Below are 115,343 nucleotides of genomic sequence, written 5' to 3'. Positions count from 1 at the left end.
TGCATTCTATCCATGACATAACTAGGATTATAAAATAATTGCGGGTATTTATTAACAACCTTAAATTGTAGCATTCGGGTAGTTCGGCAAAGGTCCTCTATAATTCTTGCTTTAGCATTCTTAACTATACAATCATCGGACCTCCCAAATATAAGATCCATGATCGTATCCGAATTTTTATATAAACTATCCAAAAGTAGATTTTCTCGATCTTTAATATAATTCTGTATCGGGTAACTTTCTGAAATAGGAATATCGATGTAATCAATAAGCTCTATAGAATTAATAGGTACAACCTTCTCAAAATAAATAGCTGCTTGTTTTAGATCACCTAGACAAACAGCTGTATTTATTTTTCTATATTCTGTAGACATTACATTCTCCTGCATAGATAAAAACAAAACAATGTGATTATACTAATACATAGCGGTGAATTACCATAAACCTGAGTGGTATCCGCTGGCCCGTTTGAGTACCGTTTCAGCCAAGATGGTGCGGCAGGCGTTCCAGCCCTTCACCTCGGCAATAGCTGCTACTGCATCAACAGCGTGCATGCTAAGAGGATTTGGCATTGGTTTTTCCGCCGGCTCTACCGGCGCTGGCTGCTATTTGATGTGCAACCGCGGCTCACCATCTTTCGGCTCCGGCCATTCGCGCTGTTTGTTCACCGCCAGCTTCTCAATCACCGCTAGGGTAATCTGCTCGTCAGTGATACCGGCACGGCGTTGTGCATCCCATAGCAGGAATTGCATATCAGCCCATTCGCTGAGGTCGCCGGTTTCGGCAGCGGCTTCCAGCGCTTCTTTGCTGAGGTGCTTCAGCGGGCCAATTGGGCCAACGTTGCCGAATGTGGCCTGCGACCACTCGGCGTGCTCGCGGCGTACCTGGTCGCGTTCATTGACGCCATCGGCCATAGCGAAAACCTCACGAACCTCGCAACCCTCACGAACGGCCTGGTTCTTACCATGTTCATCAATAAGCCCCAACCAGTCGCCATTTACTGATTTGAATTGCCAGCCTGCCGACTCAAGGCCTTTTTCTGGCTGCGCGTGGCGATAGAGCGCAACATCTGCTGGTTCTGAGTTCTGTTTTCCCCACAGATACGCCGTCTCTTTACCCCGGTTGATATAGCCCAGATTTCTCTCATCGGTATAAGCCACCGGCTCGCTCTCGGCCTTGCGCCGTTCCTGTAGCTCTGCGGCCATCGCCATCCATTCATCCCTGGTGGCTGAGTTGATATCTGTGCCAGGTAATGGTTTGAACGCCACTAATTCCGCCAGGCGCTCGTCTGTTATGGTTAATTTGCTAGTCATTTAATCAATACTCCAGAGCATCTGGCTTCAAGCCGAGAGCATTACAAATCGACCGAGCCCGATTGTGCGAACCGCATTCGTACCCTGTCGCATAGGCTGCGTTCATCTGGCGTAAAATTCCCTTTACGAGCTCGGCGGAGAAGATGGGATATCCTGGGGAAAAATTGTCACACCAGAACCAGATGAACCTGTCGAAGGGCTGACCCCTGAAGGCGATGCAGGCGATGCAGACGATGCAGACGATGCAGACGATGCAGACGATGCAGACGATGCAGACGATGCAGACGATGCAGGCGATGAGAATGCGGTATATCCACTCGCGACAATGCCTTTCCGCACTCAGTTACTGGCTCAATTCGTAGCCGATGACCGTCATACCTACCACATCAGCATTCCGGAGCGTAACCAGCTGTCAATTCTGGAAATGGATGTCGATAACGATGCGGTGCAGGATCTGATTCTGGCGGCGGAGAACGTGCCGGATATCAAATCATACGATATGCCGGGGCTTTGGAAGTTTACCAGCGCGATGAAATCTGTATTCCCTGCAGAAAAGCGCCATGAGCTGGGTAAGCAGGTCCAGTTTGCAAAATTATGGTTTCAGATGTCTCACCTTGACCGCGGTATCCTCACAAAAGAATGGACGCGCGGCAATTACATCACAACGGTTAATCGCACTCCGTCTGGAGCAAACGCCGGCGGCGGTAATAAAACTGATCGACTCACCGAGTTAACGGTTTTGGGGCTGGAATATGAAATAGCCCTCGGGCTCATTGCGCGCAACAAAGAATTCGATATTTACAATGTCCCGATGGAAATAGATATCCATGCTAATTCCATTATGAACAAGTTTGATAACAAGGAATTTCTGGCAACCCGCGAATTATTTATGTCCATGCCTGGTGGGCGCGATTACTCGCGTGCCTGCAATATCGCAACGGTAAAAACCACGCCAGAAGGGCTATGGGAAGATCGCGTTGCTCACAGGGAACACCTTAACCACGTAATGACAGAATCGGACCATGCGCATCCCGACGAGTTGATCGTGGATATTGCCTGCGGTCGCTCTTCCATGCCAATGCCGATGTTACTCCGCAAAGAAGACGTTACCCACGAGCTCACCAGCAAACTGCTAGCTGCAGAACGTGGTGAATATGTCGAAGGTATCAGCAATGCGACCGATCCTAACTGGGTTCATGAAGACCTGACGAAAACTCAACAAGCTGAAATATCCAACCCCGAAAAAGGTGAGCTCGCAGCCGATGTGGCTGCAGCTGAAAAACCGAAAAAGAAAACATACGAAGAACTGTATGAAGATCTTCAAGAATCGAGAAAAAATATTACTCCAAAAAATATCCCTGTCCCGGAGAACACCAGCCATGTGCAGATGGAAGAAACTGGCGGTGATGAAGCCGCGGATCATTATGAAATGTCAGAGGGCAAAGCGGCAGCTGAGCATGCTGCGTGCGACGCTGAGCCTGGTGGCGCGTCAGCTGCCGTAAATATTGAATCCGGTCATCACAATATTGGTGCAGAATTACCCACTGATTTTGTCCACATTATGGTGGATATTGAAACCATGGGTAAAAAATCAAATGCCGCTATCGTCTCCATTGGCGCCGTTTTATTTGACCCGGCTACAGGGATTCTCGGCGAAACTTTTTACAAAGTTGTCAGCCTGGAATCTGCGGTTTCATGGGGTGCTGAGATCGACTCCTCAACAGTTATATGGTGGTTAAAACAATCCTCTGAAGCACGTTCGGCCATAGCCAATGATGACGCCATAAAACTGGATGATGCCCTGCTCATGTTCACACACTTCGTCCTGGATAACGTCACCGGCGGCCGTAAAAAAGCGCAGGCGTGGGGGAATGGAGCCACATTCGATAACATCATTTTGCGTTCGTCATTTGATCTCGCCTGCCTCGATTGCCCGTGGGACTACTGGAACGACCGCGACGTCAGAACGATGGTTGAACTCGGCAGGGCCATTGGCTTCGATCCTAAAACCGCCATCCCGTTCGAAGGTGACTGGCATAACGCGCTGGCGGATGCACAGCACCAGGCACGGTACGTTTCTGCTATCTGGCAGCGCCTGATTAAAAACTGATTTTTCGTTTTCAGAGAACCCCCCACCAGCCGGTTAATTTTAACTGGCTGGCTATCTGAGGTGATAGCCATGCAAACACTAACACTGTCACCGGCGGAAATTGAAGAAATCACTGGCTACAGACGATACACGGAACAGCAGCGGCAACTTCGCTGCCATGGCATCCCATTCACGACGGATGGACGGAACAGGCCTATTGTACTGCGTAGATATCTGGAACCGAGCATTACTGAATTACCAAAGGTTGATGAGTATGTTGCAACGGAACCAAATTTCGACGCCATTTATGGGACGACCACGAAAAAATCCAGCGGACGCGCAGCTGCCGCCCAGGGTTACCAAAAATAAATATAGCTATGTGTGGAAACCCAAAGGGACAAAAATAAGCGTAACCCTTGGGAAAATTAGAGATACAACCATGTCCGCACTCTGGCGGAAATACGAGGAGGAAAAAGCCAAACGCCACGACGTTATGACATTCGCTAAATTATGGGGAATGTTTCTGGAAAGTCCGACCTTTACCGAATTGGCGCAACGAACACAGAAAGACTATCAGCAGCATGAAAGGAGGTTATTACCGGTTTTTGGAAAGGTAAAAGCAGACGATATAAAGATCGAGCAGGTTCGTATCTATATGGATCGCCGAGGGTTAAGCAGCAAAAACCAGGCTAATCAGGAGGTATCAAGTATGTCTCGGGTATATGGTTGGGGGTTCGAGCGGGGATATGTGAAAGGAAATCCATGTAAAGGCATCCGCAAATTTACGCTCGTAGACAGAGACGTATATATTACCGATGAGGATTATTTGGCAATTTATCAACATGCTCGCACAGAGATTCAGGTGGCAATGGAGATCTCATATCTGTGCGCAGCACGAGAAGGCGATGTATTTGATTTAAAGATATCTGACCTGATGGAACGCGGGATTTTCATTGAACAGAATAAAACAGGGAAAAAGCAGATTAAAGAATGGTCCCCTCGCCTGCGCGATGCGATCGAAATGGCACGGGTCCATTTAGTTGGTCGGTCAGCTGCAGGTTACGTTATCCCAAGCCCATCAGGTGGCAGGCTAAACCGAAAAACGTTCAATACCTGGTGGAATGACGCAAAGCGAGAAGCAGGGTTAAAGTTGGGCCGAAAGATCTCCGGTACCTTTCATGACATCAAGGCTAAGGCGATTTCAGACTTTGAAGGGAGTAGCAAAGATAAGCAGCTATTTAGTGGACACAAAACGGAGCTGCAGGTTGCGACATACGACAGAAAGGTGAAAATTTCTCCGACTCTCAACGTTCCACCGCTGCAGAAAGACGAGTGATCAGGAGTGCCAAAAGCGGAAAATATACCAAGCGAATATACCAACACTATACCAATAGCCCAAAGCAACAAGGGGCTACCTTTCGGTAACCCCTTGTTTTATTTGGCGGAAGCGTAGAGATTCGAACTCTAGAACCCTTTCGGGTCGCCGGTTTTCAAGACCGGTGCCTTCAACCGCTCGGCCACGCTTCCGGTATGGGGCGCACTATAAACACCTCTGTTCAGGCTGTAAAGCACGATTTTGTTCAACTGCCTTAAAAACAAACAAAACTGTGTTATTCGTCTGAAAATCAGGCGGTTTGCGCAGAATTTCAGCGCCAGCCGCCCTCCCGGCGCTAATGTTTTTTGATGTACATATCGCGAGTAAAGTAATACCCCAGCTTATCCGGCGTAAATCCACCTACCCACGGCTTCACCAGATGCGTACGGACATAGTGGTAAACCGGGACTGCCGGGACATCTTTGCCCAACAGATCCTCTGCCTGCTGATAAAACTTGCCGCGGGTGGTCACGTCCGGCGCTTTGGCCGCATCACGCAACGCTTCATCATACGCAGGGTTGCTGTACTGGCTGGTGTTTTCACTATCGCCGGTGCGGAAGTTATTGAGGAAGGTGGCAGCATCGTCGTAATCGGCAATCCACGCGTAGCGTACCGCATCAAAATTATGCGTATGCATGGTGTCGAGCATCGTTTTCCACTCCTGGTTTTGTAGCTTCGCCTCAACGCCGAGGTTTTTCTTCCACATCGAACTGGCGGCAATGGCCACACGCTGATGCGATTCAGAAGTGTTGTAGAGCAAATTAAACACCAGCGGATGGCTGTCATTATAACCGGCTTCGCTCAGCAGCTTTTTAGCCTCGGCAATACGCTTGTCGCGCGGCCAGCTGGCATAGTCCGGGTTATGCAGCTTTACGCCGCCAATATCAGGCTGGCTGATTAACCATGCCGGACGCTGCCCCTGCCCCAGGACCTTCTCCGCGATGATGTCTTTATCCAGAGCCATATTCAGCGCCAGCCGCACTCGCGGATCGTTAAACGGCGGCTTAGTGGTATTGAACTCGTAATAGTAAGTCGCCAGCTGCGGGGAGACGTCCAGCTGATCGCCCATGGTTTTTTTCAACTGCGCGAACTGGTTAATCGGCACCGTATAAACGATATCAATTTCTCCCGCCTTATAGCGGTTAACGTCTGCCGCCTCGGAGCTAATGGGTAAATAGGTCACTTTATTGATGACGGTGTCGGCATTATCCCAATAGCGCGGATTGCGCTCGGCCACAATGCGCTCGTTCACCACCCACTGGGACAGCTTATAGGCACCGCTGGTCACCATATGCTCCGGTTTGGTCCACTTCTCGCCGAAGCGATTGACCAGCACTTTATCAACCGGCACCAGAGACGGGTGCGCCAGCATCGGCAGGAACGCCGCGTTAGGCTGGCTTAAGGTGACTTCCAGCGTGGCATCATCGATAGCCTTCACGCCCAGCGTATCGGGCGTTTTTTTACCCTGTGCGATATCCTGAGCATTCACAATATGCATATTTCCCGGATAGCTGGCATAGGGTGATGCCGTCGCCGGGGAAACCAGCCGCTGCCAGCTCCAGACAATATCCGGCGCGGTAATCGCGGTCCCGTCTGACCACGTGACGCCCGGACGCAGGTGGAACGTCCAGACGGTGTTATCTTTGTTCTCCCATTTCTCCGCCAGACGAGGCTGAATCTCGCCTCCCGGAGAGACGCTGACCAGCCCTTCGAAGAGATCGCTGATGATGTTGAATTCAACGTCACTTTCGACTTTATGCGGATCCAGCGATGAGGGCTCGCTGCCGTTATTTCTGACCAGTTCCTGCTTCTCTGCCAGCGCGGTGCCGGCCGGGATCTGTGCAGCGAGAGTCGGCGCCGCTGCGGCGAGTAAACCCACCATCAGTAGCGCCTGCGTGATGTCGTTATATTTTTGTAATTTCATATCCCTTGCCTTTGTAGTGCTTCGTTTGTACCCTCTCCACACTTAGCCATAGAATCGCCATAACGCAATATTTTTCAGTGACCTATCAGATTCCGATCTGGTTCCTGACGCCAAACGCACAAACGCGCCGCCTTATCGTCAGTTATCAGAATAATATGCTGGTCATAAGCGCTGAGGTCTAAGTAAAGATGGGTAAAAGCACTATGGCTTCTGGCGTGGTTTTTTTATGCTTCGTTATTAATAACATCTGTCATAAGAGAGTGACTCATGGATCGTATAATTACGTCGTCGCGTGACCGTTCATCGCTGCTCAGCACGCACAAAGTTCTGCGGAACACCTATTTCCTGCTCAGCCTGACGCTGGCATTTTCTGCCATTACGGCAACGGCAAGCACGGTCCTGATGCTGCCGTCTCCCGGGCTAATTCTGACCCTGGTCGGCATGTACGGGCTGATGTTCCTGACCTATAAGCTGGCCGACAAGCCATCGGGCATCCTCGCGGCCTTCGCCTTTACCGGCTTCCTGGGCTATATCCTTGGGCCGATGCTTAACGCCTATCTGTCGGCGGGTATGGGAGACTTGATCGGCCTGGCGCTGGGCGGTACGGCGCTGGTGTTCTTCTGCTGCTCGGCCTATGTGCTCACGACCCGCAAAGATATGTCTTTCCTTGGCGGAATGCTGATGGCAGGCGTAGTGGTGGTGCTGATCGGTATGGTGGCGAATATCTTCCTGCAGCTGCCGGCTCTGCATCTGGCAATCAGCGCGGTGTTTATTCTGATTTCATCCGGCGCCATTCTGTTTGAAACCAGCAACATCATCCGCGGCGGTGAAACCAACTATATCCGCGCCACCGTGAGCCTGTACGTGTCGCTGTACAACATCTTTGTCAGCCTGCTCAGCATTCTGGGCTTCGCCAGCAAAGACTAATCTCTCTCGCGTTCTTCTCGGGCCCTGCTTATGCGGGGCCTTTTTTTTTGCTAAACTGCCGCCAGTTTTAGCGGTATGTGAAGAATTATGTTTATCTTTGAAGGCAATGAAATTGAGACCGATAGCGAAGGCTATCTGAAGGATACCACCCTCTGGAGCGAAGCCCTGGCAACCGCCATCGCCGAGCGGGAAGGTATTGTTCTGTCGACTGAACACTGGGAGGTCGTGCGTTTTGTCCGCGACTTTTATCTGGAGTTCAACACCTCGCCGGCCATTCGGATGCTGGTGAAGGCGATGGCAAATAAGTTCGGCGAGGAGAAAGGCAACAGCCGCTATCTCTACCGCCTGTTCCCCAAAGGCCCCGCCAAACAGGCAACGAAAATTGCCGGGCTGCCCAAACCGGTGAAATGCATCTAGTACAGAATAGAGAACTTTTGCCACTCTCTGGTGGGTTGATGGGGCTCGGTGTGCACCCGGTCGACCCGCGCGCTGCGGGGCCCGCCCTCCTTCAGCCAGCTCACCAGCGCCGCTACCTGCTCCGCCTCGCCGCAGGCCAGCACCTCTACGCTGCCGTCGTCAAGATTGCGCGCGTAACCCGTCAGTCCTAAGCGTAGCGCCTCCCGCTGCGTCGTGTAGCGAAAGCCTACCCCCTGAACTGAACCGTATACCCATGCCATCGTGCAGAGCGTCGCCATGATTGATCTCCTTTGTTGCCAATAACTCTATGCTGAGAATAGCAAATTCTGGCTAGCGTACGTGCTTCGGCAACAGGCCATAGTGCTGACGAAAGCGCGCCGTGAAGCGCGAACCGGACTGATAGCCGCTGTTCACGGCGATTTCGCCTATCGGTAATGAGGTCGATTGTAGCTGGCCGAGGGCATAGGCCATACGCACCTCCTCAACAATCTGGCGAAAACTTTGATCTTCCTGCTGCAGGCGACGGCGCAGCGTCGATTCCCCAAGAAACAGCATCTTCGCCACCCGCGGGACGCTCCAGGCCTGCGCGGGCGACAGCATGATAATTTGCCGTACCTGGCCGCTCAGATTCTGCTGTCGCTCATTGAGCAGCGGCCCGGCGTAGCCCGCCTGATGCAGCGCCAGCAGCAGCCCCATAGCCTGATGATGCTGCAGCTCCGCCGACAGCCCGCTGCGCACCGCCTGCAGGACGTTTTGCCACATAAACAGCAGGTCCGAGGTCGCCGGTGCGCACAGGGAGGTGAGTCGCCCGGGCTGCGGCTCGCTCATATAGCGGGCTTTAAAATCCGCCAGCAGGTCCGGCGTCAGAGAGAGCAGATCGGAGCGAAACAGCCCGTTATCCGGCTGATTAATTACCTCGAGCTCAAGATCGGCGGGCAGAATAATCAGCTGCTGCGGCGTAGCCAGCATCTGGCTAACGCCCTGAACGATAATCTTGCTGCCGCGATTGACCCGACACAGAGCGGGGGTAAATAGCGTCACGCGATGCAGTTTATACAGGCGCCTGGAGGTAATTTCCGCCGCGGTTAAGGCGTTATGGCGAAAGTTTATATTCTGCATCTGGCCATCCTTACGGGGTTAGCGCCCTGCCCTTGCCGTCAGCTGCGCGCTGGCGATAGCGTGGCTATGCAACATAAATCCGACCAGCGCACCGCTGGCCTGGGCATCAATGGGTAATGTCGGCGTATCAAGCGCCCACACGGTAAAGCGGTAGCGGTGAGGCTTATCGCCGGCGGGTGGACAGGCGCCGCCAAATCCGGCATAGCCAAAATCATTGCGTCCCTGAACCGCTCCGCCCGGCAGTTTAGCGCTGTTTTTATCTCCGGCACCAGCGGCTAAGCTCGTCACGCTGCTGCTGATATTCACCACCGTCCAGTGCCACCAGCCGCTGCCGGTTGGTGCATCCGGATCGTAGGCGGTGACGGCAAAGCTGCGGGTCCCCGACGGCGCGTTTTTCCAGGCCAGCTGCGGCGAGACGTTGCCGCCGGTGCAGCCAAAACCGCTGAACCAATGTACCTGAGCGAGGCTGCCTTCATCCCGCATATCGCCGCTGGTGACCTGAAACTGCGCCGCTGCCGCGCTGCCGCTTATCGCTAACATCAAAACCGCTGCTAAGCCGGATCCTGTTTTCATTGCATTTTCCTCCATTGGGTTGAGGAAAACACTGTAAGATCCGCGGGTGATTTTTATTGTGCCAAAGTGCCTGTGTTTTGTGCCGAAACGCTCACCTGCTGGCGCAGCGGGCATGGTGCTTGCGGCGGCGACATGTGCTAACCTACGCGCCATTTTTCGGTGCCGACATTCCCGTTGCTAAAGGTAGCCCCATGACAGATTCCATTTTCCCCCGCTTAGTGTTGACCAAAGGACGCGAGAAATCCCTGCTGCGTCGCCATCCCTGGATTTTCTCCGGCGCCGTCGCCCGTATGGAAGGTAAAGCCCGTTCCGGCGAAACTATCGATATCGTTGATTCGCAGGGGAAATGGCTTGCTCGCGGCGCGTTCTCTCCGTCGTCGCAGATCCGCGCGCGCGTCTGGAGTTTTGACCGCAGCGAGGAGATCGATATTGCCTTTTTCGAACGCCGTCTGCAGCAGGCGCAAACCTGGCGCGAATGGCTGGCGGAGCGCGATGGCCTCGACAGCTATCGTCTGATTGCCGGCGAGTCTGACGGGCTTCCGGGCGTGACTATCGACCGCTTCGGCAATTTTTTTGTTCTGCAGCTGCTTAGCGCTGGCGCAGAATATCAGCGCGCCTCCATCGTTAGCGCGCTACAAACGCTGTTCCCGACCTGCTCCATCTACGATCGCAGCGATGTCGCGGTACGTAAAAAAGAGGGTTTGGATCTGGCGCAGGGCCTGGTTACCGGCGAAATGCCGCCTGCGCTGCTGCCCATCACCGAGCACGGAATGCAGCTGCTGGTGGATATTCAGGGCGGCCACAAAACCGGCTACTATCTCGATCAGCGCGATAGCCGCCTGGCGACCCGCCGCTATGTTGCCGACAAACGCGTCCTCAACTGCTTCTCCTATACCGGCGGTTTCGCCGTTTCTGCCCTGATGGGCGGCTGCAGCCAGGTGATCAGCGTCGACACCTCTCAGGAAGCGCTGGACGTGGCGAAGCAGAATATCGAACTGAACCAGCTCGATCTCTCCAAAGCTGAATTTGTCCGCGATGACGTCTTTAAGCTGCTGCGTAAGTATCGTGACCAGAATGAAAAATTTGATGTGATCGTGATGGACCCGCCGAAGTTTGTTGAGAATAAAAGCCAACTGATGGGCGCCTGTCGCGGCTATAAAGATATCAACATGCTGGCTATCCAGCTGCTCAATCCCGGCGGGATCCTGCTGACCTTCTCCTGCTCGGGCCTGATGGCTACCGATTTATTTCAGAAAATCATCGCCGATGCCGCAATTGACGCCGGACGTGATGTACAATTTATAGAACAGTTCCGCCAGGCTGCCGACCATCCCGTGATCGCAACCTACCCGGAAGGTCTGTATCTGAAAGGGTTTGCCTGCCGCATCATGTAACTTGAAAAGCGCAACGTTGCCCGCATATAGCAGGTAATAACGTTTCCCAGGAGGTGCCTATGATTGCCAGCAAATTCGGTATCGGCCAGCAGGTTCGCCATACTCTGTTAGGCTTCCTCGGCGTGGTCGTTGATATCGATCCAGAATATTCGCTTGCAGAACCGGCGGAGGATGAAATTGCGGCCAACGACGAGCTGCGGGCGCTGCCCTGGTATCATGTGGTGATGGAAGATGAGGATGGTCAGCCCGTTCATACCTATCTTGCCGAAGCGCAGCTCAGCAGCGAGCCCAGCGATGAGCATCCTGAGCAGCCGTCAATGGATGAGCTGGCAAGGACCATTCGCCAGCAGCTTCAGGCGCCTCGACTGCGCAACTAGCAGAAAAAACCCCGCAACGGCGGGGTTTTTTATTTACTTCGCCAGACCTAATCTCGGGATTTCAATCGCCGGACAGCGATCCATCACCACGTTTAGCCCTGCCTCTCGTGCCAGAACAGCCGCCTGCTCGTTAATCACGCCTAGCTGCAGCCACAGCGTTTTCGCACCGATGGCAATGGCCTCCTGAGCAACGCCCAGCGCCGCATCGGAGTTGCGAAAGACGTCGACCATATCCACTTTTTCCGCAACATCTGCCAGCGTTGCGTAACCCTGTTGCCCCATGAGGGTTTCACCCGCCACCTTCGGTGAAACCGGGATCACGTGATACCCCTGCTCCAGCAGATACTTCATCACCCGGTAGCTTGGGCGGTCCGGTTTGTCACTGGCTCCCACCAGCGCAATCGTCCGGGTTGAGGTCAGAATACCTGCGATATCGTTCTCTTTCATTTTATCCTCCCGCTATTTAGCCCAAGTGTAAGCTAATCCGGGCTAACCGGCCATCTGCCCTGACTCGCGGCTACGTCAAAATTTTTCACCCTGATGCTTGCAGCAGCAGTCACTTCCAGTAATCTGTCTGCAGGCTAAAATGTGGAATGAAATTATGGAACTGACGACACGTACGCTACCCGCGCGCAAACATATCGCTCTGGTTGCTCACGATCACTGTAAAGATATGCTGATGAAGTGGGTTGCTCGCCACCAGGCGCTGCTGGCTCAACACGAACTCTACGCAACGGGTACCACCGGAAACCTTATCTCCAGGGCAACCGGGCTTGAAGTGAACGCGATGCTCAGCGGCCCGATGGGCGGCGACCAGCAGGTCGGCGCGCTGATTGCAGAGGGGAAAATTGATGTGCTGATTTTCTTCTGGGATCCGCTAAACGCCGTGCCTCACGACCCGGACGTTAAGGCGCTGCTGCGTCTGGCGACGGTATGGAATATTCCCGTTGCGACCAATGCCTCAACCGCCGACTTTATTATCCTGTCGCCGCACTTTGGCGAGCCTCTCGATATTCTGATCCCGGATTATCAGCGTTACCTGGCGGAACGCCTTAAGTAGCCCCTGCTGGCGGCCAGGCCGCCAGCCGTTAAGGTTTTCTTGCTACCGGTACATCCAGCGCTTCCAGCATCTCCACAAACGCGGACGGCCGCTCTTTGTTGAACAGCAGCCAAACGCGAAGACGCGCACGCGTGACGGCAACGTACAGCAAGCGCCGCTCTTCTGCATCGGGAAAATCCTCCGGCTGCGGCAGCAGCGCCTCTTCCATGATCGACTCTCGCGCCGGAGCCGGGAACGCATCATCGCCATCCTGAAGCCCAAGGACAATCACGTAATCTGCCTGCTGCCCTTTGCTGGCATGGATCGTCATAAAATCGAGCTGCAGATTCGGCCATCGCGTAGCGGCCTTCTCCAGCGCGGCGGGTTTCAGATGATGGTAGCGCGCCAATAGCAGGATCCGCTGATCCGCTTTCACATAGCCGCTCAGCTTATCGAGCAAATCATCAAGCTTATCGTCCGCCAGCAGCGTAACGGCTTTTTTATCCCCGGCGGTCAGGCTGTTGAGCGGCTTGCTCAGCTGGTGTGGGTTCTGTTGAATAAAACCGTTCGCCACTTCGCCAATGCGGCCATTAAATCGGTACGTGGTATCCAGCGCGCAGCAGTCCCCTTCGCCAAAATAGTGATTGAACGCGGTGGTCAGCGAAAGCTGGGCGCCGCTGAAGCGATAGATTGCCTGCCAGTCGTCGCCGACCGCAAATAGCGTGGCCTGGGTATTCTGCCGGCGCAGCGCGGCCAGCAGCGAAGCCCGCTGCGGTGAAATATCCTGAAATTCATCGACCAGAATATGCTTCCACGGGCTGACAAAGCGTCCTTTATCAAGAATATTGATGGCCTGATGGATCAGGCCGGAGAAATCGACCGCATTTTCCTCTTTCAGCGCCGTTTTCCACGCCTTCAGCAGCGGAGCCATTAATTTTACGCGCTTAGCAAAAAGCTCGCGTATATCCTCCGGCGCGCCGGCGATCATCTCCGCCTGTGAACCGCCGTGCATACGCATCAGGCTGACCCAGCGATCGAGACGGCTCGCCATTCGCCGCTCTATTTTTTTGTCCTGCCAGAAATCGGTTTCCGGAACCTGCCAGCCCATCTCTTCTTCCAGCCACTGTCGCCAACCTTTGGCGTGAGCTTTTTTCTCCCGGCACTGCTGCTGCCAGTTTTTCAGCAGCAGCGCCTGGCGCGCCGGACCGTCGCTCTCAAGCCGACTAATAGACGGTACTTTTTTACTGCCCTGCTGGATGATATGCAGAGCCAGGGAGTGAAACGTCCGCGCCGAAATATCTTCGGAGCCCAACCGCTCGCGAATGCGCTCATCCATCTCCTGCGCCGCCTGACGACCAAACGCCAGCAGCAGGATCTGCTCCGCCGCCGCTTCACCTCTGGTCAGCAGCCATCCGGCACGGGCAACCAGCACCGAGGTCTTGCCGCTGCCGGCCCCGGCAAGCACCAGCAGAGAGCGCTCGCCGTTCACTACCGCTCGCGCCTGCGCCGGGTTAAGCGGTGACGACTCCACGCCCGCAAAAAATGCGCCGTACTGCTCGAGCATCGAGGCCGTGAAAGCCTGATTGTGGGCCAGCCGGGCCACCTCGGTATCACCCAGCCAGCTCTGACATTGACGCCACAGCTCGCGGCAGTTGTCGAAAGCGTCAAGCCGGCTGGTCGGTATCGGCAGTCCGGTGAGCGCCCGCCGAATTTTTCCCTGCACCTCGCTGACCTGCTGACGGGTCAGCCACTTGCCCTCTGCGCTGGAGCGGGCGATCTCAGCCAGCTGCTGGCTCAGCACCTCGGCGGCAATGGCGCTCATGTCCGCGCTCCACTGCTGCCATAGCGTATTCAGATGATGAAAGAAACGCTGAGTTTCATTCCATTCGGTACCATGCAAACGCACGACCTTGCCATCCGGCAGTACGAACTCAAGCTCGCCCCAGACCAGCCCACGCCGACAATGAACTGACAATAACTGATTGAAAGGTATAAGATACTCGTGGCTATCGCCGGAAACTTTTACCCCGGCGTTAAGCAGCTGCACCCTATCATAGGGATGCTGCGCCATGCGTTTGCCCAATGTTGTCGCTTTAAGTTCCATATCATGCCGAATTTCAATCAGGTTGGATGTTTTTAAGTTTAACCGCCAGTGACCGGGTGCTCCAGCGTAAAAAACGTTACAATGGCCGGGTCTTATTATCCACAGGAGTGAACGGAGGGTTTATGCGTACCATTCTGAATATTTTGAACTTTATCCTCGGCGGTTTCGCCACTACGCTGGGATGGCTGCTGGCGACGCTGGTCAGCATCATTCTGATCTTCACGCTGCCGCTGACCCGCTCATGCTGGGAAATTACCCGACTCTCTCTTTTACCCTATGGGAATGAAGCCATTCACGTCGATGAGCTCGAGCCGCAGGGCAAAAATAGCCTGCTGAACGCAGGCGGTACCGTGCTGAATATTCTATGGTTTATTTTCTTCGGCTGGTGGCTGTGCCTGATGCATATCTTTAGCGGTATCGCCCAGTGCCTGACCATTATCGGTATCCCGGTGGGCATTGCTAACTTTAAAATTGCCGCTATTGCGCTGTGGCCCGTGGGACGCAGGGTTGTTTCCGTCGAAACCGCCCGCGCCGCGCGTGAAGCGAATGCGCGCCGTCGCTTCCAGTAATCGGACGGAATACTGACATGCTTAGCCCCCTGCTACGCCGTTATACATGGAACAGCGCCTGGCTCTATAACGCCAGGATTTTCATCGCGCTTTGCGGCACAACCGCCGTTCCATGGTGGCTTGGCGAAGTAAAACTAACGATTCCATTAACGCTCGGGGTCGTTGCCGCCGCGTTAACCGATCTCGACGACCGCCTGACCGGGCGGTTACGCAATCTGGCCATCACCCTGGTGTGCTTTTTTATCGCATCGGCTTCGGTGGAGCTGCTCTTTCCCTGGCCGTGGCTATTTGCTATCGGTTTAACCCTCTCGACCACCGGGTTTATTTTGCTCGGCGGTCTGGGGCAGCGTTACGCCACTATTGCCTTCGGCGCTCTGCTGATCGCTATCTACACCATGCTGGGGGTCACGCTCTACGATCGCTGGTATCTGCAGCCGTTATTTTTGCTGACCGGTGCCGTTTGGTACAACCTGCTGACGCTGGCCGGACATATAATTTTCCCGATTCGCCCGCTTCAGGACAACCTTGCGCGCAGCTATGAGCTGCTGGCGCGCTATCTGGATCTCAAATCACGCATGTTTGACCCGGATATTGAAGACGAAAGTCAGGCGCCACTCTACGATCTGGCAATCGCCAATGGCCAGCTGGTTACGACGCTTAACCAGACAAAAACCTCGCTGCTCACCCGCCTGCGCGGCGACCGCGGGCAGCGAGGTACCCGACGGACGCTGCAGTATTACTTCGTTGCCCAGGATATCCACGAACGCGCCAGCTCATCGCATATCCAGTACCAAACGCTCCGCGACCGTTTTCGCTACAGTGACATCATGTTCCGCTTTCAGCGCATGCTATCGATGCAGGCTCAGGCGTGTCAGAAGTTATCCCGTGCTATTTTGCTGCGCGAACCCTACCAGCACGATGCGCATTTCGAGCGCGCATTTATGCATCTTGACGCCGCGCTCGACCGCGTACGGGCCAGCGGAGAGCCGTTAGAGCAGGTCAAAGCGCTGGGCTTCCTGCTGAATAACCTGAGAGCCATTGACGCTCAGCTCGCAACCATCGAGTCCGCTCAGGTTGCCGCACCCGCGCACGGGACCACGGAAAATTTACTCGCAGAGGACCGTCTTAGCGGCTTCAGCGATATCTGGCTGCGCTTACGCCGCAACCTGTCACCGGAATCGGCCCTCTTTCGCCACGCGGTGAGGATGTCGCTGGTACTGTGCGCAGGCTACGCGTTTATCCAGCTAACCGGGCTAAATCACGGCTACTGGATACTGCTGACCAGCCTGTTTGTTTGTCAGCCAAACTATAACGCCACCCGTCACCGCCTGGCCCTGAGGATTATTGGCACCCTGGTGGGGGTGGCTATTGGTCTACCAATACTGCTGCTGGTACCCTCGGTCGAAGGCCAGCTGCTGCTGATCGTCCTTACCGGCGTCCTGTTCTTTGCCTTTCGCAACGTACAATATGCCCATGCCACAATGTTTATTACCCTACTGGTTCTGCTCTGCTTTAATCTGCTGGGGGAAGGCTTTGAAGTCGCTCTGCCGCGCATCTTCGATACCCTCATCGGCTGTGCGATCGCCTGGGCTGCGGTCAGCTTTATTTGGCCGGACTGGAAATTCCGTAACCTGCCGCGGGTTCTGGATCAGGCCATAAACGCCAACTGCCGATACCTCGACGCCATTCTTGAACAGTATCACCAGGGGCGCGATAACCGCCTGGCGTATCGGGTTGCGCGACGGGATGCCCATAGCCGGGACGGTGAGCTGGCTTCAGTAGTATCAAATTTATCAACGGAGCCCCGGGCTAATGTCGATATTCGTGAAACGGCCTTCCGCTTGCTCTGCCTGAATCATACCTTTACCAGCTACATTTCAGCGCTGGGGGCGCACCGGGAGAAGCTGACCACGCCGGAGACGTTGGCGCTGCTGGATGACGCCGTCTGCTACGTAGATGATGCACTCCATCATTCACCGGCCGACGAACAGCGGGTACAGCAGGCACTCATCCGCCTGCAAACCCGGATCCAACACCTCGAACCTCGCGCCGATAGCAAAGAGCCGCTGGTGCTCCAGCAAATCGGTCTGCTATTAGCGCTATTACCGGAAATCTGCCGCCTGCAGCAGCAGGTGGCAGTTCGGTCAGAGTAAATCGCGGCCAGCCTTACCGCTGGTTAAGAGCCCACTCCTGCAGCTCCTGACGCCGTGCCGTCGGGAGCGCAGCGGCGTGAACGCCGGTAATCGCCCCTTCCAGTGAATAGAGAATATTCAGCGTCACGGCCTTATTCGACTCTCGCAGCTTTAGCCACGCACGCTGTGCTCCAATATGACGCAGCGCCTGCTGATCTATTACTCCCGAGTTAATTAATAGTAGCTCCATATGAAAACTAATATTTGGCAGATCTTTCAACCTGCCGGAATAACGCTGCTGGTTTTTTTCCTTTTGCGCCGCCTGCAATGAAAGCGACGATAGTTTGAAAAGCATTTTACTGTCACACCAAAGCGTTTCATTTATCTGATAATATTTAAGCAAAATTGGCCGCCCGTTCTTTCGCATTTTTAAAAGCTGATTTTCATGAGCCACGCAATATGCGGCGCCCTGCTCACAAATCTTAAGATAGATCTCCCCCTCTGCAACCATCGCAAATACGGTGTTGTCTATTGCCAGGCTATAGCCACCAAACAAAGGACGGCAGATTATTTTTCCTAATGGCGACAAGCACTTCTGAAATTTATGAAACCGTAGGGATGATATTTTTTTCATGATTATTCCTTGGTTAATCATGCGAATACTAAGTCATTTAGTTAACGGATCCGTTAGTTCAGAAAATAAGTGAGTTCCTTTATTGCAGCAAGATGATTTTAACGTTCGGCTCAATCAACTCACCATTTTGCGAGGTGCTTTCAAGAAATTACGCCTGCGTGAAACCTGATGTATTAAAGATAAAATATAAACGGAGCATTAATTAATAGTGGCACAAATAGTTTGTACTCAAGGAGAGCGACTCTAAACCTGGAGCTTCAAAAAAATGTGCGACCAGGCTCGCACGGCTTGCTGCTTATTGCGCAAAAATTTATGCCACGGCTTGAGCCTGACGAGAGCAGGTCGTGGCGGGCATGGCCGACAACGTCGAACAAATTTCGAGCGAGGACACGATAAATGAGGTTGATCTTTTCACCGCCCGGATATACTGTATATGCATACAGTAACCACAGGCGGAAATAGACAATGCTTACTTCAGCTTACGCAAATCGTTCATCACTGACTTCTGCTTCAGTACGTCGCCAATCCCATGACGCCGTCGAACAACCAGCCAGCGGGCTGATTAGTGAGATTGTCTACCGTGAAGATCAGCCGATGATGACGCAGTTGCTGCTGCTTCCTTTATTACAGCAGCTGGGTCAGCAATCCCGCTGGCAGCTCTGGCTCACGCCAAAACAGAAGCTGAGCCGCGAGTGGGTGCAATCCTCCGGCCTGCCGCTGTCGAAAGTCATGCAGATAAACCAGCTCTCCCCTTACAACACGGTAGAGTCAATGATTCGCGCCCTGCGTACGGGTAACTATAGCGTGGTAATCGGCTGGCTGGCTGATGAGCTGACGGCCGAAGAACATGAACGGCTGGTTAGTGCCGCGGAAGAAGGTCATGCAATGGGGTTCATCATGAGGCCTGTAGGAAATACGAGCCAGCATGGGAGACAACTGAGCGGGCTAAAAATTCACTCTAATTTGTATCACTAAGGCAAATTAGGATTAATCCTAGAATTATTTTTGCGCAGTCCAAAGGCATACTTCTGTGAGGGTTGTTTTTGTGCGGATGCCTGTCTGATGCGGTCTCGCAGGTTTCTCCGGTGAACGAAAACCAACCATATTTGTTAAATATTGTGTATACAACCCTTTTTTTTCATATGCCTGACGGAGTTCACACTTGTAAGTTTCGAACTAAGTTGTAGACTTTACATCGCCAGGGGTGATCGGCTTACGCTGCATGTATCAGCATAGTTAACAACAAGTCACGCCCCGGGTGAAGGATCTAACCGTGAGGTCTTTTGTACCTTCATGGCGAATTTTGGATGATAATGAGGCGCAGAAAATGAAAAAGACAGCTATCGCGATTGCAGTGGCACTGGCTGGCTTCGCTACCGTAGCGCAGGCCGCACCGAAAGATAACACCTGGTATGCAGGTGGTAAACTGGGCTGGTCCCAGTATCACGATACCGGTTTCTACGGTAACGGTTTCCAGGGCAACAATGGCCCAACCCACAACAGCCAGCTCGGTGCTGGTGCGTTCGGTGGCTACCAGGTTAACCCGTACCTTGGTTTTGAAATGGGTTACGACTGGCTGGGCCGCGTAGCATATAAAGGCAGCGTTGATAACGGTGCTTTCAAAGCTCAGGGCGTTCAGCTGACTGCTAAACTGGGTTACCCGATCACTGACGATCTGGACATCTACACCCGTCTGGGTGGTATGGTCTGGCGTGCAGATGCTGACGGCAACTACGGTTCTACCGGTACTTCCCGCAGCGAACACGACACTGGCGTATCCCCGGTATTTGCTGGTGGTATCGAGTGGGCAATGACTCGCGACATCGCTACCCGTCTGGAATACCAGTGGGTTAACAACATCGGTGATGCAGGTACCGTTGGCGCACGTCCTGATAACGGCATGCTGAGCGTAGGTGTTTCCTACCGTTTCGGTCAGGAAGAAGCAGCTCCGGTTGTAGCTCCTGCTCCGGCTCCGGCTCCGGAAGTGACTACCAAGCACTTCACTCTGAAGTCTGACGTACTGTTCAACTTCAACAAATCTACTCTGAAACCGGAAGGCCAGCAGGCTCTGGATCAGCTGTACACCCAGCTGAGCAACATGGATCCGAAAGACGGTTCCGCAGTTGTTCTGGGCTACACTGACCGCATCGGTTCTGACGCTTACAACCAGCAGCTGTCTGAGAAACGTGCTCAGTCCGTTGTTGATTACCTGGTATCTAAAGGTATCCCGGCTGGTAAAATCTCCGCTCGCGGTATGGGCGAATCCAACCCAGTTACTGGCAACACCTGTGACAACGTGAAAGCTCGCGCTGCACTGATCGATTGCCTGGGTCCGGATCGTCGCGTAGAGATCGAAGTTAAAGGTTACAAAGAAGTAGTAGCTCAGCCGCAGGCTTAAGTTTTACTACCGATAAAAAACCCCGCTGATGCGGGGTTTTTTTTGTCTCAAATTTAGCGTCAATGCGAAAAACGCTCGCGCATCGCGCTATCAGCTTTGCGGACTACTCTTTACCCAGCAATACCTGCAGGTCGTGCTTCAGGCTGGACATCTTGCTGGCATACTTCTCTTTATGCTCAGCGTCCTCAATCAGCTGTACGATAGTTTCCGACAGCGTTTTTCCCCGTCGCTGCGCCAGACCCGCGAGACGCTGCCAAACCACAAACTCCAGGTCGATAGACTTTTTACGCGTATGCTGATGCTCAGCGTTAAAATGACGCTTGCGACGCGCGCGGATAGTCTGCTTCATCCGGTTCATTAGCTCCGGATTAATATGCTGATCAATCCAGGTGTTCACCAAAACCGGTTCATTTTCGAGCGTCAGCAAGACATCGACCGCGGCTTGCGCTGCGCTGGCTTCAATATAGCGGGTAATCAGCTCACCTTCCCGGTGCTTTTTAACCAGGTATTTCCATTTCCAGCCGCTTTCAAGATTTTCCAGTTGTTGATATTTCATTGCGATCTCAATGTGACCGTGTAACTCACTTCAGGATATCAGTTTTTTCTCGATGTGCTGAGAATAAATCATCATTCGTGATATGCGTTGCGTCGTTATCGTTAACGCAAACACGATCCTCCGTGTGCTCGGACGCGGCATAAGGTATAATCGCGCGTTTTACATCTCACTAAAAAACAGCGACTTTGACCATTACGAAACTTACCCGAAACGACCTTGCTCCTGATACGGAAAGTTATCAGGCGCTGTTTGCACAAGCTGATTTAGCCCAGCCAGAGACTTCCCTGTCAGGCGAACTGCAGCCCCGTTTATTCTATGCGTTGGAGCAGCTACTGGTGACTCCGACCATTTCACCGTTCATGCTGGTTAAGGCCCCGGAAGAGCCGGAATACCTGCAGTGGTTAGCGGCAGAGACCCGCAGCCTATACCAACCGGCCGCGCCGCTCTACGGCGTGCGCTACCAGGTTAACGGTGGAAACGTCACCCTTTCGCCAGCCAAAAGCGCCGATGATAATTTTGCCAGCACCGCGCCGGTTGAATCTGCCGACTGGATTGAAGCAGAGCAGCTTTTTGGCTGCGTGCGCCAGTTTAACGGCGAAATATCCCTGCAGCCGGGTCTGGTCCATCGCAGCAACGGCGGCGTGCTTATTATCGCCCTGCGCGCGTTATTAGCCCAACCGCTGCTGTGGATGCGCCTGAAGAACATCGTTACCCGCCAGCGCTTCGACTGGCTCTCCATTGATGAGTCTCGCCCGCTGCCGGTCAGCATTCCGTCGATGCCGCTCAATCTGAAGATTATTCTGGTCGGTGAACGCGATTCATTGGCTGATTTTCAGGATATGGAACCTGAGCTCTCGGCCCAGGCGATTTACAGCGAGTATGAAGACAACCTGCAAATCGCCGACGGCGACACCCTGAAACAGTGGTGTCAGTGGGTATGGCAAAACGCACAGCAGCTTGAGCTGCCTGGGCCGGCCGCCGATGCCTGGCCGCTGCTGATTCAGGAAGGCGCACGCTATACCGGCGATCAGGAAACGCTGCCGCTGTGTCCGCTGTGGATTGCCCGCCAGCTGCGCGAAGCCGCTGCTTTCAGCGAAGGTGAGTTTATCTCCGCGGAAGAGATGCAGACCATGCTGGCTCGTCGTGAATGGCGCGAAGGCTATCTTGCCGAGCGGATCCAGGACGAAATCCTGCAAGAGCAAATTTTGATTGAGACCGATGGCGAATGCATCGGGCAAATCAACGCGCTGTCGGTGATCGAATTCCCCGGTCATCCGCGGGCCTTTGGCGAGCCGTCGCGCATCAGCTGTGTCGTCCATATCGGCGACGGTGAATTCATCGACGTTGAGCGCAAGGCCGAGCTGGGCGGTAACATCCATGCCAAAGGCATGATGATTATGCAGGCGTTCCTGATGTCCGAACTGGAACTCGAGCAGCAGCTCCCCTTCTCCGCATCGCTGACCTTCGAGCAATCCTACAGCGAAGTGGACGGCGATAGCGCCTCCATGGCCGAACTGTGCGCTTTAATCAGCGCCCTGGCCGGCGTGCCTATTAACCAAAGTATCGCCGTCACCGGCTCAGTCGATCAGTTCGGCCGCGTACAGCCGGTAGGCGGGCTTAACGAAAAAATTGAAGGCTTCTTCACCATTTGCCAGCAGCGCGAGCTGACCGGCAAACAGGGGGTCATCATTCCTGCGGCGAATGTTCGCCATCTGAGCCTGGCGCCCGAACTACAGCAGGCTGTCGCTGAAGAGAAGTTTTTCATCTGGGCGGTGGAAGACGTTACGGAAGCGCTGCCTATGCTGACCCAGCTGTTGTGGGATGGTGAAGGGCAAACTTTACGCCAAACCATTCAGGAGCGGATTGCGCAGGCGACGCAGCAAGAGAGTCGTCATCGTTTTCCGTGGCCGCTACGCTGGTTAGGTGGTTCAGGTTCTAACTGATCGGACTTGTTCAGCTTACACGTGTTAGCTATCCTGCGTCCCGAACTCAAAATAAGGCTTACTGAAAACATGGTAGATAAACGCGAATCCTATACGAAAGAAGACCTTCTTGCCTCTGGCCGTGGTGAACTGTTTGGCGCAAAAGGCCCGCAGCTGCCCGCGCCAAGTATGCTGATGATGGACCGCGTCATCAAAATGAGCGAAACCGGCGGCAACTACGATAAAGGTTATGTCGAAGCAGAACTCGATATCAACCCGGACCTGTGGTTCTTCGGCTGCCACTTTATCGGCGATCCGGTGATGCCGGGCTGTCTGGGCCTGGACGCAATGTGGCAGCTCGTTGGCTTCTATCTGGGCTGGCTCGGTGGCGAAGGCAAAGGCCGCGCGCTGGGCGTGGGTGAAGTTAAATTCACCGGCCAGGTGCTGCCGACTGCGAAGAAAGTGACCTATCGTATTCACTTTAAACGCGTTGTTAACCGTCGTCTGATTATGGGCCTGGCGGATGGTGAAGTGCTGGTTGACGATCGTCTGATCTACACCGCAGCCGATCTGAAAGTGGGCCTGTTCCAGGACACTTCTGCGTTCTGATAAGCAGTAACGCTTAAAAAAGGCGAAGCCCCCGCTTGGCGGAGGCTTCTTTTTTAAAGAGACAGTCAGGCAGTTTGTACCCTGTCCTCCATGGCTTCTCGCCAGCCTCCTAGCCAGTAGGACCTTTGATTCAGGGTCTGGTAGGGACACATTTCTTTCGATCTTCCGGTTATCCCGGCCTGATATCCACGTTGATGTGCCCGTTCCAGGCGATCTCGTTTTTGTCTCTTCATGCCTCGTTTCCCTCATTCTTTGATCTGGTGGAAAAGAAAACAGTGGTCACTAAATATGCAACCACGGTTAACGAATACCGCGAATCTGAGGTCACGTCAATGCGCAAAATTCACGCCATTGTCATATTTGTGAGCTACATGAAAGTTCATTTGTACAAAAACTGTGAACCAGCACAAGTAACAAGCTGACGAAACAAATAAAAAAACCGCCGTGGTTTTTCAGACCACGGCGGCTATTTAGCTTCATTAATTATACTTATGGCAGGCGATTCAGCTCATTGGCAATAGCGGTCGCTTCCTGAGTCCAGGCCTGGGCCATCGTTTTTACCATCGCGTCGTAGCCGTCCTGCTGCTGCTTAAGCTCAATATTAAACGGACGCTTAATCAGCTGCCCCTGGTGCTTCAGCAGCCACTCTCCGCTGACGATAACTCGCCCGTCATAACGGCCATGGAAGCCGTTAACGGAAACGTTAAGCGTATCCTGCTCGTTGCCCAGCGGCTGCGATGCCACTACCCAGCCGGGCAGCTGATTGCTTAAATTCGCAACCAGGGTGGTGCGCAGCTGCTGATCGAGCGGGCTGGCCCACAGATTATTACTCGCAATAACGTACTGCACGTCGGTGGTCTGGTAGACCACCCCGTTGCCCGCCAGATAGTCCGGGATAGTGACCTGTTCAACCCACAGCAGGTTCTTCCCCTGATGGGCGGCGCTTTGCGCACCGCTTTGGACGACCGGCAGCTGATAGTAGGTTTTATCCTCCCCGCTGCTGCTGCAGGCCGCCAGCGCGCATACCGCTGCCGCTACTAACCACTTTTTCATTATTTCGCTCCCTTCGGCTGCGGATCTTTTTTACCCTTGGCCTCAAATACCAGCGCGTTGCTCTTATCATTGAGCGTTTTCAGTACCGGCTGCAGTTCACGAAGAACCTGATCCAGTCGCTGCATATCCGCAACCATCTTATTGTACGCCGCTGACCCCGGCTGGAAGCCCTGCATACTACGGTTCAGCTCGCGCAGCGTATTCTGCATATCGCCCGGCAGCTGCTGCATCGACTGGCTTGAGGTGATCTTATTCAGGCTATCCAGCGTTGCCTGAACGTGCTGCATCGTTTTTTCGCTCTGCGCCAGCGTACTGGTCGCCTGCTCCAGCAGCGGGTTAATCGGTAGATTGTTAATCTTATCCAGCGCATCCATCAGGCGCTGCTGAATTTGCGCAAGACCGCCGCTGACCGTCGGAATGATCGGATACGAGCCAAACTCATGCATACTGCCGCGCGGAGGCGCTTTCGGATAGAAGTCGAGATCGATAAACAGCGCGCCGGTAATCAGGTTGCCCGTTTTCAGCGATCCGCGCAGGCCGCGATTGATCAGATCGTCCATATGGGTGCGAATATTCGGATCGTCACCAAGCTGGTTGATCAGCCGTTCCGGCTCAATGCGCACCTCTACCGGAATGCGATAATCGTCATTCAGCCGCTGATGCAGCCCAGGAATAAAGAACGGTACCTTGCCGACCGTGCCCAGACGTATCCCGCGGAACTCCACCGGCGCGCCGGGCTGAAGCCCGCGGATCGAATCTTTGAAGAACATCACGTAGTCGATGTGCTGGGTAAAGACCGAATCCTGAATACTTTTCTGGTCATCAAAAAGATGGTAGCCGGTCTTGTTCGCGACCGGTTCGCCAAGATCCAGCCCTTCCGGAATATCAAAACTCACCCCGCCGCCAAACAGCGTCGACAGCGAGCCCATTTCCACCCGCATCCCGGCCGAGGTCAGATCCACGGCAATACCGCTATCTTTCCAGAAACGAACGTTGGTAGTCACCAGGCGATCGTTTGGCGCGTTGATGAACAGCTGATAGGTAATATTACGCTTTTGCGGATCGAAGGTGCTGGTCTCGACCGACCCCACCCGATAGCCGCGAAAGAGCACCGGATCGCCGGGAGAGAGCTGGCCGGCTTTATTGCTTTCCAGCAGAATGCGGATACCCTTCGCATCCGGCGAGGCCAGCGGCGGAGAGTCCAGCAGCGGGTACTGCGCAGCATCCGCCCCTTTCGTTCCAGGCTGAAGCTCAATATAGGCTCCGGACAACAGCGTCCCAAGGCCGCTGATCCCTTCACGCCCCACCTGCGGCTTTACTACCCAAAACACCGAGTCCTGATGCAAAAGCTTCTGCATACCGGAGTTCAGGCGAGCCTTAATCTCTACGTGCGTCAGATCGTCCGTAAGGGTGGCGGTTTCTACCACACCGACGTCAACGCTGCGGCTTTTAATCCGGGTTTTACCACCCTCAATGCCCTCGGCGTTGGTGGTGATCAGCGTCACCTCCGGCCCCTGATGGCTATAGTGATAAAAAAGAATCCACGCGCCGATTAGCACAGTGACGATGGGGAAGATCCATACTGGTGACCAGTTCTTCACCTTTTGCACTTTTGCTTCTCCGCTATTATTTTCCATGCTGCTGTATTTCCTCATGGCTTGAATCTGGTTCACGGTCCCACAACAAACGAGGGTCGAACGTCATCGCTGAAAACATTGTCATCACAACAACCAGCGCGAACATCACCGCCCCTATCGCAGGATAGATATTCATCAACCCTCCCATGCGCACCAGCGCCGAGAGTACAGCGATGACAAAGACATCAATCATTGACCAGCGGCCAACAAACTCCACTACTTCATAAATCAGATGCATGCGCTCTGAATCACGCGAACCATTGCCGTTGGCGTTCCAGCACAGCCAGCCAATCGCGAGCATTTTCAACGTCGGCACCATAATACTGGCGATGAATATCACCAGCGCCACCGGATACGATCCTTCGCTCCACAGCAGGATCACCCCGGCCATGATCGTCGACGGCATTTTATCGCCCAGCAGGTCGGTTATCATAATGGGCATGATATTGGCGGGGAGATAGAGCAGGCACGAGGTGATCAGCAGGGCCAGCGTCCACTGCAGGCTATGCTTGCGCCGCGCCGTCCCTTTCGTCTGACAGCGCGGGCATACCGCGGCGTCAGCGGGTAAAACGGCCGTACAGCAGGAGCAGGAGCGCAGGCCCTGGCGAATCCCCGTCACGCCAACCTTCAGCGGCTGTTTAACCGCAGGCATTGGCGCGATGTCGTCCCACAGCCAGCGCCGGTCCACGCACTGTAGCGCGCGCAGCTGCAGCAGGCAGAACATACACCAGGGAAAAAAGCTTAGGCCAACGCCAATATCGCCGTAGGCCATGAGCTTCACGAAGCTCACCAGCACCCCGGCGAGAAAGATTTCCGCCATTCCCCAGGTTTTGAGGTGGAACAGAATTCGCGCCAGAAACGCCTTTAGCGCTGCGGGCATCCGCACGCGGTTGACCAACAGCAGAATGGTTATCAGGCAAAAGGCCGGCACCAGCTGCACAAAAAGGAGAAAGAAGGTGCCGAGGCTGGCGTAATTCTCGCTAAACAGCACGTTGGGGATCTCCAGCAGCTCAATTTCACTGTTGAGTCCCCCAACGTTCATGTAGACGAAGGGAAACAGGTTTGCCAGCAGCAGCATAAACAACGCGACCAGCGCATAGGCTGTGGGACGCTGCCGAGGCGCGTCCCATGAAGTCGTTAACGTTGTTCCGCAGCGCGGACATACGGCTTTCTGGCGATGCTCCAGCTGGGGCAAAGCCACCAGCAGATCACATTGTGGACACAGGATATGCCGCGCAGCATGATGATGATCGCACATGAAAACTCCTCAGCTTATGCGCCGTTTTTTAATCCTTCGAGATATTCCCAGCGCTCAAAGGCCTTTTCCAGGGCCTGTTCAGCTTCAGACAGCTGCGCCAGCACCTGCTGCGTATGGTCATGCGACTGACCAAAGAAGGAGGCGTCGGCAACCTGATCCTGCAAGCTCTGCAGCTCGGCCTCCAGCTCTTCCAGACGCTGCGGCAGCTGCTCCAGCTCACGCTGCAGGTTATAGCTTAGTTTGCTCGCTGCGCGTTTGACACTTTCCGTTTTCGGCGGCGTTGCTTCAACGTTTTTTTTAGCCACGAACTGTTTTTGCGCCAAAGACTGAGACTGCTGTCCGCGCGCGTCGTGGTAGCCGCCAACGTACTGACCGATGCGCCCTTCACCTTCGAAGATCCAGCATTCAGTGACGGTGTTATCGACGAACTGACGATCGTGGCTGACCAGCATCACGCTGCCCTGATAGCCGTCGATAAGCTCTTCCAGCAGCTCCAGAGTTTCGACATCCAGGTCGTTGGTCGGTTCATCGAGAATCAACAGGTTGCTGGGCTTCAGGAACAGACGCGCCAGCAGCAGGCGGTTACGCTCCCCGCCGGAGAGCGCGCGAACCGGCGTCATCGCCCGCTTCGGATGGAACAGGAAGTCCTGCAGATAGCCCAGCACGTGGCGCGGCTTACCGTTAACCAAGACTTCCTGCTTGCCTTCAGCGAGGTTATCCATCACCGTGCGGTCCGGATCCAGCTCGGCGCGGTGCTGATCGAAGTAGGCCACTTCCAGCTTGGTGCCGACGTGAACCCGTCCGCTGTCCGCCTGCAGCTGACCGAGCATCAGCTTCAGCAGGGTCGTTTTACCGCAGCCGTTAGGGCCAATCAGGGCAATTTTGTCGCCGCGCTGGATCTGCGCCGTGAAGTCTTTGACCAGCACCTTGCCGCCAACCTGGTAGTCAACGTTCTCCATCTCGAAGACGATTTTGCCCGAGCGTGACGCCTCTTCTACCTGCATCTTCGCGCTGCCCATCACTTCGCGGCGCTCGCCGCGCTCGCGACGCATCGCCTTCAGGGCGCGCACGCGGCCTTCGTTACGGGTACGACGCGCTTTGATCCCCTGACGGATCCAGACCTCTTCCTGCGCCAGCTTGCGATCGAACTCCGCGTTCTGCAGCTCTTCAACGCGCAGCGCTTCTTCTTTTTCCAGCAGATACTGATCGTAGTTGCCCGGATAGGTCACCAGCTTGCCGCGATCGAGATCGACGATCCGCGTGGCCATATTGCGAATAAATGAACGGTCGTGCGAAATGAAAATAATGGTGCCTTTGAAGGTCTTCAGGAAGCCTTCCAGCCAGTCGATAGTTTCGATATCGAGGTGGTTAGTCGGTTCATCCAGCAGCAGCACGCGCGGGCCGCTAACCAGCGCGCGGCCGAGGGCCGCTTTACGCAGCCAGCCGCCGGACAGCGAAGCCAGCTCGGCGTTGGCATCGAGGCCCAGCTGCTCCAGCACTTCGTTAATGCGGCTCTCCAGCTGCCACAGACCGAGGTTATCCAGCAGATCCTGCAGACGCGCCAGCTCGTTTAAATTTTTGTTGCTCGGGTCGGTCATCACCAGACGCGAAACGTCGTGATAGCCTTTAAGATACGCCGCCTGCTCTTCGATGCCTTCGGCAACGAAGTCGTACACGGTACCCGCAATATTGCGCGGCGGATCCTGCTGCAGACGCGCAACGACCAGATCCTGTTCATAAATAATGCGCCCGTCATCCAGACCCTGCTCGCGGTTGAGGATCTTCATCAGGGTGGATTTGCCCGCGCCGTTACGCCCAACCAGGCACACGCGCTCGTTATCTTCGATATGCAACTCGGCGTTATCCAGCAGCGGAGAGTCGCTGAAGGAGAGCCAGGCACCATGCATACTAATCAATGACATTCTTTATTCCTTTCAGGCTGCGGTAATCAGCCAGCAGTTGTGAATCTGACGGTTACGGGCAAAATCCTGAGATTGCGTTTTTTGCGTAATTTCCTGCGCTTTCAGGCCAAGCTGTGCCAGCCCGTCATGATCGATACGGAAACCGCGTTTATTGTTCGAGAACATAATCGTGCCGCCTTTGCGCAGCAGACGTTTAAGATCGGTCAGCAGGCGCAGGTGATCGCTCTGTACGTCGAAGGTTTCTTCCATACGCTTTGAGTTAGAAAACGTCGGCGGATCGATAAAGATCAGGTCGAACTGTTCATCGCTCTCGCGCAGCCAGCCCAGCACGTCGGCCTGCATCAGGCGGTGCGAACGGCCGGTTAAGCCGTTGAGGCGCAGATTTCGCTCGGCCCACTCGAGGTAGGTGCGCGACATATCGACGGTGGTCGTCGAGCGCGCGCCGCCGAGACCGGCATGAACGCTGGCGCTGCCGGTATAGGCAAAGAGGTTGAGGAAATCTTTGCCTTTGCTCATCTCGCCAAGCATGCGCCGCGCGATGCGGTGGTCGAGGAACAGGCCGGTATCGAGGTAATCGGTCAGGTTGACCCACAGCCGGGCGTTATACTCCTGCACCTCGATAAAATCGCCTTTTTCGGCCATTTTCTGGTACTGGTTTTTGCCTTTCTGCCGTTCGCGGGTTTTCAACACCAGCTTATTCGGCGCGATACCTAAGACCGAAATCGTCGCGGCGATAATATCAAACAGGCGCTGGCGGGCTTTATGCGCATCGACCGTTTTCGGCGGCGCGTACTCCTGCACCACCACCCACTCGCCGTAGCGGTCGATAGCGACGTTATATTCCGGGAGATCGGCATCATACAGGCGGTAGCATTCGATACCTTCCTGGCGCGCCCATTTCTCAAATTTCTTCAGGTTTTTACGCAGACGGTTGGCGAAATCTTCGGCAAGCGAAACCGCTTTACCGCCTTCGTTTTCGGCAATGTGATAGTTTTTCTGCACGCAGTCCAGCGGGCCGTTTTTAGCCTTAAACTGCTTGTCGGCCCGCAGCTGCAGGCAGCTCAGCAGATCCGGAGAAGCGCTGAACAGCGATAGGTTCCAGCCGCCAAACTGGCTTTTCATCGTCCGGCCAAGCAGGCTGTGCAGGGCAATCAGCGCCGGCTCGCTCTCCAGACGCTCGCCGTACGGCGGGTTACCGATCACCGTTCCGTACGGGCCTTTCGGCAGCGGGTTGCTCAGCTGAGCAACGTCTTTAGCGGCAAACGTAATCAGCTCGCCGACGCCCGCGCGACGGGCGTTGCTGCGCGCGCGTTCAATCACCCGCGCGTCGACATCGGAACCGTAGAAACGGGATTCATACGCCGCGATGCCTGCGCGAGCGCGGGTCTGGGCTTCGGTTTTAACCTCTTGCCATACCGCATCATCGTGCTGGAGCCAGCCGTTGAAGCCCCAGTGGCCGCGATGCAGGCCTGGAGCGCGATCGGTCGCCAGCATTGCGGCTTCGATCAGCAGCGTACCGGAACCGCACAGCGGATCGAGCAGCGGCGTACCCGGCACCCAGCCGGAACGCATGACGATCGCCGAGGCGAGCGTCTCTTTGATTGGCGCCATCCCGGTACCGTCGCGGTAGCCGCGCAGATGCAGGCCTTCGCCGCTCAGATCTAACGAGATGTGCGCCGTCTCTTTGTTCAGCCAGACGTTGATCCGCAGATCGGGATTTTCGCGATCGACGTTCGGCCGCGGCAGATTTTTGCGCGTAAAGCTGTCGACGATGGCATCTTTTACCTTCAGCGCGCCGTACTGGCTGTTGCGAATCTCATCGTTCAGCCCGCTAAAATGGACGGCGAAGGTGGCGTCAGGGGTGAAAATCTCCGTCCATGGAATGGCCTGTACGCCGAGGTACAGGTCCAAATCGCTATACACGCTACACTGGCCTAACGGCAGCATGATGCGTGAGGCCAGCCGGCTCCACATCAGGCTTTGATACAGCAGGCGCGTATCTCCCTGAAAATGGACCCCGCCCTGGACTACCTGGCAGTCCGCTGCGCCAAGTGATTCCAGTTCAGTTTTTAACAGCTCTTCAAGCCCACGAGCCGTACTGGCAAACAGAGAATTCATATCGTCACTTTTACTAAAAGAAAATTGGTGCGCATTATAGCCAATATGCGCCCTATGTCATAAAGTTAAAGGCTTATTTTTAAGCCCAGAGACTCCGCATGAAAACGCTATCGCGACTTTTTATTCATCCCGTCAAATCCATGCGTGGAATTGGCCTGACGCATGCGTTTGCCGATATCAGCGGCCTGGCCTTCGATCGCCTGTTTATGGTGACGGAAACGGATGGCACCTTTATTACCGCCCGCCAGTTTCCACAGATGGTGAAATTCACCCCCTCCCCGCTGCAGGATGGCGTTCACCTGACCGCACCTGACGGCAGCAGCGCGATCGTTCGCTTCGCAGATTTTGCGCCTCAGGGCGAGCCTACCGAGGTGTGGGGAAACCATTTCACCGCCCTGGTTGCGCCATCAACGGTTAACCAATGGCTTAGCGGCTTCTTTAATCGCCAGGTTCAGCTTCGCTGGCTGGGCCCGCAGCTGACCCGCCGCGTTAAGCGCCATGACGCCGTCCCGCTCACCTTTGCCGACGGTTACCCCTATTTACTCACCAACGAAGCCTCGCTGCGCGACCTGCAGCAGCGCTGTCCGGCCAGCGTCCGTATGGAGCAGTTTCGCCCTAACCTGGTGGTCACCGGCGCCGAACCGTGGGAGGAAGATACCTGGAAGGTGATCCGCATTGGCGAAGTGACTTTCGATGTCGCTAAGCCCTGCAGCCGCTGTATTTTTACCACCGTCAGCCCGGAGCGCGGGCAAAAGCACCCGTCCGGCGAGCCGCTGGCCACGCTGCAACGCTTCCGCACCGCCGTGGATAATGGCGATGTCGATTTCGGTCAAAACCTGATTGCCCGCAGCAGCGGCGTTATTCGCGTGGGCGATGAAGTCGAGGTGCTGAAGCGTGGCCCGGCGAAGGCCTACGGGGCGGGCGAAAGCGATGATAGTGAACCTTCTGCAGCTCAGCAGAATGCGACGGTTGATATTGAGTGGCAGGGACAGAGTTTTACCGGGAATAACCAGCAGGTTCTGCTGGAACAGCTCGAGCAGCAGGGGATCCGCGTGCCCTACTCCTGCCGGGCGGGCATCTGCGGCAGCTGCCGCATTCGGCTTGAGGAAGGTGAGGTTAGCCCGCTGAAGAAAAACGCCGTGGCGGCGGATGGCACTATTCTGTGCTGCAGCTGCGTACCGAAGACCGACCTGCGCCTGGCGCCCTGAGGTCTTCAGAGGTTCTTCCGCTGGCAGCCAGGCTCGCCGCCTTAAACCGCCTCGCCAAGGCTGTAGCTGGAGATACGCGGGGCGGGCTGCAGCCTGTCGTTCATAATTTTAATCACGTCGCCAAGCTGCATCACCCGTCCGGCCAGGGTTAACCCCGGCTGGGCCAGCAGGCACAGCGCGGCATTTTCGCCAGGCTCCACCACCAGCAGATTCACCTGCTGCCCGGTATCGCTGAGCCAGGCGCTGGCGGTATCGCCGCCGCCGGGCTGCCAGCTCTCTTCATGGCTGGTGAAATGCCAGCTTTTCGGCATTTGGGGCTTAAGAAAACGAATGGCAACCAGCGCGTTAAGCACTAATTCAGCGCGCTGCTCTTTAGATAATTCTATATCCCGGCATTTTTCTTCGAAGGAAAAATAAAGAGCGGCGTCGTCAACGCAAAATCCGGATGGCGCGAATGCATCGGGCGTGAGCATCCGGCGCGCAAAGCGCGAGCGGAACAACATGCCATTGGCCAAATCGAGCATCATGCGATCGTGCTCTTCATCGTAATACCAACGCCAGTTATCGTCAGGTTTAATCCGCATTTTTCCCCCGTCCTCTTTCACTTCCATCTGTAATGCACGGCATACGGCAACAGAATTATTTCCAAAATTAAGAAAAGACTAAAATGTCTAAATAAGCAACAATGAGGGAATATAAAACAACCAGGGCCGGAAATAAAGCCCTGGGGGTGTTTCAGTGGGGGAAAAGATTAGATATTGGTAACAATTTCTTTAATCAGCGGCGGACCTTTAAAAATAAAGCCAGAATAAATCTGGACCAGCGTCGCGCCGGCGGCGATTTTTTCCCGGGCTGCTATCGCAGAGTCAATCCCGCCGACTCCGATAATTGGCAAGCGGCCGTTTAATTCTGTCGCCAGCATGCGGATAATCTCAGTGCTTTTTAATTGCAGAGGACGACCGCTGAGGCCACCGGTTTCATCGCAATATTGCATTCCCTGTACCAGCGATCGATCGAGGGTGGTATTGGTGGCAATCACGCCGTCAATATTATGGCGAACCAGGCTATCGGCCACCTGGATCAATTCCTCAAGGGAAAGATCCGGGGCGATCTTCACGGCCACCGGGACATATTTTTGATGCTTTTGCTGCAGCTCAAGCTGCTTATTTTTAATACCGGAAAGTAAATCATCGAGCGCGTCGCCATATTGCAACGTGCGCAGGCCCGGGGTATTCGGTGAGGAGATATTAATGGCGATATAGCCGGCGTAGGGATAGACTTTTTCCATACAAATCAGGTAATCATCTTTGCCCTGCTCAACCGGGGTGTCTTTATTTTTACCGATATTAATCCCCAGAATGCCGTCAAAATGCGCCTTTTTAACGTTCTCGACGAGGTTATCAACGCCGAGATTATTAAAGCCCATGCGGTTGATCAAACCTTCTGCCGCCACCAGGCGGAAGATCCTCGGCTTATCGTTACCCGGCTGCGCGCGCGGCGTCACGGTACCAATTTCGATTGAACCAAAACCCATTGCCCCGAGCGCATCGATACACTCGCCGTTTTTATCCAGCCCGGCGGCAAGGCCCAGCGGATTCTTAAACGTGAGACCCATGCAGGTCACCGGTTTAGACGGCACCTTCTGGCGGATCAGCATTTCAAGCGGCGTTCCCGATACACGGCGTAATTGTTGGAAGGTTACTTCATGAGCGCGCTCAGGATCGAGCTGAAAAAGAGCTTTACGAACGAAGGGGTAGTACATGAACTCTCCTGGATTCCCGGTGTGCAAACCGGGGGCGTATTATGTTCGATCCTCAGCGGAAAGGGAATTGACCTACGACAAAAAATCGTCCATCCAACGCAAACGTTTACTTTTCCGCCCTGCTTTATGCAAATTCTGACAAAACAAGGGTGGAAAAATCATTTAGGTAAATAAATCGCCTCTGTCACACTGCCGGTAAATGTTATCAATAATAGATAAATGCAAACATTTGGTTATAAGGAGAGAGAGAACATGCGCGTTATCACACTTGCGGGCAGCCCGCGCTACCCTTCCCGTTCCAGCGCCCTTCTGGAATATGCCAGAGAGACGCTCTCCGCCGCTGATGTTGAAGTCTGCCACTGGCACCTGCAGAATTTTGCCCCGGAAGATCTTCTTTATGCGCGTTTCGATAATCCGGCGCTGCATACTCTGAACGAACAGCTGGCCGGCGCGGATGGCCTGATTATCGCCACCCCGGTCTACAAGGCCTCTTTCTCCGGCGCGCTGAAGACGCTGCTCGACCTGCTGCCGGAACGCGCGCTGGAAGGCAAAATCGTCCTGCCCCTCGCGACCGGCGGCACTATCGCCCATATGCTGGCGGTGGATTATGCCCTGAAGCCGGTTCTCAACGCCCTGAAGGCCCAGGAGATCCTCCACGGCGTGTTTGCCGACGATAGCCAGGTGACTGACTACCAGCACAAGCCGCAGTTTACGCCAAACCTGCAGGGTCGCCTCGACCACGCGCTGGAAACCTTCTGGCAGGCGCTTCATCGCCCAACCAGCCGCGCGCCGGCCCTGAAAGCAACCCACGGGGTCGAACATGCGTAATCTCCTGGCTCCCCTGGCGCTCGGCGGGCTGCTGATGCTCTCCGCCCTGAGCCACGCGGCGCAGTCCGCACCGGACGCGCTGCGTATCGGCTATCAAAAAGGCAGCGTCAGCATGGTGCTGGCAAAAAGCCACCAGCTGCTGGAGCAGCGCTACCCGGGCACCAAAATCTCCTGGGTGGAGTTTCCCGCCGGCCCGCAGATGCTCGAAGCGTTAAACGTCGGCAGCATTGATATTGGCAGCACCGGCGATATTCCGCCTATCTTTGCCCAGGCCGCCGGGGCCGATCTGGTGTACGTCGGCGCCGAACCGCCTAAACCCAAAGCCGAAGTGATTCTGGTGGCGGAAAACAGCCCGATTAAAAACGTCGCGCAGCTAAAGGGCCATAAGGTCGCCTTTCAGCGCGGCTCCAGCTCCCACAACCTGCTGCTCCGCGCGCTACAGCAGGCGGGTCTGACGTTCAACGATATTCAGGCGGTCTATCTTGCTCCCGCCGACGCGCGTGCGGCTTTCCAGCAGGGTAACGTCGACGCCTGGGCCATCTGGGACCCTTACTACTCCGCGGCTCTCCAGCAGGGAGGCGCCCGGGTTCTGAAAGATGGCACCGACCTGAAGCAAACCGGCTCTTTCTATCTCGCTTCGCGCCCTTATGCGCAAAAAAACGGCGCCTTTATTGAAGGCGTTCTGCAAACCTTTAGCCAGGCCGATGCGCTAACGCTCAGCCAGCGTGCGCAAAGCATTACCCTGTTAGCCAAAATCATGGGTCTTCCTGAGGCGGTGATAGCCAGCTATCTCGACCATCGCCCGCCGACCACCATTACGCCGGTTAGCGCCGAAACCGCCGCTCGCCAGCAGCAAACCGCCGACCTGTTCTATGAGAACAAGCTGGTGCCGAAAAAAGTCGATATCCGCGCGCGCATCTGGCAGCCCGCAGCCCTTCAGGGAGCGAAATCATGAGTCTGAATATGTTCTGGTTTTTACCTACTCACGGTGACGGCCGCTATCTTGGTACCGAGCAAGGCGCGCGTCCGGTTGATTACGGCTATCTGCAGCAGATTGCGCAGACCGCCGATCGCCTCGGATATACCGGCGTCCTGATCCCCACCGGACGCTCATGTGAAGACGCCTGGCTGGTGGCCGCCTCGATGATCCCGGTGACTCAGCGCCTGAAGTTTCTCGTCGCCCTGCGTCCGAGCGTGGTGTCGCCAACGGTCGCCGCGCGCCAGGCGGCGACGCTGGATCGGCTCTCCAACGGCCGGGCGCTGTTTAACCTGGTGACCGGAAGCGATCCGCAGGAGCTCGCCGGCGACGGCGTATTTCTCGATCACGCCGAGCGCTACGAAGCCTCGGCGGAATTTACCCATATCTGGCGCCGGCTGATGGAGGGCGAAACCGTGACCTTCAACGGCAAGCACCAGCGCGTGCGCGGTGCGAAGCTGATGTTCCCGCCGCTGCAGCAGCCGCGTCCTCCACTCTACTTCGGCGGATCCTCTGAAGTGGCGCAAGATCTTGCCGCCGAGCAGGTCGATCTCTATCTGACCTGGGGAGAGCCCCCGGCGCAGGTGGCGGAAAAAATCGCCCAGGTGCGCGAAAAGGCCGCGCGCCACGGTCGTAAGGTTCGCTTCGGCATCCGCCTGCATGTGATTGTGCGTGAAACTAACGCAGAGGCCTGGCAGGCGGCAGAGAGCTTAATTTCCCATCTGGATGATGACACCATCGCCCGGGCGCAGGCCGCCTTTGCGCAAACCGATTCCGTCGGCCAGCACCGCATGGCCGCGCTGCACAACGGCCAGCGCGACAGGCTCGAAATCAGCCCTAACCTGTGGGCCGGCGTCGGGCTGGCGCGCGGCGGCGCCGGAACCGCGCTGGTCGGCGATGCCGCCACGGTCGCCGAGCGTATCAATGAATATGCCGATCTCGGCATCGATAGCTTCGTGCTTTCCGGCTATCCGCACCTTGAGGAAGCCCTGCGCGTCGGCGAACTGCTGTTCCCGCTGCTGGACGTCAATATTCCGTCAATCCCGCAGCCGCAGAGCCTGCGTCCGCAGGGTGAAACGGTAGCGAATGAATTTATCCCGCGTAAAGCGGCGCAGAGCTGAGGAGCGACATATGGCTATCGCTGGGCAAAAACTGCTGATCCGCCTTGCCCCCTGGTTTTTACCGGTCGGCACCGTCATCGTCTGGCAGCTCGCCTCTTCGGTGGGCTGGCTCTCCACCCGGATCCTGCCTTCGCCGGAAGGGGTGCTGAAAGCCTTCTGGACGCTCTCCGCCAGCGGCGAGCTTTGGCAACATCTGGCCATCAGCTCGTGGCGCGCGCTGCTTGGCTTCGCTATCGGCGGCTCCATTGGCCTGGCGCTGGGGATGATCAGCGGCCTCTCCCGCTGGGGAGAGCGTCTGCTGGATACCTCGATTCAGATGCTGCGCAACGTGCCGCACCTGGCCCTGATCCCGCTGGTTATTTTATGGTTCGGCATCGACGAGAGCGCCAAAATTTTTCTCGTCGCGCTGGGCACCATGTTCCCGATTTATATCAACACCTGGCACGGTATCCGCAACATTGACCGCGGGCTGGTCGAGATGGCGCGCAGCTACGGCCTATCCGGCTTTGCGCTATTTCGTCACGTGATTCTTCCCGGAGCCCTGCCGTCAATCATGGTCGGTATTCGCTTCGCGCTCGGCCTGATGTGGCTAACGCTGATCGTCGCCGAGACCATCTCGGCAAACGCCGGCATCGGCTACCTGGCGATGAACGCACGCGAGTTTCTGCAAACCGACGTGGTGGTCGTGGCCATCATTCTCTACGCCATTCTGGGCAAACTGGCCGACTTCAGCGCGCAGCTGCTGGAACGCGTCTGGCTGCGCTGGAATCCGGCCTATCATCTTCAGGAGGCTAACGCATGACGACCGCCCGTCTGAACCCAGGGATCCCGCTGTTGCTTAACGGCGTGACCAAACGCTACGGCGAAAACACCATTCTTAACGCGCTGGATTTACATATTCCCACCGGGCAGTTCGTCGCGGTGGTCGGGCGCAGCGGCGGCGGTAAAAGTACCCTGCTGCGCCTGCTGGCCGGGCTGGAGAAACCCAACGCCGGCGAGCTGCTGGCGGGATCCACGCCGCTGGCGCAAATCCAGGACGATACGCGCATGATGTTTCAGGATTCGCGCCTGCTGCCGTGGAAAACGGTGATCGATAACGTCGGCCTGGGGCTTAAAGGCTCGTGGCGGGAGGCGGCCCTGCAGGCGTTGGCCAGCGTCGGCCTCGAAAATCGCGCCAACGAGTGGCCGGCGGCGCTTTCCGGCGGACAAAAGCAGCGCGTGGCGCTGGCCCGGGCGCTGATTCATCGTCCCGGCCTGCTGCTGCTCGACGAGCCGCTCGGCGCGCTGGACGCCCTCACCCGCCTCGAGATGCAGGATTTAATCGTCTCGCTCTGGCAGGAACATGGCTTCACCGTCCTGCTGGTGACTCACGACGTCAGCGAAGCGGTGGCGATGGCCGATCGGGTGCTGTTGATTGAAGAGGGCAAGATTGGGCTGGACGTCACGGTGGATATTCCGCGCCCGCGGCATACCGGTTCGGCGCGGCTGGCGGAGCTGGAGGCAGAGGTTCTCAACCGGGTAATGAAGCGCGGCAGGCACGAAGCCTCCCCGCGCCTTTTTAGTCACGGCTAAACGGCTCCCGGAGCGCGGCACCGACGCCGCACTTCGGGAGCGGACGCTATTACGCCAGCGCCTTACTGATTTTCTCGAACAGATCGCCGGAGAGATTCTCCAGACCTTTCAGCTGCTCCAGGGCCGCGCGCATCAGCGCCTGGCGTTTGGCATCATAACGCTTCAGACGAATCAACGGCTCAATCAGACGCGACGCCACCTGCGGGTTGCGGCTGTTGAGCTCGGTCAGCATCTCCACCAGGAACTGATATCCGCTGCCATCTTCGGCGTGGAAGGCCGCCGGGTTGCTGCCGGCAAAGGCGCCAATCAGCGAGCGAACGCGGTTCGGGTTGTTCATGCTGAACGAACGGTGGTTCAGCAGCGCGCGCACCGTCTCCACGGCGTTATCCGCCGGGCTGGTGGCCTGCAGGATCAGCCATTTGTCCATCACCAGGCCGTCCTGATGCCATTTATCGTCATACTCCTGCATCAGCGCATCGCGGCACGGCAGCTGCGCCGCCACCGCTGCCGACAGAGCCGCCAGCGCGTCGGTCATGTTGTCGGCCTGATGATACTGGGCGACAACCAGCTTATCCGCCAGCTCAGCGTCGCCAAACGCCAGGTAGCGCAGGCAGGTATTGCGCAGCGAGCGCTTGCCAATATCGGCATGCTCTACGCGATAGCCGTCGAGCTTATTAACGTTGTAGATAGCGAGGAACTCGTCCGCCAGCTCTTTCGCCAGCGTGCGGGTGAGCGCTTCGCGCACCGCCACGATGGCCAGCGGATCGATAATCGCAAACAGCTCGGCGATTTCACTGGCGGACGGCAGCGTCAGGATCTCTGCCGCCAGCGCCGGATCGATCTTCTCATCCAGCAGGATCGCGCGGAACGCATCGGCGACGTGAACCGGCAGCGACAGGGGCTGGCCCTGCTGATGGCGGTTGACGTTAAGCTTGATGTAGGTCGCCAGCAGGCTCTGCGCGGCATCCCAGCGGGAGAAGTCGTTGCGCGCGTGGCGCATCAGGAACGTCAGCTGCTGATCGCTCCACTTATATTCCAGCTTCACCGGCGCGGAGAACTCGCACAGCAGCGCCGGGACCGGCTGGAAGTAGACGTTATCAAAGACAAACGTCTGTTCGGCCTGGGTGACGTTCAGGACGTGATGCACCGGGTGCCCGCCCTTCTGCAGCGGAATCACCTTGCCTTCGTTATCGTAGAGCTCGATATCGAACGGAATATGCAGCGGCTGCTTTTCCGCCTGCTCGGCGGTCGGCGGCGTGCGCTGGCTGATGGTCAGCCGGTACTGCTCGGTTTCCGGGTTATAGTCGTCATGCACGCTCACTACCGGCGTACCGGACTGGCTGTACCAGCGGCGGAAGTGCGACAGGTCAACGTTCGACGCGTCTTCCATCGCCTGAACGAAATCGTCGCAGGTGGCGGCGCTGCCGTCGTGGCGCTCGAAGTACAGCTGCATGCCTTTCTGGAAGTTGTCCTCACCCAGCAGGGTATGCAGCATGCGGATCACTTCCGCACCCTTTTCATATACCGTCAGGGTGTAGAAGTTGTTCATCTCGATAACCTTATCCGGACGAATCGGATGGGCCATCGGGCTGGCGTCTTCGGCAAACTGCAGCCCGCGCATGGTGCGAACGTTGTTAATACGGTTCACCGCACGCGAGCCCAGATCGGAGCTGAACTCCTGATCGCGGAACACGGTCAGCCCCTCTTTGAGGCTCAGCTGGAACCAGTCGCGGCAGGTCACGCGGTTGCCGGTCCAGTTGTGGAAATATTCGTGGCCAATCACGCGCTCGATATCGAGGTAGTCTTTATCGGTGGCGGTGTCGGTGCGGGCCAGCACGTATTTGGAGTTAAAGACGTTCAGCCCTTTGTTCTCCATCGCGCCCATATTAAAGAAGTCAACGGCGACAATCATGTAGATGTCGAGATCGTACTCGAGGCCGAAACGGGTTTCGTCCCATTTCATCGAGTTTTTCAGCGACGTCATCGCCCACGGCGCGCGGTCAAGGTTGCCGCGATCGACGAACAGCTCCAGCGCCACTTCGCGTCCGGAACGGGTGGTGAAGGTATCGCGTAGAACGTCGAAATCACCGGCCACCAGCGCGAACAGATAGCAGGGTTTCGGGAACGGATCCTGCCACTGGGTCCAGTGGCGGCCGTTTTCCAGCTCGCCCTGCGCCACGCGGTTGCCGTTAGACAGCAGGTACGGGTATTTCGCCTTATCGGCGATAATTTTGGTGGTGAAGCGCGCCAGGACGTCCGGACGGTCCAGATACCAGGTGATATGGCGGAAGCCCTCTGCTTCACACTGCGTGCACAGCGCTTCGCCTGACTGATACAGCCCTTCGAGCGCGGTATTGGCCGCCGGGCTGATTTCATTGACGATAGTCAGGGTGAAATGTTCCGGCAATCCGCCAATAACCAGCTGGTTATTTTCTTCTTTATAGTCGCTCCACGGCTGACCGTTAACCTGCAAAGAGACCAACGTCAGGTCTTCGCCATCCAGACGCAATGGCACATCAGACGCAGCCGCGTGACGGGAGACTTTACTCTCAGCCGTAACAACGGTTTTCGCGGCATCCAGGTCAAAGGTCAAATCGATATCGCTAATCAGATAGTCCGGCGCACGATAGTCGTGGCGGTATTTGGCTTGGGGCTGTTGTGTCATAAAAAACCTTTAGCATGTTCCATAAAGTGTCAAACCCAGTCTATTCCTGTTGTGATGTTCTCGCTATGCAGAATCTTCATCTTTTCAACGCCAAACACGAAAATCGCTACATTTTGATAACACAGGAGGCACGAAATGCGCTCGACCCGGTGCAAAGCTTGTGGTGTGATCCGTGTTCAATATATTAAACTAGGCCTCGCAAATGACCGTCAGCGTCGCCATCGGCCTTCACTGCGGGACAGAGTCGGGGAATAAAGCTATACTCCGCCTCCTTTTTTCTGCTCAGGTTTTGATGGATACGCTCCAGTGAGAGGATGCTACTGCGCACCATGACACAATTCACTGCTCCTGTACTGCACTCGCTGCTTGATACGGATGCCTATAAGCTGCACATGCAGCAGGCCGTGTTCCACCGCTATAACGAGGTACACGTTGCGGCGGAGTTCCGCTGCCGCGGGGATGATTTGCTCGGCATCTATGCCGACGCGATTCGCGAACAGGTTGAGGCTATGCGCGACCTGAAGCTGCAGGACGATGAGTATCACTGGCTGTCGACCCTGCCGTTCTTTTCCGGGGATTACCTCGACTGGCTGCGCGACTTCCGCTACGACCCGCGGCAGGTCACCGTCAGCAACGACAACGGCAAGCTGAACATTCGTCTATCCGGCCCCTGGCGCGAAGTCATTATGTGGGAAGTCCCGCTGCTGGCGGTGATCAGCGAGCTGGTTCATCACTACCGTTCGCCGGAAATCGGCGTTGAGCTGGCGCTGGAGACCCTCGAGCACAAGCTGAGCGACTTCAGGGAAATCACCGCCGATATCGATATGAGCCGCTTCCGCCTGATGGACTTCGGCACCCGTCGTCGCTTCTCGCGCGAGGTCCAGCAGGCTATCGTCGAACGTCTGCAGCAGGAGCCGTGGTTTACCGGCACCAGCAACTACGACCTGGCGCGTCGCCTGCATCTTACGCCGATGGGTACCCAGGCGCATGAGTGGTTCCAGGCCCATCAGCAGATCAGCCCAAGCCTTGCCAGCAGCCAGCGCGCGGCCCTTGCCGCCTGGCTGGAAGAGTATCCAGACCAGCTGGGCATTGCCCTGACCGACTGTATTACGATGGATGCCTTCCTGCGTGATTTCGGCCCGGAATTCGCCGAACGCTATCAGGGGCTGCGCCACGACTCCGGAGACCCGGTTGAATGGGGCGAGAAAGCCATTGCCCATTATCAGAAGCTGGGTATCGACCCGCTGAGTAAGGTGCTGGTCTTCTCCGATAACCTCGACCTGACGAAAGCCGTCGATCTCTATCGTCACTTCTCGTCGCGGGTGAATCTCAGCTTTGGCATCGGAACGCGCTTAACCTGCGATATTCCACAGGTTAAGCCGCTCAATATCGTGATTAAGCTGGTGGAGTGCAACGGCAAACCGGTGGCCAAGCTCTCAGATAGCCCTGGCAAGACCATCTGTCACGATAAGGCATTCGTGCGCGCCCTGCGCGAAGCCTTCGACCTGCCGCCGATCAAAAAGGCCAGTTAATCACCACAAGGAGCCGTTCTGGCTCCTTGTTCTTTATTTATTTCCGAAAACTCCCTCTCGCGGTGCGAAATCTGCTTGTCTGACGGAAGATGACAGGTAACATAGATATCCCCCCATAGCAGGGGGAAACAGATATTTTTATTGGACTACGAATAGAGAGACTATTATGAGCGTTGTGCCTGTAGCCGACGTACTCCAGGGCCGTGTTGCGGTTGACAGCGAAGTCACCGTCCGCGGATGGGTACGTACCCGCCGAGATTCAAAAGCTGGCTTTTCCTTCCTGGCCGTCTATGACGGTTCCTGCTTTGATCCTGTACAGGCCGTCATTAGTAATTCTCTTCCCAATTACAATCAGGAAGTGCTGCGTCTGACGACCGGCTGCTCGGTCATCGTCACTGGTAAAGTCGTGGCATCCCAGGGCCAGGGCCAGAGCTTCGAAATTCAGGCCAGCAGCGTAGAAGTTACCGGCTGGGTCGAAGATCCGGATACCTACCCGATGGCGGCTAAACGCCACAGCATCGAGTATCTGCGCGAAGTTGCCCACCTGCGTCCGCGTACCAACCTGATTGGCGCGGTTGCCCGCGTGCGTCATACTCTGGCGCAGGCGCTGCATCGCTTCTTTGACGAGCAGGGCTTCTTCTGGGTTTCTACCCCGCTGATTACCGCCTCTGATACCGAAGGCGCAGGTGAAATGTTCCGCGTCTCCACGCTGGATCTGGAAAACCTGCCGCGTAACGACCAGGGCAAAGTGGATTTCGATAAGGACTTCTTCGGCAAAGAGTCGTTCCTTACCGTATCCGGCCAGCTGAACGGCGAAACCTACGCCTGCGCGCTGTCAAAAATCTACACCTTCGGTCCGACCTTCCGTGCGGAAAACTCCAACACCAGCCGCCATCTGGCGGAATTCTGGATGCTGGAACCGGAAGTGGCCTTCGCCAACCTGAACGATGTTGCGGGCCTGGCGGAAGCGATGCTGAAGTACGTCTTCAAGGCCGTACTGGAAGAGCGCGCGGATGACATGAAATTCTTCGCCGAACGCGTGGATAAAGATGCGATCGATCGCCTCGAGCGTTTCGTGTCTGCCGATTTCGCCCAGGTCGATTATACCGACGCGGTAACGATCCTCGAAAACTGCGGTAAGCAGTTCGAAAACCCGGTTTACTGGGGCGTGGACCTCTCTTCCGAGCACGAGCGCTATCTGGCAGAAGAGCACTTCAAAGCACCGGTGGTGGTAAAAAACTATCCGAAAGACATCAAGGCGTTTTACATGCGCCTTAACGAAGACGGGAAAACCGTCGCCGCAATGGACGTTCTGGCGCCGGGCATCGGTGAAATTATCGGTGGTTCGCAGCGTGAAGAGCGTCTGGACGTGCTTGACGCGCGCATGGCGGAAATGGGTCTTAATAAAGAAGACTACTGGTGGTACCGCGACCTGCGCCGTTACGGCACCGTTCCGCACTCCGGTTTCGGACTGGGCTTTGAGCGTCTGATTGCCTACGTAACCGGCGTCCAGAACGTTCGCGACGTCATTCCGTTCCCGCGCACCCCGCGCAGCGCGACATTCTGATTTTTATTACCGCTTTGTAAAAAGGGTCAGCGTAAGCTGGCCCTTTTTTATGTCAGCTATTGTTAACGAATATCAAGAAATTTAAACATCAAGCCTTCCGCTTCACATTTATGTTACTCACTATTTCGCTACCCGCCGAAACGAGAAAGCGCACCTTATGTTCATTCATGGGCGAAATGCCTGATTATTTTGCTCATTTTTTAACCACCCACCGCACAACATGCAAAGACAAATGCTGTGTGAAAAAAAAGCGAAATCCAGCCACAAAATGCACAAATCGCCACTTATCCAAATTAATCATAATTAATTCATATAGATATATAAGCCATGACGATTTTATACGCAAAGTGGAATGGAATTTTGATTGAGTTCACAAAGTTCCCAAAAATTCACATTTTGTTACATACGCTTTCTAATTGTTACTCATATGCGACATTGGTAGCATTTTCCGGCTAGCGAAACGATGTCGCGGATGGAAAGATGCCTTCAGACACCAAACTATCATCAATGGTTCTGTAAATTTTCATTGACAGAATGTATTGGCGGCAGTGGCAAGTGTTCATATAAAAATACTAATGAGGGTAATAAATAATGATGAAGCGCAATATTCTGGCAGTGGTAATCCCTGCTCTGCTGGTAGCCGGCGCAGCAAATGCTGCAGAAATCTATAACAAAAACGGCAACAAACTGGACTTTTACGGGAAAATGGTTGGCGAGCACGTTTGGACCACAAACGGCGACACCAACAGCTCCGACACCACCTATGCACGTATCGGCCTGAAGGGCGAAACCCAGATCAACGATCAGCTGACCGGTTACGGCCAGTGGGAATACAACATGGACGCGTCCAACGTTGAAGGTTCCCAGGGGACTAAAACCCGTCTGGCATTCGCAGGCCTGAAGGCTGGCGAATACGGTTCATTCGACTACGGCCGTAACTACGGTGCCATCTATGACGTTGAAGCTGCAACCGATATGCTGGTTGAGTGGGGCGGCGACGGCTGGAACTACACCGACAACTTCATGACCGGCCGTACCAACGGCGTTGCTACCTACCGTAACTCTGACTTCTTCGGTCTGGTTGACGGCCTGAGCTTCGCGCTGCAGTACCAGGGTAAAAACGACGCGAGCCGTGCTATCCAGAAACAAAACGGCGACGGCGTCAGCACCTCTGCAACCTACGCATTCGAAAACGGTATCGCGCTGTCTGCAGGCTACGCGAGCTCTAACCGCAGCATCGCTCAGAAAGCTGATGGCAACGGTGACAAAGCTGAAGCATGGGCAACCTCCGCTAAGTACGATGCAAACAACGTCTATGCGGCAGTGATGTACTCCCAGACTTACAACATGACTCCGGAAAACCAGGCTAACTACTTCGCTGGCAAAACTCAGAACTTTGAAGCCGTTGCTCAGTACCAGTTCGACTTCGGTCTGCGTCCGTCCGTTGGCTACGTTCAGACCAAAGGCAAAGATCTGCAGGGCCGCGCTGGCTTCTCCGGCGGCGATGCTGACCTGGTTAAATACGTAGAAGTGGGTACCTGGTACTACTTCAACAAGAACATGAACGTCTACGCAGCATACAAATTCAACCTGCTGGACGACAACGATTACACCAAAACTGCTGGCGTAGCCACCGACGACCAGGCTGCAGTAGGTATCGTTTACCAGTTCTAAGTTTTAATCAGTACACCCCTTCGTGATATGCCTAAAAAGCAGGACTTCGGTCCTGCTTTTCTACGTTCCTAAGGCAAAGATCGTAACTTTGGAAAACCTTCGCGCTTTTTGTCGCAAACGGTTGGCAATTGGTCATTCTCCCGTTACCCTGATAGCGGAACTCCCTTCAGTAATCACAATGGAACCTCGTCATGTTTGAGAACATTACTGCCGCCCCTGCCGACCCTATTCTGGGCCTGGCCGATCTGTTTCGTGCCGATGACCGTCCTACAAAAATTAACCTCGGGATTGGCGTTTATAAAGATGAAACGGGTAAAACCCCGGTCCTGACCAGCGTGAAGAAGGCAGAGCAATATCTGCTGGAGAATGAGACCACAAAAAATTATCTGGGTATCGACGGTATTCCGGAATTTGGTCAATGCACGCAGGAGCTGCTGTTCGGTAAAGGAAGCGCCATCATCAGCGACAGGCGCGCGCGTACCGCACAGACTCCTGGCGGTACCGGTGGCCTGCGCGTTGCCGCCGACTTCCTTGCCAAAAATACCGACGTTAAGCGCGTTTGGGTGAGCAACCCGAGCTGGCCGAACCACAAGAGCGTATTCAATTCCGCCGGCCTCGAGGTTCGCGAGTACACCTACTACGATGCGGCTAGCCGCACGCTCGACTTTGCCGGCCTGCTGGCAAGCCTCAATGAAGCTCAGGCGGGTGACGTTGTTCTGTTCCACGGCTGCTGCCACAACCCAACCGGTATCGATCCGACGCTGGAGCAGTGGCAACAGCTGGCACAGCTCTCCGTTGATAAGGGCTGGCTGCCGCTGTTCGACTTCGCCTACCAGGGCTTTGCCCGCGGTCTGGAAGAAGATGCTGAAGGCCTGCGCGCCTTTGCCGCACTGCACAAAGAGCTGCTGGTTGCCAGCTCCTACTCGAAGAACTTCGGCCTGTACAATGAGCGCGTTGGCGCCTGTACGCTGGTCGCGAGCGATAGCGACACCGTTGACCGCGCGTTCAGCCAGATGAAGTCAGCGATCCGCGCTAACTACTCCAACCCGCCGGCGCACGGCGCTGCCGTTGTGGCGACAATTCTCAGCAACGATGCGCTGCGCGCTATCTGGGAGCAGGAGCTGACCGACATGCGTCAGCGCATTCAGCGTATGCGCCTGCTGTTCGTCAATACCCTGCAGGAAAAAGGCGCTGACCGCGACTTCTCCTTCATCACTAAGCAAAACGGTATGTTCTCGTTCAGCGGCCTGACCAAAGAGCAGGTTCTGCGCCTGCGCGAAGAGTTCGCTATTTACGCCGTGGCTTCCGGGCGTATCAACGTTGCCGGCATGACGCCGGACAACATGGCGCCGCTGTGTGAAGCGATCGTCGCCGTACTGTAACGCCGCAGGACCCTAAAAAAAGAAGGCCGCATTTGCGGCCTTTTTTGTATTTAGCGTCCGGTATGGTTACCAGACCGGCATTTCATCCTGCAGGAAGGGATTGTGCAAACGCTCATGACCCAGCGTTGACATCGGCCCGTGGCCGGGGATAAACGTCACGTCATCGCCCAAAGGCAACAGCTTGCGTTTAATCGCGTCGATCAGCTGGCCGTGGTCGCCGCGCGGGAAGTCGCTGCGCCCGACGCCACCTTTGAAGATAACGTCGCCGGAAACCAGCAGCCGCGACGCGTCGTCGAAGAAAACAACGTGTCCCGGCGTATGGCCCGGGCAGTGCAGAACCTGCAGAGAAACGTTCCCCACGCTGACGACATCGCCTTCATTGAGCCAGCGGTCAGGATGCAGCGGCTGGCAATCCTCCAGGCCGAACATCCGGCTTTGCGCAGGGAGTCCTTCCAGCCAGAACTCATCTTCTTTTTCCGGACCGATAATCGGCACGCCGTAGTGTTGCGCCAGCTCGGCTGCCGCACCAACGTGGTCGAGATGACCGTGAGTGAGCAAAATCTGCATCAGGCTAACGCCCGCTGCCGTCACTTCCTGTTTGATTCGCTCTGCATCACCGCCGGGATCGACCAGCGCAGCAAGTCGGGTTTGCTCACACCAGATTAAAGAGCAGTTCTGGGCGAACGCGGTAACCGGAATAATACGATAGTTCATGACGCTCCTTTCGTTACCAGTGCCTTACGGGACCGGTATCAATATGCACAAAGTTGCTACGTGGGTAGTATCCTACACCACCCGCGCCCATAGATAACGCCGCTTTGCGAACATTGCTCAACGAAATGCCTTCAATATGAAAATCCATGGCCTGGCCTTTGGTGTGGTAGCTATGTTTGGCCACACCCCGGCTTCGTGCACGTAGCTCATCGTTGGTATCGAGTGAACGATAGCCGGAGATAAGCTGGACAGGCTTACTGGTGCCAAGTAATCCCTGCAGGCGATAAAGATGATCGAATAAGCTCGGATCGATGGACTTTATTTTATTCGCGCGGAAATCACGGAAAAAATGGTTAAGTCTTGCTAATTCATCCTGAATATAGCCTCTGCCATCGAAGAACTCCGCTTTGAGTGATTCACCGGTATGCAGGTTATTCAGCGTCAAAATACGCGGTCGGGGGGTCGAGAGGGTGGCAAATGCCGGCGCAGGCAAAATGGCTGCTGCACCTAGCGCAGCGCCACCTAGCGCCAGCAGTTTGCGGCGATTAGCGTCAAATTTGTCCATGATAATCAGGTCTACAAGTAAATGAATCGAAATATACACGCCATCCTTCAAGCTGCCTCTTTACTGGCGACGTCTTCTCCCCCGCACACTTACCGGAGCAAGCGTCAGGAGGTTCCCAGACCTATCACCTCAATGCAGTTTTAATGGTGTTGTGTAATATGCACTTCTGGCGCACGAAAGGCACCTTACCGGGCATTATTGCCAACGTCAAGGCGGCCTAACCCCAGTGAAAACAGGCCCTGTAGACGAACAGCGCCTGTTTTCACCCAGAGTTAGGACAACGATATCCGTTGAACTACTTCATTTACCTGATTAATTGTTCGGCTTTTGCCAGAATTTGTGCGCCAGATCGCGCGGTGAGATCGTAATTGTAAATATCTGTTCTATATTGTGTGCGTCCATCAGCGCCAACAAAGGCGGTGAGATAATAAAGATTCACCGGGATATTGTTGCGGATATTCACATAGCGGGTATCGCCCTGCTTAAGCGCGGCGGAAATTCGCGTATCGTTCCAGCCCGCATCCTGCAGCAGCATATTTGCCAGCTCGGAGGCCTTATTCACGCGCACGCAGCCGGAGCTCAGCGCCCGTACGTCTTTCTGGAACAGGTTGTGGTTCGGCGTATCGTGCAGATAGATAGCGTCAGAACTCGGCATGTTGAATTTGTAGCGCCCCAGCGAGTTGCGCGCGCCCGGAGCCTGCTGGAAGCGGAACGGGAGATTGTTCTCGGTGATGGTCGACCAGTCTACGCGATAAGGGTCGATCGCCTCTTTGCTGTTCCAGCCGCGCATCAGGGTATAGCCATGCTGCTCAAGATAGCCCGGATCGTTGCGCACCTTCGGCAGAATATCTTTGCGCGCCAGCGTCGGCGGCACGTTCCACGGCGGATTGACCACCACGTTATTCAGCGCGCTGCTCATCATCGGCGTTTTACGGTCCGGACGACCGACGATCACCCGCGATGCCAGCACCTGGCTACCGTCCTGGTAATAGACCAGCGAAAAGGCCGGAATATTCACCATAATGCCGGTCGACAGCTTGCCTGGCAGCAGGCGCAGGCGCTGAATGTTGAGCGCCACCACCCCGGCACGCTGCGCCGCGGAGACGTTCAGCCCATCGCGCGTGGATTGGCCGATCACGCCGTCCGCCCCCAGCCCCTGCCAGGCCTGAAAGCGCTTTACGCCCTCAACCAGCTGGCGATCGTAAATGCCGCGGGCGGCCGGCTTGCTTTTCTTGCCCGCCGACGGGCTGACAACGTCGCCCGGGAGGGTAATTTTCGCCGAATCATCCAGCATGCCGGTACGCTGTAATATCTCGCGCAGCGCGCCGATATCATTACTCCACTCACCAGGACGCAGCGATGCGCTGCCGGTCATCTGCGGCCACGGACGCGAATCGGCCACCAGCTGCAGCAGAGCCTGATGCATCGCTTCATACTGCGGATGACGCGGCGTGAGTCCGGCAATAAACTGCGGCAAAGCGCCGTTGTCCAGCGCCAGCTGCCACTGATTGATGACCGATAGCGGCGGCGTGGCCATGACGTAGGGTTTGGTTCCGTATAGCCAGCGGTTGCCCTGAATCGGAATACCGCTAATAAAATGCAGGTAGCCCATCATGGCGTCGGACAGCACGACATCACGCGCCATGCCGCTCACCGCGGGATCGGTCAGCAGGCTCACCCAGGTGGTGAACTGCGGCTGGAAGCCGGCGATAGCGACTTCGGCCAGCTGCTGCTGAAACGCCTGCACCGCCTCACGGCTATCCCACATCGGTTTCATATCCCTGGCCGCATACAGCGACACCAGCGGATTCATAAAGACGGGCTTATAGCCTGCGGGAAGCAGCGCTTCAATCTCAGCCCGGCTTTTCGCGGCGACCTCGGTCGCCAGGGGCTGCTCGCCGGCCATTTTCGCCACCGTGGCAGACTGGCCGTTGTTTTGCAGCAGCGCAGACGAAAGCTCTCCCAGCGTGGCGGAACTGTCCGTGGGTACGACTTCAGGCTCTTCGGCCTGGACATTGAACAGTGGAGCAAATGCAAAAGCCAGGCTCAAGCTCAGCGCCGACAATTGACGACCATACCGTTTCTTTAGCAACATCCCTTGCCCCCCTGTTGACACATTGCCGCCCTTAAAAATAGGGCTCACTCTCAGTATATAAAGGCGAAAACGCTTTTGCCTTCCCAAATGTAAAGAAGTTTAAAGATTATACAACGTTAACACATCATACCGGCTAACAAAAAGGGCGACATCATGTCGCCCTTTTAGACTACTCACTGTATATCACTGCAGATCGGTCAGGAAGCGTCCGCCGTGCCCGGCAGCGTTTGGGGCAGCTGGGCCGCGAAACCGCGCAGGCCAACCACGTGCACGTGCTCATGGTTATTGAACACCTTACGCACCAGCTTATAGGTGGTGCCTTTTTCCGGGCTGATATTTTCCGGGGCGGCAATAATCAGCTGCATTTCCAGACGTTCGCACAGCTCAAACAGGGTGGCGATAGAGCGGGCATCAAGACGCGCCGCTTCGTCGAGGAACAGCAGACGGCACGGCGACAGGTCTTTACCGCGCAGGCGGCGGGACTCGTCTTCCCAGCTCTGAACGACCATCACCAGAATCGACATCCCGGTACCGATCGCTTCCCCGGTCGACAGCGCGCCGGACTCCGCGCGCAGCCAGCCGTCGGAGCCGCGGTTAACTTCCACTTCCATCTCCAGATAGTTGCGGTAGTCCAGCAGCTCTTCACCGATGGTTTGCGGAGTACGCTGGCCCATATCAATCTGCGGATTGAGGCGCTGATAGAGCTTCGCCAGCGCTTCCGAGAAGGTCAGGCGGTTGCTGTTGAACAGATCCTGATGCTGCTCATGCTGCTCAGACAGCACGTCGAGCAGCGTCGAGTGGGTTTCCCGCACGTTGACGTTGAGACGCACGCTGTTGACCTGACCAAAGGAGACGCTCTGCAGGCCCTGGTTGAGCATCCGAATACGGTTCTGCTCGCGCTGAATGGTCTTGCGGATGATATTGGCCACGCTGCGGGAGCTGATCGCCAGCTTCTGCTCGCGGTTGGTCAGCTCTTCGGTCAGACGGCTGAGCTCGATCTCCATCTGCTCGATCGCCTCGACCGGGTCGTCGGTGCGGATAATATCCTGACGGATACGCTCGCGCAGGTGCTGGTAGACGGCAACGAAGAACTGAATTTTGCGCTCAGGACGCTTCGGATCTTCAGAGACTCGCAGCACGTCACGCAGGTGTTCGTTATCCGCCACCGCCAGACGCAGCGCGCCGAGCGCTTTATCCGACATCGAACGCAGCTCGTCTGCCGAGAGGTAGGCCAGCTCGCGACGGTGCAGCCGGCGCTCAACGCCGTTGTCTTTCACCAGCCGCATCACCGCACACCAGCCGGCTTTGGCGCTGACCACCTGCTCACGCATTTCGCAGTAATCGCGCTCAAGCTTGCGCAGCCTGCGGGTCAGGTTGTCCATCTCCGCTTCGCAGAAGGTCAGGGCTTTTTCCAGCTGATTGCGCCGCGAGCGGTTATTGCTCAGACGCGTATGCAGCTCATCACGACGCACGCGGGCGCGCTCTTCCGCCCCGCTATCGGCGCGCACGCCGATATCCTGCAGCTCTTTATACAGATCGCCCAGCAGCTCTTTTTTGGTGTCATACGAGCTTTTCAGCGAGGCCAGAACCTGGTTGTACTGGTTGAGCTGCGCGGTATGCGTACGCGTGGCGTCACGAGCCCGACTGCGTTCGCCCTCCGCCTGCTCCAGACGCTGGCGCAGCTTTTCGTTGAGATCGCTGTTGCCGCTGAGCATCTCCGCGGAATCAGAGTAGCTAAAGTGGGCGCGACGCTGCACCACTTCGCTGAGCGCAAACGCCTGCTGGCGCGCTTCACGCTGGGTTTGCTGCGAGTAAGCGTAGTCTTCTTTCAGCTGCTCGAACTGCTCCGGATCGCTCTGCAGTACCGAGAGCATCGGTTCCAGCTTCGCCAGCTGATTGCCGTGCTGCTGGATAAAGCGGGCCGCTTCCTCGGCTTCGTCCAGGCGCTCCTGAATTTCGTCGACGCGATCGGCCAGCGTCTCGTCCGCCAGCAGGCTAAGGCGCGGCAGCAGGCGGTTAAGCGCGGAAACGCCCTCTTTTGCCTGCTCGTACTGCAGCCGGTTCTGCTGGTTATCGCTCTCGTGGGCGTTAAGCGCCCGCTCCAGCTCGCCGCGGCGGCCGTTGAGCTTACGGATCTCTTCTTCCGGATCGTCTTCGAAGGCCACCGCCAGGTGGCTGCCGATAAAGCGGCTGAAGGCCTGGTGCTGACGCTGGGTCTTCTGCACGTCGAACGACAGGGTCGCAAAACGCTCGGACAGATCTTCCCGCTCGGCGTGCAGGCTTTCAATACGGCTTTCACGGGCGGCGCGGCCAAACAGCGGCAGCGTCGGGAAGCGCGAGTAGCGCCACTGCCGATCGGCAACCTTGACGACCACCGCTTTTTCCAGCTCATCAACGCTAAAGACGCTATCATCGAACGACTGCGGATCGCCTTCGATCAGGTAGAGATCTTCCGGGCAATCTTCCAGGCCTTCAAGCTGCCCGGTGAGCTGCGACAGGTCGGGAACCACGATGGCATGGCGCGACGGGCCGTACAGGGCCGAGAAGTACGGCGCATCTTCGAGGCTAACGTCGTCATAAATTTCCGACAACAGCACGCCGCCAAAACGTTCTGCCAGGGCATTCAGCCGCGGATCTTCCGAGCCGCCCGGCTGGCTAAGACGCTCAATCTCTTCATCAATAGCCCGCTTACGCGCGCCGACTTCGTCGCGCTCAACGATAGCCTCGCGCTCGCGCTCCAGCAGCTGCTGGAGGTATTCGGTGACGTCCTGGCTTGATTCAAACTGCTCCCCGCTCTGCTCGCAGAGCTGGCTGAGGGCGTTCTGCGCCGCCAGCCAGATCGGCGCCCGACGCAGCAGCGTCTGGGTACGGGACTGCAGCTGCTCCAGCTCCTGACGCAGCGTCATTCGCTGCTCGCTGGCGGAGGAGACGCCGTCGGACAAGGAGGCAATTCGCGCTTCCAGCTCTTCGTGCAGCGTTTCCAGGCGGTCAATATCGTAACGCTTGCCCTGGCGTTTGCAGAATTCGTTGAGCTGGCGTTCAGCTTCCTGCTGCTCGCGCAGGCGCTGCTCCAGCTCGGTCAGGCGGCTACGCAGCCCCGGCGCCTGTTCGGCGTGATGGCGCTGGTTGACGCCGTCGCGCAGCAGCTCGCGCGCCACGTTCCAGGCTTCGTTACGCGCCAGCGGGCCGTTGATGGCCGCCACCAGCTGGAAAGCCTGCTCAAACTGACCGTGCGCGGTTTGCGCAACGCTCATTTTTTGTTCCAGCGACAGCATTTTCTCCGTCGCTTCCTGCTCCTTCGCCTGGAAGGTTTCCAGCCACTCGCCGGCGCTTTCCGCGGTTAAATCCGGCAGATGGCACAGCGCCTTCGCACGGTCTAAGGCCTGCAGCGCCTGGTTGTACTGGATCGCGCGGGTCTGCTGGACGTCCAGCGCCTGCTGGTAGTCGGCAAGCTGGCTTTTCAGCTCATCCACTTCCAGCTCTGCGGCTTCCGCACGAGCCTCGTTCTCTTCCTGCAGATCGGTCGCTTCCGCCACCACTTCGTTCTGCTCTTCAAGACGGATCTGCAGCTCGTCGAGATCCGCTTCGTAGCGCTCGATTTTTTCCTGCTGGCGAAGCGCGGTTTGCACCAGGTTCAGATGATCGCTGGCGGCCTGATAGTCGGCCTCAAGATCGCCTTCTGCCCCGTTATGCTCCTGCAGCTCGCGGGCCATATCGACGTGCTTATACTGCTCTGCCGCCAGCTGTGCGCGGGAGGTGAACAGATCGCGACGGTACTCCAGCGCTTTATCCAGGTGGACGCGACGCTCGTTGGCGTGACGCATGTAGTCCGCCGCCACGTAGTTGGTGGCCTCGCTGATCAGGTGCTTGAACAGATCGCGGTCGGACTGCGTGACGCGAATCGCCTCCAGGGTCATGCGGTTTTCACGCAGCGCGGCTTCCATATCCTGGAACGCCTTGCGTACGCCGCTGTTTTCCGGCAGCAGGTAGTCGCGCAGCGAGCGGGTAATGGTGTTGGAGATCCCGCCGTACAGCGAGGCTTCGATCAGGCGATAGTATTTGCTACGGTCAGAGGCCGAGCGCAGACGGCGGGCGACCACGCCCAGGTCGAACATCAGCGAGTGATAGTCGGTGATCGAATTGAACTGCTTGAACTGCACCCCTTCTATCTCTTCCAGCTTATCTTTTAGCTCGTTGAGGCTCAGGACGCGCGCCTGGCGTTCGTTAAGGGTTTCCGTCAGCAGCTGAGTCGGCTGAATAGAGTCCGGCAGGCCCTGAATGGCAAACGGCTTGATATCGACTTTGCGGTCGCGACCGGCAATCTGCTGCAGGCGTACGCCTACCACCACGCGCTGGTGGTGAGAGTTGATAACGTCCAGCACCGAGTAGCACACCCCGGCGCGCAGCTTGCCGTGCAGGCCCTTATCGCGCGAGCCGCTGGTGGCGCCCGCTTCGGTGGTGTTACGGAAGTGCAGCAGGGTCAGGTCCGGGATCAGGGCCGTGACGAAGGCCGCCATGGTGGTTGATTTCCCGGCGCCGTTGCCCCCTGAAAGCGTGGTAACCAGTTCATCCAGGTCAAAAGTACGGGCAAAAAAGCCGTTCCAGTTAACCAGCGTTAGCGAGCGAAATTTACCGCGTTCAATCATTACTCTTCCTCCCCGCTATCCGGCTGATTCTCTTCATTCTCATCATTGAGCTGCAGGTGATTCTCCAGCGCCATCGCTTCGCCGTCGCGGATCAGGCGCTTCTGCGCCTCGCGCGGATCGTCGCCGGCGCGAACGTCAGCGCCGAAGCGGAACACCGATTCGGTAATGCGGAATTTGCTGCTGTCATGGCCCATAAACCACACCATGCCGAGACGGCGCAGGCGGTTAAGCGACGCGCGCATTTTTTCCTGCAGCTTCTGCCTGTCGAGGTCCGAACCGGTGGAGCGGTTGTTCACCAGCTTCAGCAGCCTGGCTTCGTCCGCCAGGCTCAGCAGCTCGTCGTAGAGCTCCTGCTGGGTGAAGATCCCCTCATTCGCCAGGCGCTCCGGGCTCAGGTAGAGGTAGCAAAGAATTTTGCCGACCATCATATCCAGCTCTGACAGCACCGAGCGCGGGATCAGCGTGGTGGAGCGCGGACGCAGGTAGAAGAACCCCTCCGGCGCGCGGATCAGCTCAACGTTATAGCGAGCGTAAAACTCTTCCAGGTAGTCCTGAAAATCCATCAAAAATGCGTGATTATCCAGTTCGTCCAGGCCGATATGGCGGCCCGCACGCAGGGCGCTATCCAGCGCCGGAAATAACGGATTGCCCAACGCCAGCGCCAGCTTAACCGGCATCACTTGTTCAATATTTGTCGATGACATGCGCCTGTACCTTGGCTCCGTAATCATTAATCGGCTGCCATTGTGCCGGCAGTCCGGTGAAATCTGCTTGCGCTACGCCCAGGCGTACCGCCTGATCGACGACGATTCTCGCCACGTCGAAGTGCCGCGCGCGCGGATACTGCGCCAGATACTCGCGAACGACCAGGCCGAGGTCCAGCGGCAGACCTTTGTCTTTATAAATAACCAGCTGCGCTTCAATCAGGGCCGCCAGCTGTTCACGGATTTCATTAAACTCTTCGTACTCCAGATCCTCAGGGAGCTCCCCGGTGACCTCTTCGTCGAGCAGCGCCATCTCTTCGTCACGCATATCAAGCAGGCGGTCGGCGCTGGCGTGGGTCAGGGCCCACGGCGCATCGAAGTAGGTCTGCACCGACTGGCGCAGGCGCTGAGCAAAGACGCGGTTTTTATCCATATCAATAGCGGTACGGATAAACTTGTGCACGTGGCGATCGTAGCCGATCCACAGGTCAATGGCCTGCTGGCCCCAGCTTACGATACGATCCAGCTTGCTCTGCAGATCGAACACCAGGCGATCGACAAAATGCAGGTCGTCGCGCGCGATAGTCGCGTCCTGGATCCGCAGCAGGTTAGCCTGCAGCTTATCGCCCGCCGCGTCCAGCGTATCCTGCAGTTCGCGCAGCGTCCCGGAGGTTTCCGAAAGCAGCAGCTCGCAGCTGGAGATCGCCGCTCGCCAGTCTTTGTTCAGCAGCTGGGCGATGTCGTCCTTCACCAGCTGCTGCTGTTCGTCCATGATCCTCTGGGTCAGATCGATGCTGTCAAAAATTTCCGCGACCGAATATTTCAGCGGCGCGAAGACGTTACGATGCCAGTGAAACTCGTCGCCGCCCTCTTCCGCAGAATCGGCGGCGCGCTTGAGCTCGCCGGCGACGATCGAGAGCTGCATCGACAGGCGCAGCGTGGAAAACTCGCGCTGGCGAATATAGTAGTCGGTAATCCCAATACCTAACGGCGTCAGGCGATAAATAGCGTTGCCTTCCGTGAGTTCGCTGGTAAAGCGGTTCAGCAGACGCTGGCGCACCATATCGTTAATCGCGTTATTGGCGCGCTGGCTGATGGTTTCGCTGGTCTGCTCAAACGCATCACTGACGTGGCGGAACGCGTCCACCAGTTCTCCCTCGGTCATTTCCCCTTCAAGCCGCTCGCCGTTCAGCGTGGCAACCGCCAGCAGAAAAGAGAGTCTGTCGACCGGCAGCGAAATAGAAAAATCATTTTTTCTGGCCCAGGCAACCAGTTCGGGGACTGTCTGGGAAAATTCACTCATACTTTATCCTTGCATCTGCAGCTCTGAGCCTGGTTCTTCATCGCGGTGACGTGAATATAGCGACCCAGGCTAATATACGGCTCCTGGCGACAGTAGCGCGTCTCCAGCTCCAGCAGCGCCGCAAAATTGTCGCGCTGTCTGCGTTTTTCACGCAGATAGTCATGAAACACCCGCACGCCGGTTTTGCCGGTAATTTGCCAGCCCTGCTCTTCCAGCCAGCCGTACACCTGCTCCGGCGAACGCGGATAGTCCGGCGATAGCGTGCGTTTTTTCTTTTTTGGCATCCCGATCTGCACGTAATCGAAGTTTCCGACGACCATGTTGTGCATCAGCAGACCGTTAGCATTGTAGAACATTAGCGACAGCGCGCCGCCGGGACGCAGTACCGACCACAGCGCCCGCAGCATCTCCTGAGGCTCGGCCACCCATTCCAGCACCGCATGAAACAGTATCAGATCGACCGGGCTTTCCAAATGCTGCGCAATATCCTGAGCCGCGCATTGTACAAAATGCATGTTGTCGATCACACCTTTATCGACTGCCGCCTGCCGGGCGCGAGCAACCATCTCGGCAGAAAGATCGCAGAGCGTGACGTGATGACCCATCTGAGCCACCTTTACCGCCGTTTGCCCCTCGCCGCCGCCGGCGTCGAGAACGCGCAGCGGCCCGGGACCCAGCCGATCCAGCAGCGGCTGCAGATCCTGCCAGAGGATAGCCTGGCGCAGTTCGCCCTTGGTGGTGCCGTATATATTGCGCGAAAACTTTTCGGCAATGTCATCGAAATTGCGATCCTGCACGGGCGACTCCACAAGCCAACACAAAGCCGCTATTTTGTCATACCCGCGCTGAGAGTGAAGCGATCTGTTATAAGATCGGGGCATAAGTTTGGTTATGTGGTTAAAAAGGACCCATCTGGCATGCTTTTTACGCTGAAAAAATATTTGGGCGGCATGATGCTGCCCCTTCCCCTGCTGCTGATGCTGATCGCTTTCGGCATCGCGCTGCTGTGGTTTAGCCGTTGGCAAAAAACCGGCAAGGCCTGCGTCAGCATCGGCTGGCTGCTGCTGGCCCTGCTCAGCCTGCAGCCGGTGGCCGACAGCTTGCTCAAGCCGATTGAAGATACCTATCCGACATGGCGCGGCAGCGAAAAGGTTCAGTATGTGGTGGTGCTCGGCGGCGGGTACACGTGGAATTCGGCGTGGGCGCCCAGCTCGAACCTGATTAACAACAGCCTGCCGCGACTGACCGAAGGGATCCGCCTGTGGCATGAGAATCCGGGATCGAAGATGATCTTTACCGGCGCCGCGGCGAAAACCAACCCGGTCAGCACCGCGCTGGCCGGCGCTCGCGTCGCGGAGAGCCTCGGCGTGCCGGCCGGCGACATTATCGTCCTCGATCGGCCAAAGGATACGGAAGAAGAGGCTCAGGCGGTAAAACAGGCGATTGGCGATGCGCCTTTCCTGCTGGTCACCTCCGCGTCGCATCTGCCGCGCGCGATGATCTTCTTCCGCCATGCCGGGCTCAATCCGCTGCCGGCACCGGCCAACCAGCTGGCGGTCGAATCGCCGTTAAATCCCTGGGAGCGCGCAATCCCGTCTCCCTTCTGGCTGATGCACAGCGATCGCGTCGGCTATGAAACGCTGGGGCGCGTCTGGCAGTGGCTCAAAGGCGCGTCAGGCGAGCCAGGGCAGGAGTGATTTCGCCGCCAAATCAAAGCGGGCGCGATCGAAGCGCCCGGTGTTGACCAGGCTGTCGACCTCGTCCCACAGCAGATAGAGCCAGCGCCGCCAGAGAAAGGATTCCGCTACCGGCGCGCGGTGCAGATAGTGCCACAGCAGCTGTTCTGCCTGCCCGCCGTCGCAGAGGCGGAAAAGCTCATATTCACGCGGCGCCCACAGCATCATCCCCGGCCCCACCATGGCCAGCAGCTGGTCACTACGCGCGTCCTTTAGCATGCTGCGCAGCGTGAAGCTGCCGTGCACCAGCACGCAGTTGTCGTTGAAGTCTTTAAATAATTCGCCAAGGCACTCGCGCGAGCGGAAGAGGATCCGCTTGTCCTTCATCGTCAGGCCGGTATCCTGATACAGGTTAAGCGTCCCCCACAGAACCTCCACCCGCTGGCGGTACCAGTTTGGCCACAGGTTTTCCTGCGTACAATCCACCACCCCGACGCAGCCGCCGCTATCCTGACGGTGCCACGACAGCAGCGCTTCAACGATCTGCTCCTGCAGCTGCTCCCAGCGCTGCGGAGTGCGGGCCGGGGCTTCGACGGAGACGCCGCGCAGCCGCTCAATCAGCAGAACGTCCGGCCCGGGGTGCTCCTCATGCGTCATCACGCCGTAGACCACCGGCATACGCACGGAGCCGCTGCGGGCCAGGGTTGATATCTTCCACGCCAGCTGGCGCGCGACGCCGGGCGTGGTGAAGCTTCTCGCCAGCAGCGGCAGCGGATTTCCCTGTGCATCATAGAGCGCCCACAGCGCCGTTAAGGGCTTCTCGCTCACGCACTCTACCCGGCTGAGCTTTTCGCCCAGCAGGTGACTCAGCTCGGTTCGCAACTGTTCCATTGAATTACCCTCATGAACACTACTGGTTTTATCATGAGCGCCGGTCGCGAGGTTGTCATCGGGTGAGATCAAAAATTGCGGCGAAAAGTATGGAAAAATAGCCTGAGGATATCCCCTCCTAACGGAGGGGATCGGGGAATTAACGCAGCTCGGCGCGAACGCGCTCCAGATCTTCCGGCGTATCGACGCCGGTGCCCGGGACAACTTCCGCTACCGCGACATGGATTTTTTCGCCGTACCACAGCACGCGCAGCTGCTCGAGCATTTCGATCTGCTCCAGCGGGCTCGGCGCCCAGCTGACATAGCGGCGGATAAAGCCTGCGCGATAGCCGTAGATGCCGATATGACGCAGCAGCGAATCGCCGATGGCGTCGCGGGACTGCGCAAAGCGATCGCGATCCCAGGGAATCGTGGCGCGGGAGAAGTAGAGGGCGTAGCCTTCGGCATCCATCACCACCTTCACCGCATTCGGATTGAACGCCTCTTCGGCATCGTGGATCGGCACCGCCAGCGTCGCCATCCCGCTGGTGCTGGAGGCCAGATTCTCGGCCACCTGGCGCACAATCGCCGGCGGGATCATCGGCTCGTCGCCCTGAATATTGACGATAATCGTCTCATCGCTGAAGGCGCACTTCTCGACAACTTCCGCCAGGCGTTCAGTGCCGGACTGATGATCGGCGCGCGTCATGCACACTTCGCCGCCGGCGGCTTCCACCGCGCGCGCCACCTCTTCATGGTCGGTAGCGACGATAATACGCTCGGCCCCGGACTCGCGCGCGCGCTCCAGCACATGGACAATCATCGGTTTGCCGTTGATATCCTGCAGTGGCTTACCGGGCAAACGCGTGGAGGCAAAGCGCGCAGGAATGATGACCACAAAACTCATGAGTGGCTCTCTCCAACGGCTAGCGAGCGGGCTTCGGTTTCCAGCAATACGGGAATACCGTCGCGCAGAGGAAAGGCCAGGCTGTCAATTTTGCAGATAAGCTCTTGCTTATCCTGGCTGTAATACAGTTTACCGTTGCAAACAGGACAGGCGATAATTTCAAGTAAACGGTGATCCATGTTTCCTCCTGATGGACCGAATAGATTCCGCAGCAGCATAGCACAGGATACCTGACACCGGGATCCGTTTGCGCGAGCGGCTAAGGGGCGAAAGCCCGCCGACGCGCCGCTGCCGAGCGGCGTTTGGCGATGCGGCCGGACGGATGCCGAGTCCTCAACTAGCTTCGAGCTGCCAGCCCTGCCGGCGGTCGGCAAAGAGTTCCGCCGGCAGTTGGCCTAGGCTCACGCGTTCGGCCTGCTGCCAGCGGGCAAAATCGTCAATCGCCCGCTGCAGCCCACTCTCCAGGCCAGAGGTCACCTTGACGCCCTCTTCCAGCCATAGCGAGAAAATTTCCAGAACTCCGGTTTTGCGATGCATTTTGCTGTCCATGCGGCCCACCAGCCTGCCCTGATGCAGCAGCGGCAGCACGAAGTAGCCATACTGGCGCTTTGGCGCCGGCGTGTAGCACTCGAGGCGGTAGCTAAAATTAAACAGCTGCTCGGCGCGCTTACGGTCCCAGACGACCGGGTCGAACGGCGACAGCACCGCGCTATGGCTCGCCGAAAGCCTGCCGCCCGGCGCCGCCTCCAGCTGCTGCAGAGCCTCCCGGTGCAGCCACATATCGCCGAGCCCTTCGACGTTCACCGCCGTCACCAGCCCCTCTTCCTGCCAGTTTGCCAGCAGGCCCGCGAGCGCCGGCTGCCGCAGGCGATAATAGTCCGCCAGCCACTGCGGGCGGAAAATACCCAGGCTGCGGGCGCTATTGCGCAGCATAATCTCTTCAGCCTGCGCCTGCGACAGCGCATCGCGCGCATCGTCCCAGTGCGGCATCACCCGCTGCGTCAGGTCGTAAACCCGCTGAAAGTTGCGCCGTTCCACGACCATCACTTCGCCGGCGGTAAACAGCCCCTCCAGATGACGCTTGTGCGGCTTCCACTCCCACCAGCCGCTGGCACCTTTACGCGGATGGCTAAAGTCGGCCGAGCGTACCGGGCCATTTTGCGCGATGTGCTCCAGCAGCAGCTGGATATCATCCGCATGCTCCGTCATCCACCCCTTATGATACTTCCAGCCCATGTTATCCGGCGTCAGCATACGGTGGCGCACCAGCGAAAAATCGCTGCGTGGTAAAAAACAGGCCTCATGAGCCCAGTATTCCATGAGTTCGCCCGCGCGCAGCGCCTCGTCCAGCCAGCTTTGCGGATAGCCGCCGAGGCGGCTGAAGAGCACCAGATAGGGGCTGCGGGCGACAACGTTGATGGTATCAATTTGCAGCAGCGACATCTGGCGGATAGCCTGCAGAATATCGGCCGATTGGGCGCGACGGCGGGGCTTTTTCAGCAGGCCCTGCGCCGCAAGGTGAAGATGGCGGGCTTCTTTAAGTGAAAGCGTTAGTACCGACATGCAGGTTCTCCGTTGTGGATCCCGATACAGCGGCACCGAAAGCAGGCGTGGCGAAAACTAACGTTGCGCCAGCGTCGCCAGATCCGTAAGCAGCCGCTGCGCGCGTTCGTCCGTCATTATGGCGTCGACGGGCAGATACCACCAGTTGGCTTCGGCAAAGGCCCGGCATTTCACCGCGTCTTTTTCGGTCATCAGCAGCGTTTGCCGCTCGGTCACCAGCGCGGCAACGTCGGCACGGGTAAGGGCCTGATGATCGGCCAGCGCCACGGTTTTTATCGGCCGCACGCCGCAGCCTTCGAGGGTGGCAAAAAAGCGCGGCGGATGGCCAATCCCGGCCATCGCGACGACGTTATCAAAGCTCGCCACATCGCGTCGTTCGCCGTTAAGCACATTCACCGCCTGCCCGGGGCGCAGCTGCATGGCTATCTCTCCCGGCCGCGCGACGCCGCCGTTAGCGATAATGGCGTCGACGCTGCGCAGGCGTGAGGCGCGTTCGCGCATCGGCCCGGCCGGCAGCCACCAGCCGTTGCCAAAGCGGCGTACGCCGTCAATAACCACGATTTCTTTATCGCGCGCCAGCCCGTAGTGCTGCAGGCCATCGTCGGTGACGATAAGCTGCAGGTCGTGTACGGCAAGCAGCGCCCGCACCGCATCGCTGCGCTGGGGGGAGACCGCCACCGGCGCGCCGGTGCGTTGATAAATCAGCACCGGCTCGTCGCCGGCTTCCGATGTGCCGGTGGCGCTGTTGAGCACCAGCGGATAGCTCGCCGCCTTACCGCCGTAGCCGCGGGAAACAACGCCAACGCGGATCCCGCGCTGCTGCAGCTGCTCCACCAGCCAGATGACAACCGGCGTCTTGCCGTTACCGCCGGCGGTGAGGTTACCGACAACAACAACCGGAACCGGCGCGCGCCAGGCCTTCTTCAGCCCCAGCCGATAGCTGAGACGAATCAGGCCGCTCACCAGGCCGTAAAGCCAGGAGAGCGGAAGCAGCAGCCGCCATAAAGGCGACTCACCGGACCAGATGCGCGCAATCATTGGCCAAATTGCATTTTATGCAGCTGAGCGTAAACGCCGCGATGTTCCAGCAGGTCAGCGTGGCTGCCGCGTTCAACGATGCGTCCATCTTCGACCACCACGATTTCATCGGCCTTCTCGATGGTTGACAGGCGGTGGGCGATCACCAGCGAGGTGCGGTTTTTCTGCAGCTCGTCCAGCGCCGCCTGAATGGCGCGTTCAGATTCGGTATCCAGCGCCGACGTTGCCTCATCGAGGATCAGGATTGGGCTGTTGCGCAGCAGCGCGCGCGCGATGGCGATACGCTGGCGCTGGCCGCCGGAAAGCAGCACGCCGTTCTCGCCGATGACGGTATCGAGGCCGTTATCCATTTTACTAATAAAGTCCATGGCATAGGCCATCCGCGCCGCCTCTTCGATCTGCTCGCGGCTGTACTCTTCGTTGCGCGCGTAGGCAATGTTGTTGGCTACGGTATCGTTGAACAGGTGCACGTTTTGCGAAACCAGGGCGACCTGATCGCGCAGGGAGGCCAGGGTGTATTCACGCAGATCGTGACCGTCGAGCAGAATCTGGCCTTCATCGATATCATAAAAGCGCGTGATCAGGCTCGCAATTGTCGATTTACCCGATCCCGAACGTCCCACCAGGGCCACGGTTTTACCTTCCGGAATATTCAGGCTGATGTTGCGCAGCGCCGGCGTTTCACGGCCAGGGTAGGTAAAGGTGACGTTACTGAACTCAAGGCTCCCCTTCGCGCGCTCGATAACCCGCGTGCCTTCGTCTTTTTCCTGCTCGGAATCAAGAATAGCAAACAGCGTCTGGCAGGCGGCCATCCCGCGCTGGAACTGCGCGTTGACGTTGGTGAGAGACTTCAGCGGACGCATCAGGGCGATCATTGAGGAGAAGACCACGGTAATCGTACCGGCAGTCAGCGTTTCCATGACGCTTGGGAAGCTGGCGGCGTAGAGCACAAACGCCAGCGCCAGAGAGGCGATCAGCTGAATGATGGGGTCAGAGATGGACGATGCGGAGACCATTTTCATCCCCTGCAGGCGCATTTTGTTGCTGACTTTATCGAAACGCTTGGTTTCCACGGCCTGGCCGCCAAACATCAGCACTTCTTTATGCCCTTTGAGCATCTGTTCCGCGCTGGTGGTCACCTGGCCCATGGTGTTCTGCATATTCTTGCTGATATTACGAAAACGCTTCGAGACCACGCGGATCGCGATGGAGACGATTGGCGCCAGCACGATCAGGATCAGCGACAGCTGCCAGCTGTAGTAGAACATCATGATAAACAGACCGATGATCGACGCACCTTCGCGCACAACGGTGATCAGCGCGCTGGAAGAGGACGAGGCAACCTGCTCGGAATCATAGGTGATGCGCGACAGCAGCGTACCGGTGGACTGTTTATCGAAAAAGGAGACCGGCATCCCCATCATGTGGCTGAATAAACGGCGTCGCATGGTCATCACGACCTTGCCGGAAACCCACGAAATACAGTAGCTCGAAATATAGCTGGTGACGCCACGCAGCAGCATCAGCCCAATCACCACCAGCGGCATCCATAGCAGCACTGAGCGATCCGTTTTACCAAAACCATCATCCAATAACGGTTTAAGAAGCGATAGCATGAAGGTATCACTAGCCGCGTTAAAGACTAACGCAATTGCCGCGACGATCAGTCCGGTTTTAAATGGCGCAATAAGCGGCCAGAGGCGGCGGAAGGTCTGCCACGTGGAGAGATCTTTATCATTCTGCATTCAGTAAACCAGCTTATGTTGAAATAGCCGCATATTCTACCCGTTATCCTCGGTCTCGCCAAACCACTGATGATACCAACGAGGTAAAAGTTGATCTCGTAAGCTAAGGATTTGCCAACCATCTGGGGAAAAAATAGCCGTAATTTGCCCCTGACGGGCCGTATCGAACCAGCGGTAGCCCTGCTGTCGATAGCGCTGGACAACCTTATCCGAAGGCATACGCCACGCATTATAGCGGGATACCGAGGCCAGCGCCGCCTCGCCGCCGGTGCGCTGCAGCAGCGCAATGGTCGAAGAGGTATTGCTGCCATGATGTGGAACCTGGATAAGTGTAGACGCCAGATGCTGCCAGTAGCGGCTCAGCATTGCCCGTTCTGCTACCGCTTCGATATCACCGGTGAGCAAAATACTGCGCCGGCCGTCGTCAACGCGCACCACGCAGGAGCGATTATTGCCGGCTGCGGTCGCTCCCAGCAGCGGCCAAAGCGCGCTAAAGGTTAAACCGCGCCATCGCCAGCGCTCTCCCCTTCTGCACGCGCGATGCCCCACCCACCCCAGAGGGCTGCGTATCCAGGCCGCTGGCCAGACCCGGCGTATCGAATTCAGGCCGCCGCGGTGGTCAAGATGCTCATGGCTCAAAATAATCCCTTCCACCCGCAGATGGTGCCAGCGTAGCCAGGGGATGATAATCAGCTGACCGCTGTCGCCCTCGGGCCAGGCCAGGCCGGTGTCATAGAGGATTGCAGCTCCCTGCCGTTCGATGACCATCGCCAGCCCCTGCCCAACGTCCAGCATCGTCACGCGCCACTCCTCCTTCGCCATCGGCCGCCAGAAGGGCCAACTCAGCAGCACGATGCTGCTCAGGCACAGCGCCGGAAGCGAGCGCCAGGCGTGAAAGCGCCAGACAATCAGCAGCAGCCAGGGCAGCGCGCTGACGCCCGTCCAGCGAGAATCCAGCGGCAGCCAGCCCTGCGGCAGCCCGCGCAGAAACCAGAACAGCGCCGCCAGCAGGCGGTCTGCCGATAGCCATAGCGCCATCTCAACCGCCGCAGGGCCGCAAAGGTGCAGCAGCATCGCTGCCAGAATAAGGGGCACGATGGCAAAAGTGACCAGCGGCACGGCAACAAGGTTCGCCAGCCACGAGGTCAGGCTGATACCGTGAAAGATAACAATCTGCATCGGCAACAGCAGCAGCATTAGCCCGAACTGCAGGTGGCTTAGCCCCAGCAGCTGGCGCAGCAGCCAGCCTCGCGATGTCGGGGGCAGCGGCGTCAGCTGGTACCAAAAAATGAGCGTCGCCACGGCAAATACCGAGAGCCACAGGCTGTCGGATAGCACGGCCAGCGGATCGGCAAACAGAATAGCGCCCACGCAGCATATCCCTATCTGCCATGACGTCCAGCGCCTGCCGGATAGCCGCAGCCCGCAGCCGGCGGCGAGTGCGACGCAGGTTCGCAGCGCAGGTGGCTGCATGCCGGTAAGCCAGGCATAGAACAGCGCGCAGGCCAGGCCAATCAGCAGCGGCAGCTGCCAGACAATCCAGCGGCAGGGGAAAAAGAACTGCGCGCCGCGAGTCAGTAGCCCACCCAGTATGGCACCCAACGCAATATGTAAACCGGAGATGGCCATCAGATGGGAGGTCCCCGTTTGCTGCATCAGGAGCTTGATCTCCTTCGGCACCACCAGCCGCTCCCCCATCCCTAATCCTAATATCACCGACCGCCACGGCAGCGCATCGAGGGTACGGGTTAACGAGCGCAGATAGGCCGCGCGTCGGCTGCAGCGCAGGTCGAGAGCCTCTGCGGACGTGAAGCGCCCGGTCACGGGGCGAGACTGCGCCAGGGCATAGCGCTGGCTGTCAAAACCGCCGTCGTTAAGCTGGCCGTGTACCGGGCGAATATGAACCGTCATCATCCAGCGCTGCCCTGCGCACGGCGGTTCGGGAAACGCCTGGCCGTAGAGCGCGATCCCCGGCGCCGGGAGCAGCCGCCGCCCCTCCACCCGGATGATATTTGCCTGATGGCGGGTCCCCTCGTCCGTCGCCGTCAGCTCAACCTCTACTCGCCGCGGACTACCGGATAAGGCGTGCGTCGGCCAGATGACCTGATGAGCGCTCAGCACGCCCCAGAGGAAAAAAAGCAGCGTCAGCGCCGCGAAGCGCAGGGGCCGCCAGCGGAACAGCGACGCGGCAAACGCCGGGCCCGCCAGCCACCACAGGGTAGCCAGCTCGGGCAGCCGCGCGAGCAGCAGCAGCGGCAAGATTCCGACGATCGCACAACCCGCAAGCTGGGGTAAACGCATGCCAACCTCCCTGTTTAAGGGAAGTATCGCGTCGGGTTAGTCTATAGTCATCCAGCAGCGTCGCGGCGCGGGTGCCGGCTTCCGGGAATATCGGCGCGTTGCGCTAAAGCAGGCAGAGGTTTGCGAGGAAGGTCGGATTGCGGGCATAAAAAAAGCACCTGAGGGTGCTTTTTTTATCTTCGGAGTACGTTAACGCCGTTCAGCGAAACTTACTCTTCGTAAATATTGGCGCGGTCGCGTAATTCTTTCCCAGGCTTAAAGTGCGGAACGTACTTGCCTTCCAGCTCGACTTTATCGCCAGTTTTCGGGTTACGCCCGGTGCGAGGTGCTCGGTAATGCAAAGAGAAGCTGCCGAAACCGCGGATTTCAATGCGCTCACCTTGAGCAAGCGTTGAGGCCATATGTTCCAGCATTTCTTTAACAGCATCTTCAACCGCTTTCGCAGGAATGTGGGATTGCTGGCTGGCAAGTCTTTCTATCAATTCTGACTTGGTCATTTTTCCTCCGGTTTCCTTCAGGGCCAGATTAGCTAACAGCTTTAAACAAGGGCGGCCGTAGCCGCCCTTTGTGCTTGATTACAGGACGAATCCTGCAATCTGTCAAGTAAACTCGTCGTAATTCAGGTTGTTGTAACCCGAAAGACTAAGATTACTCGCCTTTAGCTGCTTTGAAAGCTTCAGCCATTGCGTTGTTAGAGAAGTTTGCATCTTCCTGTTTGTTAACAGTTGCGATTGCATCTTTCTCATCAGCTTCGTCTTTCGCACGAACGGACAGGCTGATTGCGCGGTTTTTACGATCAACGCCGGTGAATTTAGCTTCAACGTCATCGCCAACGCTCAGAACCAGAGTCGCATCTTCAACGCGGTCACGGGATGCTTCAGAAGCACGCAGGTAACCTTCAACGCCGTCAGCCAGTTCTACGGTTGCGCCTTTAGCGTCAACAGCAGTGACTTTACCGTTTACGATTGCGCCTTTCTTGTTCAGTGCAACCCAGTTGTTGAACGGATCTTCTGCGAGCTGCTTAACGCCCAGAGAGATACGCTCACGTTCTGCGTCAACCTGCAGAACAACTGCTGCGATTTCGTCGCCTTTTTTGTATTCACGTACTGCTTCTTCGCCTGCAACGTTCCAGGAGATGTCAGACAGGTGAACCAGGCCATCGATGCCGCCGTCCAGGCCGATGAAGATACCGAAGTCAGTGATAGACTTGATTTTACCTTCAACACGGTCGCCCTTGTTGTGGGTTTCCGCGAACTGCTGCCATGGGTTGTTTTTGCACTGCTTCAGGCCCAGGGAGATACGACGACGTTCTTCGTCGATATCCAGAACCATAACTTCCACTACGTCGCCAACGTTAACAACTTTGGACGGGTGGATGTTTTTGTTGGTCCAATCCATTTCGGAAACGTGAACCAGGCCTTCAACGCCTTCTTCGATTTCAACGAAGCAGCCGTAGTCGGTCAGGTTGGTCACGCGACCGGTCAGTTTGGTACCTTCCGGATAACGCTTAGCGATAGCTACCCACGGATCTTCGCCCAGCTGTTTCAGGCCCAGAGATACACGGGTACGCTCGCGGTCGAACTTCAGCACTTTAACAGTGATTTCGTCGCCAACGTTTACGATTTCGCTCGGGTGCTTAACGCGTTTCCACGCCATGTCGGTGATGTGCAGCAGGCCATCGACGCCGCCCAGATCAACGAATGCGCCGTAGTCAGTGAGGTTCTTAACGATACCTTTGACTTCCATGCCTTCCTGCAGGTTTTCCAGCAGCTGATCGCGTTCTGCGCTGTTCTCGGATTCGATAACGGCACGACGGGAAACAACAACGTTGTTACGCTTCTGGTCCAGCTTGATTACTTTGAACTCAAGCTCTTTGCCTTCGAGGTGCAGCGTGTCGCGAACCGGACGAACGTCAACCAGGGAACCTGGCAGGAACGCGCGAATACCATTCAGCTCAACAGTGAAGCCACCTTTAACTTTGCCGTTGATAACACCGACTACAGTTTCAGCTTCTTCGTAAGCTTTTTCCAGCGTGATCCAAGCTTCGTGACGTTTAGCTTTTTCACGGGACAGCAGGGTTTCACCGAAGCCGTCTTCTACTGCATCCAGAGCAACGTCAACTTCGTCACCGACCTGGATTTCCAGCTCGCCCTGGGCGTTTTTGAACTGCTCTGCCGGAATGGCGGACTCAGATTTCAGACCGGCGTCAACCAGTACGATATCTTTGTCGATAGCAACAACAACACCACGAACGATGGAACCCGGACGGGTTTCGATTGTTTTTAAGGATTCTTCAAATAGTTGAGCAAAAGATTCAGTCATGTTTAATCTTCAGGTTTCATATTTAACGTCCACCTGGCTCCGTGCCGGATGGGGTTGTTTAACATACCCGCTAACACTCCGTTGCTGCGGGGGTACTGCTATAATTCGGAGGCCGCTGCGCTTTGCCGGTAACGGCTAAGCGGCTGCCAATTTCTCGCGCGCATATTGTAGCGCTTTTTCAATTACTTGCTCAATGTTTAGTTCAGTAGAATCGAGAACTAAAGCATCGGCAGCCGGGACAAGTGGCGCCACGCTGCGATTGCGATCGCGGTCGTCACGCTCTTTTATCTCGGATAAAAGGCGGTCAAAGTTAACACTAAAGCCCTTTTCCTGCAACTGCAGCATGCGCCGATGCGCACGTTCTTGCGCGGACGCATCAAGGAAAATCTTCACCGGCGCATCGGGGAACACCACGGTGCCCATATCGCGTCCGTCGGCAATCAGGCCCGGCAGTTCGCGAAACGCGCGCTGACGGCGCAGCAGAGCTTCACGCACCCGGGGAAAAGCCGCGGCTTTCGAAGCGGTATTCGCCACTTCCTGCGTGCGAATTGCCGCGCTAACGTCCTCACCTTCAAGGATAACTTCGAGGCTGCCATCGGTGGAAATAAAGCGCACGTCCAGGTGCGCGGCCAGCGGCACCAGGGCTTCTTCAGACTCGACGTCCACGTGATGATGCAGCGCCGCCAGCGCCAGAACGCGATAGATAGCGCCGGAATCGAGCAAATGCCAGCCTAACGCTTCCGCCATCGCCTTGCACAACGTTCCCTTACCCGCACCGCCAGGCCCATCAATGGTGATTACCGGAATAGCTGCCGTCATCTTTTTCTCCTTCAGCAAGGCGCATAGAATATAAACGCCGCGCATTATACGCATCTATACGACGGAAAGTGAGCATTGGATGCAAAATACGGACGACCGGAAATGAAATGCAGAATAATTGCGCAATTATAGCGGGCTGACGGCATATCAGCCCGCAGATGACAAAGCTTTACGTTGGCGCAACCGCAGGCGCTTACGCCTGGGTGCTAATCCGCGCCAGCTGCTCGAAGTAGTCAGGGAAGGTTTTTGCCGTACACTTCGGATCGAGGATCGTCACCGGCGTGTCGGAAAGCGCCACCAGCGAGAAGCACATCGCCATGCGGTGATCGTTATAGGTGCCAACCTCAGCAAACTGCAGCGCCAGCGGAGGCGTAATGCGGATGTAATCCTCGCCCTCTTCCACTTCAGCGCCGACTTTGCGCAGTTCGGTGGCCATCGCGAACAGACGATCGGTCTCTTTCACGCGCCAGTTATAAATATTGCGCAGCGTGGTGGTGCCTTTGGCAAACAGCGCCGCGGTGGCGATAGTCATTGCCGCATCCGGAATATGGTTCATGTCCATATCGATGGCGTTCAGCTCGCCGCGGGTACAGGCAATATAGTCATCGCCCCAGCTGACGATAGCGCCCATTTTTTCCAGCACGTCGGCAAAGCGGATATCGCCCTGCACGCTGTTACGGCCGATACCGGTGACTTTCACCGTACCGCCCTTAATGGCGCCCGCCGCGAGGAAGTAGGACGCCGAAGAGGCATCGCCCTCAACCAGGTAGTCGCCCGGAGAGCGGTAATGCTGATTGCCGCGAATGACAAAACGCTGATAGGACTGGTTTTCAACGTCCACGCCGAAGGTCTTCATCAGGTGCAGCGTAATATCAATATAGGGTTTGGAAACCAGATCGCCTTTAATGGTGATAACGGTGTCCTGCGGCGCCAGCGGCGCAGCCATCAGCAGAGCGGTAAGGAACTGGCTGGAAACGCTGCCGTCAACCTCAACGCTGCCGCCGGCAAAGCCGCCGCGCAGGCGCAGAGGCGGATAGTTTTCCTGCTCCAGATACTCAATTTGGGCGCCTCCCTGACGTAACGCATCAACCAGATGACCAATCGGACGCTCTTTCATCCGCGGTTCACCGGTCAGCACGATATCGTTGCTGCCCAGGCACAGGGCTGCCGCCAGCGGACGCATGGCGGTCCCGGCGTTGCCCAGAAACAGCTCGAGCGCGCTATTCGCCCGCAGCGGACCACCGTTGCCGGTCACTTCGCAGCGGGTACGATCGGAGGACAGGGTGTAATGAACTCCCAGGGCGCTCAGGGCATTCAGCATGTGGCGAACATCGTCGCTGTCCAGCAGGTTGGTCAGCACCGTGGTGCCACGGGCTAATGCCGCCAGCAGCAAAGCGCGGTTAGAGACACTTTTAGACCCAGGCAGGTTCACGGTGCCATCCACGCGCGCGATGGGTTGTAACGTCAGGGATTCCATCAAACTCAACTCTCAAAAAAACGGAATAAAAACCCCGCAGACCGGCTGCGGGGATGAAAAGCACAACAATGATTAGCCGTGACGACGTTCAAAGTCCTGCATAAAGTCGGTCAGCGCCTGCACGCCCGCCAGCGGCATTGCGTTATAGATAGATGCGCGCATACCGCCCACGACACGGTGCCCTTTCAGTGAATGCAGGCCAGCGGCGAAGGACTCTTCGAGGAACAGCTTGTCCAGCGCGCTGTCGGCCAGCTGGAACGGAACGTTCATGCGCGAGCGGTTGGCCGCCGCCACGTCGTTACGATAGAAGCTGCTGCCGTCGATCGTACCGTAGAGCAGATCGGCTTTTTGCTGGTTGATTTTATCCATTGCCGCCACGCCGCCGTGCTCTTTCAGCCATTTGAATACCAGGCCAGAGAGGTACCAGGCAAAGGTCGGCGGCGTGTTGAACATGGAATCATTGGCATCAAGCACGGAGTAATCGAGTATTGACGGACAGGCGACGTTCGCTTTACCCAGCAGGTCTTCGCGAACGATCACCAGCGTCAGCCCTGCCGGGCCAATGTTTTTCTGCGCGCCGGCGTAGATGACGCCAAAGCGGCTGACGTCGATCGGCGCGGACAAAATAGTCGAAGAGAAATCGGCGGCGACAACGACGTCATCGCCGAAGTTCGGCGTTTCATCAATGGCGATGCCGTCGATGGTTTCATTCGGGCAGTAGTGCAGGTAGGCCGCGCCCGGCGTCAGCTGCCATTCGCTCATCGGACGGACGGCCCGCAGGCCATCAACGGTGACTTTGGCGTCGATGGTATTTGGCGAACAGTATTTTTTCGCTTCTTTAATGGCGCTTGCTGCCCAGTAGCCAGCGTCAACGTAGTCAGCGGTGGTTTTATCGCCGAGCAGGTTCAGCGGGACGCCGGCGAACTGGCCGCGACCGCCGCCATGGCAGAATAAAACTTTGTAGTTGGAGGGGATGTTGAGCAGATCGCGAAAATCCTGCTCCGCCGCCTCGGCCACCTGGATAAACTCTTTACCACGGTGACTGATCTCCATTACCGACGTTCCCAGCCCCTGCCAGTCGCAAAGCTCCTGCTGAGCCAGTTTGAGAACTTCCGCCGGCAGCATTGCCGGGCCCGAACTAAAGTTATAGACCTGAGCCATTTCCCCTCACCACGTTGCTATGTTATTTGCCCGCGAACCGTCGCGTGCATAAGTTATTTCGGTATCTGACCATGATAATTCGAGCTGCGGACGGGCGACCAGTGGATTCTTCCGCGGGCGCCTGCTGAAGTCAGCGGCCGGCTTGCACGAGTGCGGCCAGCGCACATGCAGCCTGAAGTATGACGGGTACATCGGTTTTATCATTCAGCGACACGCATCGCAATGCCTAAAACTTATGACCGGAAAAATATGATCGGCTTCACACAAAACAATTCACTAGCCCTCCGTAACAAAACCGACAAAAAGGCTGTCAGGTGATGCGTTTAGCTCTGCTAACCCTCGCCCATTCTGGATTTTGACAGCGCCGGCATAATTGCTTTTTACCGGCCTGAATGACGATCACCTGGCTACAGCGCACGCAGGCGTATTCGCCGGTCTCAGGAATGGTCACAAAACGTTCATAGCAGCCGTCCGGCAGAATACATAGCCCCGGCTTAACCTCTTCATCAGCGTAATAGTACATACTGATTTGGCCGTTAGTTTCCATTATCGCCAGCCGAACCTGGCCGAGCTGCTCCACGCTGTAGAGGCGAAGCTCCATAAAAAACTCGAACTCGGTCATGTTGGCGCGGTGGACTTTTTCCCACGCCAGCTCCCCTTCTTCGACGATGATCACCGGCTTCCCTTCCAGCAGGTTTTCCAGCTTCTCGCTTTTTGACATCAGCCACATTACCAGGCGGTAGAGCAGCGCCAGGGTGACAAACACGACGAACACCGGGATCAGCGGCACGTCGTCATAAAAGGCGACGTCCCCGGCCGCAGAGCCTAGCGTCAAAATGATCAGCACTTCAAAGAGCGACATCTGGCGGACGCCGCGCCGTCCGGTAATTTTAAGGAACAGGAAAACCAGCAGGAAGGTAAAGAGGCTGCGCAGCGCGACCTCCCCTAAAAACTCCGGCGGCACTTTATCAAACGCCATGCGATGAAGATCGAACGCTTTCATTTTTTAATGCCTTAACAGTAGGTTACTGCCTGTAAGCATAGCCCAGGCTTTTATTTTCGCCGGGGCCTTCACGAAGATAGCGCCTGACACACAAACCCCGTATCATTGCGCGCTTTACGTACGAAAAAAGTGACCGCTATGACTCAAACGTTTATCCCCGGCAAAGACGCCGCCCTGGAAGATTCCATCGCTCGCTTCCAGCAGAAATTGCTCGACCTCGGATTTGATATTGAAGAGGCCTCGTGGCTGAATCCGGTACCGCACGTGTGGTCAGTTCATATCCGCGATAAAGCCTGCTCGCTATGCTTCACCAACGGCAAAGGCGCGACCAAAAAAGCGGCGCTGGCCTCCGCGCTGGGCGAGTACTTCGAACGTCTGTCGACCAACTATTTCTTCGCCGACTTCTGGTTAGGCGAAACCATCGCTAACGGGCCGTTTGTTCACTATCCAAATGAAAAATGGTTCCCGCTGACCGAAGATGACGAAGTTCCTCAGGGGCTGCTCGATCCTCGCCTGCGCGCCTTCTACGATCCTGACGATCAGCTGACCGCCGGCATGCTGGTTGACCTGCAGTCGGGTAATGACGATCGCGGCGTGTGCGGCCTGCCGTTCACCCGCCAGTCCGACGGCGAAACCGTTTATATTCCGATGAATATCGTTGGCAACCTGTACGTTTCTAACGGGATGTCCGCGGGCAACACCGCGAACGAAGCGCGCGTTCAGGCCCTGTCGGAAGTCTTTGAGCGCCATATCAAGAACCGCATCATTGCTGAAAGCATTAGCCTGCCGGAAATCCCTGCCGAAGTGATGGCCCGCTATCCGGGCGTGGTGGAGTCGATTAATAAGCTGGAAGCGGAAGGTTTCCCGATTTTTGCTTACGACGGCTCGCTGGGCGGCAAGTATCCGGTGATCTGCGTAGTGCTGTTTAACCCGGAAAACGGGACCTGCTTCGCCTCCTTCGGCGCGCATCCTGACTTCGGCGTCGCTCTGGAGCGCACCGTCACCGAGCTGCTGCAGGGCCGCAGCCTGAAGGATCTCGACGTCTTCACGCCGCCAACCTTCGATGACGAAGAAGTGGCTGAACACGCCAACCTTGAAACCCACTTTATCGACTCCAGCGGCCTGATCTCCTGGGATATGTTCAAACAGGATGCCGACTATCCGTTCGTCGACTGGAGCTTCTCCGGTACCACGGAAGAAGAGTTCGCCACCCTGATGGCCATCTTTAAAGAAGAAGATAAAGAGGTCTACATCGCCGATTACGAGCACCTGAGCGTCTACGCCTGCCGGATTATCGTTCCAGGGATGTCGGATATCTATCCGGCAGAAGACCTGTGGCTGGCGAACAACAGCATGGGCAGCCACCTGCGCGAAACGCTCCTCTCTCTGCCGGGCAGCGAGTGGGAGAAAGAGGACTATCTGGCGCTGATTGAGCAGCTGGACGATGAAGGTAATGACGACTTCACCCGCGTTCGCGAACTGCTGGGCCTGGCAACGGGCAAAGACAACGGCTGGTATACGCTGCGTATTGGCGAACTGAAAGCGATGCTGGCGCTGGCCGGCGGCGATCTGGAGCAGGCGCTGATCTGGACGGAGTGGACGATCGAGTTCAATGCGTCAATCTTCAGCGCAGAGCGCGCCAACTACTACCGCTGCCTGCAAACGCTGCTGCTGCTGAGCCAGGAAGAAGAGCGTCAGCCGCTGCAGTACCTGAACGCCTTTGTGCGCATGTACGGCGCAGATGCGGTGGAAGCCGCCAGCGCTGCGCTAAGCGGTGAAGCGCCGTTCTACGGCCTGCAGGCGGTAGATAGCGATCTGCACGCTTTCCCGGCCCATCAGTCCTTACTGAAAGCCTACGAGAAGCTGCAGCGTGCTAAAGCGGCGTACTGGGCTAAATAGCCTTTAGCGCCGCCTGAAGTGCCCCATCACGGAGTCGTTTACGGCTCCGTTTTTTTATATTTTATTCACGGGACCAATAATTTGTAGTTGTGAAGTTAATTTACGGTGAAAATTGATCGCGCAACAGTTTTGAGATGTTAATTTTAATAAAAATACCCCATTTTAATTAACCGTTGCCTTTGCCCAAAAATGAAAAAAATCAACATAATTTGTAAATATTAAACTTTATTTTCCCATTAATAAACAGTAAGTTACCTCTAATTACCGCAAAAACCATACGCTAAACGGGCTTATAGTTCCGGTGGGATATGATCTACATCAATTTCCCTTCTATAATGCTTTGTTAGTATCTCACCGCCAACTTATATAAAGAGAGAGTTAGTGTGAAAGCTGACAACCCTTTCGATCTATTACTCCCCGCTGCGATGGCGAAAGTCGCCGAAGAAGCGGGTGTCTATAAAGCGACAAAGCACCCGATGAAGACCTTTTATCTGGCGATTACCGCTGGTGTCTTTATCTCCATTGCTTTTGTCTTCTACATCACCGCGACGACCGGGACAGCCGCAATGCCTTTCGGTATTGCCAAGCTTATTGGGGGGATCTGCTTTTCACTCGGCCTGATTCTGTGCGTCATCTGCGGTGCTGACCTGTTTACCTCCACCGTACTTATCGTTGTGGCGAAAGCCAGCGGCAGGATCACCTGGGGTCAACTGGCAATAAACTGGCTCAACGTCTATGTTGGTAACCTGATAGGCGCGCTGCTGTTCGTGCTGCTGATGTGGCTATCGGGTGAATATATGGCCGCTAACGGCGGTTGGGGGCTCAACGTCCTGCAAACCGCTGACCACAAAATGCATCATACATTTATTGAAGCCGTCTGCCTGGGCATCCTGGCGAACCTGATGGTCTGCCTCGCGGTGTGGATGAGCTACTCCGGCCGCAGCCTGATGGATAAAGCAATGATTATGGTTCTGCCCGTCGCCATGTTCGTTGCCAGCGGCTTTGAGCACAGTATCGCTAACATGTTTATGATCCCGATGGGTATCGTAATCCGCGACTTTGCAAGCCCGGAATTCTGGACCGCCGTTGGTTCAACTCCGGAAAGTTTCTCTCACCTGACCGTCATGAACTTCATCACTGATAACCTGATTCCGGTAACTATCGGGAACATTATTGGCGGTGGTCTGCTGGTTGGGTTGACATACTGGGTCATTTACCTGCGTGGCGACGACCATCACTAAGGGTTGTTTCAGGCAGTAAATAAAAAATCCACTTAAGAAGGTAGGTGTTACATGTCCGAGCTTAATGAAAAGTTAGCCACAGCCTGGGAAGGTTTTGCGAAAGGTGACTGGCAGAACGAAGTCAACGTCCGTGACTTTATCCAGAAAAACTATACCCCGTACGAAGGTGACGAGTCCTTCCTGGCTGGCGCAACTGACGCGACCACCAAGCTGTGGGACAACGTAATGGAAGGCGTTAAACAGGAAAACCGCACTCACGCGCCTGTTGATTTTGACACTTCCCTTGCATCCACCATCACTTCTCACGACGCAGGCTACATCGAGAAAGCGCTCGAGAAAATCGTTGGTCTGCAGACTGAAGCTCCGCTGAAACGTGCGATTATCCCGTTCGGCGGTATTAAAATGGTTGAAGGTTCTTGCAAAGCGTACGATCGCGAGCTGGACCCGATGCTGAAAAAAATCTTCACCGAGTACCGTAAAACTCACAACCAGGGCGTTTTTGACGTTTACACCAAAGACATCCTGAACTGCCGTAAATCCGGCGTGCTGACCGGTCTGCCGGATGCCTACGGCCGCGGCCGTATCATCGGTGACTACCGCCGCGTTGCGCTGTACGGCATCGACTTCCTGATGAAAGACAAATACGCTCAGTTCCTGTCTCTGCAAGAAAGACTGGAAAACGGCGAAGATCTGGAAGCAACCATCCGTCTGCGCGAAGAGATCTCCGAGCAGTACCGTGCGCTGGGCCAGATCAAAGAAATGGCGGCCAAATACGGCTGCGATATCTCTGCTCCGGCAAAAACCGCGCAGGAAGCTATCCAGTGGACCTACTTCGGTTACCTGGCTGCCGTTAAGTCTCAGAACGGCGCGGCAATGTCCTTCGGCCGTACCTCCAGCTTCCTGGATATCTTCATCGAACGCGACCTGAAAGCCGGTAAAATCACCGAGCAGGACGCTCAGGAAATGATTGACCACCTGGTCATGAAGCTGCGTATGGTTCGCTTCCTGCGTACTCCTGAGTATGATGAACTGTTCTCCGGTGACCCGATTTGGGCAACTGAATCAATCGGTGGTATGGGCGTTGATGGCCGTACTCTGGTAACCAAAAACAGCTTCCGCTTCCTGAACACCCTGTACACCATGGGGCCGTCTCCGGAGCCGAACATCACTATTCTGTGGTCTGAAAAACTGCCGCTGAGCTTCAAAAAATACGCGGCGAAAGTCTCCATCGATACCTCTTCTCTGCAGTATGAGAACGACGATCTGATGCGTCCTGACTTCAACAACGATGACTACGCTATCGCTTGCTGCGTAAGCCCGATGGTTGTTGGTAAGCAAATGCAGTTCTTCGGCGCTCGCGCTAACCTCGCGAAAACCATGCTGTACGCTATCAACGGCGGCGTTGATGAAAAACTGAAAATGCAGGTTGGTCCTAAGTCTGAACCGATCAAAGGCGACGTTCTGAACTTTGATGAAGTTATGGATCGCATGGATCACTTCATGGACTGGCTGGCTAAACAGTACGTCACCGCGCTGAACATCATCCACTACATGCACGACAAGTACAGCTACGAAGCTTCTCTGATGGCGCTGCACGATCGTGACGTTGTTCGCACCATGGCATGTGGTATCGCCGGTCTGTCCGTTGCCGCTGACTCCCTGTCCGCTATCAAATATGCGAAAGTTAAACCGATTCGTGACGAAGACGGTCTGGCAGTCGACTTCGAAATCGAAGGCGAATACCCGCAGTTTGGTAACAACGACTCTCGCGTAGATGACATGGCGGTCGATCTGGTTGAACGTTTCATGAAGAAAATTCAGAAACTGACTACCTACCGCAACGCTATCCCGACTCAGTCCGTTCTGACCATTACTTCTAACGTTGTGTATGGTAAGAAAACCGGTAACACCCCTGACGGTCGTCGCGCTGGCGCTCCGTTCGGACCAGGTGCTAACCCGATGCACGGTCGTGACCAGAAAGGTGCCGTTGCCTCTCTGACCTCCGTTGCAAAACTGCCGTTTGCGTACGCTAAAGATGGTATCTCTTACACCTTCTCTATCGTTCCTAACGCTCTGGGTAAAGACGACGAAGTTCGTAAGACTAACCTGGCCGGCCTGATGGACGGTTACTTCCACCACGAAGCTTCTATCGAAGGCGGTCAGCACCTGAACGTCAACGTCATGAACCGTGAAATGCTGCTCGACGCGATGGAAAACCCGGAAAAATATCCGCAGCTGACCATCCGCGTATCCGGCTACGCAGTACGCTTTAACTCCCTGACTAAAGAGCAGCAGCAGGACGTTATCACTCGTACCTTCACTCAGACCATGTAATGGGTTTTGACTGAAATCGCGATATAAAAAGCGTACAATAAAGGCTCCACGCAAGTGGGGCCTTTTTAACAATACCTCCCAATCCCCCCAGTCTCTTTTGTCCGCTATCTATACTCAATGGATAACTGCCAAAACAGACTTAACACAGCCGGTTTGAGCTGTGCATCACAGGTCCCGGACGGGCCGAATCTGGAGATACCACCGCAATGTCAACTATTGGTCGCATTCACTCCTTTGAATCCTGTGGCACCGTCGATGGCCCAGGGATCCGCTTCATCACCTTCTTCCAGGGCTGCCTGATGCGCTGCCTGTACTGCCATAACCGCGATACCTGGGATACCCACGGCGGTACCGAAGTCACCGTCGAAAGCCTGATGAAAGAGGTTGTCACCTACCGTCACTTTATGAACGCATCCGGCGGCGGCGTGACCGCGTCCGGCGGTGAGGCTATCCTGCAGGCTGAATTCGTACGCGACTGGTTCCGCGCCTGCCACAAGGAGGGCATCCATACCTGCCTCGATACCAACGGCTTCGTTCGTCGCTACGATCCGGTGATTGACGAGCTGCTTGAAGTGACCGATCTGGTGATGCTTGACCTTAAGCAGATGAATGATGAAATCCACCAAAATCTGGTCGGCGTCTCTAACCACCGCACGCTGGAGTTTTGCCGCTATCTGGCGAACAAAAATATTAACGTCTGGATCCGCTACGTGGTGGTACCCGGCTGGTCAGATGATGATGATTCCGCGCACCGCCTCGGCGAGTTTACTCGCGATATGGGCAACGTCGAAAAGATCGAGCTGCTGCCGTATCACGAGCTGGGCAAGCATAAATGGGTGGCGATGGGTGAAGAGTACAAGCTTGACGGCGTGCATCCGCCGAAGAAAGAGACCATGGAGCGCGTAAAAGGCATTCTCGAGCAGTATGGTCATAAGGTGATGTACTAGCTGAAGCTTGCCTCTTCGCAAGAGCCCCGGATAACGACGCTGGAGGTCCTATCCGGGCCAGGCCTTTCTTCAGCGGCATCAGGACATAAAGTATTGCGACAGCTTGCTGGTCACGCTCTCAATTGAGAAAATACGTTTTTGATGCGCTTTACGGTACTCAGCGTAGCGCTCGTCCTGCTCCTCCAGCGCGCTAAGGATCCGATCGGCCACCATCATTGCCCCCGCAATCTCGGCAAACCCAGATTCCCCCTCCCCCTGTAAAGCCACGGCTGCCTGTAGATTCCAGTCAGAGAGGCGCGCCAGGGGCGCAAACGTACCGCGAGTCAGCGACAGTATTTTAATCCCCTGCTGCTTCGCCAGCGATAGCGCCTGCATCATATCCGCCGATGCCTGCTCGGTATGAATTACGATAATCCCGGTTTTTTGACTATCAGACGACATCGGCAGCGCCGCCGGGTAAGAGCGGTCGACAAAACTAGCGGCTTTCCCCATGTTGATTAAGTTCATCTGCAGAAATAGCGCCACCGGCACCGCCGTACCCACCGCATAAATTGCAATATTATTCAGTGAATTAAGCCAAATTGCCGCAGCCTGAAGTTCCTGAGCGTCAATGATGGCGTTGCTATCACGAATGCTTGCCAGCACGGGAGCTATCTCTTCATTACCGCCGTCCTCCGATCTCGTCGCCCCTTGCTCAATCGCCAACGCCGTTCTGAAATCAGAAAAGCCTTTAAAGCCAAACGCCCGGCAAAAACGCGTAATGCTGCCCTCGCTGGTATCGACGGAGTCGGCCAGTTCCGAAATGGTATGCCGCATCACAAAATCAGGATTTTCGGTGATAAAGCGGCCGACCTTTTCCAGTATCGGGCTAAGGCCTGCAGACTCATTTCTTATGTTTATCAATAAATTACTGTCTATATGGCTCATTTTTCGCCTTTATTGCTCAAAATGCAAACACAGTCACATCTTTCATCTCACATCGAGGATAATAATTATTATCTCACAAGACAAAATAAAAATAATTATTTTTACAAACAGGAGAACATCTAATGAAAGGTCTCATCGTCTGTCGTACCGGTATGGGCAGCTCTCTGATGCTCAAAATAAAAGCACAAAAAATCATCGATAAGCACCGCTGGGATGTCGAACTGGAACATGACGTACTTTCCGGCCTGAGGACCTGGCGAGATATCGATTTCGTTATCACTATGCGCGATCTCACCGATGAAGTCGAAGCCGCTGGGTTCAGGGCCATCGGGATAACCGATCTGATGAACAGCGAAGAGATGGAATCTGCGCTCATCAGCGTCATCCAGGGCAACTAAATTCTCCCGGAGGCAATATGGATTTCCTCAGATTTATTGTATTCGACATTCTGGGCGTTACCCCACTTTTAGTTGGTTTTATCGCATTAATTGGCTTGTTAATTCAACGCAAACCGATTGAAAAGGTGCTCTCCGGCACCTTCAAAACTATCGTCGGGTTTCTGGTTTTTGCCGGCGGCGCCGGGCTGGCGGTAACCTCGCTTGGCAACTTTCAGACGCTGTTCAGCGACGGGTTTGGTCTGAAAGGCGTGATGCCGCTGGCGGAAGCGCTCACCGGGCTGGCGCAGACTAAATTCGCGATGTGCGTGTCGCTGATTATGGTCATCGGCTTTGGCTGGAATCTGTTCTTTGCGCGCGTCACCCCGTTTAAGTACATCTTTCTCACCGGGCAGCATAATCTCTATCTCTCGGCCCTGCTCACCGTCACGCTGAAAGCGCTTGGCTATAGCGATATGACCACGATTATTGTCGGCTCAGTTCTGCTTGGCCTCGCCGCGTGCCTTTATCCGGCCATCGCCCAACCCTGGATGAGGAAAATCACCGGCAATGATGAAATCGCCATGGGGCACTACGTTACGCTGGCCTACGCGGCATCCGGATGGATCGGATCAAAAGTCGGCGATCCGAAACAGTCGACGGAGAAGTTGAATCTGCCCGGCTGGCTGGGGATCTTTAAAGATTATATTGTCTCCGTGTCGATCTCGGTCAGTATCTTCTACTACATCGCCGCTCTCGCGGCCGGAAAAGAGGCCGTAACGGCGGCGGCCGGCGGGATGCACTGGCTGGTTTACCCGCTGTTCCAGTCGCTGACGTTCACCGCTTCGCTGTACATCATTATTACCGGCGTACGCCTGCTGCTCTCCGAAATCGTCCCCGCGTTCCTCGGTATTTCGGAGAAATTCATTCCTAACGCCAAACCCGCGCTCGACTGTCCCGTGGTCTTCCCCTACGCGCCAACCGCTACGGTGCTGGGATTTATCTCTTCATTTATCGGCGGGCTGGTGGTGATGGGGTTCCTCGCGATCCTCGGTCAAACCGTCATTATCCCGGTTGCCATCCCCTATTTCTTTATCGGCGCCACCGCCGCGGTGTTTGGTAACGCGTCCGGCGGCTGGAAGGGCGCGATTGCCGGGAGCTTTATCACCGGGATCCTCATCGGCATCGGGCCGGCCCTGATCTACCCGATTATGGAGTCCGTTGGTCTGTCGGGAACCAGCTTCCCGGAAACGGATTTCGTCGCGCTTGGCCTGGTCGTGTACTACATCGGCAAAATGCTGCCATAGGAGGAAAAAACGTGAATATTGCAGAACTAAAGTCCCACGCGCTCGCTGCACGACGCGATATCGTTAGCATGATTTATGAATCAGGGATCGGCCATCCGGGCGGCGCCCTGTCAATCATCGATATTCTGACCTGGCTCTACTACGAGGAAGTGGACCTCAGTCGCTCCCCCCGTTCGCGCATCGTCATGAGTAAAGGCCATGCCGTCGCCGCCCAGTACGCCATGCTTTATCAGATGGGCAAGATTGAACGTCGGGAGTTCAGCACCTTCCGCCAGATCGATTCCCGCCTGCAGGGCCACCCCAGCATCAAGGCGCTACCCGACGTCGATGCCACCACCGGCCTGCTCGGCCAGGGTCTGTCGGTTGCCCTGGGGATGGCGGCAGCGAAAAAGCGCCGTAACGATCCCCATCGGGTATTTGCGATCCTCGGCGACGGCGAGATGCACGAAGGGCAAATCTGGGAAACCCTGCAGCAGGCCGCTCATATGAAAATGGACAACCTGGTCGCCATCGTCGATTACAACCGCTTCTCGTCACACGATCCGGTCAATGAGGTGGTCAACCTCGAGCCGCTGGCTGACAAAATCCGCTGTTTTGGCTGGCATGTGCTGGAGCTTCTTAACGGCAATGACATGCACCAGGTTGCCGATACCCTGATGCTATCCCGCCATCTAAAAGGCAAGCCGGTGGCCATTATTGCGCATACCACCAAAGGCTCCGGCGTTAGCTATATGGAAAATAACGGTGACTGGCACTCAAAAACTCCCACCCGGGAACAGTATCAGCAGGCAATGGAGGAGTTACAGTGATGAAAGCCCCACGCGATGAAATCGGTAACGCGCTGATCGCCCTGAAACAAAAGGGCTATCCCGTGGTTGCCATCGACAGCGACTTAGCCAGCTCAACCCGCACGGACCAGTTTCAGGCCCTCTATCCCGAGGCGTTTTTCGAAATGGGTATTGCGGAGGGCTCGGCAATGAGCTTCGCTACCGGCCAGGCGCTTGAGGGGTTCATGCCCTTCTACGTCAATTTTGCGATGTTTGTAACGGGCACCGCCTGGACCCAGCTGCGGCAGGCCTGCTATGCCAAAGCTAACGTCAAGCTGGTGGGTAGCCATCCCGGTATGGATGACGGACCGGACGGCGCCTCGCACCATGCGCTGGAAGATCTCGCTCTGACCCGCGTGCTGCCGGGATTGACGGTCCTGACGCCTGCGGATGCCGAAGAAATTGCGGAAGCCTTCGAACAGGCGGCCAATATTACGGGTCCGGTCTATATCCGCGTCGCCCGCGAGCCAATGCCGGTTCGCGATAAGAGCACGATTCCGCGGGTTACGGATATCGCGGCCATCGCCAGCAGCGGGAACGATTTTGCCATTCTCTTCGAGGGTACGGTGCTGGAGCAGGCCACCGATGGCTACGAGAAGCTGCTCGCCAGCGGTAAAAGAGGCAGGCTGATTCACGTGGCGCAGCTCAAACCCTTCAACCACAAGGCGTTCGCTGCGCTGGTTGCCGACTGTCCGCTCATCGCCACCCTTGAGAATCATAGCGTAAACGGGGGACTCGGCGGCCAGATTGCCGAAGCGATGGCGCAGGCGGCCCACCCGGCGCGTCTGATACGCCTGGGAACTCAGGATACCTTCACCGAATCCGGCAATAGCCGTCAGCTAAAAGAGAAATATGGCATCTCCGGCGAGGCGCTGTATCACGCACTGAGCTAAGACGTAGCACGGGCCGGCCGCGGCCGGCTCGTTATCTGAGGAATTGATATGGACGACACGCTTTTTGCCGCCTGCCAGTATGCGCAGCACGCTCTCGACTGGCGCAGCGCCGTTCGGCTCGCCTGTCAGCCTTTAGAGCGGCAGGGAAAGGTCACCGCGGAATACGCCCAGGCGATTATCAGCGCCACGGAACAGCACGGTCCCTGGTACATACTGAGCCCTGAATTTGCGCTACCGCACGCGCGACCGGAAGACGGGGTGTTAAGCCACAACAGCGCGCTTTCGCTGCTCTGTTGCGGGGAAGGAGTTGAGTTTCCCGGCTATTCCGCTATCCGGCTGATAGTCGTGCTGGCGGCAGCGGATAGCGAACAGCATATTCAAACGATCCAGCGACTGGTGTGCTGGTTAGATGAGGAGGACCGGCTGCAGCGGCTGGCTGCGATTGAGGAGCGCAGCCAGCTTACGGCGCTTGTCGCTTCTCAGCCATAGCCAGCAGAGGTATCCCGCCGGCTATGGCTTGAGAAAATCAGGCGTGAGCCACCGGCGTCGGGTGGTGCCCCGCTTTGCGCAGCAGCGTCAGCAGGTAAATAAACGAGACGCTCGCGATCATAATAAACAGCAAGTTATCGGAGAAATTCTGCATCAGCATCGCGGTAAGCGTTGGCCCAAGCAGGCTGCCGATGGTGTAGCTCATCAATAGCGCCTGGTTCATCGCCACCAGCTGATGGCGCTCAACTTTTTCGCATGCCCAGGCCATCGCTACCGGATACAGCGTAAAGCCGGAGGCACCAAGGATAAACAGCGCGGGCGCCATCGCGGCCTGGCTAAGCATGGCCAGACAGCCGAGAATAACGATAAACACCTGAACGCGCAGCACCAGCAGGCGGCCATAGCGATCCGCCAGGCGACCCACCGGCCACTGCCCGAGGATCCCGGCGCTCACCATCACCGCCATCCAGAAACCAATCCCGGCGTCGCTCACCCCCTGATGGTTCAGCCACAGCGGCATAAGCCCGTACAGCGAGCCGAGGACGATCCCGGAAATAATGCAGCCGTTAACGCCGTGGCGAGCCTGGCGAAGCCTGAGCATCGGCCAGATGCGGGCCGGCTCGTGCGGCTCGTCCGTCTGATTGACCACGCGCGTAAACAGCAGAGGAAGGATGGCGGCCAGCGCCAGACCGGTCACCCAGGGCAGGACGCTCATCAGATCCGTCGGCAGCTTGCTCACCATCAGCTGGCCCAGCACGGTACCGACATAGTAAACCATCATATACGCCGCCAGCAGGCGACCGCGGCTGCGGGTGGTCCCGCTGCACACCAGCGCGCTTTCCACCACCACCCAAATCATTGCGCAGCCTACGCCGGCGATAAAACGCCAGCTAAACCAGGTCCAGAAGCCAATGGTGACGCCAAGCCCAACGCAGCCGACGGCAAAAATCAGCGAGGCAAGATAGTAGCTACGGTTAAATCCCAGATGTTTAATGACCCATCCTGCCAGCAGGGTTCCGACCAGGTTACCGGTGAAATAGGATGAGCCAACCATCCCGACCTGCCAGGTAGGCATGTTTTCATGGGCGAGCCAAAGCGGGACGAGGGTATTTAAAACCGCTATCGCCAGCGTCAACAAAAGCAGGCCGCAGAGCAACATTTGCACCGGCCGGGTGTAGATGGACATGGATATAAACCGTGAGGAAGTTCGGATTTCGTGCGCATCATGCCACCGCTATAAACATTGTCAATCCACCTGAAATCAGGCAGGACGCGGTTTCTCGGGCAACGATTGAAGTTTTTTATCCATCGGCGAGGCGGCAGAATTATTCTTTATATTATTCCATTGTTTTTATTAATTTATTGGAATTAACGGGCGGGAATATCAGTTGAAATATTTCATGAAGAGAGCGCATTTTTTATCGCGCCGGAACCGCGAAGTTCCGGCGCGAATAGCGGCTTAGCTGGCGATCGCCATGCCCACCGTCATATGCAGACCGTAGAAGACCCCGCGGCCCACCATCTCCCCCACCAGCACCAGCACGAATGCCAGGCCCAGCAGCGGCAGCGCCGGCTGATATCCTTTAAGCATCGGCGCAACCCAGCACGCCAGAGCCAGCGCCAGGGCCGCAACGCGCCACGCCATCAGCGAACCGTAGTCCGGCACCAGCGCAGACGCCTGCTGGATTGAGCTGTGGATAGTCGACAGCTCGCTGCCCTGCATCAGCGCCACGGCCACGCTCGCCACCAGGGCCACCAGCGTTACGACGGGCAGCAGGCGCATCGCCCAGCCGTTCACGCCGGCCGCGCGCAGCAGCAGATAGCCCAGCAGCGGTCCGCCGATAAATAGCGTCAGGAAGAAGCTCAGCGGCGTCCAGACGCTATACCAGGTCGGGACCGTATCAATGGTGTTGTACACCCGAACCATCATCCAGACGAAGATGACGCCCAATACCATCGTGACGATCAGCCACGGGCTGCGCAGCCCGGCCGGCAGCTTCTTAACCGCCGCCAGCAGCCAGCCAATGCCGCCAACGGCGAAGAAGAGCGCTCCGCTGGCGATTTCATTACTCAGCGACGATGCTCCGATGCGGTTGAGCGAATTGAAGGCCCGCATCGGCGACCCCAGGTGCAGCGTCGAGGCGATAAACCCAATCCCCATCAGCACCCACAGGCCAAACATGCTCAGCACCACGCGCTGCTGCTGCTCATGCGACAGGCTGCCTTTCATAAGCGCCAGCGCCAGGACGATGAAGCCCCCCACTACGCACTGACCAAAGACCGTGAAGATCATCAGCGGCCATTCATGCCATCCACTTCCCATCTCACACCTCCTTCGGGTTGGCCAGATAGCCGGTTGTATCACCACACGGGCGACTGTTGGCGTTCGGTTTAATGACAATGCTGGGTTGCGTAAAATGCGCCGACGGCAGCGGCGCAACGGCGGCCAGCTTGCCGTGCTTCTGCCGCAGCTCTTCGATTGGGCCAAAGTCCAGCGCCCGCAGCGGGCAGGACTCAACGCAGATCGGTTTTTTACCAACGGCGACGCGTTCGTGGCAGCCGTCGCACTTGGTCATATGCCCTTTCGCCGCGTTGTACTGCGGCGCGCCGTACGGGCAGGCCATATGGCAATAGCGGCAGCCTATGCAGACGTCTTCATCCACCACCACAAAGCCATCGTCGCGCTTGTGCATGGCGCCGCTCGGACAGACCTTGGTACATGCCGGATCCTCGCAGTGGTTACAGGCGATAGAGAGGTAGTAGGCAAACACGTTCTGCTGCCAGACGCCGTTATCCTCCTGCCAGTCGCCGCCCGCGTACTCATAAATGCGGCGGAAGCTGACGTCCGGCGTCAGGTTCTTATAGTCTTTACAAGCCAGTTCGCAGGTTTTACAACCGGTGCAACGGGCGGAATCGATAAAAAATCCATATTGAGTTGTCATCGGTTATTCCTTACAGCTTTTCAACCTGGACGAGGTTGGTATGCGACGGATTTCCTTTCGCCAGCGGCGACGGGCGTTGGGTGGTGAGCACGTTAATACTCCCCGCCTGATCCACGCGGCCTGCGTCCGGGTTATACCAGGCGCCCTCACCCAGCGCGACGACGCCAGGCATCATACGCGGCGTCACTTTGGCTTCGATATGCACCTCACCGCGGGCGTTGAAAATACGAATTCGCTCGCCGTTGGCGATACCTCGCGCCTTAGCATCGAGCGGGTTAATCCACATCTCCTGGCGACAGGCCGCCTGCAGCACGTCTACGTTGCCGTAGGTCGAGTGCACGCGAGATTTATAGTGGAAGCCGGTCAGCTGCAGCGGGAACTTCTCGGTCAGCGGATCGTTATAGTTCTCAAAGCCGGGGGTATAAATCGGCAGCGGATCGATAACGTCCCCTTCGGGTAACTCCCAGGTGGCGGCAATTTTTGCCAGCTCCTGCGAATAGATTTCGATTTTTCCCGACGGCGTGGTCAGCGGGTTAGCCTGCGGATTTTCACGGAACGCCTTATAGGCAACGTGGTGGCCTTCCGGGTCACGCTGCTTATAGATCCCCTGCTTGCGGAAGGTCTCAAAGTCCGGGAGGTCGGGGATCGCTTTGCGGGAAAGCTCGTGCAGATAGCGCATCCAGCCTTCCTGGCTACGGCCTTCGGTAAACCGTTGCTCCACGCCCATGCGTTTTGCCAGCGCCGTCGTCATGTCATAAATCGTTTTGCATTCAAAGCGCGGCTTAATCGCCTCATCGGTGAAGATAACGTACGACATGTTGCCGCAGGAGGCATCCAGCGCGAAGTCCATCTGTTCGGAGGCGGTGCAGTCCGGCAGCAGGATATCGGCATATTTTGCCGACGAGGTCATATGGCAATCGATCACCACGATCATCTCGCACTTCCTGTCGTCCTGCAGAATTTCATGGGTGCGGTTGATATCAGAGTGCTGGTTAATCAGGCAGTTGCCCGCATAGTTCCAGATCATCTTGATCGGCACATCGAGCTTGTCTTTGCCGCGAACCCCGTCGCGGAGCGCCGTCATCTCCGGGCCACGCTCGATGGCGTCGGTCCACATAAACATGGAGATGCTGGTCTCAACCGGGTTTTCCAGCGTCGGCATACGCTCAAACGGCAGATCGTATGAGCCCTCGCGCGCGCCGCTGTTGCCGCCGTTAATGCCGACGTTGCCGGTGAGAATAGAGAGCATCGAGATCGCCCGGGTCGCAATTTCACCGTTAGCGTGGCGCTGCGGCCCCCAGCCCTGGCTGATATAGGCGGGCTTCGCGCTGGCAATCTCACGTGCCAGCTTCACGATGCGATCGACCGGAATGCCGGTAATGGTTGACGCCCACGCAGGCGTTTTGGCGATACCGTCGCTGCCCTGGCCCAGGATCCAGGCCTTATAGTGACCGTTTGCCGGCGCATCGGCAGGGAGCGTTTTCTCATCATAACCAACGCAGTATTTATCGAGGAACGGGGTATCGACCAGGTTTTCGGTAATCATCACCCACGCCAGCGCGGAGACCAGCGCCGCGTCGGTACCCGGTCGAATCGGGATCCACTCGTCCTCACGACCGGCCCCGGTATCCGTATAGCGGGGATCGACAATGATCATCCGCGCATTGGATTTTTGTCGCGCCTGCTCCAGATAGTAGGTCACCCCGCCGCCGCTCATCCGCGTTTCGCCCGGGTTATTGCCAAACAGAACCACCAGCTGGCTGTTTTCAATATCCGACGGGCTATTGCCGTCGGCCCAGCCGCCGTAGGTGTAGTTCAGCCCGGCGGCGATCTGCGCGGAGGAGTAGTCGCCGTAGTGATTAAGATAGCCCCCGCAGCAGTTCATCAGGCGAGCAATGAGCGTTTTTCCCGGCGGCCAGGAGCGGGTCATGGTTCCGCCCAGGGTTCCGGTACCGTAGTTCAGGTAGATAGATTCGTTGCCATAGTCTTTGATCAGGCGCTGCATATTGCCGGCAATGGTATCGAACGCCTCTTCCCAGCTGATGCGTTCAAATTTCCCCTCACCGCGTTTACCCACGCGCTTCATCGGGTACTTCAGGCGATCGGGATTGTAGACGCGACGACGCATCGAGCGCCCGCGCAGGCAGGCGCGCACCTGGTGCAGGCCGTCGTAGCTATCGTCACCGGTATTATCTGTTTCAACGTATTTAATTTCGCCATCAACGACATGCATGCGCAGCGGGCAGCGGCTACCGCAGTTAACGGTACAGGCGCTCCAGGTCACCGTTTCGCCTGCCGGTGACAGGGTATCTGCGGCATGGGCAATGCGCGTGAAGGGTAAAGTAAATGCGTTACTGGCCACTGCCAGACCGCCAATCGCCGTGGTTTTCATTAAACCACGCCGGCTTACTTCGGCAGCCAGTAAAGCATCGGGGGCTTTAATTTTCATGGGTACTCGCTTTGGTTGCTCACAATTTACTGATAACCGCTATATAGATTTATATATAGCGTAACTAGCTTATATTAGTTTTTTATGCTGCTTTAACACCAAGGGAGTATGGGGGTATTGAACGGACGGGTTATTGCCCGGCATCAAGAAGGAGATGAAAAAAAAGCGCCCGTAGGCGCTTTTGAGAAGGGGGTAGAAAAATCAGCCGATGAACTCAAGGCCGCGCATATACGGGCGCAGAATTTCCGGGATTTCAATACGGCCGTCAGCCTGCTGATAGTTTTCCATCAGCGCAACCAGGGTACGACCCACTGCCAGGCCAGAGCCGTTCAGCGTATGGACCAGGCGCGTTTTCTTATCAGACTTGCTGCGGCAGCGTGCCTGCATGCGGCGCGCCTGGAAATCCCAGACGTTCGAGCAGGACGAAATTTCGCGGTAGGTATTCTGCGCCGGCACCCACACTTCCAGATCGTAGGTTTTGCACGCGCTGAAGCCCATATCGCCGGTGCAGAGCGCCACTTTACGATATGGCAGACCCAGCAGCTGCAGAACTTTCTCCGCATGGCCGGTCATCTCTTCCAGCGCCGCCATGGAATCTTCCGGACGGACGATCTGCACCATCTCAACTTTGTCGAACTGGTGCATACGGATCAGACCGCGGGTATCACGACCGTAGGAGCCTGCTTCAGAACGGAAGCACGGCGTATGCGCGGTCATTTTGATCGGCAGATCGTCTTCATCGATGATCTCATCGCGAACCAGGTTAGTCAGCGGAACTTCGGCGGTCGGGATCAGCGCGTAGTTGCTGCTATCCGCCTCTTCTTCCAGCGGACGAGTATGGAACAGGTCGCCGGCAAATTTCGGCAGCTGGCCGGTGCCGTACAGCGTTTCCTGGTTTACCAGATACGGGACATAGTTTTCACTATAGCCGTGCTGTTCGGTATGCAGGTCCAGCATAAACTGCGACAGCGCGCGGTGCAGACGAGCCAGCTGGCCCTTCATGACCACAAAGCGCGAGCCGGTCAGCTTAACCGCCGCAGCGAAGTCCAGCCCGCCGTGCATTTCGCCCAGAGTCACGTGATCGCGCACGTCAAAATCGAACTCGCGCGGGGTTCCCCAGCGGCTCACTTCGACGTTGTCGTTTTCACTTTTGCCCAGCGGAACGTCATCATGCGGGACGTTCGGGATGGTCAGCGCGATGTCGCGGATCTCGGCCAGCAGCGCGTCCAGATCGGTTTTCGCCGCATCCAGCTGTTCGCCAAGCTTGTTCACTTCCAGGCGTAACGGCTCGATATCTTCCCCACGCGCTTTCGCCTGGCCAATGGATTTCGATCGGGAGTTACGCTCCGCCTGCAGATTTTCAGTTTCAACCTGCAGAACTTTACGACGCTCTTCCAGAGCGCGCAGTTTATCTACATCCAGCTTAAAGCCCCGGCGTGCCAGTTTTTCAGCGACTGCGTCTGGCTCGGTACGCAGCAGATTGGGATCGAGCATGCTTATCCTGTGCTTATCGAATTAATAAAATGAAAAGTGGCCGCAGAATACGACCACCGGAATATCTTGATAACCTTACCGCAACGCCTCTGTTAGCGGTAGCGTTTTGTGGGGCTATTTTGATCCTGTTCGGCAAGCCAGGCGAGCTTTTCGCCAATTTTTCCCTCAAGCCCTCGGTTTGTTGGCCGATAATAGCGAGTTTGCGCCATTTCCTGCGGGAAGTACTCCTCCCCGGCGGCATAAGCGTTGGGCTCATCGTGGGCGTAGCGATACTGCTGGCCATAGCCCATCTCTTTCATCAGCTTCGTCGGCGCGTTGCGCAGATGGACCGGCACGTCGTAGTCCGGACGTTCGCGGGCATCGGCCATCGCGGCCTTAAAGGCGCTGTAAACCGCGTTGCTCTTCGGCGCACAGGCGAGGTACACAATAGCCTGCGCAATCGCCCGCTCGCCTTCCGCAGGGCCGACTCGGGTAAAGCAGTCCCAGGCAGAGATAGCAACCTGCATGGCCCGAGGGTCGGCGTTGCCGACGTCTTCCGAGGCAATCGCCAGGCAGCGGCGGGCAACGTACAGCGGATCGCCGCCGGCGCTAATGATCCGCGCATACCAGTACAGCGCGGCGTCCGGCGCGCTGCCGCGCACGGACTTGTGCAGCGCCGAAATTAAATCGTAAAAGCGATCGCCCTTGTTATCAAAACGCGCGCTACGCTCGCCGGCAATTTCGGTCAACAGTTTGGCCTGCAGCACCCGCTGACCGGCGGCGTCGGTTTCGGCCATATCGGCCATCATCTCCAGCGTGTTGAGCGCACGGCGCGCATCGCCGTTTACCAGCTCGGCGATCGCCCGACGCGTGTCGTCAGGCAGCACAATATTCTGCCCGCCGTAGCCGCGGCCCGCATCGCTCATCGCCTGCGTGAGCACCTGCTCGATATCTTCCGTGGTGAGTGATTTCAGCAGATAAACGCGCGCTCTCGATAACAGCGCGGAGTTGAGTTCAAAAGAGGGATTTTCCGTCGTCGCGCCGATAAAGGTGATGGTGCCATCTTCGATATGCGGCAGAAACGCGTCCTGCTGGCTTTTATTGAAGCGGTGGACTTCGTCGACAAACAGGATGGTGCGCCGACCGGCGTTACGGTTCTGCCGGGCGCGTTCGATGGCTTCACGGATCTCCTTCACGCCGGAGGTCACGGCCGAAATACGCTCGACGTCGGCGCTGGCATAGCGAGCAATCACTTCCGCTAAGGTGGTTTTTCCGGTGCCCGGCGGGCCCCATAGAATCATCGAATGAAGATGCCCGGCCTCAATTGCCCGCGGCAAAGGTTTACCCGGTGCCAGCAGATGCTGCTGGCCGATGTACTGCGCTAAATTTTCTGGCCGCATACGGGCGGCCAGAGGTTGAAACGCATTGTCGGAAAAATCGAGCGACAGATTGCCCACATTCGCCTCTATTTACGTTGATCGTCCACCGTAACCCCTTGCGGCGGCGTGAAGGTAAACTTAGATGCGTCTATCGCACCGTTTTGCTGCGACTTCAGCTGGTAGCTGCTGCGCTGGTCGTCCTGCTCTACCGCGCTGAACTGATGGATGGTTCCATCACGCCCTACGTTAATGGTGAACTGCTTCAGGTTACCGCTGCCGCTTTTCGGCGTCAGGACAAAGTCATCGCCGTTTTGCTTAATATTATACTGCTGCCAGTCGTTAGACTGGTTACGCGCAATCAGCATAAACGGCGTGTTGCTGGTGGCGTCTTTCAGCCAGGTGACGGTCGCCTGCTCAACGAACGGGTTATAGAACCACAGCGTTTTGCCATCAGAGACCAGAATGCTTTCATCCGGCTGGGTCATGTGCCAGTTGAACAGATTCGGCCGCTTGACCCACAGATCGCCCTGTCCGTCCTGTACCGCGTTGCCGCTGCCATCGGTCACTTTCTGCGTGAAGCTGGCGTGGAAGCTGCTCACCTTATCCAGACGGCTTTTCAAATCGCCGGCGGCGTCAGCCCAAACCTGGCTGACAACAAATCCAGACAGTAATGCACAGGTGATTGCGAGTTTTTTCATTGTTATTCCTTAATGTCCGTCAATGTGCGTCGCTCCCTGCGCGGGAGCCTCTTCTGCCCCTAATGTAGGACCGCCTGGCGCGGCGGGACAGAAGAATAGGCTGATTTTGCTCTTATTTACCCAACTTTGCACTCACTCGAAGGGCGGCGGCGCCAGCACTTCGCGGTTGCCGTTATGGCCCTGCTCGCTGACGATGCCCTGCGCTTCCATCTGCTCAATGATGCGCGCGGCGCGGTTATAGCCGATACGGAACTGACGCTGAACCCCGGAGATAGAGGCTTTACGCTTCTCGGTCACGAAGTTGACCGCCTGGTCGAACAGCGGATCCAGCTCTTCTCCGCCGTCAAATCCGCCGCCGCCGCCTTCGCTTTCGCTATCGGAGGTGATGCCGTCGACATACTGCGGACGCCCGCGCGCTTTCCAGTCCTGGACTACCGCATGGACTTCCTGGTCACGCACAAATGCGCCGTGCACGCGCACCGGGATAGTGGAGTTCGGCCCGGAGTAAAGCATATCCCCCATCCCCAGCAGCGATTCGGCGCCGCTCTGGTCGAGAATGGTACGCGAGTCAATTTTACTCGACACGGTGAACGCAATACGCGTCGGGATGTTGGCCTTAATCAGGCCGGTGATCACATCAACCGACGGACGCTGGGTAGCCAGCACGAGGTGAATACCCGCCGCACGTGCTTTCTGCGCCAGACGAGCAATCAGCTCTTCCACTTTCTTACCCACGGTCATCATCAGGTCGGCGAATTCATCCACCAGCACCACGATGTAAGGCAGTTTTTCCAGCACCGGATGGACCGCATCCATGCTGTCGCCCGGCTTCCAGTACGGATCCGGAATTGGGCGCCCCATGCGCGCCGCCTCGGCAATCTTCTCGTTGTAGCCCGCCAGGTTACGCACGCCCAACGCTGACATCAGCTTGTAGCGGCGTTCCATCTCGTTCACGCTCCAGCGCAGAGCGTTGGCGGCGTCTTTCATGTCGGTAACCACTTCCGTCAGCAGGTGCGGGATCCCTTCATAGACCGACAGTTCGAGCATTTTGGGGTCGATCATAATGAAGCGCACGTCTTCCGGCTGCGCCTTGTAGAGCATGCTGAGGATCATGGCATTGACGCCGACCGATTTACCGGAGCCGGTGGTACCGGCTACCAGCAGGTGCGGCATTTTTGCCAGGTCGGCGACGACCGGATCGCCGGCGATATCCTTGCCCAGCACCACGGTCAGCGGCGACGGGTTATCGCGGAACTTGGTGTTATCCAGCACTTCGCGCAGGTAGACGGTCTGACGTTTCTTATTCGGCAGCTCCAGGCCAACGTACGGCTTGCCCGGGATAACCTCTACGACGCGCACGGCAACCGTGGAGAGCGAACGGGCCAGGTCGCGCGACAGGTTAGAAATACGCGCGGCCTTTACGCCCGGCGCAAGGTTCAGCTCAAAGCGGGTGATAACCGGGCCGGGCGAGTAGTTCACGACGTCCGCTTTAATACGGAAATCGGCAAGGCGAGCCTCCACCAGGCGCGCCATTTGCTCCAGCGCGAAGGTATCAACCGGCTCGACCTCGCTCGGCGGCGGCGTCAGCAGATCCAGAGACGGCAGCGGCGTTGTCGGCCGCGGCACCGGCTGGCTGTTGCCGTTGCGCATCAGGAGCGGGTGAATCAGGCTCTCCTGCTGCGGCGGCGCCGGCTGTTGGACCGGCGGCTGCATCGGGGCCTGAGGGGCCTGCTGCGGCTGGTAGCTCTGCGCCGCTGGCGCAGATTGTACCGGCTGCTGAGCCTGCGGCTGCTGCTGGTAAGCCGACTGCGGCGTCGGCTGCTGATAGTGCTGCACGGGCTGCGGCTGTACCTGCTGCGGCTGCTGTACCGGCTGATGCTGATGCTGCGCCGGCTGCTGGTATTGCGGTGCCGACGGCTGAACCTCCGGCATCGGCGTAAACAGCGGCTCGCTCGGGCCGTCGTCCACCAGCGTTTTCATCGGCGAGAAGTCATAATCAGCCGGAGAGAACGGGTTCGCCCCGCGCGGCTGCTCGCTGCTGTAGCGCTGCTGCTGGGTGGCGGCAAACTGGCGAGCCAGCTCGGCTTCAGCGGCTGAATCGTCATCTCCGCCGTCGTCAGCCTGGTAGACCTCACCGTAGCGCTGCTGCTGGGTGGCGGCAAACTGACGCGCCAGCTCGCCCTGCTCCAGCTCGTTAACTTCTTCATCGGTGAGCGGCTCATCGTCATAATTTTGATCAAGCTCCGCTTGGCGGGCGCGCTCTTCCGCGATGCGCTGAGAAGGCAGCTTAATGCCATACGATGCCAGCTCACGGCGCGTCGGTACGCGGACGTGGTTAGGACGCGGCAGCTTCGGACCAATGCCCTCTTTGACCTGCACGCGCGGCCCGCCCGCGGCCGGACTGAACAGCGGCGCGGCGGATGACGCAGCGGAGACCACCGAGGCGGCGGTTGCACCAGCGCCCGCAGCCTGATGTACGCTGGCGGCAAGCGTAGTCACCGCAGCGGCATCAACAGAAGATGATGGCGGCGGCGAGATAGGCCTGGTCGCAACCGGACTCGCAGGCTCCGGAATCGGCTGATACCAGGCGGCAAGCTGTTCGCGCTCGCGCGCACGCTTCTCTTCAACCTCTTCGAAATAGTACATCGGCGGACGCTGCGGCTTAACCTCTTCCTGGGGAGCGTCTGGCTCAATAACAGGCGAGGCGGCATAAGGTTCAGGCTGATAAGCAGGCTGCTGTACCGGCGCCTGTTCAGGCTGATACGCCTGATGCGGCGGATACGTTGGCTCAGGGCGATAATGAGGCTGCTGCACCGGCGCCTGCTCAGGCTGATACGCCTGATACGCGGCTTCAGGCTGGTAGTGGGGCTGCTGTACCGGCGCCTGCTCAGGCTGATACGCCTGCTGCGGCTGATAAGCGGCCTCAGTCTGGTAGTGAAGCTGCTGTACCGGCGCCTGTTCAGGCTGATAAGCCTGCTGCGGCTGATACGCGGCTTCAGGTTGGTAGTGAGGCTGCTGTACCGGCGCCTGTTCAGGCTGATAAGCCTGCTGCGGCTGATACGCGGCTTCAGGCTGGTAGTAAGGCTGCTGTGCCGGCGCCTGCTCAGGCTGATAAGCCTGCTGCGGCTGATACGCGGCCTCAGGCTGGTAGTGGGGCTGCTGTACCGGCGCCTGTTCAGGCTGATAAACCTGTGCCTCTGGCTGCCAGCCGGCCGGCGGAGTCTGGCCGGCTACCGGCTCAGCCCACGCCTGCGGCGCCGCGGTGGCTGCCGCAGCCGCGCTCACCGGATCGGCAATGCTATGGCCGTTCAGCAGCGGATCGTAGGGGTCGAAGTCCCCCGGACGCGTTGCGCTGGCACCGGAGAATAAGACATCGTCCGCATCTGCCGGGCGCGCGGCGCTGGCGCCAGAAAACAGCACATCGTCTGCCGCAACCGGCGCGCCGTTGGCGCTGAACTGAACCTCTTCCTCGGCATCATCCATGCGCTTACCGGAAAACAGCGCGGCGTCGGTCTTGCGCCCCAGCGGATTGGAGAATTTTTCTGCCAGACGCTGGCGACGCGCTAAAGCGCTGCGTAAAATTCGCGCGCGACGCGAGCCCTGCGGTTTCGCCGTATCGTCGTCTTCGTCATCTTCATAGTCGTCCTCATCCACCCAGGTATCGTCCCGACGGGTACGGTTGCTGGCGAAGGTGAGGACGGACAGGATCGCGCCGCCGAGTTTTTCGGCAATGCTGACCCACGACCAGCCGGTAAACAGGGTTAAACCCGCCGCCCAGATGCAGAGCAGCGCGATAGTTCCACCGCTGCTGTGCAGCAGCGGTTGCAGAGTGGTGCTCAGCAGGCTGCCAATGACCCCGCCTGAGGCGAAATACCAAATATCATCGGCATTGATAGAGGCCAGGCCACAGGAGGTGAGGATCAGCGCCAGCGCGCCAATTAAGCGCAGCGAAACGGCGAAATAGTCGATGTACTCGTCGTTAGTTTGATTGCGCCAGGCAAACCAGCAGCCGCCGATGATAATCACGGGAATGGTGTAAGCCATTACGCCAAAAATGAAAAATAGCGTATCGGCAAGCCAGGCTCCCGGCGTGCCGCCGATGTTGTGGATAGGCTCGTGCCAGGCCGTTTGCGACCAGCTTGGATCCGAGGGATTAAAGCTGAGTAAGGCCGCCATCAGCCAGATAGCAAAAAGGGTGCAAAGGATAAGTAACGCCTCAAGGAGTCGGCGCCCGCTGCTTAGCTTCGTCAGTTTGACTTCTTTGTCTTCGGTGTATTCCTGGCTCAAAAAAGGCTCTCCAGGTATCAGGCTGTTTCCTGCCTGCTGCTAAAACGGACAACAGTGCCGGGTCTCCCCGGCACTGTTGCTGTATGGATTAACAGGAGTGTAATCAAACTACGTCGATTTTGCACCTGTTCCGTGTTAGCGCGTCTTAATTACCAGACGATTGCTCTGCTTGACCTCTTCCATTACCACGTAGGTACGGGTGTCGTTTACGCCCGGCAGGCGCAGCAGGGTTTCGCCCAGTAGTTTACGATACGCTGACATGTCCGGTACGCGAGTTTTCAACAGGTAGTCGAAATCGCCGGATACCAGATGACACTCTTGAATTTCTTCAAGTTTTTGCACAGCGGCGTTAAATTGCTCAAACACATCCGGCGCGCCACGATTCAGAGTAATCTCAACAAATACCAGAAGTGATGCATCCAGATAATGCGGGTTAAGCAGCGCCGTATAGCCCTGAATAAAACCCTGTCTTTCCAGTCGACGCACGCGCTCAAGGCAAGGCGTCGGAGAAAGTCCCACCCGTTTAGAAAGTTCGACGTTAGAGATACGTCCATCTTTTTGTAACTCGTTCAGAATGTTACGATCGATGCGGTCGAGATCTTTGCCAGGGCGCTTCTTGCTATCTACCATTATTATTGTCTCTCTGTATTCCTTCCCTACTCCTGTTCTGACTCTGAGCCTTCACTGCCAGAGCCCATCCTGTTCTTACCCGTACGACTTGAGTAACCCAGGGGTACGTGAGAAGCCCGTTGCCTGACGGCAGCCACCGACATCACGCATGGCGTCTGTCCACACCATGCGTAGATTTCGCTAACCCGGATAAAAATGGCATTTGCATGCATGAAAATTCGCCACACGCAAAACGCTGCTTTTCTTCTTCCATGAATGTTTTCGCAAAAGCACAGGGGATTGTCAAAGCAAAACATCGATTTTTAGTACAAGATGCCAGATATTCATTATCCCCCCCCGTTGATTCTCATGTTTTCCTCTTATAATTGTGCTGCTGACAGTAGAATTAGTTATATTCTCCGTTCGTTAAATCGCCAGCTCATCGGCGGGTGCTATTGCACATATCGTTAACAAAATCGCTATGCTCTTTTTTTACGACAACAAATTCCCTACAATCCAGCCCAATGTATGCCAATAAATTATGGGGTTCTCATGGGCACGGCCAAACACAGTAAGCTGCTAATTCTTGGTTCTGGACCTGCGGGATACACCGCTGCGGTCTATGCCGCACGTGCAAACCTGCATCCGGTGCTGATTACCGGGATGGAAAAAGGGGGTCAGCTGACCACCACCACGGAAGTGGAAAACTGGCCTGGGGATCCGAACGATCTGACCGGGCCGCTGCTGATGGAACGTATGCACGAACATGCGGCCAAGTTCGAAACCGAAATTCTTTTCGATCATATCAACAGCGTCGATCTGCAGAACCGTCCGTTCCGCCTGGTCGGCGATAGCGGCGAATACACCTGCGACGCGCTGATTATCGCGACCGGCGCTTCCGCGCGCTATCTCGGCCTGCCGTCTGAAGAAGCTTTCAAGGGCCGCGGCGTTTCCGCCTGCGCCACCTGCGACGGTTTCTTCTACCGTAACCAGAAGGTCGCGGTTATCGGCGGCGGCAACACCGCGGTTGAAGAAGCGCTGTATCTCTCTAACATCGCGTCTGAAGTGCACCTGATCCACCGTCGCGACTCCTTCCGCGCGGAAAAAATTCTCATCAAGCGCCTGATGGACAAAGTGGAAAGCGGCAACATCGTGCTGCATACCCACCGCACCCTGGAAGAAGTGACCGGCGACCAGATGGGCGTCAGCGGCCTGCGCCTGCGCGATACGCAGAATGCGGACAACGTTGAATCGCTGGAAGTCGCGGGCCTGTTTGTCGCTATCGGCCACAGCCCGAACACGGCGATTTTTGCCGGGCAGCTGGAGCTGGAAAACGGCTATATCAAGGTTCAGTCCGGCATTCACGGCAACGCGACCCAAACCAGCGTTGCTGGCGTCTTCGCCGCCGGCGACGTGATGGACCATATCTACCGTCAGGCTATTACCTCTGCCGGCACCGGCTGCATGGCCGCGCTGGACGCCGAGCGCTATCTCGACGGCCTGGCTGACGCTTGCAAATAATCTTTACAAGTCAGTAACAAAGGTAAAGAAGGCGACGAAAAGTCGCCTTTATTTTTTCCTCGTTGTAACATTGCCGTGCCCAAAAACCTATAACTCCACCTGCTAAGTGCGCAATGAATAAAACCCGTCAACAAGAGTTAACCCGCTGGTTAAAAGAACAGAGCATTCTCTCCCGTCGCTGGTTGATGATTTCCCGCGCGCTGGGCGTCATTAGCGGGCTACTGATCGTCGCTCAGGCCTGGCTGCTGGCGCGGATCCTTCACCGCATGATCATGGAGAATATTCCGGCGACGGCGCTGGTGCTGCCGTTTACCGTGCTGGTGCTGATTTTCGTCCTTCGCGCGTGGGTGGTATGGCTGCGCGAGCGGGTAGGATTTTATGCCGGGCAGCATATCCGCTATGAGATCCGTCGCCAGGTGCTCGACCGCCTGCAGGAGGCCGGTCCGGCGTGGATCCAGGGCAAGCCTGCGGGCAGCTGGGCTACGCTTATCCTCGAGCAAATCGACGATATGCACGATTACTATGCGCGCTATCTGCCGCAGATGACGCTGGCCGCGTGCGTCCCGCTGCTCATCGTTATCACTATTTTCCCGATTAACTGGGCGGCAGCGCTGATCCTTCTCGGTACCGCGCCGCTGATCCCGATGTTTATGGCGCTGGTCGGAATGGGTGCCGCGGATGCAAACCGCCGCAACTTCCAGGCGCTGGCGCGGCTGAGCGGCCACTTCCTCGACCGCCTGCGCGGCATGGAAACGCTGCGAATTTTCGATCGCGGCGCCGCGGAAACCGACAATATTCGCGAGGCTTCGCAGGATTTCCGCCAGCGCACGATGGACGTCCTGCGTCTGGCCTTCCTCTCCTCCGGGGTGCTGGAATTTTTCACTTCCCTCTCCATTGCGCTGGTGGCGGTCTATTTCGGTTTCTCCTACCTGGGCGAGCTGAACTTTGGCCATTACGGCGCAGGCGTTACCCTGATGGCCGGCTTTTTGACCCTGATCCTCGCGCCGGAGTTTTTCCAGCCCCTGCGCGATCTGGGGACCTTCTACCACGCTAAGGCGCAGGCTATCGGCGCGGCGGACAGCCTGAAAACCTTTATGGAAACGCCGCTGGCGCAGGCCGAGCGCGGCGAGAAGGTGCTTAGCGACAACGAGCTGGTGAGTCTTGAAGCGCGCGATCTGCGGATCAAATCACCGGAAGGCAAGGTGCTGGCAGGGCCGCTGAACTTCTCCCTGCCCGCCGGTAAGCGGGTGGTGCTGGTTGGGCAAAGCGGCTCCGGCAAAAGCTCGCTGCTGAATACGCTGGCGGGCTTTCTGCCCTATGACGGTTCGCTGATGGTCAACGGCGTTGAGCTGCGCGATCTTGATAGCCAGCGCTGGCATCGGATGCTGAGCTGGGTTGGACAAAACCCGCAGCTGCCGGCGGCTACGCTGCGTGAAAACGTGCTTCTGGCGTGGCCTGAAGCGACCGAAGCGCAGCTTCAGCTGGCGCTGGATAAGGCCTGGGTCAGCGAATTTGTCTCGCAGCTGCCGCAGGGCATTAATACGCCGGTGGGCGATCAGGCGGCCCGCATATCGGTTGGCCAGGCGCAGCGTATCGCCGTCGCGCGCGCGCTGCTGGTTCCCTGCCGGCTACTGCTGCTCGATGAGCCTGGCGCCAGCCTCGACGCCCACAGCGAGCAGCGGGTGATGCAGGCCCTGTCAAACGCCTCTTCGCAGCAAACCACGCTGATGGTCACCCACCAGCTCGAAGGTATAGCCGGCTGGGACGCTATCTGGGTGATGCAAAACGGACAGATTGTCGAACAGGGCGAGTATTCACAGCTTGCCGCCGCCGAAGGGCCCTTCGCGACCCTGCTGGCCCATCGTCAGGAGGAGATTTAAATGCGCGCATTATTACCTTACCTGGCGTTGTACAAGCGGCACATATGGCTGCTGATGCTCGGCGTGGTGCTGGCGATCGTCACCCTGCTGGCGAGCATCGGGCTGCTGACGCTGTCGGGCTGGTTCCTCTCGGCGTCGGCCGTTGTCGGCGTTGCCGGTATCTACAGCTTTAACTACATGCTGCCCGCCGCCGGCGTGCGCGGCGCGGCGATAATTCGTACCGCCGGGCGCTACTTTGAACGCCTGGTGAGCCACGACGCGACTTTCCGCGTCCTCCAGCATCTGCGCGTTTTCACGTTCAGCAAGCTACTACCGCTCTCCCCTGCCGGGCTGGCGCGTTTTCGCCAGGGCGAGCTGCTTAACCGCATCGTTGCCGACGTCGATACCCTGGATCACCTCTATCTGCGGGTTATCTCGCCGCTGGTGGGAGCGCTGGTGGTCATTCTGGTGGTCACCGCCGGCCTGAGTATTCTGGACGTCACCCTGGCCCTGACGCTGGGCGGCATCATGCTGCTGACCGTGCTGATACTGCCACCGCTGTTTTATCGGGCCGGTAAACCGGCCGGCGAGTGCATAACCCAAATGCGCGGCCAGTACCGCCAGCAGCTGACTGCCTGGCTGCAGGGACAGGCGGAGCTGATGCTGTTTAACGCCAGCGATCGCTACCGCGAGCAGCTGGAGAAAACCGAACAGCGCTGGCAGGATGCCCAGCGACGTCAGGCCGAACTCACGGCGCTTTCCCAGGCGCTGATGCTGCTGATTGGCGGCGTTGCGGTGATTGCGATGCTGTGGCTGACCTCTGCCGGCGTGGGCGGCAATAGCCAGCCGGGCGCGCTGATCGCGCTCTTTGTTTTCTGCGCCCTGGCGGCGTTTGAGGCGCTGGCGCCGGTCACCGGCGCGTTCCAGCACCTCGGGCAGGTCATCGCCTCCGCGCGGCGGATTACGCAAATCACCGAGCAGCCGCCGGAAGTCTCCTTTGCGCAGAGCGCGGACCAGACCTTCTCACGCGTGGCGCTGACGCTGAATCAGGTCACCTTTAGCTATCCGCAGCAGCCCACCGCGGCGCTGGAGAATCTCTCGCTACAGGTTGCTGCCGGCGATCACATCGCTATTCTCGGACGCACCGGCTGCGGGAAATCGACCCTGCTGCAGCTGCTTACCCGCGCCTGGGATCCGGCCCAGGGCGAGATTTTACTCAACGACCAGCCGCTTGCGCAGCTCAACGAGACGACCCTGCGCCGGGCAATGAGCGTGGTTCCTCAGCGCGTGCATCTGTTTAGCGCAACGCTGCGCGACAACCTGCTGCTGGCGGCGCCCCAGGCGAGCGATGCGCACCTGGTCAACATCCTCGAGCGGGTTGGGCTCGGCAAGCTACTCGACGACAGCGGCCTCAACGGCTGGCTGGGAGAAGGCGGTCGCCAGCTTTCCGGCGGCGAGCTGCGCCGGTTAGCCATTGCCCGCGCCCTGCTTCATGACGCGCCGCTGATGCTGCTCGATGAGCCGACCGAAGGTCTGGACGCCACGACTGAAAGCCAAATCCTTGATTTACTGGCCGAAGTGATGAAAGAAAAAACCGTGCTGATGGTCACCCACCGCCTGCGCGGGCTGGCGCGTTTTAATCAGATAATTATCATGGACAACGGGAAGATTATTGAGCAAGGTAGTCACGCAGAACTGCTGGCTCAACAAGGGCGCTACTACCAGTTTAAGCAGCGCCTGTAGGTCAGTCGTTATCGGGCCATCGCCGCCGGGCATCCCGAATGATTTTGTGTATATACTCTATGAGTTTCAGGCACGCGCATACTGCGCTGACGCCTGAAAGACAGCGAATATACTGGACAATTGCTGGTGCGTATTGAGGTTAAAATGCGTCTGGTTCAGCTCTCCCGTCAGTCCATTGCCTTCCCCGCGCCGGAAGGCGCCCTGCGTGAACCGAACGGCCTGCTGGCGCTGGGGGGCGATCTTAGCCCCGCGCGCCTGCTGATGGCCTATCAGCACGGCATCTTTCCGTGGTTTTCACCGGGGGATCCTATTTTGTGGTGGTCTCCCGATCCCCGCGCGGTTCTGTGGCCCGGGCAGTTTCATCTCAGCCGCAGCATGAAACGCTTCCACCAGCGCTCTCCCTATCGCGTGACGCTGAACCATGCCTTTGGCGAGGTGATTGAAGGCTGCGCCGCCAATCGCGATGAGGGCACCTGGATAACCGCCAGCATCGTCAAGGCCTATCACCAGCTGCACGAGCTCGGGCACGCGCACTCCATCGAGGTGTGGCGCGATGAGACGCTGGTTGGCGGCATGTACGGCGTGGCTCAGGGGGCGCTATTTTGCGGCGAGTCGATGTTTAGCCACGCGGAAAACGCATCAAAAACGGCCCTGCTGGTATTCTGCCAGGCATTTATGCGCGACGGTGGCCAGTTAATTGACTGCCAGGTGCTAAATAACCACACTGCGTCGCTGGGCGCCGTTGAAATTCCCCGCCGCGACTATCTCGATCGGCTGGCGCAATTGCGCAGCCAGCGTTTACCTGAAAGATTTTGGGTGCCGAGGGTGCTATTTACCGGCAATGTGTAAATGTTTTCAGCACATTCTTCGCCGGGATGGTATAATTGCGCGGTAGAGTAGCTTCTGCCCGTTGCCCCGCCGCCGTTTGGGAATAATAAGAGTCAGATAACGCCCATCGTTCTGTCACTCCCCCCTTTACGTTTGCGCCTGTCGTGCGGTTTATCCGCGTGCGTTCCGGGCAATGCGCCAAAACTACTTCAGTGATTTAAACCCAAACTTATTCATGATGCGCCGGGACGACAAACCAAGCGCCAGGCAGCATCAATAACTATGTGACCGTGAGAACTAAGGCAGCCAGAAAGATAAAGTATATAGACTCGCAACAGCTCGGGTTGCAGGCGGGCGGCAAGTGAACGGATCCCCAGCGCTTACTGAAAAAAGTAGCCGGGATCGAAGAACGCAGCCAACGTGGACGCAACGCGAAGTGTGGTGGGTATAAACGTAAAACTTTACTTACTCGCTGAACTTCGGCATTATCTTGCCGGTTCAAAACTACGGTAGTGATACCCCAGAGGACTAGATGGCCAAAGAAGACAATATTGAAATGCAGGGCACCGTACTTGACACGTTGCCTAACACAATGTTCCGCGTAGAACTGGAAAACGGTCACGTGGTAACTGCGCATATTTCCGGTAAAATGCGTAAGAACTACATCCGCATTCTGACGGGCGACAAAGTGACTGTTGAGCTGACCCCGTACGACCTGAGCAAAGGCCGCATTGTCTTCCGTAGTCGCTGATAGTTTTCCGCCCTCGTGGCGTTAGATGCGAAAGGCCGGGATAATTCCCGGTCTTTTTACATCCCCTCTCCGCTAAGCGACTGCGGATATAAAAAAACCGGCCCGCAGGCCGGTTTTTGACGTTTCAGAGTAAGAATTAATGCGCCGTTTCCGGTTTGTGCTTCTGCGCACTTTGGAAATCATAGGTCAGCGAACTCTTCTCTTTATCCAGCGCAACGGTCACCTGGCCGCCGTCAACTAACGAACCAAACAGCAGCTCGTTGGCCAGCGGTTTCTTCAGGTTATCCTGAATCACCCGCGCCATTGGACGCGCGCCCATTGCCCGGTCATAGCCTTTTTCTGCCAGCCAGTCTCGCGCTTCCTGACTCACTTCCAGCGACACGCCTTTCTGATCCAGCTGAACCTGCAGCTCGACGATAAACTTATCCACCACCTGATGGATCACCGTCGTTGACAGGTGATCGAACCAGATAATGTTGTCGAGGCGGTTACGGAACTCCGGCGTAAAGATCTTCTTGATCTCATCCATCGCATCCGGACTGTTATCCTGATGAATAAGGCCAATCGACTTACGCTCGGTTTCGCGCACGCCGGCGTTAGTGGTCATCACCAGCACCACGTTGCGGAAGTCCGCCTTGCGGCCGTTGTTGTCGGTCAGCGTACCGTTGTCCATCACCTGCAGCAGCAGGTTAAAGACGTCAGGGTGCGCTTTTTCAATCTCATCAAGCAGCAGCACCGCGTGCGGATGTTTAATGACCGCATCGGTCAACAGCCCGCCCTGATCGAAACCAACGTAGCCCGGAGGCGCACCGATCAAACGGCTCACGGTGTGACGCTCCATATACTCGGACATATCAAAGCGCAGCAGCTCGATACCCAGCGCCTTGGCCAGCTGTACGGTGACCTCGGTTTTCCCGACGCCGGTTGGTCCGGCGAACAGGAAGGAGCCCACCGGCTTATGCTCGTGGCCCAGTCCGGCACGCGCCATCTTGATGGCTTCGGTTAAAGCCTCGATCGCCTTGCCCTGACCAAAGACCAGCATTTTCAGCCGATCGCCAAGATTTCTCAGCGTATCGCGGTCGCTTTGGGAGACGCTCTTCTCAGGGATGCGGGCAATACGCGCCACCACCGATTCGATATCCGCCACGTTAACCGTTTTCTTACGCTTGCTGGCCGGCATCAGCCGCGCCCGCGCGCCCGCTTCGTCGATAACATCTATCGCCTTGTCCGGCAGATGACGATCGTTAATGTATTTCACCGCCAGCTCGACCGCCGCACGCACCGCTTTCGCCGTGTAGCGCACGTCGTGGTGCGCTTCGTACTTCGGCTTCAGGCCGTTAATAATCTGTACCGTCTCTTCTACCGAAGGTTCAGTAATGTCTATCTTCTGGAAACGCCGGGCTAACGCGCGGTCTTTTTCGAAGATATTGCTGAACTCCTGGTAGGTCGTCGACCCCATCACCCGAATCTTGCCGCTGGAGAGCAGCGGTTTAATCAGGTTGGCGGCATCGACCTGGCCGCCGGATGCGGCGCCCGCACCGATGATGGTGTGGATTTCATCGATGAACAGAATACTGTTGGTATCCTGCTCCAGCTGTTTCAGCAGCGCTTTGAAACGTTTTTCAAAATCGCCGCGGTATTTTGTCCCTGCCAGCAGGGAGCCGATATCCAGCGAATAGATCGTGCAATCGGCCATGATTTCCGGCACGTCGCCCTGCACGATTCGCCATGCCAGCCCTTCGGCTATCGCGGTTTTACCCACGCCGGACTCACCCACCAGCAGCGGGTTATTCTTACGACGGCGGCACAGAACCTGAATGGCACGCTCCAGCTCTTTTTCGCGGCCAATCAGCGGATCGATTCCGCCAACGCGAGCAAGCTGATTGAGATTGGTGGTGAAGTTTTCCATACGATCCTCCCCGCCTGCTTGCTCTTCATTGCTGGGCTGGCTTCCGCTGTTTTCGGAAGGCTGGCTCGGCTCGTCTTTACGCGTACCGTGAGAGATGAAGTTCACCACATCAAGACGGCTGACTTCATGTTTACGCAGCAGATAGGCCGCCTGCGACTCCTGCTCGCTAAAAATAGCGACCAAAACGTTGGCACCGGTCACTTCGCTGCGGCCAGAGGATTGTACGTGGAAGACGGCACGCTGCAGTACGCGCTGGAAGCTCAGCGTCGGCTGAGTGTCGCGCTCTTCTTCCGTGGCGGGTAGAACAGGCGTGGTCTGTTCGATGAAGGCTTCAAGTTCCTGACGCAGCGCCACCAGGTCCACGGAACACGCTTCCAGCGCTTCGCGGGCCGAAGGGTTGCTGAGCAACGCCAGCAGCAAGTGCTCGACGGTCATGAACTCATGACGGTGCTCGCGCGCTCTGGCGAAAGCCATGTTTAAACTGAGTTCCAGTTCTTGATTGAGCATAGGCACCTCCCCCAATTTTCTTGCCTGTCTTCAGGCTTTCTCTAGCGTACACAGCAATGGATGCTCGTTCTCCTTCGCATACTGGCTCACCATCGCAACTTTGGTTTCCGCAACCTCTGCGGTAAATACACCACAAATCGCTTTACCTTGATAGTGAACCGTCAACATCAGCTGCGTTGCACGTTCTACATCATAAGAAAAGAATTTTTGTAACACGTCAATAACAAACTCCATTGGAGTGTAGTCATCATTGAGCAATATCACTTTATACATCGATGGTGGTTTAAGCTCATTACGCACTTCGTCTTCTACCAGCTGATCGAAGTCCAGCCAATCTCTCTTACTCATCGTCAGTATTCATCATCGGTTGCTGTTGCCAACAGGCGGTGGCCTGTCGATGACCAAAAGTTATGCCCATCACAAATCTACAATAGATCATAGATAACTATCATCTATTACTTCCATCCGCGACGTCTGTCACATTCCCCGGCAATAGCGTTAACTGCTTCAAATTTTGACGCATTTTTCGCCTTCCCCTGGCGTCAATCGCTTGACGCCTTTTCGTATTTCTCTAAATTGTACTGGCGAGAGTTGGCGAGCATTTGAACAACTCGTCACTCCACTACCGGTTCATTCCATCTTACTTATAAAGAATTACGAAGGATGTCGAAGTATGGAAATGGGTACTGTTAAGTGGTTCAACAATGCCAAAGGGTTTGGTTTTATTTGCCCTGAGGGCGGAGGCGAAGACATTTTCGCCCATTACTCCACCATCCAGATGGATGGTTACAGAACGCTAAAAGCCGGACAAGCCGTTCGGTTTGATGTTCACCAGGGACCGAAAGGTAATCACGCCAGCGTGATTGTTCCTGTAGAAGCGGAAGCGGCTGCATAACTCTTTCGCTTCATTGTGTACATCCCGCCAGTAAAATGCCAGTCCTTCTGACTGGCATTTTTTTAGCGCTACTCGCGAGCCAGCGCATCCACCGGGTCAAGGCGTGCGGCGTTTCGCGCGGGAAGCCAGCCAAACAGCACGCCGGTTAGCGTCGAACATAAAAACGCCGTCAGCAGCGCCAGCGGTGAAAAGCCAATCTCCCAGCCGGGTAAAAAGAGCTGCAGCACAAAGGCAATCATTAGCGATAGCGTCACGCCGAGCGCGCCGCCCACCAGGCAGACTAAAACAGCCTCAATCAGAAACTGCTGCAGCACGTCGCTGGCCCGCGCCCCGACCGCCATGCGGATACCTATCTCGCGGGTCCGTTCGGTGACCGATACCAGCATGATATTCATCACACCAATACCGCCAACCACCAGCGCGATCACCGCCACCAAAGTCAGAAACAGCTGTAGTGTATGTGTGGTCCGTTCAGCCGTTTTCAAGATGCTGTCCATATTCCAGGTGAAAACATCTTTTTTGCCGTGCCGCAGCTCGAACAGACGCAGCAGCTGCTGTTCGGCGATTGAGCTATCGTATCCTTCATGTACCCGCACGGTGATTGAGTTCAGCCACGACTGCCCCATCACCCTCCCGGCCATGGTGGTATAAGGCAGCCAGACCCGGAGGATTTTGCTGCTGCCGAACATCGACTGCTTCTCATCCGCCACGCCAATCACCGTCGCAGGCATATTGCCAACCAGAATAACTTCGCCCACCACCCGCGCCTTGTGCGGAAAGAGCTGGCGTCGGGTATTGCTGTCCAGCACCACCACCTGCGCCCGGCTGCTTAGCTGCAGCTCATTGAAGGTATTGCCTTCGCTAAAGGTCATGCCGTAGACGTTAAAATACTGCGCCCCGACGCCCTCGGCGCTGGCGGCAACGTCGATATTATCGGCGCGCAGGCGCAGGTTTTTCGATACCGCAGGCGTCGCCGAGCTGACCCAGGGCTGCTTCTGAATAGCCAGCAGATCGTCATACTTCAGCGCCTGCTGATAGCGGGGATCGTCATCACCGAAATCCTTCCCGGGATAGACATCAATCGTGTTAGTGCCGATGGCGCGAATGTCCGCCAGCACCATCTGCTTCGCCGCATCGCCCACCACCACAATCGACACCACCGAAGCGATGCCGATAATAATACCGAGCATGGTGAGCAGGGTGCGCATTTTGTTGGCGGTCATTGCCCGCCAGGCCATCACCAGCGCTTCGCGAAAGCCGCTGCTGAACTGACGCCACGCGGAGGGTTCGGCCGCAGGGCTCTGGCGAATAACGCCGGCGCTGGTCGCGCCCTTAGGCGGCGGATTACGCACGATCTCGCCGTCGTGGATCTCAATGATCCGCTCGGCCTGCGCCGCCACCAGAGGATCGTGGGTGACGATAATTACCGTATGCCCCTGCGATTTCAGCTGATGCAGGATAGCCATCACCTCTTCGCCGGAATGGCTGTCCAGCGCGCCGGTCGGCTCATCCGCCAGAATAACTTCCCCGCCGTTCATTAGCGCACGGGCAATGCTCACCCGCTGCTGCTGGCCGCCGGAGAGCTGCGAAGGCTGATACTCCGCCCGATCGCCAAGCCCCAGCCGCACCAGCAGCTCACGCGCGCGCTCCAGGCGAGCCCGTCGCTCAGTGCCGGCGTAGACCGCCGGCACTTCGACGTTCTGTACCGCCGTCAGGTGCGACAGCAGATGGTAGCGCTGGAAGATAAAGCCAAAATGCTCTCGCCGCAGCCGGGCCAGCTCGTCGCCGTTGAGCCGCGATACGTCGGTGCCCGCCACCCGATAGGTGCCGCTGCTCGGCTTATCGAGACAGCCGAGGATGTTCATCAGGGTCGATTTACCGGAGCCGGAAGCGCCGACAATGGCTACCATCTCTCCGGCGTTGATGCTCAGCGTGACCCCCTTCAGGACATCAACGCTCCCGTCGCCGGAAAGATAGCTGCGGCGTATATCACGCAGTTCGAGCAGCGCCGTCATTTAACCGTCCCGGGCGCGCTTTCCCCGACGATGACCTCATCGCCTTCGTCTAATCCCTTAACTATCGCCACATCGATATCGTTGCGCGCGCCGATGGTGACCTCGCGCTCTTTAACCTCGCCGGTGCGCAGCAGCCGCACGCGATAGCGGTTTTCGCCGATGGCATCCCCCAGCGCGCTCAGCGGAATGGTTATCACGTTTTTCACTTCCGCCATCTGGATATGGACCTGAGCCGTCATTTCGAGGCGCAGGATCCCCTGCGGGTTCGGGACCTCAAAGCGGGCGTAGTAGAAGATAGCGTCGTTCACCTTTTCCGGCGTGGGTAAAATATCCTTCAGGGTCCCTTCGTAGCGGGTAAGCGGGTCGCCAAGCACGGTGAACCACGCCTTTTGCCCGGCACGAAGGTGGATCACGTCCGCCTCAGAGACCTGCGCCTTCACCAGCATGGTGCTGAGATCGGCGAGGGTCAGAATATTCGGCGCCTGCTGGGCGGCAATCACCGTCTGCCCCTGCAGGGTGGTGATTTGCGTCACTTCCCCGGACATCGGAGCCAGAATTTTAGTGTAATCGAGGTTAGTTTTCGCGGTATCCAGCGTGGCCTGGTTGCGCTTAACCTGCGCCTCGATGGTGCCAATCTGCGCCTCTTTGACCGCTAAATCTGTGGCCGCGGTATCCAGCTCCTGACGCGAAACCAGCTGACGCTGCGCCAGCTGCTGCTGACGCGCTAAGGTCACGGCGGCCAGCTTACGCTCGGCGCGGGCCTGATTCAGCTGCGCGCGCAGCTCCATCAGCGTCGCCTCAACCTCTTTAATCTGGTTCTCCGCCTGTTCGGGATCGATAACCCCCAGCAGCTGATCCTTCTGTACCTTGTCGCCGATACTCACGCGCAGCGTTTTCAGCTGCCCGCTCACCTGCGCGCCAACGTCGACTTTACGTACCGCGTCCAGCTTACCGGTCGCCAGCACGCTCTGCTGCAGATCGCCTTTACGCACCACCAGAGTCTGATACTGCGGCAGCGGCGCATTCAGCACCCGCCATCCCCAGATGGCCAGAGCCAGTACGATAATGGCCAGTAGCCACCAGACTTTCCTGCGTTTTCCATTGAGCTTCATAAAAATTCCTGATGTTTTAAACCGCAGCGCAAGCCGATGATTCTATCTGGAGATAGCGAAAACATAACCCTGAATTTGCTGCATCCTTACCGCAAGCGCACTTAATCCGCCCGGCCACGCGCCAGCCACAGCACGCGGGAGAACATTTTCTTCAGCAGCGCCGGCACGGATTCAATCCCGCGCCTCCCGGCTTCCATCGCCACCTCAATCGCCAGGTCCGGCTTTGATGAGCGATGAATAGCTTTGGTGATCACCCGCCGCATATTCATCGGCACGTTTGGCGGCAGCTGCGCCACCCGATGATAAACATCGTTGAAGCCCTGGCGATACATAAAGTGTTCCATGTCCAGCGCCGGCAGCGTTGTTAAATGGTCGCGCTCCAGGTCGCGATCGTCGTTAAGCAGGCTGCGCACCGTCGCGGCGTATTTCTTCCCCGCCTCGTCGCCATCGACCAGAACGTGCCATTGAATGCCCATCCGCCGGGCGAATTTAATCAACGGCTTTAGTCCCGACTGGGCAAACTCAATCACCTTCACCCCTTCCGCATCAAAGTGATGCCCGCACTGTCTCGCCAGTTCGTTGATAACCCAGGTTTCGGTCTCCCCTTCCACCAGCAGCCAGCAGCGGGCAAACAGCGACGAGGCGCGATTGAAGCGAATGTGGAAGGCGATGCGCCGGCTGTCTTCGGCATTCATCCCCCCCGGCCCAAGCCGCCAGGCCGAGACGCGCGACGATTCGCGCACCAGCCGGCAGACGTGCTCAACGGGGGTCAGCGACAGCAGCTCGCCGGAGTTGGTGGTGGTCACGCGCTGCAGCGGCAGCAGGTTGAGCAGATGCCAGGCGACGGAGAGCATAATCGGGTGCAGCCGGGTTTCCGGATCTTCAATCAGCAGCAGCGGCCGCGCGTCGCGGTCGAGCCGGACCGTGCCCTTGGCCTGCAGCAGAGTAGAGAACAGCCCGAGCAGGATGACCCGGTGGCTTCGCCCGCCGGGCTTATCAATCATCCGGTTGATGATATCCAGATAGCGCCAGCTACGCTGTTCATCGTGGGAATGGCGGCGCATCAGGCGGTTGCGGGACTGCACGCTGCTCTGCTCGGCAAAATAGTGTTCAAGGAGCTGCACCATGGCCGACAGCCCCTGACGAATCTGGCCGTCGGTTAAATTTTGCGGATGGCTCACCAGCTCCCGGGAGAGATAATCCAGCTGGCGGGCGGTAATTTCAATTTGCGGAGAGTGCGGCACGCTGTCGTTATGGATGCGCCGCATAAAGCGGGCGTCGCGCAGGCGCAGGACCGGCATCAGGCGCACCAGATGGCGCACGAGCTCGTCAATATCCTCCAGCTCCAGCGCTTCCCCTTTGCCGTCAATAAAGCTGCGCAGCGTCATGACGCTGCCATCATCGGCCAGCTCGCCCTCCAGGCGATAGAAAATTCGCTGATAGCCGTCATCACAGGGAACCCAGCCGTCGCTGAGCGGGCGAAAGCGCCGCACCCGATGGTGGCCGGGCTCGCTCTCGCGAAAGGTCAGAATGATGTGCAGATGGTGCTCGCGTCCCTGCACGTCGCCGGGCGGGAACCAGAAATCATCCCGGACAAAATGATAAAGCTCGAACTCTGGCGACAAGAGCAGCGTCAGGGCATCCAGAAGGCTGGATTTTCCCCACGCATTCTCGCCGATCAGCACGTTATTTTGCTCCAGCATCAATGATAAACGATTGATACCGCGAAAACCGACGATCTCCACGCGCTCAAGAAGCATATCCCCTCCGCTCAGTCACCACTTTCTCCTTCAGTTATCAGCAGTATAGCGACACATGCTGGAACATGACACTGCCGTAAACGCCAATATCAGCAGAGGCGAAAAATAACGTTTTCAATATGATTATTGATAAGGGTATTTGTTTAAAAAATAATTCATTCATTGCAGTGGTTACATCTATTATTTTTGTACTACTCTTTTCTTGCACAGTGAATGGTATAAGGATTAACATCACCTTGCCCTAAATCAAATTACATCTATTTATTTAACTGGTTACGGGATGGCGATCGTCCATAAAATAGCGGCGCTTTATTTTTATCTTCATCCTTTAGTTGATAAATAAAGAACGGCACGTTAAATCGTGCTCATTAACATTATTATTTGAGGTGGTTATGTTTAGAAAATTAGCAGCGGAATGTTTTGGTACATTCTGGCTTGTGTTCGGTGGCTGCGGTAGCGCAGTTCTTGCAGCAGCCTTCCCGGAGCTGGGAATAGGGTTTGCCGGGGTCGCTCTGGCCTTTGGTTTAACCGTATTAACGATGGCGTTTGCCGTGGGGCATATTTCCGGCGGGCACTTTAACCCGGCGGTGACCTTAGGCCTGTGGGCCGGCGGTCGTTTCCCGGCCAAAGACGTGATCGGTTATATTATCGCCCAGGTGGTTGGCGGTATTATTGCGGCCGGCGTTCTGTACGTGGTTGCCAGCGGTAAAGCG

General features: G+C 56.8%; 95 protein-coding genes, 1 tRNA gene and 2 pseudogenes (2 of these 98 running past the window's edge). 41 read left to right on the top strand and 57 right to left on the bottom strand.

Annotated elements, in window-relative coordinates; translation table 11 throughout:
- The 4 genes and pseudogenes from EDF75_RS03790 to EDF75_RS03780 all read right to left on the bottom strand — a co-directional run.
- A protein-coding gene (locus tag EDF75_RS03790; RefSeq protein WP_133597138.1) for a hypothetical protein crosses the window boundary here: on the bottom strand, positions 1 to 374 show its 5' portion. 655 nt of this gene lie to the left of the window's left edge; only the first 374 of its 1,029 coding nucleotides appear in the window; it begins with the start codon at positions 372 to 374; the stop codon falls past the left edge of the window.
- 102 nt (positions 375 to 476) lie between these two features.
- Positions 477 to 602: pseudogene (locus EDF75_RS27535) on the bottom strand (DUF551 domain-containing protein); the annotation flags it as partial.
- A gap of 6 nt (positions 603 to 608) precedes the next feature.
- Positions 609 to 902 (bottom strand): annotated as a pseudogene (locus EDF75_RS03785) (DUF550 domain-containing protein); the annotation flags it as partial.
- A gap of 578 nt (positions 903 to 1,480) precedes the next feature.
- The gene (locus EDF75_RS03780; protein WP_166646112.1) at positions 1,481 to 1,630 is read right to left on the bottom strand and encodes a hypothetical protein; all 150 of its coding nucleotides are present in this window, start codon (positions 1,628 to 1,630) and stop codon (positions 1,481 to 1,483) included.
- Between the two features lie 8 nt (positions 1,631 to 1,638).
- On the opposite strand from EDF75_RS03780, the gene EDF75_RS03775 reads away from it, so the two are divergent.
- From EDF75_RS03775 to EDF75_RS03765, 3 genes are all read left to right on the top strand, one after another.
- Positions 1,639 to 3,423 carry a 3'-5' exonuclease gene (locus tag EDF75_RS03775; protein WP_133597136.1) on the top strand — a complete coding sequence of 595 codons (1,785 nt, stop codon included), beginning with the start codon at positions 1,639 to 1,641 and terminating at the stop codon, positions 3,421 to 3,423.
- A 69-nt stretch (positions 3,424 to 3,492) separates the two neighbouring features.
- The gene (locus EDF75_RS03770; RefSeq protein ID WP_128878665.1) at positions 3,493 to 3,771 is read left to right on the top strand and encodes a DUF4224 domain-containing protein; all 279 of its coding nucleotides are present in this window, start codon (positions 3,493 to 3,495) and stop codon (positions 3,769 to 3,771) included.
- Positions 3,710 to 4,738, top strand: a complete 1,029-nt coding sequence (locus EDF75_RS03765) for a tyrosine-type recombinase/integrase (protein ID WP_128879564.1) — start codon at positions 3,710 to 3,712, stop codon at positions 4,736 to 4,738. The genes EDF75_RS03770 and EDF75_RS03765 overlap by 62 nt, the downstream gene beginning before the upstream one ends.
- A gap of 103 nt (positions 4,739 to 4,841) precedes the next feature.
- Here EDF75_RS03765 and EDF75_RS03760 read toward each other — a convergent pair.
- A tRNA-Ser gene (locus EDF75_RS03760) sits at positions 4,842 to 4,929 on the bottom strand.
- Between the two features lie 143 nt (positions 4,930 to 5,072).
- Entirely contained in the window at positions 5,073 to 6,701 is a 1,629-nt protein-coding gene (locus tag EDF75_RS03750; protein WP_133597132.1) for an ABC transporter substrate-binding protein, read from the bottom strand.
- Positions 6,702 to 6,968: 267 nt separating this feature from the next.
- On the opposite strand from EDF75_RS03750, the gene yccA reads away from it, so the two are divergent.
- Both yccA and tusE read left to right on the top strand, forming a co-directional pair.
- A complete protein-coding gene (gene yccA / locus EDF75_RS03745) occupies positions 6,969 to 7,628 on the top strand; it encodes an FtsH protease modulator YccA (RefSeq protein ID WP_041144843.1) in 660 nt (219 codons plus the stop codon).
- 87 nt (positions 7,629 to 7,715) lie between these two features.
- A complete protein-coding gene (tusE, locus tag EDF75_RS03740; protein WP_041144842.1) occupies positions 7,716 to 8,045 on the top strand; it encodes a sulfurtransferase TusE in 330 nt (109 codons plus the stop codon).
- On the opposite strand, the gene yccX is transcribed toward tusE, so the two are convergent.
- The 3 genes from yccX to EDF75_RS03725 are packed head-to-tail and all read right to left on the bottom strand — an operon-like array spanning position 8,042 to position 9,737.
- Positions 8,042 to 8,323 (bottom strand): acylphosphatase, encoded by a 282-nt coding sequence (gene yccX / locus EDF75_RS03735; protein WP_041144841.1) that lies wholly within the window; start codon positions 8,321 to 8,323, stop codon positions 8,042 to 8,044. The genes tusE and yccX overlap by 4 nt on opposite strands.
- 52 nt (positions 8,324 to 8,375) lie before the next feature.
- The gene (locus EDF75_RS03730) at positions 8,376 to 9,164 is read right to left on the bottom strand and encodes a helix-turn-helix transcriptional regulator (RefSeq protein WP_133597130.1); all 789 of its coding nucleotides are present in this window, start codon (positions 9,162 to 9,164) and stop codon (positions 8,376 to 8,378) included.
- Positions 9,165 to 9,182: 18 nt separating this feature from the next.
- Positions 9,183 to 9,737, bottom strand: coding sequence for a YbhB/YbcL family Raf kinase inhibitor-like protein (locus tag EDF75_RS03725; RefSeq protein WP_123707219.1), 555 nt, complete (start codon positions 9,735 to 9,737; stop codon positions 9,183 to 9,185).
- 218 nt (positions 9,738 to 9,955) lie between these two features.
- Here EDF75_RS03725 and rlmI point away from each other — a divergent pair, with 218 nt between their 5' ends.
- Together rlmI and hspQ are read left to right on the top strand one after the other, a co-directional pair.
- Complete coding sequence (rlmI, locus tag EDF75_RS03720) at positions 9,956 to 11,131, top strand: 23S rRNA (cytosine(1962)-C(5))-methyltransferase RlmI (protein WP_172620479.1); 1,176 nt, start codon at positions 9,956 to 9,958, stop codon at positions 11,129 to 11,131.
- 59 nt (positions 11,132 to 11,190) lie between these two features.
- Complete coding sequence (hspQ, locus tag EDF75_RS03715) at positions 11,191 to 11,508, top strand: heat shock protein HspQ (RefSeq protein ID WP_041144837.1); 318 nt, start codon at positions 11,191 to 11,193, stop codon at positions 11,506 to 11,508.
- 33 nt (positions 11,509 to 11,541) lie between these two features.
- On the opposite strand, the gene EDF75_RS03710 is transcribed toward hspQ, so the two are convergent.
- Positions 11,542 to 11,955 carry a CoA-binding protein gene (locus EDF75_RS03710; RefSeq protein ID WP_133597128.1) on the bottom strand — a complete coding sequence of 138 codons (414 nt, stop codon included), beginning with the start codon at positions 11,953 to 11,955 and terminating at the stop codon, positions 11,542 to 11,544.
- Positions 11,956 to 12,109: 154 nt separating this feature from the next.
- On the opposite strand from EDF75_RS03710, the gene mgsA reads away from it, so the two are divergent.
- Entirely contained in the window at positions 12,110 to 12,568 is a 459-nt protein-coding gene (gene mgsA / locus EDF75_RS03705) for a methylglyoxal synthase (RefSeq protein ID WP_041147568.1), read from the top strand.
- Positions 12,569 to 12,596: 28 nt separating this feature from the next.
- Here the strand turns inward: mgsA and helD are convergent, their stop codons facing one another.
- Positions 12,597 to 14,651 (bottom strand): DNA helicase IV, encoded by a 2,055-nt coding sequence (helD, locus tag EDF75_RS03700; protein WP_133597126.1) that lies wholly within the window; start codon positions 14,649 to 14,651, stop codon positions 12,597 to 12,599.
- 122 nt (positions 14,652 to 14,773) lie between these two features.
- Between helD and EDF75_RS03695 the strand changes: the two genes are divergently transcribed.
- Positions 14,774 to 15,220: a YccF domain-containing protein gene (locus tag EDF75_RS03695; protein WP_041144834.1), complete on the top strand. Its 447-nt coding sequence runs from the start codon at positions 14,774 to 14,776 to the stop codon at positions 15,218 to 15,220.
- A gap of 17 nt (positions 15,221 to 15,237) precedes the next feature.
- Positions 15,238 to 17,373 carry a YccS family putative transporter gene (gene yccS / locus EDF75_RS03690; RefSeq protein WP_133597124.1) on the top strand — a complete coding sequence of 712 codons (2,136 nt, stop codon included), beginning with the start codon at positions 15,238 to 15,240 and terminating at the stop codon, positions 17,371 to 17,373.
- A gap of 13 nt (positions 17,374 to 17,386) precedes the next feature.
- Here yccS and EDF75_RS03685 read toward each other — a convergent pair whose 3' ends face one another.
- On the bottom strand, positions 17,387 to 17,986 hold the full coding sequence (locus EDF75_RS03685; protein WP_133597122.1) for a TfoX/Sxy family DNA transformation protein: 600 nt from the start codon (positions 17,984 to 17,986) through the stop codon (positions 17,387 to 17,389).
- A 465-nt stretch (positions 17,987 to 18,451) separates the two neighbouring features.
- Here EDF75_RS03685 and sulA point away from each other — a divergent pair, with 465 nt between their 5' ends.
- Positions 18,452 to 18,961, top strand: a complete 510-nt coding sequence (gene sulA / locus EDF75_RS03680) for an SOS-induced cell division inhibitor SulA (protein ID WP_133597120.1) — start codon at positions 18,452 to 18,454, stop codon at positions 18,959 to 18,961.
- A 352-nt stretch (positions 18,962 to 19,313) separates the two neighbouring features.
- Positions 19,314 to 20,384: a porin OmpA gene (ompA, locus tag EDF75_RS03675; RefSeq protein ID WP_133597118.1), complete on the top strand. Its 1,071-nt coding sequence runs from the start codon at positions 19,314 to 19,316 to the stop codon at positions 20,382 to 20,384.
- Between the two features lie 103 nt (positions 20,385 to 20,487).
- Here ompA and matP read toward each other — a convergent pair whose 3' ends face one another.
- Complete coding sequence (matP, locus tag EDF75_RS03670; RefSeq protein ID WP_041144830.1) at positions 20,488 to 20,940, bottom strand: macrodomain Ter protein MatP; 453 nt, start codon at positions 20,938 to 20,940, stop codon at positions 20,488 to 20,490.
- Positions 20,941 to 21,125: 185 nt separating this feature from the next.
- Between matP and EDF75_RS03665 the strand changes: the two genes are divergently transcribed.
- Together EDF75_RS03665 and fabA are read left to right on the top strand one after the other, a co-directional pair.
- Positions 21,126 to 22,883, top strand: a complete 1,758-nt coding sequence (locus EDF75_RS03665) for an AAA family ATPase (RefSeq protein WP_133597116.1) — start codon at positions 21,126 to 21,128, stop codon at positions 22,881 to 22,883.
- 69 nt (positions 22,884 to 22,952) lie between these two features.
- Positions 22,953 to 23,471 (top strand): bifunctional 3-hydroxydecanoyl-ACP dehydratase/trans-2-decenoyl-ACP isomerase, encoded by a 519-nt coding sequence (gene fabA, locus EDF75_RS03660; protein WP_041144828.1) that lies wholly within the window; start codon positions 22,953 to 22,955, stop codon positions 23,469 to 23,471.
- Between the two features lie 65 nt (positions 23,472 to 23,536).
- Here the strand turns inward: fabA and rmf are convergent, their stop codons facing one another.
- The 6 genes from rmf to rlmKL all read right to left on the bottom strand — a co-directional run bounded on the left by rmf (position 23,537) and on the right by rlmKL (position 31,459).
- A complete protein-coding gene (gene rmf, locus EDF75_RS03655; RefSeq protein WP_004871568.1) occupies positions 23,537 to 23,704 on the bottom strand; it encodes a ribosome modulation factor in 168 nt (55 codons plus the stop codon).
- A gap of 256 nt (positions 23,705 to 23,960) precedes the next feature.
- Positions 23,961 to 24,524, bottom strand: a complete 564-nt coding sequence (gene pqiC, locus EDF75_RS03650) for a membrane integrity-associated transporter subunit PqiC (RefSeq protein ID WP_133597114.1) — start codon at positions 24,522 to 24,524, stop codon at positions 23,961 to 23,963.
- Positions 24,524 to 26,161 carry an intermembrane transport protein PqiB gene (gene pqiB, locus EDF75_RS03645; RefSeq protein WP_133597112.1) on the bottom strand — a complete coding sequence of 546 codons (1,638 nt, stop codon included), beginning with the start codon at positions 26,159 to 26,161 and terminating at the stop codon, positions 24,524 to 24,526. The genes pqiC and pqiB overlap by 1 nt, the downstream gene beginning before the upstream one ends.
- Positions 26,151 to 27,419, bottom strand: coding sequence for a membrane integrity-associated transporter subunit PqiA (gene pqiA, locus EDF75_RS03640; RefSeq protein ID WP_133597110.1), 1,269 nt, complete (start codon positions 27,417 to 27,419; stop codon positions 26,151 to 26,153). Before pqiA ends, pqiB begins: the two co-directional genes overlap by 11 nt.
- 14 nt (positions 27,420 to 27,433) lie before the next feature.
- A complete protein-coding gene (locus EDF75_RS03635) occupies positions 27,434 to 29,341 on the bottom strand; it encodes an ABC transporter ATP-binding protein (RefSeq protein WP_133597108.1) in 1,908 nt (635 codons plus the stop codon).
- 12 nt (positions 29,342 to 29,353) lie between these two features.
- Positions 29,354 to 31,459, bottom strand: coding sequence for a bifunctional 23S rRNA (guanine(2069)-N(7))-methyltransferase RlmK/23S rRNA (guanine(2445)-N(2))-methyltransferase RlmL (gene rlmKL, locus EDF75_RS03630; protein WP_133597106.1), 2,106 nt, complete (start codon positions 31,457 to 31,459; stop codon positions 29,354 to 29,356).
- A gap of 98 nt (positions 31,460 to 31,557) precedes the next feature.
- On the opposite strand from rlmKL, the gene EDF75_RS03625 reads away from it, so the two are divergent.
- Positions 31,558 to 32,667, top strand: coding sequence for a YcbX family protein (locus tag EDF75_RS03625; protein ID WP_133597104.1), 1,110 nt, complete (start codon positions 31,558 to 31,560; stop codon positions 32,665 to 32,667).
- A gap of 41 nt (positions 32,668 to 32,708) precedes the next feature.
- Here the strand turns inward: EDF75_RS03625 and zapC are convergent, their stop codons facing one another.
- Together zapC and pyrD are read right to left on the bottom strand one after the other, a co-directional pair.
- The gene (gene zapC / locus EDF75_RS03620) at positions 32,709 to 33,251 is read right to left on the bottom strand and encodes a cell division protein ZapC (protein ID WP_123708368.1); all 543 of its coding nucleotides are present in this window, start codon (positions 33,249 to 33,251) and stop codon (positions 32,709 to 32,711) included.
- A 167-nt stretch (positions 33,252 to 33,418) separates the two neighbouring features.
- A complete protein-coding gene (gene pyrD, locus EDF75_RS03615) occupies positions 33,419 to 34,429 on the bottom strand; it encodes a quinone-dependent dihydroorotate dehydrogenase (RefSeq protein ID WP_041144820.1) in 1,011 nt (336 codons plus the stop codon).
- 252 nt (positions 34,430 to 34,681) lie between these two features.
- Between pyrD and ssuE the strand changes: the two genes are divergently transcribed.
- From ssuE to ssuB, 5 genes are read left to right on the top strand one after another with little or no spacing between them, the layout of a single operon-like run.
- Positions 34,682 to 35,257, top strand: a complete 576-nt coding sequence (ssuE, locus tag EDF75_RS03610; RefSeq protein WP_095095749.1) for an NADPH-dependent FMN reductase — start codon at positions 34,682 to 34,684, stop codon at positions 35,255 to 35,257.
- Positions 35,250 to 36,212, top strand: a complete 963-nt coding sequence (locus tag EDF75_RS03605; protein ID WP_133597102.1) for a sulfonate ABC transporter substrate-binding protein — start codon at positions 35,250 to 35,252, stop codon at positions 36,210 to 36,212. The genes ssuE and EDF75_RS03605 overlap by 8 nt, the downstream gene beginning before the upstream one ends.
- Entirely contained in the window at positions 36,209 to 37,354 is a 1,146-nt protein-coding gene (ssuD, locus tag EDF75_RS03600; protein ID WP_133597100.1) for an FMNH2-dependent alkanesulfonate monooxygenase, read from the top strand. Before EDF75_RS03605 ends, ssuD begins: the two co-directional genes overlap by 4 nt.
- A 10-nt stretch (positions 37,355 to 37,364) precedes the next feature.
- The gene (gene ssuC, locus EDF75_RS03595) at positions 37,365 to 38,156 is read left to right on the top strand and encodes an aliphatic sulfonate ABC transporter permease SsuC (RefSeq protein ID WP_041144816.1); all 792 of its coding nucleotides are present in this window, start codon (positions 37,365 to 37,367) and stop codon (positions 38,154 to 38,156) included.
- Positions 38,153 to 38,926, top strand: a complete 774-nt coding sequence (ssuB, locus tag EDF75_RS03590) for an aliphatic sulfonates ABC transporter ATP-binding protein (protein ID WP_041144815.1) — start codon at positions 38,153 to 38,155, stop codon at positions 38,924 to 38,926. The genes ssuC and ssuB overlap by 4 nt, the downstream gene beginning before the upstream one ends.
- A 49-nt stretch (positions 38,927 to 38,975) precedes the next feature.
- Here ssuB and pepN read toward each other — a convergent pair whose 3' ends face one another.
- A complete protein-coding gene (pepN, locus tag EDF75_RS03585; RefSeq protein ID WP_133597098.1) occupies positions 38,976 to 41,591 on the bottom strand; it encodes an aminopeptidase N in 2,616 nt (871 codons plus the stop codon).
- A gap of 329 nt (positions 41,592 to 41,920) precedes the next feature.
- Here pepN and pncB point away from each other — a divergent pair, with 329 nt between their 5' ends.
- The 4 genes from pncB (at position 41,921) to EDF75_RS03565 (ending at position 47,746) form a co-directional block, all read left to right on the top strand.
- A complete protein-coding gene (pncB, locus tag EDF75_RS03580) occupies positions 41,921 to 43,123 on the top strand; it encodes a nicotinate phosphoribosyltransferase (protein ID WP_133597096.1) in 1,203 nt (400 codons plus the stop codon).
- Between the two features lie 166 nt (positions 43,124 to 43,289).
- Positions 43,290 to 44,690, top strand: a complete 1,401-nt coding sequence (gene asnS, locus EDF75_RS03575; RefSeq protein WP_095095726.1) for an asparagine--tRNA ligase — start codon at positions 43,290 to 43,292, stop codon at positions 44,688 to 44,690.
- A gap of 591 nt (positions 44,691 to 45,281) precedes the next feature.
- Positions 45,282 to 46,364: a porin gene (locus tag EDF75_RS03570; protein ID WP_133597094.1), complete on the top strand. Its 1,083-nt coding sequence runs from the start codon at positions 45,282 to 45,284 to the stop codon at positions 46,362 to 46,364.
- A 191-nt stretch (positions 46,365 to 46,555) separates the two neighbouring features.
- Entirely contained in the window at positions 46,556 to 47,746 is a 1,191-nt protein-coding gene (locus tag EDF75_RS03565; RefSeq protein ID WP_045854668.1) for an amino acid aminotransferase, read from the top strand.
- Between the two features lie 66 nt (positions 47,747 to 47,812).
- On the opposite strand, the gene EDF75_RS03560 is transcribed toward EDF75_RS03565, so the two are convergent.
- The 7 genes from EDF75_RS03560 to cmoM form a co-directional block, all read right to left on the bottom strand.
- A complete protein-coding gene (locus tag EDF75_RS03560) occupies positions 47,813 to 48,460 on the bottom strand; it encodes an MBL fold metallo-hydrolase (RefSeq protein ID WP_045854667.1) in 648 nt (215 codons plus the stop codon).
- 13 nt (positions 48,461 to 48,473) lie between these two features.
- On the bottom strand, positions 48,474 to 49,025 hold the full coding sequence (locus EDF75_RS03555) for a YcbK family protein (protein ID WP_041147566.1): 552 nt from the start codon (positions 49,023 to 49,025) through the stop codon (positions 48,474 to 48,476).
- A 304-nt stretch (positions 49,026 to 49,329) separates the two neighbouring features.
- Complete coding sequence (gene ldtD, locus EDF75_RS03550; protein ID WP_133597092.1) at positions 49,330 to 51,120, bottom strand: L,D-transpeptidase; 1,791 nt, start codon at positions 51,118 to 51,120, stop codon at positions 49,330 to 49,332.
- Positions 51,121 to 51,317: 197 nt separating this feature from the next.
- Positions 51,318 to 55,766, bottom strand: a complete 4,449-nt coding sequence (gene mukB, locus EDF75_RS03545) for a chromosome partition protein MukB (RefSeq protein ID WP_133597090.1) — start codon at positions 55,764 to 55,766, stop codon at positions 51,318 to 51,320.
- Positions 55,766 to 56,470, bottom strand: coding sequence for a chromosome partition protein MukE (mukE, locus tag EDF75_RS03540; protein WP_133597088.1), 705 nt, complete (start codon positions 56,468 to 56,470; stop codon positions 55,766 to 55,768). The genes mukB and mukE overlap by 1 nt, the downstream gene beginning before the upstream one ends.
- Positions 56,451 to 57,773: a chromosome partition protein MukF gene (mukF, locus tag EDF75_RS03535; RefSeq protein WP_041144805.1), complete on the bottom strand. Its 1,323-nt coding sequence runs from the start codon at positions 57,771 to 57,773 to the stop codon at positions 56,451 to 56,453. Before mukF ends, mukE begins: the two co-directional genes overlap by 20 nt.
- A complete protein-coding gene (gene cmoM, locus EDF75_RS03530) occupies positions 57,770 to 58,570 on the bottom strand; it encodes a tRNA uridine 5-oxyacetic acid(34) methyltransferase CmoM (protein WP_132511809.1) in 801 nt (266 codons plus the stop codon). Before cmoM ends, mukF begins: the two co-directional genes overlap by 4 nt.
- Positions 58,571 to 58,690: 120 nt before the next feature.
- On the opposite strand from cmoM, the gene elyC reads away from it, so the two are divergent.
- Positions 58,691 to 59,470: an envelope biogenesis factor ElyC gene (gene elyC, locus EDF75_RS03525; protein WP_133597086.1), complete on the top strand. Its 780-nt coding sequence runs from the start codon at positions 58,691 to 58,693 to the stop codon at positions 59,468 to 59,470.
- Here the strand turns inward: elyC and EDF75_RS03520 are convergent.
- From EDF75_RS03520 to EDF75_RS03460, 13 genes are all read right to left on the bottom strand, one after another.
- Entirely contained in the window at positions 59,447 to 60,340 is an 894-nt protein-coding gene (locus EDF75_RS03520; protein ID WP_133597084.1) for a YcbJ family phosphotransferase, read from the bottom strand. The two genes, elyC and EDF75_RS03520, sit on opposite strands and share 24 nt — an antisense overlap.
- Positions 60,341 to 60,479: 139 nt before the next feature.
- Positions 60,480 to 61,226 (bottom strand): 3-deoxy-manno-octulosonate cytidylyltransferase, encoded by a 747-nt coding sequence (gene kdsB, locus EDF75_RS03515; RefSeq protein ID WP_041144801.1) that lies wholly within the window; start codon positions 61,224 to 61,226, stop codon positions 60,480 to 60,482.
- Positions 61,223 to 61,405 (bottom strand): protein YcaR, encoded by a 183-nt coding sequence (gene ycaR, locus EDF75_RS03510; protein ID WP_041144800.1) that lies wholly within the window; start codon positions 61,403 to 61,405, stop codon positions 61,223 to 61,225. Before ycaR ends, kdsB begins: the two co-directional genes overlap by 4 nt.
- A gap of 154 nt (positions 61,406 to 61,559) precedes the next feature.
- Positions 61,560 to 62,789, bottom strand: a complete 1,230-nt coding sequence (locus EDF75_RS03505) for a winged helix-turn-helix domain-containing protein (protein ID WP_133597082.1) — start codon at positions 62,787 to 62,789, stop codon at positions 61,560 to 61,562.
- Positions 62,790 to 62,846: 57 nt separating this feature from the next.
- Positions 62,847 to 63,827: a tetraacyldisaccharide 4'-kinase gene (gene lpxK, locus EDF75_RS03500; protein WP_133597080.1), complete on the bottom strand. Its 981-nt coding sequence runs from the start codon at positions 63,825 to 63,827 to the stop codon at positions 62,847 to 62,849.
- The gene (gene msbA, locus EDF75_RS03495) at positions 63,824 to 65,572 is read right to left on the bottom strand and encodes a lipid A ABC transporter ATP-binding protein/permease MsbA (protein ID WP_045854656.1); all 1,749 of its coding nucleotides are present in this window, start codon (positions 65,570 to 65,572) and stop codon (positions 63,824 to 63,826) included. Before msbA ends, lpxK begins: the two co-directional genes overlap by 4 nt.
- Before the next feature lie 36 nt (positions 65,573 to 65,608).
- Positions 65,609 to 67,873, bottom strand: a complete 2,265-nt coding sequence (locus EDF75_RS03490) for a ComEC family protein (protein ID WP_133597078.1) — start codon at positions 67,871 to 67,873, stop codon at positions 65,609 to 65,611.
- A gap of 209 nt (positions 67,874 to 68,082) precedes the next feature.
- Positions 68,083 to 68,370 (bottom strand): integration host factor subunit beta, encoded by a 288-nt coding sequence (gene ihfB, locus EDF75_RS03485; RefSeq protein ID WP_004100704.1) that lies wholly within the window; start codon positions 68,368 to 68,370, stop codon positions 68,083 to 68,085.
- Positions 68,371 to 68,521: 151 nt separating this feature from the next.
- On the bottom strand, positions 68,522 to 70,195 hold the full coding sequence (gene rpsA / locus EDF75_RS03480) for a 30S ribosomal protein S1 (RefSeq protein WP_004860074.1): 1,674 nt from the start codon (positions 70,193 to 70,195) through the stop codon (positions 68,522 to 68,524).
- Positions 70,196 to 70,330: 135 nt separating this feature from the next.
- The gene (gene cmk, locus EDF75_RS03475; protein WP_045854654.1) at positions 70,331 to 71,014 is read right to left on the bottom strand and encodes a (d)CMP kinase; all 684 of its coding nucleotides are present in this window, start codon (positions 71,012 to 71,014) and stop codon (positions 70,331 to 70,333) included.
- Between the two features lie 193 nt (positions 71,015 to 71,207).
- Positions 71,208 to 72,491: a 3-phosphoshikimate 1-carboxyvinyltransferase gene (gene aroA, locus EDF75_RS03470; RefSeq protein WP_133597076.1), complete on the bottom strand. Its 1,284-nt coding sequence runs from the start codon at positions 72,489 to 72,491 to the stop codon at positions 71,208 to 71,210.
- Between the two features lie 72 nt (positions 72,492 to 72,563).
- Positions 72,564 to 73,652: a 3-phosphoserine/phosphohydroxythreonine transaminase gene (gene serC, locus EDF75_RS03465; RefSeq protein ID WP_041144793.1), complete on the bottom strand. Its 1,089-nt coding sequence runs from the start codon at positions 73,650 to 73,652 to the stop codon at positions 72,564 to 72,566.
- Between the two features lie 310 nt (positions 73,653 to 73,962).
- The gene (locus EDF75_RS03460) at positions 73,963 to 74,655 is read right to left on the bottom strand and encodes a DUF421 domain-containing protein (RefSeq protein ID WP_133597074.1); all 693 of its coding nucleotides are present in this window, start codon (positions 74,653 to 74,655) and stop codon (positions 73,963 to 73,965) included.
- 138 nt (positions 74,656 to 74,793) lie between these two features.
- Here EDF75_RS03460 and ycaO point away from each other — a divergent pair, with 138 nt between their 5' ends.
- The 4 genes from ycaO (at position 74,794) to pflA (ending at position 81,076) form a co-directional block, all read left to right on the top strand.
- Positions 74,794 to 76,554, top strand: coding sequence for a 30S ribosomal protein S12 methylthiotransferase accessory factor YcaO (gene ycaO, locus EDF75_RS03455; RefSeq protein WP_133597072.1), 1,761 nt, complete (start codon positions 74,794 to 74,796; stop codon positions 76,552 to 76,554).
- 383 nt (positions 76,555 to 76,937) lie between these two features.
- Positions 76,938 to 77,795, top strand: a complete 858-nt coding sequence (gene focA / locus EDF75_RS03450) for a formate transporter FocA (RefSeq protein ID WP_041144790.1) — start codon at positions 76,938 to 76,940, stop codon at positions 77,793 to 77,795.
- 51 nt (positions 77,796 to 77,846) lie between these two features.
- Positions 77,847 to 80,129: a formate C-acetyltransferase gene (gene pflB / locus EDF75_RS03445; protein ID WP_123707185.1), complete on the top strand. Its 2,283-nt coding sequence runs from the start codon at positions 77,847 to 77,849 to the stop codon at positions 80,127 to 80,129.
- A gap of 206 nt (positions 80,130 to 80,335) precedes the next feature.
- Positions 80,336 to 81,076, top strand: a complete 741-nt coding sequence (gene pflA, locus EDF75_RS03440) for a pyruvate formate lyase 1-activating protein (RefSeq protein ID WP_133597070.1) — start codon at positions 80,336 to 80,338, stop codon at positions 81,074 to 81,076.
- A gap of 78 nt (positions 81,077 to 81,154) precedes the next feature.
- Here the strand turns inward: pflA and EDF75_RS03435 are convergent, their stop codons facing one another.
- The gene (locus EDF75_RS03435; protein ID WP_133597069.1) at positions 81,155 to 82,003 is read right to left on the bottom strand and encodes a MurR/RpiR family transcriptional regulator; all 849 of its coding nucleotides are present in this window, start codon (positions 82,001 to 82,003) and stop codon (positions 81,155 to 81,157) included.
- Positions 82,004 to 82,125: 122 nt separating this feature from the next.
- On the opposite strand from EDF75_RS03435, the gene EDF75_RS03430 reads away from it, so the two are divergent.
- Genes EDF75_RS03430 through EDF75_RS03410 form a run of 5 tightly spaced genes read left to right on the top strand, consistent with a single transcriptional unit; the run spans position 82,126 to position 85,893 of the window.
- Positions 82,126 to 82,401 carry a PTS sugar transporter subunit IIB gene (locus EDF75_RS03430; RefSeq protein ID WP_045854646.1) on the top strand — a complete coding sequence of 92 codons (276 nt, stop codon included), beginning with the start codon at positions 82,126 to 82,128 and terminating at the stop codon, positions 82,399 to 82,401.
- A gap of 17 nt (positions 82,402 to 82,418) precedes the next feature.
- Complete coding sequence (locus EDF75_RS03425) at positions 82,419 to 83,684, top strand: PTS ascorbate transporter subunit IIC (RefSeq protein WP_045854645.1); 1,266 nt, start codon at positions 82,419 to 82,421, stop codon at positions 83,682 to 83,684.
- An 11-nt stretch (positions 83,685 to 83,695) separates the two neighbouring features.
- Entirely contained in the window at positions 83,696 to 84,493 is a 798-nt protein-coding gene (locus EDF75_RS03420; RefSeq protein ID WP_076945056.1) for a transketolase, read from the top strand.
- Entirely contained in the window at positions 84,493 to 85,404 is a 912-nt protein-coding gene (locus EDF75_RS03415) for a transketolase family protein (protein WP_123707182.1), read from the top strand. Before EDF75_RS03420 ends, EDF75_RS03415 begins: the two co-directional genes overlap by 1 nt.
- A 48-nt stretch (positions 85,405 to 85,452) precedes the next feature.
- Entirely contained in the window at positions 85,453 to 85,893 is a 441-nt protein-coding gene (locus EDF75_RS03410; RefSeq protein WP_133597067.1) for a PTS sugar transporter subunit IIA, read from the top strand.
- 37 nt (positions 85,894 to 85,930) lie between these two features.
- Here the strand turns inward: EDF75_RS03410 and EDF75_RS03405 are convergent, their stop codons facing one another.
- From EDF75_RS03405 to lrp, 9 genes are all read right to left on the bottom strand, one after another.
- A complete protein-coding gene (locus tag EDF75_RS03405) occupies positions 85,931 to 87,079 on the bottom strand; it encodes an MFS transporter (RefSeq protein WP_045854642.1) in 1,149 nt (382 codons plus the stop codon).
- A gap of 273 nt (positions 87,080 to 87,352) precedes the next feature.
- Entirely contained in the window at positions 87,353 to 88,216 is an 864-nt protein-coding gene (locus EDF75_RS03400; RefSeq protein WP_133597065.1) for a dimethyl sulfoxide reductase anchor subunit family protein, read from the bottom strand.
- 1 nt (position 88,217) lies between these two features.
- Positions 88,218 to 88,835: a DMSO/selenate family reductase complex B subunit gene (locus EDF75_RS03395; protein ID WP_041144785.1), complete on the bottom strand. Its 618-nt coding sequence runs from the start codon at positions 88,833 to 88,835 to the stop codon at positions 88,218 to 88,220.
- A gap of 10 nt (positions 88,836 to 88,845) precedes the next feature.
- A complete protein-coding gene (dmsA, locus tag EDF75_RS03390; RefSeq protein WP_133597063.1) occupies positions 88,846 to 91,284 on the bottom strand; it encodes a dimethylsulfoxide reductase subunit A in 2,439 nt (812 codons plus the stop codon).
- 201 nt (positions 91,285 to 91,485) lie between these two features.
- A complete protein-coding gene (serS, locus tag EDF75_RS03385) occupies positions 91,486 to 92,778 on the bottom strand; it encodes a serine--tRNA ligase (RefSeq protein WP_041144783.1) in 1,293 nt (430 codons plus the stop codon).
- 92 nt (positions 92,779 to 92,870) lie between these two features.
- Positions 92,871 to 94,214 (bottom strand): replication-associated recombination protein A, encoded by a 1,344-nt coding sequence (locus EDF75_RS03380; RefSeq protein WP_041144782.1) that lies wholly within the window; start codon positions 94,212 to 94,214, stop codon positions 92,871 to 92,873.
- 8 nt (positions 94,215 to 94,222) lie between these two features.
- On the bottom strand, positions 94,223 to 94,834 hold the full coding sequence (gene lolA, locus EDF75_RS03375; protein ID WP_041144781.1) for an outer membrane lipoprotein periplasmic chaperone LolA: 612 nt from the start codon (positions 94,832 to 94,834) through the stop codon (positions 94,223 to 94,225).
- A gap of 132 nt (positions 94,835 to 94,966) precedes the next feature.
- Positions 94,967 to 99,121 (bottom strand): DNA translocase FtsK, encoded by a 4,155-nt coding sequence (ftsK, locus tag EDF75_RS03370; protein ID WP_133597061.1) that lies wholly within the window; start codon positions 99,119 to 99,121, stop codon positions 94,967 to 94,969.
- Positions 99,122 to 99,256: 135 nt separating this feature from the next.
- The gene (gene lrp, locus EDF75_RS03365; RefSeq protein ID WP_000228469.1) at positions 99,257 to 99,751 is read right to left on the bottom strand and encodes a leucine-responsive transcriptional regulator Lrp; all 495 of its coding nucleotides are present in this window, start codon (positions 99,749 to 99,751) and stop codon (positions 99,257 to 99,259) included.
- A 531-nt stretch (positions 99,752 to 100,282) separates the two neighbouring features.
- On the opposite strand from lrp, the gene trxB reads away from it, so the two are divergent.
- From trxB to infA, 5 genes are all read left to right on the top strand, one after another.
- A complete protein-coding gene (gene trxB, locus EDF75_RS03360) occupies positions 100,283 to 101,251 on the top strand; it encodes a thioredoxin-disulfide reductase (RefSeq protein WP_133597060.1) in 969 nt (322 codons plus the stop codon).
- Between the two features lie 113 nt (positions 101,252 to 101,364).
- A complete protein-coding gene (gene cydD, locus EDF75_RS03355; protein ID WP_133597058.1) occupies positions 101,365 to 103,131 on the top strand; it encodes a heme ABC transporter permease/ATP-binding protein CydD in 1,767 nt (588 codons plus the stop codon).
- Positions 103,132 to 104,853 carry a heme ABC transporter ATP-binding protein/permease CydC gene (gene cydC, locus EDF75_RS03350; protein WP_133597056.1) on the top strand — a complete coding sequence of 574 codons (1,722 nt, stop codon included), beginning with the start codon at positions 103,132 to 103,134 and terminating at the stop codon, positions 104,851 to 104,853.
- Between the two features lie 144 nt (positions 104,854 to 104,997).
- Positions 104,998 to 105,702: a leucyl/phenylalanyl-tRNA--protein transferase gene (aat, locus tag EDF75_RS03345; protein WP_095098020.1), complete on the top strand. Its 705-nt coding sequence runs from the start codon at positions 104,998 to 105,000 to the stop codon at positions 105,700 to 105,702.
- Positions 105,703 to 106,213: 511 nt separating this feature from the next.
- A complete protein-coding gene (gene infA / locus EDF75_RS03340; protein ID WP_002211347.1) occupies positions 106,214 to 106,432 on the top strand; it encodes a translation initiation factor IF-1 in 219 nt (72 codons plus the stop codon).
- Between the two features lie 136 nt (positions 106,433 to 106,568).
- Here infA and clpA read toward each other — a convergent pair whose 3' ends face one another.
- Entirely contained in the window at positions 106,569 to 108,848 is a 2,280-nt protein-coding gene (clpA, locus tag EDF75_RS03335) for an ATP-dependent Clp protease ATP-binding subunit ClpA (RefSeq protein ID WP_076945049.1), read from the bottom strand.
- Positions 108,849 to 108,878: 30 nt separating this feature from the next.
- Positions 108,879 to 109,196 (bottom strand): ATP-dependent Clp protease adapter ClpS, encoded by a 318-nt coding sequence (gene clpS / locus EDF75_RS03330; protein ID WP_041144775.1) that lies wholly within the window; start codon positions 109,194 to 109,196, stop codon positions 108,879 to 108,881.
- A gap of 325 nt (positions 109,197 to 109,521) precedes the next feature.
- Between clpS and cspD the strand changes: the two genes are divergently transcribed.
- Entirely contained in the window at positions 109,522 to 109,743 is a 222-nt protein-coding gene (gene cspD, locus EDF75_RS03325; protein WP_004860015.1) for a cold shock-like protein CspD, read from the top strand.
- Between the two features lie 68 nt (positions 109,744 to 109,811).
- Here the strand turns inward: cspD and macB are convergent, their stop codons facing one another.
- The 3 genes from macB to EDF75_RS03310 all read right to left on the bottom strand — a co-directional run bounded on the left by macB (position 109,812) and on the right by EDF75_RS03310 (position 114,630).
- Positions 109,812 to 111,758, bottom strand: coding sequence for a macrolide ABC transporter ATP-binding protein/permease MacB (gene macB, locus EDF75_RS03320; RefSeq protein WP_133597054.1), 1,947 nt, complete (start codon positions 111,756 to 111,758; stop codon positions 109,812 to 109,814).
- The gene (macA, locus tag EDF75_RS03315; protein ID WP_133597052.1) at positions 111,755 to 112,870 is read right to left on the bottom strand and encodes a macrolide transporter subunit MacA; all 1,116 of its coding nucleotides are present in this window, start codon (positions 112,868 to 112,870) and stop codon (positions 111,755 to 111,757) included. The genes macB and macA overlap by 4 nt, the downstream gene beginning before the upstream one ends.
- 101 nt (positions 112,871 to 112,971) lie before the next feature.
- A complete protein-coding gene (locus EDF75_RS03310) occupies positions 112,972 to 114,630 on the bottom strand; it encodes an ATP-dependent endonuclease (protein WP_133597051.1) in 1,659 nt (552 codons plus the stop codon).
- A 392-nt stretch (positions 114,631 to 115,022) separates the two neighbouring features.
- Between EDF75_RS03310 and aqpZ the strand changes: the two genes are divergently transcribed.
- A protein-coding gene (aqpZ, locus tag EDF75_RS03305) for an aquaporin Z (RefSeq protein ID WP_133597049.1) crosses the window boundary here: on the top strand, positions 115,023 to 115,343 show its 5' end (the start). It continues 375 nt past the right edge of the window; 321 of the gene's 696 nt are visible here — the first part of the coding sequence; it begins with the start codon at positions 115,023 to 115,025; its stop codon lies off the right edge, out of view.

Source organism: Klebsiella sp. BIGb0149 (assembly GCF_004362605.1).
Classification (GTDB): domain Bacteria; phylum Pseudomonadota; class Gammaproteobacteria; order Enterobacterales; family Enterobacteriaceae; genus Klebsiella; species Klebsiella terrigena.
The sequence above is the reverse complement of the archived record's forward strand: the minus strand, read 5'-3'. Positions and strand labels throughout refer to the sequence as shown.

Bases quoted from the DNA above. Each gene is read 5' to 3' on its own strand.
- EDF75_RS03775 (WP_133597136.1), top strand. From the start codon at position 1,639: ATGCCTTTCCGCACTCAGTTACTGGCTCAATTCGTAGCCGATGACCGT.
- EDF75_RS03770 (WP_128878665.1), top strand. From the start codon at position 3,493: ATGCAAACACTAACACTGTCACCGGCGGAAATTGAAGAAATCACTGGC.
- EDF75_RS03765 (WP_128879564.1), top strand. From the start codon at position 3,710: ATGGGACGACCACGAAAAAATCCAGCGGACGCGCAGCTGCCGCCCAGG.
- EDF75_RS03750 (WP_133597132.1), bottom strand. From the start codon at position 6,701: ATGAAATTACAAAAATATAACGACATCACGCAGGCGCTACTGATGGTG.
- yccA (WP_041144843.1), top strand. From the start codon at position 6,969: ATGGATCGTATAATTACGTCGTCGCGTGACCGTTCATCGCTGCTCAGC.
- tusE (WP_041144842.1), top strand. From the start codon at position 7,716: ATGTTTATCTTTGAAGGCAATGAAATTGAGACCGATAGCGAAGGCTAT.
- yccX (WP_041144841.1), bottom strand. From the start codon at position 8,323: ATGGCGACGCTCTGCACGATGGCATGGGTATACGGTTCAGTTCAGGGG.
- EDF75_RS03730 (WP_133597130.1), bottom strand. From the start codon at position 9,164: ATGCAGAATATAAACTTTCGCCATAACGCCTTAACCGCGGCGGAAATT.
- EDF75_RS03725 (WP_123707219.1), bottom strand. From the start codon at position 9,737: ATGAAAACAGGATCCGGCTTAGCAGCGGTTTTGATGTTAGCGATAAGC.
- hspQ (WP_041144837.1), top strand. From the start codon at position 11,191: ATGATTGCCAGCAAATTCGGTATCGGCCAGCAGGTTCGCCATACTCTG.
- EDF75_RS03710 (WP_133597128.1), bottom strand. From the start codon at position 11,955: ATGAAAGAGAACGATATCGCAGGTATTCTGACCTCAACCCGGACGATT.
- mgsA (WP_041147568.1), top strand. From the start codon at position 12,110: ATGGAACTGACGACACGTACGCTACCCGCGCGCAAACATATCGCTCTG.
- helD (WP_133597126.1), bottom strand. From the start codon at position 14,651: ATGGAACTTAAAGCGACAACATTGGGCAAACGCATGGCGCAGCATCCC.
- EDF75_RS03695 (WP_041144834.1), top strand. From the start codon at position 14,774: ATGCGTACCATTCTGAATATTTTGAACTTTATCCTCGGCGGTTTCGCC.
- yccS (WP_133597124.1), top strand. From the start codon at position 15,238: ATGCTTAGCCCCCTGCTACGCCGTTATACATGGAACAGCGCCTGGCTC.
- EDF75_RS03685 (WP_133597122.1), bottom strand. From the start codon at position 17,986: ATGAAAAAAATATCATCCCTACGGTTTCATAAATTTCAGAAGTGCTTG.
- sulA (WP_133597120.1), top strand. From the start codon at position 18,452: ATGCTTACTTCAGCTTACGCAAATCGTTCATCACTGACTTCTGCTTCA.
- ompA (WP_133597118.1), top strand. From the start codon at position 19,314: ATGAAAAAGACAGCTATCGCGATTGCAGTGGCACTGGCTGGCTTCGCT.
- matP (WP_041144830.1), bottom strand. From the start codon at position 20,940: ATGAAATATCAACAACTGGAAAATCTTGAAAGCGGCTGGAAATGGAAA.
- fabA (WP_041144828.1), top strand. From the start codon at position 22,953: ATGGTAGATAAACGCGAATCCTATACGAAAGAAGACCTTCTTGCCTCT.
- rmf (WP_004871568.1), bottom strand. From the start codon at position 23,704: ATGAAGAGACAAAAACGAGATCGCCTGGAACGGGCACATCAACGTGGA.
- pqiC (WP_133597114.1), bottom strand. From the start codon at position 24,524: ATGAAAAAGTGGTTAGTAGCGGCAGCGGTATGCGCGCTGGCGGCCTGC.
- pqiB (WP_133597112.1), bottom strand. From the start codon at position 26,161: ATGGAAAATAATAGCGGAGAAGCAAAAGTGCAAAAGGTGAAGAACTGG.
- pqiA (WP_133597110.1), bottom strand. From the start codon at position 27,419: ATGTGCGATCATCATCATGCTGCGCGGCATATCCTGTGTCCACAATGT.
- EDF75_RS03635 (WP_133597108.1), bottom strand. From the start codon at position 29,341: ATGTCATTGATTAGTATGCATGGTGCCTGGCTCTCCTTCAGCGACTCT.
- rlmKL (WP_133597106.1), bottom strand. From the start codon at position 31,459: ATGAATTCTCTGTTTGCCAGTACGGCTCGTGGGCTTGAAGAGCTGTTA.
- EDF75_RS03625 (WP_133597104.1), top strand. From the start codon at position 31,558: ATGAAAACGCTATCGCGACTTTTTATTCATCCCGTCAAATCCATGCGT.
- zapC (WP_123708368.1), bottom strand. From the start codon at position 33,251: ATGCGGATTAAACCTGACGATAACTGGCGTTGGTATTACGATGAAGAG.
- pyrD (WP_041144820.1), bottom strand. From the start codon at position 34,429: ATGTACTACCCCTTCGTTCGTAAAGCTCTTTTTCAGCTCGATCCTGAG.
- ssuE (WP_095095749.1), top strand. From the start codon at position 34,682: ATGCGCGTTATCACACTTGCGGGCAGCCCGCGCTACCCTTCCCGTTCC.
- EDF75_RS03605 (WP_133597102.1), top strand. From the start codon at position 35,250: ATGCGTAATCTCCTGGCTCCCCTGGCGCTCGGCGGGCTGCTGATGCTC.
- ssuD (WP_133597100.1), top strand. From the start codon at position 36,209: ATGAGTCTGAATATGTTCTGGTTTTTACCTACTCACGGTGACGGCCGC.
- ssuC (WP_041144816.1), top strand. From the start codon at position 37,365: ATGGCTATCGCTGGGCAAAAACTGCTGATCCGCCTTGCCCCCTGGTTT.
- ssuB (WP_041144815.1), top strand. From the start codon at position 38,153: ATGACGACCGCCCGTCTGAACCCAGGGATCCCGCTGTTGCTTAACGGC.
- pepN (WP_133597098.1), bottom strand. From the start codon at position 41,591: ATGACACAACAGCCCCAAGCCAAATACCGCCACGACTATCGTGCGCCG.
- pncB (WP_133597096.1), top strand. From the start codon at position 41,921: ATGACACAATTCACTGCTCCTGTACTGCACTCGCTGCTTGATACGGAT.
- asnS (WP_095095726.1), top strand. From the start codon at position 43,290: ATGAGCGTTGTGCCTGTAGCCGACGTACTCCAGGGCCGTGTTGCGGTT.
- EDF75_RS03570 (WP_133597094.1), top strand. From the start codon at position 45,282: ATGATGAAGCGCAATATTCTGGCAGTGGTAATCCCTGCTCTGCTGGTA.
- EDF75_RS03565 (WP_045854668.1), top strand. From the start codon at position 46,556: ATGTTTGAGAACATTACTGCCGCCCCTGCCGACCCTATTCTGGGCCTG.
- EDF75_RS03560 (WP_045854667.1), bottom strand. From the start codon at position 48,460: ATGAACTATCGTATTATTCCGGTTACCGCGTTCGCCCAGAACTGCTCT.
- EDF75_RS03555 (WP_041147566.1), bottom strand. From the start codon at position 49,025: ATGGACAAATTTGACGCTAATCGCCGCAAACTGCTGGCGCTAGGTGGC.
- ldtD (WP_133597092.1), bottom strand. From the start codon at position 51,120: ATGTTGCTAAAGAAACGGTATGGTCGTCAATTGTCGGCGCTGAGCTTG.
- mukB (WP_133597090.1), bottom strand. From the start codon at position 55,766: ATGATTGAACGCGGTAAATTTCGCTCGCTAACGCTGGTTAACTGGAAC.
- mukE (WP_133597088.1), bottom strand. From the start codon at position 56,470: ATGTCATCGACAAATATTGAACAAGTGATGCCGGTTAAGCTGGCGCTG.
- mukF (WP_041144805.1), bottom strand. From the start codon at position 57,773: ATGAGTGAATTTTCCCAGACAGTCCCCGAACTGGTTGCCTGGGCCAGA.
- elyC (WP_133597086.1), top strand. From the start codon at position 58,691: ATGCTTTTTACGCTGAAAAAATATTTGGGCGGCATGATGCTGCCCCTT.
- EDF75_RS03520 (WP_133597084.1), bottom strand. From the start codon at position 60,340: ATGGAACAGTTGCGAACCGAGCTGAGTCACCTGCTGGGCGAAAAGCTC.
- kdsB (WP_041144801.1), bottom strand. From the start codon at position 61,226: ATGAGTTTTGTGGTCATCATTCCTGCGCGCTTTGCCTCCACGCGTTTG.
- ycaR (WP_041144800.1), bottom strand. From the start codon at position 61,405: ATGGATCACCGTTTACTTGAAATTATCGCCTGTCCTGTTTGCAACGGT.
- EDF75_RS03505 (WP_133597082.1), bottom strand. From the start codon at position 62,789: ATGTCGGTACTAACGCTTTCACTTAAAGAAGCCCGCCATCTTCACCTT.
- lpxK (WP_133597080.1), bottom strand. From the start codon at position 63,827: ATGATTGCGCGCATCTGGTCCGGTGAGTCGCCTTTATGGCGGCTGCTG.
- msbA (WP_045854656.1), bottom strand. From the start codon at position 65,572: ATGCAGAATGATAAAGATCTCTCCACGTGGCAGACCTTCCGCCGCCTC.
- EDF75_RS03490 (WP_133597078.1), bottom strand. From the start codon at position 67,873: ATGCGTTTACCCCAGCTTGCGGGTTGTGCGATCGTCGGAATCTTGCCG.
- ihfB (WP_004100704.1), bottom strand. From the start codon at position 68,370: ATGACCAAGTCAGAATTGATAGAAAGACTTGCCAGCCAGCAATCCCAC.
- rpsA (WP_004860074.1), bottom strand. From the start codon at position 70,195: ATGACTGAATCTTTTGCTCAACTATTTGAAGAATCCTTAAAAACAATC.
- cmk (WP_045854654.1), bottom strand. From the start codon at position 71,014: ATGACGGCAGCTATTCCGGTAATCACCATTGATGGGCCTGGCGGTGCG.
- aroA (WP_133597076.1), bottom strand. From the start codon at position 72,491: ATGGAATCCCTGACGTTACAACCCATCGCGCGCGTGGATGGCACCGTG.
- serC (WP_041144793.1), bottom strand. From the start codon at position 73,652: ATGGCTCAGGTCTATAACTTTAGTTCGGGCCCGGCAATGCTGCCGGCG.
- EDF75_RS03460 (WP_133597074.1), bottom strand. From the start codon at position 74,655: ATGAAAGCGTTCGATCTTCATCGCATGGCGTTTGATAAAGTGCCGCCG.
- ycaO (WP_133597072.1), top strand. From the start codon at position 74,794: ATGACTCAAACGTTTATCCCCGGCAAAGACGCCGCCCTGGAAGATTCC.
- pflB (WP_123707185.1), top strand. From the start codon at position 77,847: ATGTCCGAGCTTAATGAAAAGTTAGCCACAGCCTGGGAAGGTTTTGCG.
- pflA (WP_133597070.1), top strand. From the start codon at position 80,336: ATGTCAACTATTGGTCGCATTCACTCCTTTGAATCCTGTGGCACCGTC.
- EDF75_RS03435 (WP_133597069.1), bottom strand. From the start codon at position 82,003: ATGAGCCATATAGACAGTAATTTATTGATAAACATAAGAAATGAGTCT.
- EDF75_RS03430 (WP_045854646.1), top strand. From the start codon at position 82,126: ATGAAAGGTCTCATCGTCTGTCGTACCGGTATGGGCAGCTCTCTGATG.
- EDF75_RS03425 (WP_045854645.1), top strand. From the start codon at position 82,419: ATGGATTTCCTCAGATTTATTGTATTCGACATTCTGGGCGTTACCCCA.
- EDF75_RS03415 (WP_123707182.1), top strand. From the start codon at position 84,493: ATGAAAGCCCCACGCGATGAAATCGGTAACGCGCTGATCGCCCTGAAA.
- EDF75_RS03410 (WP_133597067.1), top strand. From the start codon at position 85,453: ATGGACGACACGCTTTTTGCCGCCTGCCAGTATGCGCAGCACGCTCTC.
- EDF75_RS03405 (WP_045854642.1), bottom strand. From the start codon at position 87,079: ATGTCCATCTACACCCGGCCGGTGCAAATGTTGCTCTGCGGCCTGCTT.
- EDF75_RS03400 (WP_133597065.1), bottom strand. From the start codon at position 88,216: ATGGGAAGTGGATGGCATGAATGGCCGCTGATGATCTTCACGGTCTTT.
- EDF75_RS03395 (WP_041144785.1), bottom strand. From the start codon at position 88,835: ATGACAACTCAATATGGATTTTTTATCGATTCCGCCCGTTGCACCGGT.
- dmsA (WP_133597063.1), bottom strand. From the start codon at position 91,284: ATGAAAATTAAAGCCCCCGATGCTTTACTGGCTGCCGAAGTAAGCCGG.
- serS (WP_041144783.1), bottom strand. From the start codon at position 92,778: ATGCTCGATCCCAATCTGCTGCGTACCGAGCCAGACGCAGTCGCTGAA.
- lolA (WP_041144781.1), bottom strand. From the start codon at position 94,834: ATGAAAAAACTCGCAATCACCTGTGCATTACTGTCTGGATTTGTTGTC.
- lrp (WP_000228469.1), bottom strand. From the start codon at position 99,751: ATGGTAGATAGCAAGAAGCGCCCTGGCAAAGATCTCGACCGCATCGAT.
- trxB (WP_133597060.1), top strand. From the start codon at position 100,283: ATGGGCACGGCCAAACACAGTAAGCTGCTAATTCTTGGTTCTGGACCT.
- cydD (WP_133597058.1), top strand. From the start codon at position 101,365: ATGAATAAAACCCGTCAACAAGAGTTAACCCGCTGGTTAAAAGAACAG.
- cydC (WP_133597056.1), top strand. From the start codon at position 103,132: ATGCGCGCATTATTACCTTACCTGGCGTTGTACAAGCGGCACATATGG.
- aat (WP_095098020.1), top strand. From the start codon at position 104,998: ATGCGTCTGGTTCAGCTCTCCCGTCAGTCCATTGCCTTCCCCGCGCCG.
- infA (WP_002211347.1), top strand. From the start codon at position 106,214: ATGGCCAAAGAAGACAATATTGAAATGCAGGGCACCGTACTTGACACG.
- clpA (WP_076945049.1), bottom strand. From the start codon at position 108,848: ATGCTCAATCAAGAACTGGAACTCAGTTTAAACATGGCTTTCGCCAGA.
- clpS (WP_041144775.1), bottom strand. From the start codon at position 109,196: ATGAGTAAGAGAGATTGGCTGGACTTCGATCAGCTGGTAGAAGACGAA.
- cspD (WP_004860015.1), top strand. From the start codon at position 109,522: ATGGAAATGGGTACTGTTAAGTGGTTCAACAATGCCAAAGGGTTTGGT.
- macB (WP_133597054.1), bottom strand. From the start codon at position 111,758: ATGACGGCGCTGCTCGAACTGCGTGATATACGCCGCAGCTATCTTTCC.
- macA (WP_133597052.1), bottom strand. From the start codon at position 112,870: ATGAAGCTCAATGGAAAACGCAGGAAAGTCTGGTGGCTACTGGCCATT.
- EDF75_RS03310 (WP_133597051.1), bottom strand. From the start codon at position 114,630: ATGCTTCTTGAGCGCGTGGAGATCGTCGGTTTTCGCGGTATCAATCGT.